77 protein-coding genes, 4 tRNA genes and 1 pseudogene (1 of these 82 only partly in view) are annotated in these 100,060 nt (G+C 68.0%); 80 read left to right on the top strand and 2 right to left on the bottom strand.

The genetic code is table 11. The annotated features are described in order from the left end of the window. The 37 genes from E6K79_02325 to E6K79_02145 form a co-directional block, all read left to right on the top strand. Window positions 1-3,447 (top strand): DNA polymerase III subunit alpha (locus E6K79_02325; GenBank protein TMQ66807.1); only part of this gene is annotated, 3,447 nt, incomplete at its 5' end. Window positions 3,448-3,460: 13 nt separating this feature from the next. Continuing rightward, window positions 3,461-4,450, top strand: a complete 990-nt coding sequence (locus E6K79_02320; GenBank protein ID TMQ66761.1) for an acetyl-CoA carboxylase carboxyltransferase subunit alpha — start codon at window positions 3,461-3,463, stop codon at window positions 4,448-4,450. 7 nt (window positions 4,451-4,457) lie between these two features. Then, window positions 4,458-4,634, top strand: a complete 177-nt coding sequence (locus E6K79_02315) for a Trm112 family protein (protein ID TMQ66760.1) — start codon at window positions 4,458-4,460, stop codon at window positions 4,632-4,634. Next, on the top strand, window positions 4,631-8,797 hold the full coding sequence (locus tag E6K79_02310; protein ID TMQ66759.1) for a hypothetical protein: 4,167 nt from the start codon (window positions 4,631-4,633) through the stop codon (window positions 8,795-8,797). The genes E6K79_02315 and E6K79_02310 overlap by 4 nt, the downstream gene beginning before the upstream one ends. 104 nt (window positions 8,798-8,901) lie before the next feature. Beyond that, window positions 8,902-9,873: a PorV/PorQ family protein gene (locus tag E6K79_02305; protein ID TMQ66758.1), complete on the top strand. Its 972-nt coding sequence runs from the start codon at window positions 8,902-8,904 to the stop codon at window positions 9,871-9,873. Window positions 9,874-9,888: 15 nt separating this feature from the next. Beyond that, on the top strand, window positions 9,889-13,302 hold the full coding sequence (locus E6K79_02300) for a hypothetical protein (protein TMQ66757.1): 3,414 nt from the start codon (window positions 9,889-9,891) through the stop codon (window positions 13,300-13,302). A gap of 184 nt (window positions 13,303-13,486) precedes the next feature. Beyond that, window positions 13,487-14,182: a hypothetical protein gene (locus E6K79_02295; protein ID TMQ66756.1), complete on the top strand. Its 696-nt coding sequence runs from the start codon at window positions 13,487-13,489 to the stop codon at window positions 14,180-14,182. Next, window positions 14,154-15,011, top strand: coding sequence for a hypothetical protein (locus E6K79_02290; protein ID TMQ66755.1), 858 nt, complete (start codon window positions 14,154-14,156; stop codon window positions 15,009-15,011). Before E6K79_02295 ends, E6K79_02290 begins: the two co-directional genes overlap by 29 nt. A gap of 40 nt (window positions 15,012-15,051) precedes the next feature. Beyond that, window positions 15,052-16,029: a hypothetical protein gene (locus E6K79_02285; GenBank protein ID TMQ66754.1), complete on the top strand. Its 978-nt coding sequence runs from the start codon at window positions 15,052-15,054 to the stop codon at window positions 16,027-16,029. Beyond that, complete coding sequence (locus E6K79_02280) at window positions 16,026-19,286, top strand: hypothetical protein (protein TMQ66753.1); 3,261 nt, start codon at window positions 16,026-16,028, stop codon at window positions 19,284-19,286. Before E6K79_02285 ends, E6K79_02280 begins: the two co-directional genes overlap by 4 nt. Further along, a complete protein-coding gene (locus E6K79_02275; protein ID TMQ66752.1) occupies window positions 19,286-21,169 on the top strand; it encodes a hypothetical protein in 1,884 nt (627 codons plus the stop codon). Before E6K79_02280 ends, E6K79_02275 begins: the two co-directional genes overlap by 1 nt. After that, window positions 21,163-23,187, top strand: a complete 2,025-nt coding sequence (ligA, locus tag E6K79_02270) for an NAD-dependent DNA ligase LigA (GenBank protein TMQ66806.1) — start codon at window positions 21,163-21,165, stop codon at window positions 23,185-23,187. Before E6K79_02275 ends, ligA begins: the two co-directional genes overlap by 7 nt. A 50-nt stretch (window positions 23,188-23,237) precedes the next feature. Continuing rightward, on the top strand, window positions 23,238-25,337 hold the full coding sequence (locus E6K79_02265) for an ATP-dependent DNA helicase (protein ID TMQ66751.1): 2,100 nt from the start codon (window positions 23,238-23,240) through the stop codon (window positions 25,335-25,337). After that, window positions 25,325-26,857, top strand: coding sequence for a histidine ammonia-lyase (hutH, locus tag E6K79_02260; protein TMQ66750.1), 1,533 nt, complete (start codon window positions 25,325-25,327; stop codon window positions 26,855-26,857). Before E6K79_02265 ends, hutH begins: the two co-directional genes overlap by 13 nt. A 51-nt stretch (window positions 26,858-26,908) precedes the next feature. Further along, a complete protein-coding gene (gene hutU, locus E6K79_02255) occupies window positions 26,909-28,582 on the top strand; it encodes a urocanate hydratase (GenBank protein TMQ66805.1) in 1,674 nt (557 codons plus the stop codon). Further along, window positions 28,485-29,231: a hypothetical protein gene (locus E6K79_02250; protein ID TMQ66749.1), complete on the top strand. Its 747-nt coding sequence runs from the start codon at window positions 28,485-28,487 to the stop codon at window positions 29,229-29,231. Before hutU ends, E6K79_02250 begins: the two co-directional genes overlap by 98 nt. After that, a complete protein-coding gene (locus E6K79_02245) occupies window positions 29,228-29,881 on the top strand; it encodes a hypothetical protein (protein ID TMQ66748.1) in 654 nt (217 codons plus the stop codon). Before E6K79_02250 ends, E6K79_02245 begins: the two co-directional genes overlap by 4 nt. 86 nt (window positions 29,882-29,967) lie before the next feature. Continuing rightward, window positions 29,968-31,512, top strand: a complete 1,545-nt coding sequence (ftcD, locus tag E6K79_02240) for a glutamate formimidoyltransferase (GenBank protein ID TMQ66747.1) — start codon at window positions 29,968-29,970, stop codon at window positions 31,510-31,512. A 28-nt stretch (window positions 31,513-31,540) separates the two neighbouring features. After that, window positions 31,541-33,349: a tetratricopeptide repeat protein gene (locus tag E6K79_02235; protein TMQ66746.1), complete on the top strand. Its 1,809-nt coding sequence runs from the start codon at window positions 31,541-31,543 to the stop codon at window positions 33,347-33,349. Beyond that, window positions 33,346-34,197, top strand: coding sequence for a PHP domain-containing protein (locus E6K79_02230; GenBank protein ID TMQ66745.1), 852 nt, complete (start codon window positions 33,346-33,348; stop codon window positions 34,195-34,197). Before E6K79_02235 ends, E6K79_02230 begins: the two co-directional genes overlap by 4 nt. A gap of 87 nt (window positions 34,198-34,284) precedes the next feature. Further along, on the top strand, window positions 34,285-34,839 hold the full coding sequence (locus E6K79_02225; protein ID TMQ66744.1) for a hypothetical protein: 555 nt from the start codon (window positions 34,285-34,287) through the stop codon (window positions 34,837-34,839). After that, window positions 34,829-36,928 (top strand): hypothetical protein, encoded by a 2,100-nt coding sequence (locus E6K79_02220; protein ID TMQ66743.1) that lies wholly within the window; start codon window positions 34,829-34,831, stop codon window positions 36,926-36,928. The genes E6K79_02225 and E6K79_02220 overlap by 11 nt, the downstream gene beginning before the upstream one ends. 24 nt (window positions 36,929-36,952) lie before the next feature. Further along, entirely contained in the window at window positions 36,953-37,435 is a 483-nt protein-coding gene (locus E6K79_02215; protein ID TMQ66804.1) for a helix-hairpin-helix domain-containing protein, read from the top strand. 219 nt (window positions 37,436-37,654) lie between these two features. Then, window positions 37,655-39,352, top strand: a complete 1,698-nt coding sequence (gene pilB, locus E6K79_02210) for a type IV-A pilus assembly ATPase PilB (GenBank protein ID TMQ66742.1) — start codon at window positions 37,655-37,657, stop codon at window positions 39,350-39,352. A 34-nt stretch (window positions 39,353-39,386) separates the two neighbouring features. Beyond that, window positions 39,387-40,469, top strand: a complete 1,083-nt coding sequence (locus E6K79_02205; protein ID TMQ66741.1) for a type IV pilus twitching motility protein PilT — start codon at window positions 39,387-39,389, stop codon at window positions 40,467-40,469. 21 nt (window positions 40,470-40,490) lie between these two features. Then, window positions 40,491-41,714 (top strand): type II secretion system F family protein, encoded by a 1,224-nt coding sequence (locus tag E6K79_02200; GenBank protein TMQ66740.1) that lies wholly within the window; start codon window positions 40,491-40,493, stop codon window positions 41,712-41,714. Further along, window positions 41,692-43,449, top strand: coding sequence for a PAS domain-containing protein (locus E6K79_02195; GenBank protein TMQ66739.1), 1,758 nt, complete (start codon window positions 41,692-41,694; stop codon window positions 43,447-43,449). The genes E6K79_02200 and E6K79_02195 overlap by 23 nt, the downstream gene beginning before the upstream one ends. Before the next feature lie 25 nt (window positions 43,450-43,474). After that, window positions 43,475-44,857 carry a sigma-54-dependent Fis family transcriptional regulator gene (locus E6K79_02190; GenBank protein ID TMQ66738.1) on the top strand — a complete coding sequence of 461 codons (1,383 nt, stop codon included), beginning with the start codon at window positions 43,475-43,477 and terminating at the stop codon, window positions 44,855-44,857. Window positions 44,858-45,118: 261 nt separating this feature from the next. Continuing rightward, the gene (locus E6K79_02185; GenBank protein ID TMQ66737.1) at window positions 45,119-45,529 is read left to right on the top strand and encodes a type II secretion system protein; all 411 of its coding nucleotides are present in this window, start codon (window positions 45,119-45,121) and stop codon (window positions 45,527-45,529) included. 28 nt (window positions 45,530-45,557) lie between these two features. Then, entirely contained in the window at window positions 45,558-45,965 is a 408-nt protein-coding gene (locus tag E6K79_02180) for a type II secretion system protein (GenBank protein ID TMQ66736.1), read from the top strand. Between the two features lie 144 nt (window positions 45,966-46,109). Next, entirely contained in the window at window positions 46,110-47,156 is a 1,047-nt protein-coding gene (locus tag E6K79_02175) for an ABC transporter ATP-binding protein (protein TMQ66735.1), read from the top strand. Continuing rightward, a complete protein-coding gene (locus E6K79_02170; GenBank protein ID TMQ66734.1) occupies window positions 47,153-47,923 on the top strand; it encodes an ABC transporter permease in 771 nt (256 codons plus the stop codon). The genes E6K79_02175 and E6K79_02170 overlap by 4 nt, the downstream gene beginning before the upstream one ends. After that, a complete protein-coding gene (locus E6K79_02165; protein ID TMQ66733.1) occupies window positions 47,920-48,594 on the top strand; it encodes a hypothetical protein in 675 nt (224 codons plus the stop codon). Before E6K79_02170 ends, E6K79_02165 begins: the two co-directional genes overlap by 4 nt. After that, window positions 48,594-49,367 (top strand): prepilin peptidase, encoded by a 774-nt coding sequence (locus tag E6K79_02160; protein ID TMQ66803.1) that lies wholly within the window; start codon window positions 48,594-48,596, stop codon window positions 49,365-49,367. Before E6K79_02165 ends, E6K79_02160 begins: the two co-directional genes overlap by 1 nt. Before the next feature lie 36 nt (window positions 49,368-49,403). Beyond that, window positions 49,404-49,925, top strand: coding sequence for a hypothetical protein (locus E6K79_02155; protein TMQ66732.1), 522 nt, complete (start codon window positions 49,404-49,406; stop codon window positions 49,923-49,925). Continuing rightward, on the top strand, window positions 49,922-50,707 hold the full coding sequence (locus E6K79_02150; GenBank protein TMQ66731.1) for a hypothetical protein: 786 nt from the start codon (window positions 49,922-49,924) through the stop codon (window positions 50,705-50,707). The genes E6K79_02155 and E6K79_02150 overlap by 4 nt, the downstream gene beginning before the upstream one ends. After that, window positions 50,704-51,972 carry a hypothetical protein gene (locus E6K79_02145; GenBank protein TMQ66730.1) on the top strand — a complete coding sequence of 423 codons (1,269 nt, stop codon included), beginning with the start codon at window positions 50,704-50,706 and terminating at the stop codon, window positions 51,970-51,972. Before E6K79_02150 ends, E6K79_02145 begins: the two co-directional genes overlap by 4 nt. Before the next feature lie 13 nt (window positions 51,973-51,985). Here E6K79_02145 and E6K79_02140 read toward each other — a convergent pair whose 3' ends face one another. Beyond that, window positions 51,986-54,094, bottom strand: coding sequence for a hypothetical protein (locus E6K79_02140; GenBank protein TMQ66729.1), 2,109 nt, complete (start codon window positions 54,092-54,094; stop codon window positions 51,986-51,988). Between the two features lie 324 nt (window positions 54,095-54,418). Here E6K79_02140 and pilM point away from each other — a divergent pair, with 324 nt between their 5' ends. From pilM to E6K79_02065, 15 genes are all read left to right on the top strand, one after another. After that, the gene (pilM, locus tag E6K79_02135; protein ID TMQ66728.1) at window positions 54,419-55,540 is read left to right on the top strand and encodes a type IV pilus assembly protein PilM; all 1,122 of its coding nucleotides are present in this window, start codon (window positions 54,419-54,421) and stop codon (window positions 55,538-55,540) included. Between the two features lie 9 nt (window positions 55,541-55,549). Continuing rightward, complete coding sequence (locus tag E6K79_02130; protein TMQ66727.1) at window positions 55,550-56,101, top strand: PilN domain-containing protein; 552 nt, start codon at window positions 55,550-55,552, stop codon at window positions 56,099-56,101. 24 nt (window positions 56,102-56,125) lie between these two features. Then, complete coding sequence (locus tag E6K79_02125) at window positions 56,126-56,749, top strand: hypothetical protein (protein TMQ66726.1); 624 nt, start codon at window positions 56,126-56,128, stop codon at window positions 56,747-56,749. Then, complete coding sequence (locus E6K79_02120; GenBank protein ID TMQ66725.1) at window positions 56,712-57,515, top strand: hypothetical protein; 804 nt, start codon at window positions 56,712-56,714, stop codon at window positions 57,513-57,515. Before E6K79_02125 ends, E6K79_02120 begins: the two co-directional genes overlap by 38 nt. Beyond that, window positions 57,499-59,157 carry a type IV pilus secretin PilQ gene (pilQ, locus tag E6K79_02115; GenBank protein ID TMQ66724.1) on the top strand — a complete coding sequence of 553 codons (1,659 nt, stop codon included), beginning with the start codon at window positions 57,499-57,501 and terminating at the stop codon, window positions 59,155-59,157. The genes E6K79_02120 and pilQ overlap by 17 nt, the downstream gene beginning before the upstream one ends. 41 nt (window positions 59,158-59,198) lie before the next feature. Further along, window positions 59,199-59,807, top strand: coding sequence for a shikimate kinase (locus E6K79_02110; protein TMQ66802.1), 609 nt, complete (start codon window positions 59,199-59,201; stop codon window positions 59,805-59,807). Continuing rightward, on the top strand, window positions 59,669-60,373 hold the full coding sequence (gene rsmD / locus E6K79_02105; protein ID TMQ66723.1) for a 16S rRNA (guanine(966)-N(2))-methyltransferase RsmD: 705 nt from the start codon (window positions 59,669-59,671) through the stop codon (window positions 60,371-60,373). Before E6K79_02110 ends, rsmD begins: the two co-directional genes overlap by 139 nt. Next, on the top strand, window positions 60,370-60,855 hold the full coding sequence (coaD, locus tag E6K79_02100; GenBank protein TMQ66722.1) for a pantetheine-phosphate adenylyltransferase: 486 nt from the start codon (window positions 60,370-60,372) through the stop codon (window positions 60,853-60,855). Before rsmD ends, coaD begins: the two co-directional genes overlap by 4 nt. After that, the gene (locus tag E6K79_02095; protein ID TMQ66721.1) at window positions 60,855-62,054 is read left to right on the top strand and encodes a pyridoxal phosphate-dependent aminotransferase; all 1,200 of its coding nucleotides are present in this window, start codon (window positions 60,855-60,857) and stop codon (window positions 62,052-62,054) included. The genes coaD and E6K79_02095 overlap by 1 nt, the downstream gene beginning before the upstream one ends. 12 nt (window positions 62,055-62,066) lie before the next feature. After that, a complete protein-coding gene (locus tag E6K79_02090; GenBank protein ID TMQ66720.1) occupies window positions 62,067-62,366 on the top strand; it encodes a zinc ribbon domain-containing protein in 300 nt (99 codons plus the stop codon). 148 nt (window positions 62,367-62,514) lie between these two features. Beyond that, entirely contained in the window at window positions 62,515-63,594 is a 1,080-nt protein-coding gene (locus E6K79_02085) for an isocitrate/isopropylmalate dehydrogenase family protein (GenBank protein ID TMQ66719.1), read from the top strand. A gap of 12 nt (window positions 63,595-63,606) precedes the next feature. Then, on the top strand, window positions 63,607-64,644 hold the full coding sequence (gene obgE, locus E6K79_02080; GenBank protein ID TMQ66718.1) for a GTPase ObgE: 1,038 nt from the start codon (window positions 63,607-63,609) through the stop codon (window positions 64,642-64,644). After that, window positions 64,608-65,267, top strand: a complete 660-nt coding sequence (locus E6K79_02075; protein TMQ66717.1) for a HEAT repeat domain-containing protein — start codon at window positions 64,608-64,610, stop codon at window positions 65,265-65,267. The genes obgE and E6K79_02075 overlap by 37 nt, the downstream gene beginning before the upstream one ends. Window positions 65,268-65,292: 25 nt before the next feature. Then, complete coding sequence (locus E6K79_02070; GenBank protein ID TMQ66716.1) at window positions 65,293-66,327, top strand: DNA-processing protein DprA; 1,035 nt, start codon at window positions 65,293-65,295, stop codon at window positions 66,325-66,327. Then, window positions 65,963-67,273, top strand: a complete 1,311-nt coding sequence (locus E6K79_02065; GenBank protein TMQ66715.1) for a hypothetical protein — start codon at window positions 65,963-65,965, stop codon at window positions 67,271-67,273. The genes E6K79_02070 and E6K79_02065 overlap by 365 nt, the downstream gene beginning before the upstream one ends. Here E6K79_02065 and E6K79_02060 read toward each other — a convergent pair. Next, window positions 67,263-67,568, bottom strand: a complete 306-nt coding sequence (locus tag E6K79_02060) for a DUF3467 domain-containing protein (GenBank protein TMQ66714.1) — start codon at window positions 67,566-67,568, stop codon at window positions 67,263-67,265. The genes E6K79_02065 and E6K79_02060 overlap by 11 nt on opposite strands. A gap of 141 nt (window positions 67,569-67,709) precedes the next feature. Between E6K79_02060 and E6K79_02055 the strand changes: the two genes are divergently transcribed. From E6K79_02055 to E6K79_01920, 28 genes and pseudogenes are all read left to right on the top strand, one after another. Next, window positions 67,710-69,920 carry a GAF domain-containing protein gene (locus E6K79_02055; protein TMQ66713.1) on the top strand — a complete coding sequence of 737 codons (2,211 nt, stop codon included), beginning with the start codon at window positions 67,710-67,712 and terminating at the stop codon, window positions 69,918-69,920. 41 nt (window positions 69,921-69,961) lie between these two features. Further along, window positions 69,962-70,037 (top strand) — tRNA-Phe (locus E6K79_02050). A 51-nt stretch (window positions 70,038-70,088) separates the two neighbouring features. Next, window positions 70,089-70,164 (top strand) — tRNA-Thr (locus tag E6K79_02045). A gap of 38 nt (window positions 70,165-70,202) precedes the next feature. Next, window positions 70,203-71,660: a phosphoglucosamine mutase gene (glmM, locus tag E6K79_02040; protein TMQ66712.1), complete on the top strand. Its 1,458-nt coding sequence runs from the start codon at window positions 70,203-70,205 to the stop codon at window positions 71,658-71,660. Between the two features lie 6 nt (window positions 71,661-71,666). Then, the gene (gene glmS, locus E6K79_02035) at window positions 71,667-73,493 is read left to right on the top strand and encodes a glutamine--fructose-6-phosphate transaminase (isomerizing) (GenBank protein TMQ66711.1); all 1,827 of its coding nucleotides are present in this window, start codon (window positions 71,667-71,669) and stop codon (window positions 73,491-73,493) included. Continuing rightward, window positions 73,490-73,894: a RidA family protein gene (locus E6K79_02030; protein ID TMQ66710.1), complete on the top strand. Its 405-nt coding sequence runs from the start codon at window positions 73,490-73,492 to the stop codon at window positions 73,892-73,894. Before glmS ends, E6K79_02030 begins: the two co-directional genes overlap by 4 nt. Beyond that, the gene (selD, locus tag E6K79_02025; GenBank protein TMQ66709.1) at window positions 73,876-74,949 is read left to right on the top strand and encodes a selenide, water dikinase SelD; all 1,074 of its coding nucleotides are present in this window, start codon (window positions 73,876-73,878) and stop codon (window positions 74,947-74,949) included. The genes E6K79_02030 and selD overlap by 19 nt, the downstream gene beginning before the upstream one ends. Window positions 74,950-75,081: 132 nt before the next feature. Beyond that, entirely contained in the window at window positions 75,082-75,357 is a 276-nt protein-coding gene (locus tag E6K79_02020; protein ID TMQ66708.1) for a hypothetical protein, read from the top strand. Window positions 75,358-75,409: 52 nt separating this feature from the next. Then, window positions 75,410-75,883 carry a hypothetical protein gene (locus tag E6K79_02015; protein TMQ66707.1) on the top strand — a complete coding sequence of 158 codons (474 nt, stop codon included), beginning with the start codon at window positions 75,410-75,412 and terminating at the stop codon, window positions 75,881-75,883. After that, window positions 75,870-77,696 carry an elongation factor 4 gene (gene lepA / locus E6K79_02010; protein ID TMQ66706.1) on the top strand — a complete coding sequence of 609 codons (1,827 nt, stop codon included), beginning with the start codon at window positions 75,870-75,872 and terminating at the stop codon, window positions 77,694-77,696. The genes E6K79_02015 and lepA overlap by 14 nt, the downstream gene beginning before the upstream one ends. A gap of 55 nt (window positions 77,697-77,751) precedes the next feature. Beyond that, window positions 77,752-78,393: a signal peptidase I gene (lepB, locus tag E6K79_02005; protein ID TMQ66801.1), complete on the top strand. Its 642-nt coding sequence runs from the start codon at window positions 77,752-77,754 to the stop codon at window positions 78,391-78,393. Then, entirely contained in the window at window positions 78,390-79,553 is a 1,164-nt protein-coding gene (gene hemW / locus E6K79_02000) for a radical SAM family heme chaperone HemW (GenBank protein TMQ66705.1), read from the top strand. Before lepB ends, hemW begins: the two co-directional genes overlap by 4 nt. A 119-nt stretch (window positions 79,554-79,672) precedes the next feature. Then, window positions 79,673-80,710 (top strand): heat-inducible transcription repressor HrcA, encoded by a 1,038-nt coding sequence (hrcA, locus tag E6K79_01995; GenBank protein TMQ66704.1) that lies wholly within the window; start codon window positions 79,673-79,675, stop codon window positions 80,708-80,710. Continuing rightward, the gene (locus E6K79_01990; protein ID TMQ66703.1) at window positions 80,707-81,273 is read left to right on the top strand and encodes a nucleotide exchange factor GrpE; all 567 of its coding nucleotides are present in this window, start codon (window positions 80,707-80,709) and stop codon (window positions 81,271-81,273) included. The genes hrcA and E6K79_01990 overlap by 4 nt, the downstream gene beginning before the upstream one ends. Continuing rightward, the gene (gene dnaJ, locus E6K79_01985; GenBank protein ID TMQ66702.1) at window positions 81,273-82,418 is read left to right on the top strand and encodes a molecular chaperone DnaJ; all 1,146 of its coding nucleotides are present in this window, start codon (window positions 81,273-81,275) and stop codon (window positions 82,416-82,418) included. Before E6K79_01990 ends, dnaJ begins: the two co-directional genes overlap by 1 nt. Window positions 82,419-82,421: 3 nt before the next feature. Then, a complete protein-coding gene (locus E6K79_01980; GenBank protein TMQ66701.1) occupies window positions 82,422-83,153 on the top strand; it encodes a 16S rRNA (uracil(1498)-N(3))-methyltransferase in 732 nt (243 codons plus the stop codon). Between the two features lie 130 nt (window positions 83,154-83,283). Beyond that, complete coding sequence (gene rpsU, locus E6K79_01975; GenBank protein ID TMQ66800.1) at window positions 83,284-83,475, top strand: 30S ribosomal protein S21; 192 nt, start codon at window positions 83,284-83,286, stop codon at window positions 83,473-83,475. 38 nt (window positions 83,476-83,513) lie between these two features. Beyond that, window positions 83,514-86,033 carry a hypothetical protein gene (locus E6K79_01970; GenBank protein ID TMQ66700.1) on the top strand — a complete coding sequence of 840 codons (2,520 nt, stop codon included), beginning with the start codon at window positions 83,514-83,516 and terminating at the stop codon, window positions 86,031-86,033. Window position 86,034: 1 nt separating this feature from the next. Continuing rightward, on the top strand, window positions 86,035-87,891 hold the full coding sequence (gene dnaG, locus E6K79_01965; GenBank protein ID TMQ66699.1) for a DNA primase: 1,857 nt from the start codon (window positions 86,035-86,037) through the stop codon (window positions 87,889-87,891). A gap of 21 nt (window positions 87,892-87,912) precedes the next feature. After that, the gene (rpoD, locus tag E6K79_01960) at window positions 87,913-89,679 is read left to right on the top strand and encodes an RNA polymerase sigma factor RpoD (protein TMQ66698.1); all 1,767 of its coding nucleotides are present in this window, start codon (window positions 87,913-87,915) and stop codon (window positions 89,677-89,679) included. An 84-nt stretch (window positions 89,680-89,763) separates the two neighbouring features. Continuing rightward, window positions 89,764-89,837, top strand: a tRNA-Met gene (locus E6K79_01955). 67 nt (window positions 89,838-89,904) lie between these two features. Continuing rightward, window positions 89,905-89,980: transfer RNA gene (locus E6K79_01950), tRNA-Val, on the top strand. A gap of 116 nt (window positions 89,981-90,096) precedes the next feature. Continuing rightward, the gene (locus E6K79_01945; GenBank protein TMQ66697.1) at window positions 90,097-90,813 is read left to right on the top strand and encodes a hypothetical protein; all 717 of its coding nucleotides are present in this window, start codon (window positions 90,097-90,099) and stop codon (window positions 90,811-90,813) included. Window positions 90,814-90,885: 72 nt separating this feature from the next. Then, entirely contained in the window at window positions 90,886-92,652 is a 1,767-nt protein-coding gene (locus E6K79_01940; GenBank protein TMQ66696.1) for an ABC transporter ATP-binding protein, read from the top strand. Window positions 92,653-92,684: 32 nt separating this feature from the next. Next, window positions 92,685-94,481 carry an ABC transporter ATP-binding protein gene (locus E6K79_01935; GenBank protein ID TMQ66799.1) on the top strand — a complete coding sequence of 599 codons (1,797 nt, stop codon included), beginning with the start codon at window positions 92,685-92,687 and terminating at the stop codon, window positions 94,479-94,481. Beyond that, window positions 94,478-95,575 carry an alpha/beta fold hydrolase gene (locus E6K79_01930; protein ID TMQ66695.1) on the top strand — a complete coding sequence of 366 codons (1,098 nt, stop codon included), beginning with the start codon at window positions 94,478-94,480 and terminating at the stop codon, window positions 95,573-95,575. The genes E6K79_01935 and E6K79_01930 overlap by 4 nt, the downstream gene beginning before the upstream one ends. Next, the gene (locus E6K79_01925; protein ID TMQ66694.1) at window positions 95,503-96,750 is read left to right on the top strand and encodes a hypothetical protein; all 1,248 of its coding nucleotides are present in this window, start codon (window positions 95,503-95,505) and stop codon (window positions 96,748-96,750) included. The genes E6K79_01930 and E6K79_01925 overlap by 73 nt, the downstream gene beginning before the upstream one ends. A gap of 947 nt (window positions 96,751-97,697) precedes the next feature. Next, window positions 97,698-100,060 (top strand): annotated as a pseudogene (locus tag E6K79_01920) (hypothetical protein); it runs 136 nt beyond the window's last position.

Below are 100,060 nucleotides of genomic sequence, written 5' to 3'. Positions count from 1 at the left end.
TTCGTCCACCTCCACAACCACAGCGAGTACTCGCTGCTCGACGGCGCCTGCCGGGTCGACCGCTTGGTCGACCGCGCGGCGGGGTACGAGATGCCGGCGCTCGCGCTCACCGACCACGGAAATCTGTTCGGCGCGGTGGAGTTCTACGACCAGGCGCTCGCCGCGGGGATCAAGCCGATCCTGGGCTGCGAGGTCTACGTCGCGCACGGCTCCCGCCAGGACCGGTCCCGCACGGCGGATGGGAAGGGCGCGTACGATCACCTGGTCCTGCTGGTGCGGAATCGGGAAGGATACAAGAACCTGTCGAAGCTCTCCTCGGCCGGATATCTCGAGGGATTCCACTACAAGCCTCGGATCGACAAAGAGCTTTTGGCACGCCACGCGGGCGGGCTCCTCTGCTTGAGCGCCTGCCTGCGGGGCGAGGTGCCGCAGCTGGTGGTCGCCGGCGATACGGAGGGGGCGCGCCGCGCGGCGGCGTGGTACCGGGACCTCTTCGGCGCCGAGCACTATTTCCTCGAGATCCAGGACCACGGCCTCCCCGACGAGAAGATCGCCGCGCGCGGAATCATCGCGCTCGGAAAGGAGATGGGGATTCCGCTGGTGGCGACCAACGACTGCCATTACCTCGCCCGCGAGGATTCGGAGGCCCACGAGGTGCTCCTCTGCATCCAGACCGGGAAGACGATGCTCGACGCCGACCGGTTCCGCTTCGCCACGGACGAGCTCTACGTGAAGTCGCCGGAGGAGATGGCGGCGCTCTTCCACGAGACGCCCGAGGCGCTCCGGAACACGCTCGTCGCGGCCGAGCGGTGCGAGCTGACCCTCGACACCGAGCGGGTGCAGCTGCCGTCGTTCCCGATTCCGCCGGAGTTCGAGAGCGAGGAAGGGTACCTGCGCCGGCTCGCGCGGGACGGGCTCGCGCGGCGATACGCGGAGACCACCCCGGAGATGGAGCAGCGCCTCGCCTACGAGCTCGACACGATCTGCACCGTCGGGTACGCGCGCTACTTCCTGATCGTCCGCGATTTCACCGACTACGCGCGGCGGAACGGGGTCGGGGTCGGCCCGGGACGAGGCTCGGCCGCGGGGAGCCTGGTCTCCTACTGCCTCGGGATCACCGACATCGACCCTCTCCGCTTCGAGCTCCTCTTCGAGCGCTTCCTGAATCCGGAGCGGGTGAGCATGCCCGACATCGACATCGACTTCGCGTACGAGAGCCGCCAGAAGGTGATCGACTACGTGATCGACAAGTACGGGCGCGAGAGCGTGAGCCAGATCATCACGTTCGGAACCATGGCGGCCCGCGCCGTCGTGCGCGACGTCGGCAGGGCGCTGGCCATGACCTACGCGGAATGCGACCAGGTGGCGAAGATGATCCCCGGGGATCTGGGGATGACGCTGCCCAAGGCCCTCGAGATCGTCCCGGAGCTTCGCACGCTCGCGCAGAAGGACGAGCGCTACGCGCGGCTCATCCGCTGCTCGCTCGCCCTGGAAGGACTCGCGCGGCACGCCTCGACCCACGCGGCCGGCGTCCTGATCGCGCCGGGCCAGCTCACCGACTACGTCCCGATGTACCGCTCGCCCAAGGGCGACATCACGACCCAGTTCGACATGAAATCGCTCGAGCGGGTCGGCCTCCTCAAGATGGACTTCCTCGGGCTTCGCACCCTCACCGTTCTCGACGACGCGACCCGCCTCATCTTGGAATCGGCCGGGAAGTCGATCGACCTGCCGTCGCTCCCGCTCGACGACGCCGAGACCTACGCGCTCTTGCAGAGGGCGCAGACGGTCGGGATCTTCCAATTGGAGTCGGGGGGGATGCGGGATCTCCTCCGGAAGGTCCTGCCGGATACGTTCGAGGACATCATCGCGATCAACGCGCTCTTCCGTCCGGGGCCCATCCAGAGCGGCATGATCGACGACTTCGCGAAGCGCAAGCACGGGAAGCAGCGGGTGACGCACATGCATCCCTCGCTGGAGCCGATCTTGAGGAAGACGTACGGCGTGATCGTCTACCAGGACCAGGTGATGCAGATCGCGAACCGCCTGGCCGGGTTCACGCTGGCGCAGGCCGACCTCCTCCGCCGGGCGATGGGGAAGAAGAAGCCCGAGGAGATGGCCAGCCAGAAGTCGGCCTTCGTGGAGGGCTGCGCGCGGAACAACGTGGCGAAGAAGAAGGCCGAGGAAATCTTCGACCTGATGGAGAAGTTCGCGGGATACGGATTCGTGCGCTCGCACAGCGCGGCGTACGCGATGCTCTCCTATCATTCGGCGTACCTCAAAGCACACCATCCGGCGGCGTTCCTCGCCGCCTCGCTCACGAGCGAGGTCGGGGACACCGATCGGATCGTCACCCTGGTCGAGGAGGCGCGCCGTCTGGGCATCGCGGTCCTTCCGCCCGACGTGAACGCGAGCACGGCCGGATTCACGCTCGAGGGGGAGGCGATCCGCTTCGGGCTCTCCGCGATCAAGAACGTCGGCCTGGGCTCGGTCGAAGCGCTGGTGCGCGCGCGCACGGCCGGCGGGCCGTTCCGAACCCTGGGCGACCTCATCCGCCGCGTCGAGACCGGGAACGTGAATCGACGCGTGCTCGAGTCGCTCATCCAAGCGGGCGCGTGCGACGCGCTCGAGGGCGACCGGGCGCAGCTCCTCGGAGCGGTCGGGGATCTCCTCGCTCAGGCGCAGGAGCGCGCCCGCGGGGTGAGCCGGCACCAGGAGTCCCTGTTCGGCGGGGATCAGGCGATCGTCGCCCAGGACGCGGCGCTCCCCTGGGTGGCTCCGTGGCCGCTCGAGGAGCGGCTCAAACGTGAGCGCGAGGTCCTCGGCTTCTACTTTTCGGACCATCCGTTGGCCGCACACGGCGACGTGATCGCGGCGAGGGCGACGGCCGACACGGGACGGCTTCGCGAGCTTCGGGACAACGCGGACGTGACGCTGATCTGCCTCGTCGCCGGGATCAAGACGCACACCGACCGGAACAAACGCTCCATGGCCTTCGTCACCCTCGAGGACATGAAGGGAACCGTGGAAGCGACGGTGTTCGCCGAGCTCTATGAGCGGTCCCGCGCCCAGCTCCAGCCGGGGACGGTGCTCGAGGTACGCGGCCGCGTGAATCTCCGCGAGGACACGGAGCCGAAGATGGTCTTGAGCTCGGTAAAGACTCTCGTCGGGGGCGGGGAGTCGGGAGGTCGCTCGGTCCACATCGACCTCGTCGGGGCCGGGGCGGCCGTGTCGCTCGAGGAGATCCGGGACGTCCTGCTTCGCCACCCGGGCGAAAGCCCCGTATACTTCACCGTGCGGGAAGGAAGCGGCCCCGGCACGACGCAGATCCGCGCCAAGCGCCTGCTCGTGCGCCCGAGCGACGAGCTCCTGCAAGCCCTTCGCGAGCGGCTGGGCAACTCCGCCGTGCGCGTCGCGAACGGCCACGCCGCGGCGGTCCCCTTCTAACTCCGGAGCGCCCGTGAACGGAACCTGGCTCGACTTCGAAAAGCCGATCCTCGACATCGAGCGTAGGATCGAGGACTTAAAGGGACTCGCGCCCGAGGAGCATCCGGAAGCCGCCGAGGAGCTGGAGCGCCTCGAGCGGAAGGTGGAGCGGTTGCGGCGCGAGGTCTACGCGAAGCTCACCCGGTGGCAGCGCGTGAAGCTCGCGCGCCATCCCCGCCGGCCGTATACGCTCGACTATCTGAAGTACATCGCGCCCAATTTCATGGAGCTCCACGGCGATCGCCGCTTCGCCGACGACCCGGCCATCGTCGGCGGGCTCGCGGTCGTGGACGATCTGCCGCTTGTGATCATCGGCCACCAGAAGGGCCGCGATACGAAGGAGAACATCTACCGCAACTTCGGAATGGCCCATCCCGAGGGATACCGGAAGGCGCTCCGCCTCATGCGCCTGGCCGCGAACTACGGGTGTCCCATTGTCACCCTGGTGGACACGCCCGGAGCCTACCCGGGCTTGGGCGCCGAGGAGCGCGGACAATCGGAAGCGCTGGCGCGAAACATCCTCGAGATGGCCCACCTGGCGGTTCCGATCGTGACGGTCGTCATCGGCGAGGGCGGCTCGGGCGGAGCGCTCGCGATCGCGGTCGGGGACGTCGTGATGATGATGGAGAACTCGATCTACTCGGTGATCACCCCGGAGGGGTGCGCCGCCATCCTCTGGAAGGACGCCAGCAAGGCCGAGCAGGCGGCCGAGGCGCTGAAGCTCACCGCTCCCGATCTGCTCGAGCTCAAGGTGATCGACGAGGTGATCCCGGAGCCGGTCGGAGGCGCCCACCGCGACCCCGAGGAGGCCGCCCGCCGGGTGAAGGACGCGGTGCTTCGCCACGTGCGGGGACTGATCGGGCTTCCCGCGCAGGAGCTTCTCGACCGGAGGCTGGAGAAGTATTTGAAGATGGGTGTGTATCTGGAGGAAACCGCCACTGCCGCCGCAGGCACGCCGTCCTAGGAGGCATATGCCGCTCAGCGAGGAGCTGCTCTCGATTCTGGTCTGCCCTCAGTGCAAGCAGGATCTTCAGTACGACCGAGCCGCGGAGAAGCTCGTCTGCGTCCGGTGCGGGCTCCGCTACCCGATCGTCGACGACATTCCGGTGATGCTCGTGGAGGAAGCCGAGCGGATCGACCCGCGTTGATCCGCCGCTCGAGCCTCGCCGCCCTCGGGGCGCTCTTCGGAGCGTGGCTCGCGGCGGCGTCCATTTCCCCGGCGCTCGCCGCCGTCGACCCTCCCCGGGCCATCGTCGAAGCCATCACGCCGACCGGATACCGCGTCCGCGTTCCGCTCGGGGAGCCCTCGGTCACCCGCGGCCAGATGCTGGGATTCGAGCTGGCGGAGATCGATCTGCTGGGAGCCGACTACGAAGCCGCGCCCGGTGGTCCGCCCCTGCCCGCCCGGACGGTGTTCCTGCGCGTTCCCTGGGGCGTCGCGGCAACCGTCTCGGCCACGGAAGGCACGTCGCGCTCGCTCGGAGTCCTCAAGCCCGTCCCGTTTCCGCACGTCCTCACCGATCCGGATATCCGCTCGTCGATCCGCCCGGCGAGGATCGCCGCCGCGCTCTCGGACCTGGCGTACGCGGGTGGCGCGCCGGCCGCGCGCCCCCGGCCGGCAGGAGCGCCTCGGGACATGGCGGCCGCGGGCGAGCGGCTCCTCGCGGTGACCATTCGCCCGGTGACGTGGGATCCGGCGAGCGGGGAAGCGAGGGCGCTGGACGAGATCACCCTCGAAGTGCGGTGGGACCGGCCGGTCGAGCCGATCGCCGCCGCGTCCCCGGGTCGGATCGGGAGCGGCAGCGCGCTCGCTCCGACCAGCGGCCTGGGCCCGACCTTCCCGCTCCGTCCCGCGCCTGGGCGGGGCGCCGCGGCGCCGGCCGCGCGCCGGTCGGCGTTCGCCACGGCGGCCGTGGTGCCGCTGCGCGTCGATCTCTCGCGCCCGTGGGTCCGGCTGGGCATTTTCCGCGGCGGGCTTTACCAGGTCAGCCCGGCCGACCTCGCCGCGGCCGGCGTGGCCGCGTCGGGGATAGACCCCGCCACGTTTCGGATCTTCCGGGCCACGCCCGGGGACATCGTCGAAACCGCCGATGTCGATTCGGGACCCGATTCGCTGCGGGAATGCGCCATCGAGGTGACGGGCGCCGTCGACGGCGTGTTCGACACGGCCGATCGCATCTACTTCTACGGGACCGGCGCGACCGGATTCGGGTACGACCTGGCGCTCGGCGGGGGGGCGGAGTACCAGGAAACACAACACAGCGATCAGGAGACCCTCTGGCTCACGTGGGGTCCCGGCCCGGTGGCGACGCCGCCGCGCCGCATCGGCGCGCGAAGCGCCGCGCCCGTGACCTTGGGCGCCCCGCTCTATACGAGCGTGACGCATCGCGTTCACTACGAGCAGAACCGCCTGCCCGATTTCGACCTCTATCAACCTCCGGTTCGGTGGGAGCGCTGGTTCGATCGGCGATTCCAGCAGGGATCGCGGGTGCGCTTCGTGTTCCAGCTTCCGGGCGCGGTCGCGGGCGGGGCGGGCGACCTGCTTGTCCGGATGTGGGGCTTCGGGGAATCCATCGGGTCGTCCGTGCCGGACCATGTCGCGCGGATCTACTGGCACCGGGGCCTCGTGGACTCCGCGGGGTGGAATCTATCCAATCCCCAAGATATGACCGCGACCGGCGTGACGGTGCTGGCTCGGGATACCCTGGATGTCGACGTGCCGGTCCTGGTCGATTCGAATGATCCGAATCGCTTCGATCAGTCGAACCTCGCGTGGTTCGAGTTCATCTACCCCCGCGCGCTCACAGCGCTGAACGATACGCTCCAGTTCGCGGCGCCGGACTCCACGACGGGCCGGGTCCAGTACGCGGTCTCGGCGGTCGCGGACTCGGGCACGGTCTGGCTCCTCGACCGCACCGACCCCGAGAGCCCGGTCCGGCTCGCCGGAGGCGCGTGGGCCGGGTCGGCGCCGAGCTTCACCCTGACCGCCGAGGACTCGATCGCGCCGAGCGGCCGGATCCGCTACTCGCTCGTCTCGCTCGCGCGCGCGCCGAGGCCGCCGGTCGTCTCGCTCTATAATCCGGCACCGAGCCTCCGCGCGATCGCGGACCTGCTCGACCCCGGGAACGGCGCCGACTACCTGATCGTCTCGCCGCCGTCCTTTCTGGCCGCGGCCGAGTCGCTGGCGACCTATCGGACGCAGCGTGTCCCGGGGATCGTCTCCCCGCGGATTCGAATCGCGACGACCGATCGCATCTTCGCCCAGTTCGGCTCCGGGCGCCCGAGCCCGATCGCGATCCGAAACCTGCTTGCCTACGCCTCTCGGCATTGGGTGCTGCCCGGGCCCGCCTTCGTCTGCCTCCTGGGTGACGCCACGTTCGATCCCAAGAGCTATCAGGGAATCGGCACCCCCGATCTGGTTCCGACCTACTCCGACTACTTCGACGTGAACCTCGGCGTCCAGTTCCCGTCCGACGATTTTTACGCCCTTCTCGACGGACCGTCCGATCTCCTCGTCGATCTCGCCGTGGGAAGACTTCCCGCCGGGACCGCCGCGGAGGCGTTGGCGCTCGCGACGGGGAAAGTTCGAGCCTACGAGGGGGCGACCGACTTCGATGCCTGGCGCGCCCGGGCGATCCTCTGCGCCGACGACGCGACGCAGCGCAACAAGCCCGACAACCTCACGAACCAGCATGTCGATCAGCTCGAGCGGAACGACCGGTTCCACATTCCGTTTCCGGTCGAGAGGGCGAAGGTCTACCTGAACGACTTCGCGTTCGCCGATACGCTGCATCAGTCCAAACCCGCCGCGCGGGATGAGCTGATCGCGCAAATGAACCGAGGGGCGTGGTGGGTCGAGTACGTCGGCCACGGCAACGAGGACGTCCTTGCCGACGAGCAGGTATTCCGCTCCAGCGACATCACACGGCTCACCAACGCGGCGCGCCCCGGGCTCTTCGGCTTCTTCAGCTGCACGGTCGGAAAGTACGACGCGCCGGACGGTGAGAGTCTGGCCGAGCTGCTGCTCACGGCCCAGAACGGCGGCGCCGCCGCGTCGCTCGCGGCGAGCGGCCTGGTGCTCGGCGATTTGAGCACCGCCCTGGGCGATGCCTTCATGGACCAGCTCTTCCCGCTCGGCGCGAGAATCGACAGCGTTCGCGCCGCGGGCCTCGCCTTCGCGCGGGCCAAGAACGGGAACGCCTCCTCCACGAACTTCACGATACGGAAGTACGCCTTTCTGGGCGATCCGGCCCTCCACCCGCCGCTGCCGCGAGGGCGGGGCGTTTGGGAGAAGGGCCCGCTCGACTCGCTTTTGCGCGGCGATCCGGTCGTGATCCGCGGGCACGCGCTGATGCCCGACTCGAGCGCGGACACGCTCTCCACGGGGGTGGCGGAGATCTGGGTCCAGGGGCCGCCGTTCGTGCGCACGCAGATCGCGCCGTTCAACGGTTCGCGCACCACGTATCGCATTCCCGGCCCCACGCTCTACCGGGGCCAGGTCGCCCTGGACCGCGGGGTCTTCGAAGCCCGGTTCGTCGTGCCCGTCGACGGAAGGGTCATCGGTCCCGGCGCCCGTATCCGCGCGCTCCTCTCCTCCGCCGGCGGCGTCGGGGTCGGATGGGCCGTGGATTCGGTTCGGATCTCGGCAACCGCCTCGAGCCGCATCGACGCGACGCCCCCGACGATACGGCTTCGCTCTCCGTCCCAGAGCGACTCCACGCTCAAGCCGGGAGCGCGGGTCACGTTCGTCATCGAGGACTCGAGCGGGGTCGACCTCACCCGCCTCGACAATTCCCACACGATCTTCGTGATCGTGGACGACCGCGGAGCGCCCATCGAGCTCACGCCTCAGTTCTCGTACGACCCCGGGAGCTTCACCAAGGGGAGCGTGGAGCTGGTGGTGCCGGCCCTGGCGGACGGCCCGCACCGGGTCGAGGTCCACGCCTCCGACACCTTTCGGAATATCGGGGTCCAGACCTTTGTTCTCGAGGTCGCGAATGGCGCCGCGGCGGGGGGCGCCCTGGTCCTGGATCAGGTGTTCAACTACCCCAATCCGTTCCCCCGGGAGACCTTTCTCCACGCCCGCGTCAATCAGGCCGCGCGCCTCAAGATCCAGATCCTGACGGTGGCGGGCCGACGGGTCTGGGAGACCCAGGTCGACGGGAAAGCCGGGGAGAACTACATTCCTTGGAACGGGCGCGATTCAGTGGGAGAAAAAGTGGCCATCGGGGTGTACCTCTTCAAAGTCACCGCCGAGACGCCGTCCGGCGCCAAGGCATCCTCAATCGGACGGGCCCTTCTGACCCAGTGAACGCAGGACTCCGCACCTTGACCCTGGCTCGATTCTTCGATATTATCAGTATCCGTTCGGGGCGCGCAGGCGTCCCTCTTTTTTCGTCCGAAGGAGGTTTAAGTATGGGTCGCATCGCTACCGCATCTCTAGCTCTCGTCCTTCTCCTGGGGGCTACCGAAACCGCATTGGCGCAGTCGGAGGCCGGCGGACAGTCCATGTTGATCGCGCCCGGCGCTCGCGCTGACGGCATGGGACGGGCTTGGGTGGCGGTGGCTGACGATGCGAACGCCATGTGGTGGAACGTCGCGGGCCTCGCCTTCGTCCGGGACCACCAGGTCGGGATGACCTACACGCCACTCGTGCCGGACCTGGCCGACGACGTGAACTTCTCCTATCTCTCCTATGTGCAGCGCGTGGAGGGTCTGGGCGGGATCGGCGCCAGCTTCGGATACCTGAGCTACGGCAAGAGCGAGGGCACCGACGTGGACGGCAACCCGACGGGCGAGTTCAAGAGCTACGAGCTCGCGCCCGCGATCGCGTACGGCACCGACCTCGTGCCCAACATGGGGTTCGGCGTGGCGCTGAAGCTCGTCCGCGTTGACCTGGCGCCTCCCGGCGTCACGCTGGACGGACGCCCCGGCCGCGGCACCTCATTCGCCGCCGACTTCGGCTGGCTCTACAAGCTGCCGGCGTTGAAGGCTTCGCTCGGCGCTACCGTCTCCAACATCGGACCCAATATCTCATATATCGACGTGGATCAGTCGGACCCGCTCGGCCGGAACGTCCGGATCGGCGCGGCCTACCGGCCGATCGAGACCGAGGTGCATCACCTCCTGATCGCCGCGGACGCGACGCGCTATCTGCTGCCGGGACGCACGCTCGCCGTCGACGTGTGGGACGCGGGCGTCGAGTACGAATTCAACCGCCTGCTCGCGCTCCGCTTCGGCTACATCAGCGACCCGATCGGCACGATCACCGACATCACGTACGGATTCGGATTGGGATATCGCAACTTCCACTTCGATTTCGCGAACATTCCGCAGTCGGAGTTCCTGGATCGCGTGAACCGGTTCTCGGCCGGCTACCACTTCTAGCCGACCGATAAATCCGTGACGACGAGTCGGAGGGTCGCCCTCCGGACCCTGATCGTCTCCTTCGTAGGAAGCCAGGCCCTTTCCTTGGGTCTGGCTTCTTCCGTTTTCGCGGCGCAGGCCCCCGGGCGCGCGCCGTGGCGCGTGACGCGCGGCCAGGTGGAGGCGGCAAGGACGGCGCCGCAGCGGGGCCAGGACGCGGCCGCCCGGCGGCTGGAGCTGCGACGCGCGGTGCCCGATCACCTGGGTCCGGTCCGGCACGCCCCGTGGATCACGCGCGGGCGGATGCCGCTCGCCCGGTCGGTCATGGGACGGCTCCAGCGGTCGACGGCGTTCGCGGGCGTCCCGGACACCGTGCGGGTGCTGGGCATCCGGGTCGATTTCAACACAGACCGCCTCGGATCCCAGACGACGACGCCAGACGGCCGGTTCGACATGCGGGACGGAAAGGCGGTCGGGATCGCCATCGACCCGCCGCCGCACGATCGGAGGTTCTTCCTCTCCCATCTCGAGGCGATGTCCCGCTACTGGCACAAGCAGTCGTACGGCAACCTGGTCGTCCTCTACGACGTCTATCCGAAGGGTGACAGCGCCGCGTACCGGCTGGGCGACACCGGGGATTACGGCCCATGGACTCTCGGCTCCGCCTCGTATGATCAAGCGCAGCGATTCTTCAAGGACGCCATCCGGCTGGCTGATGCGACCGATTCGATCCCGTTCGGAGCCTTCGACGTCGTCTGTCTCTTCCACGCGGGGTCCGACTTTCAGTCCGACGTCGCGGGCAACAGCCCCCGCGATTTTCCGACGTTCCAGATCGGCCTCACCGATTCCGTGGCGGTGAACGGCGGCGCGGTCGGAATTCACGGGGGCATGGTCATGCCGGAGACCGAGGATCAGGACGGCCTCTACGGCGCCCTGAACGGCACCATGGCCCACGAGTTCGGCCACACCCAGGGGCTGCCCGACCTCTACGACATCAACACCTTCTTCCCCGCGGTCGGCGTGTGGAGCAACATGGATTCCGGATATCTGCTCTCGACCGCGCTCCAGGACGAGCAGAGCGGGGCGATTGTCGAGGCCAGCGGTGTCCTGCCGGTGAGCCTGGATCCCTGGTGCAAGTCGGTGCTCTGGCCCGACGGGGTCGTGAAGGTCGATCCTGGCCGCTCGCTCACGACCTCGCTTCGCTCCTCCCAGCTCCAGAACCGCCTGCTGCGCGTCCCTCTGGGCGCGGACGAATACCTGCTCGTCGAGAATCGCCAGGCGGACCTGAACGGCGACAACACGGTCTACTTAGACCGGGACTCGACGAAGCAGGTGATCCTCGGCCCCGGGTTCTCGAGCGCCGATCCCAGCGATTCCCTGGGGGACCGGGAGTACGACTTCCTCCTTCCCGGGCAGGGCGTTCTCGTCTGGCATGTCGATGAGACCGTGATCTGCACGCCGGTCAACGATTCGACGTTTCTCTGCGGCCCGAACGCCAATCCCGATTTCGGCATCAACTCGAATCCCGAGCGGCGCGGCCTCCGCCTGCTGGAAGCGGACGGGATCGAGGACATCGGGAACCCCAAATCGAGCTACTTCTTCGGCAGCCCCTTCGATCCCTACTTCATCGGGAATCACACGCGGCTCTCCGACGACACCAATCCCAGCTCGCGGACGAACGACGGCGCTCGCGGCCACATCGATCTGCGGGTCCAATCGGTCCCGGGCGTCGAGATGACCGTGTCGATCGACTCCGATTGGCGGCTTTCGGGGTGGCCGGTCTCGGCGGAGCGCGCGCTCAACGGAAACGCCCCGACGACCGGGGTCTTTCTCCGCGACGGTAGGAGATCGGTCGTGGCCTCGGCCGACAGCCTCATCTACGGATGGATGGCGGACGGGTCGTCGTTCTACTCGTCCCGAACCGACGGTGAGTGGGCGGCGCTCCCCTCGAGAATCCGCGGCGCGGTCCTGTTCGCCGACAGCATCTTCAAGGGGAGCGCGCCGACGCACGGCGCCGGGGTGGTGGCGACAGGCATGGACGGAAACGTCTACGCCTTCCGTCCGGAGGCGCGGACCGACGCGACCTCGAGCCCGCTCATCGGCTGGCCGCCAGTGCTCGACACGAACGCGCCCTCGGTGACCGCGACCACGGCTCCCGTTCTCGCGTCGTCCGGCGCCGTGATCGTGGGCGGAAGCGACGGCCGCATCTTCGCGATCACGCCGCAGGACAGCGCCGTGGTACCCCTCGTCGCCGCGATCTGCGACACGCTGATCGTCGGAGGATTCCCGGTCGTTTCGGACGTTTCGAGCAACCTCGCCGTCGGGCGGTTCACCGGGGCCGGCGGCTATCAGGTGGCATACGCGCTCCGGAACGGGACCGTGAGGGTCGTCGACCAGGCGAGCAAGGACCCCGGGCGATTCCAGGCGCACTGGAACGTCGGCGCGCCCGGCTTCGAGCCGTACCTGCTCGGGGTCGACATGGACCGCGCAGCGGATCGAAATCTCGAGCTGGTCGTGGTCGATCCCTTGAGGCGGCGCGTCCACTGCTACAACCTCGCTGGGGCCGAGCTGCCGGGATGGCCGGTCTACGTGCCCGCGGGTCTGCCCGGACCGGTCGCGGCGGGAGACCTCGACGGCGATGGGTACCCCGAGATCTTCGCCGTCGACGCCCAGGGATACGCGCATCGCTGGAACCGGAACGGGGTGGAGGGACTGGGGTGGCCCGTCTCGCTGACCAGGCGCTACGGGCCCGGCGCCGTCGGAGGCTCGGGATCCCCGATCGTCGGGGATGTCGACGGTGATGGCCTCCCCGAGGCGCTCCTCCCTCTCGAGAACGGCATCCTCGTCGCGCTCGAGGCGGACGGCCGCGCCAGCGCGGGCTGGCCCATCTCGGTGCCCGGGGGCGGCGACGACACGCCGCTCCTGCTCACCTTGAACGGCGCGGATATGTCCCCGAACCCGGCCGGCCCCGCGTGGCTCCACCTGGTGGCCGGCGGGGGATTCAACGGCAGCCTGGGCGGTTATCAGCTCGCTGCGCGCGCCGATAGCGCGCTCGCGTCGGGGGTGGGGGTTTCGATCCGCACCCCCTGGCCGGGCTTCGCGGGGGACCGCCGCCGCTCCTCGGTCCTCGACGATCTCAACCAGGGGCCGCTGGCCGCCTCGCCGCCCGTGCTCCAGCCCGGGTCGGTCTATTGCTACCCGAATCCGGCCAGAGGGGATGAGATCGGCGTGGCCTACACGCTCGGGGCAGGCGTGACCGAGGTGATCATCCGCGTGCTGGACCCGCTGGGGAACGAGGTCAGCCGGGTCACCCCGACGCCCGGCCCTGCGGAAAATGTGGCGAAAATCGGGCTCCGAAACCTTGCCAGCGGGGTATACCTGGTGCGAGTCGAGGCTCGCCGGGGGGGCGTCAAGGACGTCGTTTTCCAGAAGTTCGCGGTTGTCAAGTAGGCCCATCCCGGTTAGAATTAAATCGTTGTTCGAGAGCCACTTCAGCCCGGCGCAAGGACCAAATCTGACTCGATTCCGTATCGTTCCCGCGCTCCTCGCGACCTTGTTCGTCGCGGCCTCCATCGCGCCCCCGGCCCAAGCCTCCCCGTTGGACTTCAGGGGATTTTCTCCCGGCGAAATCTTATTGGCTCAGCGCTCGATCGCCGACACGGTGGAGACGAAGGCCACCAATCCGCCTCAGGTCCCCTACGATTCCATCCAACCGCCGCCGAGCCCCGAGCACACCAAGTCGGCGGGGAAGGCATTCCTGTACAACTTGGCGGTGCCTGGTGCGGGGCACCTCTACGCCGGATACAAGCGCGGATGGGTGAACATCGGGGTCGAAGGACTCTCCTGGATCACCTACTTCTACTACCGCGATCGCGGGCACACGAAGGAAGATGAATTCCAGGCCTACGCGGACGACCACTGGGACTACGCGCGGTGGATCAGCCAGTGCGGTTGCGGGGGATCGCCGGAAGACAGCCTCATCCGCGGATTCCGGGACAACAACCGGCAGCAGTACTACGAAGACATCGGCAAGATCTCGACCTACTTCGGAGGTTGGCAAGACTACAACGCCTCCACTAAAGAATCCGCGGACCGCCGCTTCTACCGGGGCATTCGAAACGACAGCAACAATTTCTTGAAGAACGCGAACTACGCGCTGGCCGCGGCGTTCGTGAACCGCATCGTCAGCGCTGTCGACGTGCTCCGCCTCGTCAAGAAGAAGGGTCGAGGGGTCGAGCTGGGCGGCGACACGAGCCTCTTCATTCGACTCCACTCGAAGCCCTTCAACCGAGACAACGGCATTGGCGTCCAGCTCTCGAAGCGCATTTAAGGCCGCCGTCTTCGCGCTGGGTCTGACGGCGGCGGTTTCGGCCGCGGCGCCGGCCAGAGCCGCGCTCGTCGTCGAGGCCGACGCGTGGTCGCCGCTCTCCGCGCTATACGACGGCGGGTTGAGGTTGGCTCAGGATCCCGAGCCCGGCCAGACGACCACGCCGCGACCGAATGCGGCGCCCGCGGGCGAACCGCCGAGACAGGCGAGAAAGAGAGCGTTGCTCTACTCCCTCCTCGTTCCTGGAATGGGTGAGCTCTCCATGGGCGCGAAAGGCCGGGCGGTCGGCTTCTTCACCGGCGAGGGCCTCATCTGGTCGAACTTCATTTACTGGAAGGTGGCCGGACATCTCAGGAAGGACAACTACATCGAGCAGGCGATGCTGAACGCCGGCGTCGGCGTGACGAGCGAATCGGACGACTACTGGCGCCTTGTCGGCCAGTTCGAGCGATCGAGCGGCTCCGGCCCGGGGAGCTACGAAGAGGACCTTCGCCGCGAGGCCCGGGACCTGTACCCCCGCGATCCGGCGGCGCAGGACGCGTTCGTGGCGCAGAAGCTTCCCACCGGGGATCGCGCGTGGGACTGGTCGTCGCCGGATCTCCAGAGCTCGTACACGACCACGCGAGAGAACTCGAAGCGCGCGTTCAACCGGGCCCAGTATTCCTTCGCGGCGGCGGTCCTCAATCGCGTCCTAAGCGTCATCGACGTTCAGCTGCTCCGCCGCAAGGCCGCGAAGGAGCTGCGATCGGGTTGGACTCGACCCGACACCCGCGTCTACGCGGATACCGACGCCGACGGGTACGGGAGAGTGGTCCTAGAGCGCCGGTTCTAGCGCCTCCCACCGCTCTTCGCGCGCCGCGCCTGGGGTGACCATGAGCGGCTCCAAATTCCTCCGCGGTACGCTCGCCGCTTCCATGGCGGGAGCGATCCTTGCCCTTCCGTCCGCGTGGGGCGCGCCCTCGATCGCGCCCGAGGAACCGGCCGGACCTCCCGTGGCGCTCCGGACAGAGCGGATTCTCGATCGTGGGACCCTCGAAGCGCTCGGCGTGCCGCGGCCGTCGCGGCTCAAGTACGACACCTCCGGAAATCTGTACGTGCTCGACGCCCTGAGCCGCCGCGTCGTGAAGCTGGACCCGCGCGGCGCGCCGCTCCTGGACCTGGGAGGGTACGGCGAGGACGAGGCGTCCTTCTCCATCCCGTGCGATCTCGTCGTGGACGCGCGGCAGTCGCTCCTGGTCCTCGATCGCGGGAAGAGCGCGGTGATCGCGTTCGACGGAAGCGGGCGCTTTCTCGGCTCGCGCTCCATGGCGCCGGACGTCGCGACGGAGGCCTTCGCGCCCTCGGCGCGGCTCGTGGTGGACCTCTTCGGGTCGCTCTGGCTCGTGGCCCCGCGCTCCCGGGACCTCGTGCCGCTCGACGAGCGGCTCTCGCGCGCGCGCGGATCCAGATTCCTCGCTCCCGAGGAATCACTCCGCGCGATCGCCTCCGCCGCCTTCCTCCCGGGCGGCGGCGTCTGGGTCCACGATCCCGTCGCGGGCGCGCTCCGCCGGTTCGGCGCGAGCGGCGGCCTCCTCGGCACGGTCTCGCTCCGCGACTCGACCGGGTACGCGGTCCCGAGCGAGCTCGCGACGGACGCCGGCGGGAGCCTCTACGTTCCCGACGTCGAGGGCCAGCGGATTCTCGTATACGACCCCGACGGGGCGCTCCGAATCACGCGCGCGCTCGGCGGCCCGAGCGCGTCGTGGCACCCCGCGGCGCTCGCCGTGAGCCGCCTCGACCGGATCGCAATTGCCGATCCCGCGCGTGGCGAGATCCAGATCCTCGCGATCGAGCGCGGAAGGGCGCCGTGACCGTCTCCGCGCCGCGCCGGCTCCAACTGCTGCGCGCGGCCGCGCTCTCGGGGACGATCCTCGTTCTCTCAGCCGGAGGCGCTCTCGGGAGGCCCACGCCCACGCTTCATCCCGGCGGGCTGCCCGAGTCGCCGGACAGCGTGGTCATCGACTTCGCGGTGAATCGCTCCCCATCGCTCCTCTCGCTCCGCGCGGTCGGGCCCTTGATCCAGGAGCAGCCGGGCGCGGCCACGGACAGCCTGGTACCGCGTCGCGTTGCCGCTGCGGGCGCCGGCCCGGCCGCGCGCGCCGCGTCCGCGCTCACCGATCCGCCCGGCGAGGGGATTACGTTCAGCGGTCTCAAGTCGCTCAGCATCGAGGTGGGGAAGAACCGGGCCGCGTCGCTCGAGCAAACCCTAGACCTCACGATCCGCGGACGGGTCGCGGAGGACGTCGAGGTGGCCGCCATGGTGAGCGATCGCCGGTTGCCTTTCGAGCCCGACGGCTCGAGCCGGGAGCTCAACGATCTGGACCAGCTCTCGCTCTCGATCCGGTCTTCGCGGGCCGAAGCAACGATGGGCGATTTCTTTCTCGACGGCATCCCCGGCCAGTTCGCGAAGGTCACCCGCCACCTCCAGGGCGTGCGCGGCAACGCGCGCGCGGGGGGAGCAGCATGGAACGTGGCCGCGGCGAACGCGAAGGGCGAGAAGCGGACGGTCGAGTTCCGCGGCGAGGAGGGCCGCCAGGGCCCGTACGCGCTCTCGAGCCGGAGCGTCTCGTCCGACGGGGCGGGCGTGGTGGCCGGCTCGGAGGTGATCTGGCTGGACGGCGCGCGGCTGAAGCGCGGATCGGACGACGACTACGTGATCGACTACGGAGCCGGGACGGTGACGTTCACGGTCCGCCACCCGATCACGGCGCAGAGCCGGATCGCGGTCGATTTCGAGGCCTCCGCGAGCCGATACCGCCGGAGCCTCTATGCCGCGACGACGCAGGGAGGGCTGGGCGGAAGCTCGTGGTTCGCGAGCTACATGAACGAGGGGGACGATTCGAAGCATCCGCTCGGCGCCGAGCTCACCCCCGGCGACCGGGCCGCGCTGAGCCGGCTGGGCGACTCCACGTCGGTGCCGCTTCCAAGCGGGGTGCGCTACGCCGGCCCGGGGCTGGGCTCGTACGCATGGGACGTCTCCGATCCCGCGAACCCGCACTGGGTCTACCTCGGTGCCGCGCACGGCGACTACGAGGTCGAGTTCGCGGGCGTCGGGCCGGGACGGGGAGAGTACGCCGACACCCTGGCGACCGACGGGTCCAGGTTCTATCGCTACCGCGGCCAGAACCTCGGCTCCTACGTCCCGGGCCGCACCGTCGCGATCCCCAGCACGAAGAAGCTCCTCGACTTGGGCGGCGCGACGCGGCTCTTCGGCGCGCTGGGGGTCGACGGGGAAGTGGCGCGCTCGGGGTTCGACCAGAACGCGCTCTCCGCGCGCGATGACGGGAACAACAACGGCGCGGCGGCGCGCTTCGCCGCGCGGCTCGATCCGCGCCGGATCTCGATCAAGGGCCGGGGCTTGGGCTCGATCCGGGCGGAGACCTCGATCCGCTCGATCGGCGAGCGCTTCGAGCCGTTCGACCGGATTGACGCCGCGTTCGAGGGGGAGCGCTGGAACCAGGCGGCGAATACCACCGGAGAGCAGAGGCAGGAGCTCTCGCTCCAGTACGACCCCGTGACGCCGCTCGCGCTGCGCGGGGAGGTCGGACACCGGACGCTGAGCGGCGGATCCCGCTCGATGCGCCGCGCGGCCCGGGCCGATCTCAAGACGGCGGTTGTGGGCACCCTCCACTGGGAAGAGGCGCGGAACGGCGGAGTCGGTGACAGCGGTCTTCGCTCCCTGTGGGGCTTCGACCTCGGGCGGGAAACTGGTCCGGTGATGCCCCGCGTCACCGCGAAGGAAGAGCGGATCCGAGGGCAGGAGGGGGACAGCGTCGACAGCCGGTCGAGCCGCGAGGTGGAGCTCGGGCTCAAGCTCGTGCCGGTCGCCTCGGTCCGCTTCCGCGGAGGCTACGGAATCCGGGACGGTCGGACGGTCCAGGTCACGGGCGGCCCCAGGCTGGACGAGCGCGCGACCACCTGGGACGGCGGGATCTCCGCGCGCTCCGGGACCTCGTTCTCCATCGACGGCGGCTTCACGCGGCGGCGGGTCGCGTCGGCAACGGGCCCGCAGGGAACCGATCTGGCGCAGCTCGCCCTGCTCGCCGGCCGTCCGGGCGCGCCGGTCACCTCGGAGCTTCGCTACGACGTGACGCAGCTCCGGGAATCGGCCCAGATCCGCGAGCTTCGGCCGGTGAGCGCGGGCGGCTCCTACGATCGATTCGGAAATCCGAGCTTGGGGGGCGGCTACGAGCTGGTCACGACCACGGGCGATCCTTCGACCCGCTCGCGCGCGGTCGTGCAGCTCCGCCTCGACACGTATCCCTCCCGCGGAGCGGTCTCGCCTGGGAAGAAGCGGCCCGCGTGGCGGGGACTCGGCGGGTCTTCGTTCCTCCGGCTCGAGACGCTCTCGACGCTCCCGCTCGGCCGTCTGGAGCACGCGCTCGATCCCCGCGATTACCTCGCGGCGGCGACCACGCTGCGCGGAACGCTGAACGCGCGCCAGACGCTCGAGTACGCGCCGCCGGGCGGCCGGTCCGACGCGCGCGCCGAAGCCGGCTTTCGCCGGGAGCGTGTCGGAGAGATCGAGGCGCTCCGCTCCGGCCGCGATGCCTGGGACGCGAAGCTGACCGTGCGCCATCCCCTTCCGCTCAAGCTCCGCGCATCGGCCACGAGCGCCTACGACCGCTCGGTGCAATCGGTGCGGCGTGAGGACACGGGGGAAGATCTCCGCGCGATCCTCCGCGGCCGCGCCTTCGAGCTGGAGATTTCGCGCGAGCTCCGCCGGGACTTGTCGGTCTCGGTCCTGTCGCGTCAGCGACGCGACATCGACATGACGCACGGCGGGTATTTCGACCTCTGGTCGGTGGGGCCGACGGCCCGGTACGCGGCCGGATCGCGGCTCCGCATCGACGGCCGCACCCTCTGGGGATGGAGCGAACAACGAGGCGCCTACGCGCCGCCCGGCCTCTACCTCGCCACGCCCGCGGGCAGCCGACTCGACTACGACTTCCTCAGCGAATGCCGCGTCAAAGACAACGTGTCGCTCTCGTTCTCGTGGACCGGATTCAAGGCTCCGAAGCGGGCCGGCTACTATACGGGCCGGTTCGAGCTGCGGGGTACGTTCTGATGCGCCGCGCCCGACTTCTCGGCCTCGACTGGGTCCTCGCGGCGATCGCCGCGACAGCGACCTTCGCGGCTGCGGCGGCCCTCACGGCGACGGCGGCCCTCGCGGCTCCATCCTCGGGGGACGGACCGCTCCGCGATCCGGCGCCGAAGTTCGCGCTCTCGGTAGCAGGGATTCCGGATTCGCTCCTACGCGAGGAGGGGCCGGATCCCTTCGCGCGTCTCTGGGATCGCGTGGAGCTCGAGTCGCTGGCGGGGCGGATCCGCGACCGGCTGCTCCTCGTCGGCCGCTACGACGCGACCGTCACGCTCGCGATCGTGAGCGGGAGCGGGACCGCGCCCGGGGCCGCGCGAATCTCGCTCGATCCGGTGGACCGCACCGGCGGCGTCGGCGGCGCCGTACCCCACACGCCTTCCGCGCCCTCCACGCCGCCCATGGGCGCGTCGGCGCACGTCGTCGCGGTGGTCGCGGGCGGCGTTCCGGCCGGGCTCTCCGATCCGGCACGCTCCTTCGAGCGCGGCGCCCGCGGCGATGCGGGGCCGAGCGGAATCGCGGCCGGGATCGCCGCCGTGCGGGACGACGCGGTCGCGCTGGGCCGCTACGCCGCCGCGGTCTCGGTCGACTCGGTCGTGGCTGTCGGGGGCGAAGTGCGGGTGCACCTGAGCATCGACCCCGGTCCGCCCGTGCTCCTGGAAGGGCTCGAGATTCCGGGCGCGATCGCGACGCGCCCCGGCGCCGCGGCCGCGATCGCCGGACTCAAGCCGGGTCGCCGGATCACGCCCTCCCTCCTCGCCGACGCGCGGGAGCGGTTGATTGGCAGCGATCTTTTCGCGAGCGTCGGGGAGGTCCGCGTCGTCCCGGGCCGCGAGCCCGGCCGCGCGCGCGTGCTGATCCCGGTCGAGGAGCAGAGCGTGAGCCATTTCGAAGGGGCGCTGGGGGTGACGCAGGACGGCGGTCTCACCGGGCTGGTCGACCTCGGCCTGGGGAACATCGCCGGGAGCGGGAGGACGGCGGGCGCGCGGTGGGCGGGTCTCGGCAAGGGGCGCGCGGCCTACGCGCTTCGCTATCGCGAGCCCGCGCTCCTCGGGAAGCCGATCGACGGATCGTTCTCGCTCGACGCGGACGTGGCGGACTCGCTCTTCACGCAGACGCGGTGGGCGCTCGCGCTCGGAGGACGCCCCGCGTCCCATGCGCGAGGAAGCCTGGCGTTCGCGAGGAGCGGAACCGTCTACGCGGGCATCGGCAGAGGCTCCAGCGATACGTGGTCTGTCATCGGCAGGATCGAATGGCAGGGGCTCTCCCCGATGGCGAACCCAACCTCCGGCCTCGCGGCGGCGCTCGAGACGGAGTCGGGAAACAGGACCGAGCGCTATCCCGGCATCCCCGAAGCGCGGCGCGGCCTCCTTCGCGGCAAGGCCTCCTTGGCCTCGGCGGCATCGCTGGGAGGGCCACGGGTCCTCTACGGCTCCGTGCGCGCCGAGCGTGTGACCCTCGGAGCGGGCGATTTTCCCGCGGACGAGCTCCGCTACGTGGGCGGGAGCGAGGGGCTGCGCGGCCACCGCGACCGCGCGTTCGCCGGGAACAGCCTCCTCGTTTTCAACCTGGAGCAGCGATGGATCACCGATCAGCACGGGGGAAGAGCCTACTTCTTCTTCGACGCCGCGCGGCACGCGCTCGACGCGCCGGTAACGGCCGGTGTCGCGGGCGGCGTCGGTGCCGCCGCGTCGCTCGCCCGAACGGAGTTGAGCACGGGGTGGGACCTAGGCTACGGTGCGGGGCTCAGGACCCGGATGGCCTCCGGCGTCGCCGGGCTCGAGCTGGGCCTGGCGCCCGGGGCCGCCCTTCGCGAGGCCACGATTCACGTGAGGTATGCGAGCAGCTGGTGAGCCCAAGCGTCGCCGAGCGAATCCGATCGCTTAGGAAGCAGATCGAGCGGCACGACCACCTGTATTACGTTCTGGGCGAGCCGGAGATCACCGATCAGGAGTACGACGCGCTGATGCGCGAGCTCAAGGAGCTCGAGCAGAAGCATCCGGAATACGCCGACCCCGACTCACCGACCTCCCGCGTCCCCAAGGGCCTTCTCCCCGGCTTTCCCACCGTCCGCCATTCCACCCCGATGCTGAGCCTCGACAACACCTACTCCCTCGAGGAGCTGGCCCAATTCGACGCGCGCGTTCGGAAGGGGCTGGGCCAGGAGACCGTCGACTACGCGGTGGAGCCGAAGATCGACGGGGTCGCGGTCGCGCTCCGCTACGAGGGGGGTCGGTTCGTGCTCGGCCTGACGCGCGGCGACGGCGAGCAGGGCGACGACATCACCGCGAACCTTCGCACGATCCGCTCGATCCCGCTCCGCCTTCGGGGGGCCTCCCCTCCGGACGAGATCGAGGTGCGCGGCGAGGTCTACATGGAGAAACGCGGGTTCGAGCGCATGAACGAGCGGCGCGTGAAGGAAGGCGAGAAGCCGTTCATGAACCCGCGGAACGCGACGACCGGGAGTCTGAAGACGCTCGACACCGCGGAGGTCGCGCGGCGTCCTCTCCAGATCTTCATCTACCAGCTCGCGAACGCCGAGCGGCACGGCATGAAGACTCACCTGGAAACCCTCGCGTACGCGGCGAAGCTCGGCATTCGCGTCAATCCCGACAACGCGCTCGCGCACGGATTCGAGGAGGTCAAGCGCCTCTGCGCCCGGTGGGAGAAGAAGTGGGACTCGCTCCCGTACGGAGCCGACGGGCTCGTGATCAAGGTGAACGACCTGCGCGAGGAGGAGCGTCTCGGCGCGACCTCCAGGGGCCCGCGGTGGGCCATCGCGTACAAGTTCGCGACGCACCAGGTGGAAACCACGCTCAAGAAGATCGACATTCAGATTGGACGCACCGGCGTCGTCACCCCGGTCGCGATCTTGGAGCCCGTGGTGCTGCTCGGAACCGTGGTCAGCCGCGCGACGCTCCACAATTTCGACGAGATCGAGCGGAAGGACATCCGCGAGGGCGACCGGGTCGTGATCGAGAAGGGCGGGGAGGTGATCCCCAAGATCGTGCGCGTCGTCCCGGGCACCGGCAAGCGGGGTCCCAAGTTCGTCCTTCCGACGAAGTGCCCCGTCTGCGGCACCCCGCTCGAGAGGGATCCGGAGCAGGCGGCGGTGCGCTGCGAGAACCTCTACTGTCCCGCCCAGGTCCGGCGCCGCATTCAGTACTACGCGAGCCGCGGCGCGCTCGACATCGAAGGGTTGGGCGAGAAGACGGTGGATCTCCTGGTGGACGCCGGCGTCGTGAAGGATCCGGCCGATCTCTACGACCTGGCCGTCGACGAGCTCGTGAAGCTCGAAGGGATGGGAGAGAAGTCCGCGGAAAATCTCGTGAACGCGATCCGGGCGAGCAAGAACGCGCCGCTCGACCGGCTCCTGACGGCGCTCGGAATCAGGCACGTGGGGAACACCGTCGCGCGGATTCTGGCGGAGCGGTTCCGATCGCTTCCGGCGATCGCGGAGGCGGACGAGGAACCGCTCCTCGATATTCCGGGGATCGGCCCAGAGATCGCCGCGAGCGTTGTCTCGTTCTTCCGGTCGAAGGAGGGCCGAGCGCTCGTCCGCCGGCTCACGGACCGCGGCATGAAGGGCCGAGCCCCGGAGCGCCGCGCGTCCGCGACGGGGCCGTTCGTGGGGAAGACGTTCGTCGTCACCGGCACGCTGGAGATCCCGCGCGAGGAGGTCGAGCGCCTGATCTTGGAAGCGGGCGGGCGCATGACTTCCTCGGTAAGCAAGAAGACCGACGCGGTCATCGTCGGAAGCGATCCCGGCTCGAAGCTCGAGAAGGCGAGATCGCTCGGGGTAGCGACCTGGAACGAGGCGAAGCTCCGGGCGGCGTTACAGGAGGCGGGGCTCCGTCCTACCGCTCGTTGACTTCCCGGACCGCCTCCCGTAGGGTCGAGGCGAAAGCGCCGTCCGACCCCATGACCCATTCCGAAGAAAAAATCCAGGAACCCCTGCGGGCGGCACTCGGCCGCCTGGGACGCCTCGTTCCCACGTTCGAGCGCCGTCCCGGCCAATTGGAGATGGCCCGGCTCTGGGACCGCACGCTCCAGCGGGGTGGGGTCCTGGCGGTCGAGGCTCCCACCGGGGTCGGGAAGTCGCTCGCCTACCTGCTTCCGGCCCTACTCCTCCGCTCGCGCGGATCGGGCCCGGTCGTGGTGAGCACCCACACGAAGGCGCTCCAAGACCAGCTGCTCTCCCGCGACGTCCCGCTCGCGATCGGCGCCGTCGGAAGGCCGCTCCGCGTGACCACCCTGAAAGGTCGGGCGAGCTACCTCTGCCGCCGCCGGGCGCGCTCGCGGCTCGCGCAGCGGCGCCTCTTCGCCGCCTTCGGATTCCGGGAGGAGTCGGTCGATCGGCTCGAGCGCTGGATCGAGCTGACGCAGACGGGTGAGCTGGACGAGCTCAAGGCGCTGGGCATCGACGTGCCGCCCGCGCTGGCCGCGGAGATCGCGTCGGACCCCATCTTCTGCTCCGGAAGCGGGTGCGACGCGACATCGGGCTGCTTCGCGAAGCTGGCCAGGCGCGAGGCCCGAAAGGCCGACGTCGTCGTCGTGAATCACGCGCTCCTGCTCTCCGATCCCGGACTCCGAAGCACGCTGATTGCCGAGGCCGGCTCGCTGGTTCTCGACGAGGCGCATCACCTGGAGCGGGTCGCGCGCGAGCAGCTCGGCGTGTCGCTGGGGGTCTCGGATCTGACGCGCCTCGCGGCGCGCACCGACGCGCGGGGAGGGGCCCTGCGCCTCGTCTCCCGCGCCCTTCGCAGGGGACGCCGGGGGAGCGCGCTGGAGCGGATCGCAGCGGCCGACGCGGCGATCCGGCCGGTGCTCGAGCACGCGGCGGCGCTCACGCGCGAATTGGAGCGGCTCCTGCCGGACGGATCGTCCTCGGTCCGATTGACGCGCGAGACCGATTGGGCCGCGGTGAGCCCGGCCGCGCTCGACCAGCTCCTGGCGGCGATCGGGGGCCTCGCCCGCTTGCTCGAGGCCGCGGCCGACGCGGCCGAGGGCGATCCGCAGTCGACGCCGCCTCGGCAGAACGCCACCGACGCGGTCGAGGAGCTCAGGGCGCGCCACGCCACATGGATCGAGGTGGAACAGGCGCTCCGCGCAGTGACGCGGCTGGAGGAGCGGGGCACGGCGTTCTATCTCGACCGGGACGGCCGGGGCGCTCCGCGATTGAACCGGCGGCCGCTCCGCGTCGGCGACGCGCTCCGCTCGCAGCTCTTCGCGCTCTGCGAGCGGATATTGCTCACCTCGGCCACGCTCGTCACGGAGGACGATTTCACCCCGCTCTTGGAATCGCTCGGTCTCGACGGCGACGTCGTCGAGACCGCGCGGGTCGCGTCCCCGTTTCCGCTCGAGAGGCAGGTCCTGAGCGTGGTTCTCGACGGTCCCGACCCCAAGGATCCGGAGTTCGTGGAGCGGCTGGCGGCGGCCGTGGTCGGCCTCGCGACCTCGGTCCGCCGAAACGTGCTCGTGCTCTTGACCTCGTATCAGATGCTCGATCAGCTCGCGGCGCGGATTCGCGCCCCGCTCCTGGGGGCGAGCGTCCGTCTCCTCACGCAGGCTCCGGGAGAGGCCGCGGCGCCTTTGGCGCGCGAGTTCCGGGCGGGCGAGGGCATGGTTCTCCTTGGGGCCGCCTCGTTCTGGGAGGGTGTCGATTTTCCGGGGGCCGCGCTGGAGATCCTGGTCATCGCCCGGCTCCCGTTCCCGGTGCCGACCGATCCGGTGGTCGCGGCGAGGTCGGAGCAGATCGTGGCCGACGGGGGCGACGCGTTCCGCGACCTCATGCTTCCCGAGGCGATCCTCCGCTTCCGCCAGGGCGTCGGCCGCCTCATCCGCACCGCGGACGATCGGGGCGTCGTGGTCGTGGCCGACCCGCGGATCGCGCGCTCGACGTACGGCGAGCGCTTCATCGCGACCCTCCCCGCGCGGCCGGCGCTCGAGCGATCGCCGGAGGCTCTCGCCGAGATCGCGCGGGCGTGGCTCGTCCGCGAGACCGCGGAATGCCCCGCGTGAAAGCGGCGCTGGTGGAGCTGGGCGGGCCGCGGCTCACCTTGGAGGGGCTCCGGTCCCTCGCGGGGGGCGCGCCGGCGGCGCTCGGCCCCGAGACGCGAAAGCGCGTGAAGCCCGCGCGGGAGCTGATCGACCGGGCCGTCAGCTCCGGCGCGCCGGTCTACGGCGTGAACACGGGATTCGGCGCGCTCAAGTCGGTGCGGATCGCGGACGCGGACGTGGGACGGCTTCAGGTCAATTTGCTGCGGAGCCACGCCGCGGGCGCGGGGCCAGAGCTCGAGCGCCCGGCGGTGCGGCTCATGCTCGCGCTCCGCGCGCATTCCTTGGCGCTCGGCGCGAGCGGCGTGCGGCCGGAGCTGCTCGAGCATCTGGTCTCGATGCTCGAGCGGGACCTGCTCCCCATCGTGCCCAGCCGAGGCTCTCTCGGCGCGAGCGGCGATCTGATTCCGCTCGCGCATCTCGGGCTCGGCGTGATCGGTGAAGGGGAACTGCGGCGGAACGGGCGCGTGGGGCCGGCGGCGGATCAGTACCGGGACGCGGGCCTGGACCCGCTCCCCCTCGCGGCGAAGGAAGGCCTGGCGCTCATCAACGGCACGCAGGCCTCGAGCGCGGTCGGGGTCCAAGCGCTCCTCGAGGGCGCCGATGTCCTGCGAACGGCGCACGCCGCGTGCGCGCTCTCGGTCGACGCGCTCCGCGGCTCGTCCAAGCCGTTCGATCCCCGCGTCCACGAGCTTCGGCCGCATCGGGGTCAGATCGACTCCGCGGCCGCGATCCGAGGGCTTCTCGAGGGGAGCGCGATCGTCGCTTCCCACGCGGGGTGCGGGCGGGTCCAAGACCCCTACTCGTTCCGATGCGCGCCTCAAGTATTGGGAGCGTCCATCGACGCCTTCCGCCACGCGCGCGAGACCGTTTTGACCGAAGTGAACAGCGTCACCGACAACCCACTCTGCTTTCCTGAAACCGAGGAGGTCCTCTCGGCGGGAAACTTTCACGGCCAGCCGCTGTCGCAGGCGCTCGACTTCCTGGCGATCGGAATGGCGGAGGTCGGCTCGATCGCCGAGCGCCGGACGTTCCTGCTCCTCGATCCTGAGAAGAGCGGGCTTCCGGCCTTCCTGAGCCCGGAGGCCGGCGTGAGCTCGGGTCTCATGATCGTCCAGTATCTCCAGGCCGCGCTCGTGGCCGAGAATCGAATGCTGGCGCAGCCCGCCTGCATCGACTCGATTCCGACCTCGGCGGGCCAGGAGGACCACGTGAGCATGTCGATGCACGCCGCGATGAAGGCGCTCGCCCTGGTGCGGAACGTGCGCCGCATCGTGGCGGCCGAGATCCTCTGCGCCGCGCAGGGGATCGAGTTTCTCCGCCCGCTACGGTCGAGCGAGCGCCTCGAGGAGCTGCTTCGCGGCGTGCGCCAGCGCGTGCCCAAGCTTGCGGAGGATCGCCGGCAGGACCGGGACCTCGCGGCTCTGGACGAGTGGATCGTGGGCGGGGCCGCGGCGGACGCCGCGCGCGTCCCGCAATTTTGAGTGGCGCGCGTGAGGAGTGAGCCCGCCGTGATTCGCGCCGTCCCGGCTTCCGTGGGCCCGCTCCTCGGAGAGCCGCCTTCCGAGCCGGTCCGCGCCCCGAGAGGTCCGAACCGATCGTGCAAGGGTTGGCATCAGGAAGCGGCCCTCCGCATGCTCATGAACAACCTCGACCCCGACGTCGCGGAGCGGCCGCAAGAGCTCGTCGTCTACGGCGGCACGGGGCGGGCCGCCCGATCGTGGCCGGCCTTTCACGCGATCGTGCGCGCGCTTCGAGCGCTCGAGCCCGACGAGACGCTGCTCGTCCAGTCGGGAAAGCCGGTGGCGGTCGCGCGCACGCATCCGGACGCTCCGCGGGTCTTGATCGCGAATTCGCTCCTCGTCCCCGCGTGGGCCACGTGGGACGAATTCCGAGCGCTCGAAGCGAAGGGGCTGACGATGTACGGCCAGATGACGGCCGGCTCCTGGATCTACATCGGCACACAGGGAATCCTCCAGGGAACGTACGAGACCTTCGCCGCGGCGGCCCGGCGACATTGGGGCGGGTCGCTCCGCGGCCGCTGGCTCCTCACGGCCGGACTCGGGGGCATGGGCGGAGCGCAGCCCTTGGCGGTCACGATGAACGAGGGCGTGTCCCTGGTGGTCGAGGTCGATCCTTCGCGGGTGAAGCGCCGGGTCGACACGAAGTACCTGGACCGAAGCACCTCGTCGCTCGACGAGGCGCTCCGGTGGGTCGAGGAAGCAGTGCGGGACCAGAAGGCTCTCTCGGTGGGTCTGGTCGGAAACGCCGCGGACGTGCTTCCGGAGCTGGTACGGCGCGGCATTCGCCCCGATCTCGTCACCGACCAGACGTCCGCCCACGACGAGCTGAACGGCTACGTGCCGGCGGGACTCCCGCTGCCGGAGGCGATCCTGCTTCGCGGGACCGATCCGGCGGCCTACGTCGAGCGCGCGCTTGCCTCGATGGCGGCGCACGTGCGCGCCATGCGGGCATTTCAGGACTCGGGCTCGATCACGTTCGACTATGGAAACAACATCCGGGGTCAGGCGAAGCGCGCCGGCGTCGAGGATGCGTTCCGGATTCCCGGGTTCGTCCCGGAGTTCATCCGGCCTCTCTTCTGTGAGGGAAAGGGACCGTTCCGGTGGGTGGCCCTCTCGGGCAACCCCAAGGACATCGCGGCGACCGACCGGGCCGTGCTCGAGCTCTTTCCAAAAGATGAGGCGCTGCACCGCTGGATCCGCCTCGCGGGCGAGCGCGTCCAGTTCCAGGGCCTTCCGGCGCGCATCTGCTGGCTGGGCATGGGAGAGCGCGAGCGCTTCGGGGAGGCGATCCACCGTCTGGTCGAGCGCGGCGAGGTGGAGGCCCCGATCGTCATCGGGCGCGACCACCTGGACTGCGGCTCGGTGGCGTCGCCCTACCGCGAGACCGAGGCGATGCTCGACGGGAGCGACGCGATCGCGGACTGGCCGATTCTCAACGCGCTCTTGAACGCCGTCTCGGGGGCGTCGTGGGTTTCCGTGCACCACGGCGGCGGCGTGGGGATCGGCAACTCGATCCACGCGGGGGTCGTGGTCGTGGCGGACGGCACCCCCGCCGGTCTCGCGCGACTGAAGCGCGTTCTCTCGAACGATCCGGCGACGGGCGTCTGGCGCCACGCCGACGCGGGATACCCCGAAGCGCGGGCGGCGGCGAAGCGTCACCGGCTGCCGATTCCGACCGAGGAGTGAGCCCCGCGCCACGGTGGAGCGGGGGAGCCGGCTTGGAACCGGTGAGGCCGCGCGGGTGAAGTCCGATCTCCTCGTCCTCTCCGCGGCACAGCTGATCACCGCGCCCGGCGGCGCCGCCACGCTCCTCGGCCCTTCCCTCAATCGCCCGCTCCTGATCCCCGATGCCGCGATCGCGGTGGTCGGTGAGACGATCGCCGCGATCGGCCCCACCCGCGACGTCGCGGCGCGCTACCCCGAGCGGGAAGCGAGGTCGGTGCTCGATGCGAAGGGCCGGCTGATCGCTCCTGGATTCGTCGACGCCCACACGCATCTCCCGTTCGCGGGGACCCGCGAGATGGAGTTCGAGGCGCGCGCCGCCGGCGAAAGCTACGAAGCGATCGCCGCGCGGGGAGGCGGCATCCGCGCGAGCGTGCGGCAGCTCCGCGCGTTGGACGAGGAAGATCTCTCGGATCGGATCGCGAAGCGGCTGGAGCTCCTTCTCCGGCAGGGGATCACGACCGTGGAGGCGAAGAGCGGGTACGGTCTCTCCGTCGAGGCGGAGATGAAGCAGCTTCGCGCGCTCTCGCGCGCGGCGGGCGGTGCTGCGACCGAGGTCGTTCCCACCTTTCTCGGGGCGCATGAAGTTCCCGACGCGTCATCAACGAGATGATCCCCGCGGTCGCGGCGGCGGGGCTCGCGCGGTTCTGCGACGTCTTCTGCGACCGCGGCGTCTTCACGGTCGAGGAGGCGAGACGGATTCTCGAGGCGGGGAAGGCGCGCGGGCTCAAGTCCAAGCTCCACGCCGACGAGCTCGCGGACGTGGGCGCCGCGAAGCTCGCGGCGGAGGTGGGCGCGATCTCGGCGGACCATCTGCTTCACGCCTCCGACGCCGGGCTCGACGCGATGGCGGCGGCGGGAGTCATCGCCGTGCTCCTCCCCGGCACGGCCTTCACGCTCGGTCTTCCGTTCGCGCGCGCCCGGCGGATGATCGAAAGGGGGCTCGCGATCGCCCTCGCGACCGATTTCAATCCGGGGACCTCGATGTCCTCGTCGATGGCGCTGACCCTCACGCTGGCCGTCACGCAAATGCGCCTTTCCCCGGCGGAAGCCTGGATGGCCGCGACCGCCAACGCCGCTTTCGCCGTCGGCGAGGGCGACCGGATCGGGAGAATTCAACCCGGGTACCAGGCCGACCTCTGCCTCTTCGACACGGACGACCACCGCCATATCCCGTACCATTACTCCCACGATCACGTGCACGCGGTCGTGAAACGCGGTCGTGTGGTGCTCGATGACGGCGATCGTTGGAGTTGTTTCTGAGGCATCCTTCCAAGAGCGTTGTAAGTTAGTAGGTTACAACTCGGAGTCTTGGTCGCCATACCCCCGTCAAATCACGGAGAGAAGGCATGAATGAGCTCGTGGAGTGCGTTCCCAACTTCAGCGAAGGCCGAAATAAATCTGTAGTTCAGGCCATTGCTGCCGAAATTTCGCATGATCGGTCGATCCGTTTGCTGGATCAGGAAATGAACGCCGATCACAACCGCTCCGTGATCACTTTTGTGGGGGAGCCGGAGGCCGTCTTGGAGGCGGTCTTGAGGGGTGTCCGAAAGGCGACCGAGTTGATCGACATGCGCCAGCATCGCGGGGAGCATCCACGGATGGGGGCCACCGATGTCGTGCCCTTCGTGCCGGTTCAGTCGACGACCTTGGAGCGCTGCGTGGACTTGGCGCGCCGGGCCGGCGAGCGGATCGGCAGCGAGCTCCAGATACCCGTCTATCTCTACGAGGCGGCGGCGAGCCGCCCGTCCCGACAAAATTTGGCCGACGTCCGGCGAGGCGAGCTCGAGGGGATCGCGGCGGCGATCGCCACCGATCCCGAGCGGGCTCCGGACTTCGGTCCGAGGGCGATCCATCCGACCGCGGGCGCGGTCGCGGTAGGCGCGCGGCTGCCTCTTTTGGCGTTCAACGTCAATCTGGGAACGAGGGACGTCGAGGTCGCAAAGAAGATCGCGAAGGCGGTTCGATTCCAGTCCGGGGGGCTCCGGTATGTGAAGGCGCTCGGTTTCGAGCTTTCTGAACGCGGCATCGTGCAGGTGTCCATGAATCTCGTGAACACGTGGGGGACCCCCGTCCATCGCGTGTTCGCTCTGATTCGGGAGGAGGCCGAGCGGTACGGCGTTCCGATCGTGGGCAGCGAGGTCGTGGGGCTCGTGAGCCAAGACGCGCTCATCGACGTGGCGGAGCACGCGCTCCGCCTCGAGAATTTTTCGCGCGACCAGATTCTGGAGAACCGCCTGGCGCGGCATCAGGGCGCCGCGGAGCAGGCGCTGCCGGAATTTCTGGGCGAGGTGGCTTCCTCCGCGCCGACGCCGGGCGGCGGCTCGGTCTCCGCGCTGGCCGGCGCGCTCGCGGGGGCGCTCGGCTCGATGGTCGCGCGTCTGACGATCGGGAAGAAGCGGTACGCCGAGCACGAGGAGGCGATGCGCGCGGCGGAATCGGCGCTGGAATCGTTCCGCCGGGAGCTCTTTGACCTGGTCGCGGAGGACGCCCGCGCCTACGAGGCCTTTCGAGCGGCGGCGAAGATGTCCCAGCGCACGCCGGAGGAGATCGCCACGCGCGAAGCGGCGATGCGGGACGCGGCGCGGAACGCGGCGAGCACGCCGCTCCGCACGGCGGAGACGTGTGTCCGGGTGCTGGAGCAGCTCCTCCCGATCGCGACTCACGGCAACGAGAACGCGGTTAGCGACGCGGGCGTGGCGGCCTGGCTCGGTCGCGCCGGCGCGGAGGGGGCTGTGTGGAACGTGCGGATCAATCTGCCCGAGCTGGCCGAGTCCGAGCGCGCGGAGTTCGAAGAGCGCGCGCGGCGCGCGGCCGCCCGGGCAGAACAGCTTCACGCGGCTTGTGTGGACCAAGCCCGCCGCAGGCTCGACGCGGCGGTGGCGTCCGCATGATGGCCGGCGGGAGCGGCTGAGGAGAGGCGTGGACCGAAACGTCGCCATCAAGAGACGGGCGCAGCAGCTCGTCGCGAAAGGGCAAATCGACGCCGCGCTCGCGGAGTTCGATAAGCTCTTTGAGAGCGGGGACAAGGATCCGTACGATTTCATCCTTGTCGCCGACCTCTTGGCGAAGCGCGGCGCCATGCAGGAGGCGGTCCGCCGTTACCGGCAGGCGATCGCCGAGTACACCAAGGCCGAGCTGTTCAAGAACGCGATCGCGGTCTGCAAGAAGATCCTTCGAATCTCGAAGGAAGACCTCGAAATCCACCGCTCGCTGGGCGACCTCTACGCCAAGGAGGGCCTGCACGGCGACGCGCAGATCCACTACCTCGAGTTCGCCGAAGGCTCGATCCGCCGTCAGGACCACAGCGCCGCGCTCGACGTGATCGACCTCGTGATCCAGCTTTCCCCCGAGAACACGGATCTCTCTGAGAAGTACGTCGAGATCTCGATGCGCGCCGACGAGCCGGAGCGCGGCGGTCGCGAGCTTTTGCGCCGCGCCGAGATGCTGGAGCACCGCGGGGAGATGGATGAGGCGAAGCACCTCCGCGAGCGCGCCTCCACGCTCGCCCCCGGGCTCACGAGCGAAGCCTCATCGGCCTCGAACGCCGCGACGGAGACGGTGACGGAGGAGGAGGAGGCCGCGGCTCCGGAGGAAACCCTCGAGGAGCAGGAGCCGGCGGCGGAGCAGGAATCGACGGCGGACCGCGAGAGCGCGTACGAGCCATCCGCCCGCAGCGTCATGGACGAGCTCAAGCCCGACACGCTCGTGACCGAGAGCGCGGCCGAGGCCGCCCCGCGTAAAGCCGCGCCGCCGGAGCCGGAAGTCGAAGAGCCCGAGCCCGCCGCGGCCGTACCCGAAGCGGAGACCGCGCCCCCGCGCCACGAGGATCTCGCCGCGAGCTATCTGAGCGCGGGGAATCGGGAGATGGCGGCCGAGGAATTCTGGAAGGCGGCGGAGCTCGCGTTCTTCCGCGGGGATCTCCCTCGCGCGCGCCTGCTTCTCGCCTCGCTTCTGCAAGTGACGCCGACGCACGAAGCCGCGCTTCGCAGGCTCGTCGACGTCACCGCGCAGGCGGAGGACCCGCTCGCCGAAGCCAAGGCGCGGTTCAATCTCGCCGAGCTCTACCTTGGCCAGGAGGAGTGGGCACTCTCCCGGTCGGAATACATGCGCTCGCTGGAGCTCGATCCGTCGAACGGCCGCGCCCGGATGCGCGTGGCTCGGATCGACGCCATGAACGGAACGACCCCGGAGCAGCTGATCGATCTCGATTCGCTCCCCAACAAGCGCCCCTCGGCTTCGGTCCTCGTGCGCGACGAGGCTCCGGCCAGCATGGACAATCTTGTCGACCTGGAAGAGATCATCGACGAGTTCAAGGCCGGCGTGAGCAGCAGCATCTCCGGCGAGGACCACGAGAGTCACTACGATCTCGGGATGGCCTACATGGAGATGGGGCTCTACGAGGAAGCGATCGGGGAGTTCCAGGTGGCCTCGAAGGGCGGACCGATGGAGCTCAAGTGCCTGGAGATGATCGCGCTTTGTTATCTGGAAAAAAACGAGCCCGCGGCGGCGGCCCGCGAGCTGACGCGCGCGCTCGAGCTCCCGGCCCACGGCCCCGAGGAGACGATCAGTTTGCGGTATCATCTGGGGATGGCAATGGAACGGTTGGGGAACCTCGAAAAGGCCCTGCAGCATTTTGAGGAGGTCTCCCTGCTCAACGCCGGCTTCCTCAAGGTGACCACCAAGGTCCGCGAGCTGACGCAGCGGATCTCGGCCGGCCGCGATTCATGACCGCCGTCTCCACGATCGATCTCCACCTCCACTCCACGGCGTCGGACGGATCGTACCCGGCGGAGGCCGTCGTCGCGATGGCCGAGCGAAACGGGGTCCGCGTCCTCGCGCTCACCGACCACGACTCGCTCGATGGGATCCCCGCAGCCGAGGAGCGGGCGAAAAGCTCCGGCATCCGCGTGATCCCCGGCGTGGAGCTCTCGGTGAGCGAGGCCGGAATCGACGTCCATCTCCTCGCGTACGGATTCGACCCCCTGGAGAAGGGCCTCGTAGCCGCGATCGCGCGGTATCGGGATTCGCGCCGGGAGCGCGCGCGAAAGATGCTTGCCCGCCTGAAGGGCCTCGGGATCAAGATCGCGCTCGAGGAAGTGGAGGAGATCGCGCACGGAGGCGCGCTCGGCCGCCCGCACGTGGCCGAGGCGCTGATGCAGGGAGGGCACATCGAGACCTTTCAAGAGGCCTTCCAGCGCTACCTGGGCCACCACGCGCCGGCCTACGTCCCGAAGCAGACCGTCACGCTCGAGGAAGCGGTGTCGGTCGTTCGCGAGGCGTGCGGCGTCACGGTGCTCGCGCATCCGGGCACGCTGAACCGCGACCACCTGATCGCCGCATGGGCCGCGCGCGGCCTCGACGGCATCGAGGTCTGGCATTCGAAGCACGCCGCGGCGGACGTGGCGCGCTTCAAAGGGATCGCGAAGCAGCACGGCCTGCTCATGACGGGAGGCTCCGACTACCACGGAGAGCGGACGCCCGACGTTTCGATCGGGGGCGTCCTGGTTCCGGAAACCGCACTGAAAGAGTTGGACGAAACCCTGCGGGCCCGGCGCCCGCTTCGCGCGCCCCGCTGAAGCCCCGTTGACCCTCCGCCCGCGCGCGGAGGTTCCGATTGCGCGGACCCAAACCATCTGGTAGCGTCCGCGTTCTCTCCCGCTCCCATGCGAACCGTCGTTCGAAGCGCCGCCCTCATCGCCTTCTCGGTCGCGTGCGGCTACGCGAAGTTGATCCTCTTCCCGTACCTGTTCTTTGTGGAGCTTTTCATCGTGGCCGTGTTTCTTTCCGGGGCGTTGAGCGGCGTGGCGTGGGGCGTCTGGATCGGCGCCGTCGCTCGGCTTCTCTTCAGTGTGGCCAATCCCTACGGCCCGCCCCACCCGTGGGTGCTCGCCGCCCAGGTCGTCGGCGGCGGGGCGGTGGGGGCGCTCGGCGGACTTTGCGGGCGCTGGCTTCTACCCCGAGGCGGCCGCCAAGGACCGGGCCCGAGGGTCCGCACCGCGATCCTCCTCGGCGCCGGTTTCGTAGCGACGCTCGCCTACGATCTCGTCACGAACGTGGCGCAAGGAATCGTGTTCGGTTCGATCCCCGTGACGCTCGGCGTGGCCGCGCTCCCGATGCTGCAGCACGTCGCCTCCAATGTCGCGATCTTCGCGGTTCTCGGGAACGTGGCGTTCCCTTGGTTGAGCCGACATCCGGCTGTGACGCGCCGTGCCTTCTAACGTCTGCGCGCGAGGGGCGCGCGCCGCCGCGAGCCTCGCGGCCCTCTTCGCGACGGCGGTGGCGCTCTCGGCGGGAACGGCGTCGGCGCAGCCTCCCGCCGGCGGCTCGCCCGGCGCGGGCGCCGCCGCCGCCGGCGACTCCACGCTGCACGTGGGCGTCCGGGCGCCCGATTCGACCCGCGTCGCGCGCGTGCCGGTTCGCGAGACGGGGCCCGCCCAAGCTCCGGCGGTCGACTTCGAGGAGCAGCGAAAGGCCGGCGACGCATCGCTCGAGAGCGCGCTCCGAGGCAGGCGCGCGTCCATCTTTCTGCCGCTACCGCTCTTCGGCGCGGCCACCGGGGCCCTCTCCGTTCCGGACGCGGGCTCGAGGCTCCGGACCTACCCCCTCGGCGCCGTCGCCGACCTGCCGACCGACCGCACGATCGTCGCGGCCAGGCCGTACGGCATCGGCGTGTTCGATCTGGCGACCGTGCTCGACAATCCCCGGGCCGACGGGGAGGAAACGCTGGATCTGGTCGCCTTGAGCCGCGGCCTCACGCCCGAGCCGTTCGACCGTGCGGGCGCGCTCCTGGCGGAGCCGGTCGCGGAGCGCGCAGTCACGCGCGTCGTTCCCGGCGAGGGCCGGAGAGAGCGGCGCGCGAAGAGCGCCCTCTACTATGGGAACGGCGACGCCGGCATCCTGGACACGGGCGCCCGCTTCGTCTCGCCGGTCCTCGGCAAGGGGATCGGAGGCTCGTACGCGCGCCATGAGTCCGACGGGATCTCGCCGCTCCACCACGCCGTCTCGACGCGCTACGCCTTGGCGGGAGGACTCCCGCGCCTGCTCCGCCACGATCTATGGGTCGAGGGGGAGATCTTCAAGTGGACGGTCGAGGACGAGGCCGACAGCGTGAATCCCTTCACGAGCGAGATCCAGACCCTTTTGGGTCGGGCGGAGATCGCCTCGAGGAGCTTGACGCTTCACGCCCGCGCCGTGGGGGACCGGAGGCTGAGCCGATGGACGCTCCGCGTGGGGGAAGCGAAACGGACCAGGGTCCGGCCGGACGGCAGCCGAGAGCGCTGGGAGTTTCCCGAATGGTCGCTCCGGTGGAACGGCGAGCTGGGGTCGGCGAGCGGATGGATCCCGGTCGCGTCGCTCCGGGCCGATTCGCGGCGAGTGGAGCTCGTGACCGAGGGCGATCCGCTCTTCGCGTCCCGCCGCGAGGAGGCTCGCGCCGCGGCCGGGCTGCGCCGCTCCCTGGGAGGAGCCGGGGGCGCGGAAGCGAGCGTCGCGGCGGATTGGCGCGAGGCCTCGCCGACGCTTCTGGACGGACGGCTTTCCGTTTGGGGCGAAGGACGCGCGGCGTCGGGCAGGATCGATCTCGAGTGGGCGCACGAGCGTCCTTCGTGGGTCGACCTCCTCTCGCCCGCGAGCGCGGCGAGCGTGCCTCCGCCCTCGGCCCTCTACCCCAAATTCCTAAGCATCTCGCGCTCGGGCGACCCTTCCCTCGAGCCGCGCCGGCTCGCGGGCGCGCTGGCCCGAGGCTCGTACGCCCTCTCCCGCGCGGTCAAGGTCGAGGCCGAGGGCTCGATGCGGAGGCTCCACGATGATTTCGGCTGGGACGTCTCGCGGCTCGAAACGATCGACACGATCTTCGTTGACGTGCGCGCCGCTCCGCGCGGGGACGGGTGGGTCTCGCACGGATCGGTCAGCTTCGTGCTCCAGCCCGGGGCGCTACGGCTCCGCGGCCTCGGGTGGGCGAGGGGTGGGCCCGATCGTCTCTCGCCGCGGGCCGGATCGCCCCCGCGCTACGGCGCGGACGGCGCGGCCGCCGTCCGGCTCTCCCTCTTTCACGGGGATCTCCCGGCCTACTTCGGCTTCGAAGTCCACGCGCAGGGACCCCGGCGCGGAATCGTGCGCGAGCCCGCGGTCGCCGTGGTCGACGGCTTCATCCACGCCGACTTCGGTCCCGCGGGCGCCTTCTTCAACTTCGACAACGTTCTCGATCACCACGCGCCGAGCGCGATCTACGATGTCGCCGGCGACCGCGCGGTGCCGATGCCGGGGCGGTCGTTCCGATTCGGCGTCGTCTGGTACCTGTTCGACTAGGGGGCGGGGATGTGGGGACGGGAGATGCGGGCCGGGCTCGTGTTCGTCCTCGTATCGCTCCTGGCGGGCAGCGCGTTTCGGGAGTGGAGACGGTCGCACGAATCCCGATTCGAGGACATCGTGGCCGATTTGGAGTCCCGGGATGCGGCCGCGCGGAACGCGGCTCCCGGCGTCTCCGCTGATACGCCGACGGACTCCGTCAGCGGTGGAGGCCCGCTCCGGCGCGGGCGCGAAGCCGGCGGCCGGGCTTTCGACCGCGGGCCGTCGCTCGTCCCGTCCCGGATCGACCTCGATCGGGCGACGGCGCGGGAGCTGGAGCGGCTTCCCGGGATCGGCCCTGGCCTCGCCGCCAGGATTCTGGCGGACCGCGCCGAGCGCGGCCCGTACGGGACCCCGGAGGCGCTCCTTCGCGTAAAGGGTATCGGCCCTCGGACGCTGGAGCGGATCCGACCCTACCTTTCGACGCCGGCCGGGGCGGCCGATTCCGGATCGCCGATCGCGAACTGAGCAGGGCATTCTGCAAAGAATCCGGCGGTCTGCATCGCGCCGGGCGATAATCGACTCCCCCGCGACCCCTCTAAGACCCTCGTAACGCGCGCGATCGATCCGATCGGGCGCTTCCAAGCTCCCTATGGCACCCCTCTTGCGAAACGTCTCACGGCCATTCCCATGCCTCCATCACGGGAACTCGCCTCCACGCAAGCATCGACATCGAGGGCCGGAAACGTGCAGCAGGAAAACATAGGCCTCAAGCTGCTGGAAGCACACGTCATCACGCCTGAGGCGCTGCAGAAAGCCCAGCTTCAGGTCAAGACCGGCGGCGGCAACCTCATGTCCGCCCTCATCAAGCTCGGCGCCGTCAAGGAAGACGACCTCTCCAAGTTCCTCTCCGAGCTATACGGCGTGCCCGCCGTCGACCTGACCAATTTCGCGCCGGACCCCGCCGTGGTGAAGCTCATCCCCGGCGACGTCGCGAACAAGTTCCAGGTCGTCCCCGTTTCCCGGACCGGCCGCCGCCTCACGGTCGCGATGGCGAATCCATCGAACATCTTCGCGCTCGACGACATCAAGTTCATCACCGGATGCGAGGTGCAGCCGTGCGTCGCGTCGGAGTCGGCGATCAAGAAGGCCATCGACAAGGCGTACGACTCGGCTGCCAGCTTCGAGACCGTGATGCGGGGGATGGAAGACGAGATCGAGGTCATCGAGGAGACGGTCGACGACACGCCGGATGTCGCCCTCCTCGGAGAAGCGGAGCAGGCCCCCGTCGTCAAACTGGTCAACTCGCTCATCTCGGACGCGGTCCGCAAGGGAGCGAGCGACATCCACATCGAGCCCTACGAGCGGACCCTGCGCGTCCGCTTCCGGATCGACGGCACCCTCTACGAGATGATGTCGCCGCCGTTCCGGATGAAGGCCGCGATCACCTCGCGTCTCAAGATCATGGCCGATCTGGACATCGCCGAGCGCCGGGTCCCTCAGGACGGCCGCATCAAGCTGCGCCTCCTCGGCCGCTCCATCGATCTCCGCGTCTCGAGCCTTCCGACGATCTACGGAGAGAAGGTCGTGATGCGAATTCTCGACAAGGGGAACCTGAACATCGATCTCAACAAGCTCGGGTTCCAGGAGTCGGCGCTCAAGGAGTTCACGCACGCGATCGCGCAGCCGTACGGGATGGTGCTCGTCACGGGCCCGACCGGAAGCGGAAAGACGACGACGCTCTACTCGGCGCTCTCCAAGATCAACCAGCCCGAGGTCAACATCATGACCTCCGAGGACCCGGTCGAGTACAACCTGGAAGGGATCAACCAGGTCCTCGTGAACGAGGCGGTCGGCTTGACCTTCTCGGCGGCCCTGCGCGCGTTCCTGCGACAGGACCCCAACATCATCATGGTGGGAGAAATCCGGGACATCGATACGGGATCGATCGCGGTCAAGGCGGCTCTCACGGGCCACCTGGTCCTCTCCACCCTCCACACCAACGACGCCCCCTCGACGATCAACCGAATGATCGACATGGGGATCGAGCCGTTCCTCGTCGCGTCCTCGACGAACCTCATCATGGCGCAGCGACTCCTGCGCAAGGTCTGCGTCTCGTGCAAGTCGGACGTGAAGCTCCACGCCGAGGTCCTGCGGGAGCTGGGCATCCCCGAAGAGGAGGCCCGCAAGGTGGCGTTCAAAGAGGGTAAAGGCTGCGTCGACTGCAACAACACCGGATACAAGGGACGCCTCGGCGTCTACGAGGTGATGCCGGTCTCTCCCAAGATCCGCGACATGATTCTCGACCGCTCGTCGACCAGCACGATCAAGAAGCAGGCGGTGACCGAGGGAATGCTGACGCTCCGAATGGATGGCCTAATCAAGTTAAAGAATGGCATTACGACCGCCGAAGAAGTGCTGAAGGAGACCGCGGCCGACCGCTAGCCGCGCCGGAGCGCTCCGCGTCAGGGAGGAAAACATGGTTTCATTGCGTCAACTGCTGGACGAGATGATCAAGATGAGGGCCTCGGATCTTCATATTTCCGCCGGAGTTCCGCCCCAGGTCCGCATCGACGGCTCGATCCTGCCGATGGCGCACCCGCCTCTCACGCCGCAGCTCACGCAGCAGCTGGCGTACAGCGTGCTCACGGAAGAGCAGCGGAAGCGGTTCGAAACGACCAAGGAGCTGGATCTCTCGTTCGGAGTGCCCGGCCTGAGCCGGTTTCGCGCGAACGTCTACCTCCAGCGCGGGGTCACCTCGGTGGCCATTCGCCAGATTCCGTACGAGATCCTCTCCTGCGAGACGCTGGGTCTGTCGAAGGTGATCCGGGATCTCACGCTGAAGCAGAAGGGGCTCATCCTCGTCACGGGCCCGACCGGAAGCGGCAAATCGACCACGCTCGCGGCGATGATCGACCTGATCAACACCACGAGGGCGGGGCACATCATCACGATCGAGGATCCGATCGAGTACGTCCATCACCACAAGAAGTGCATCGTCCACCAGCGCGAGATCAACTCCGACACGACCACCTTCGCCACGGCTCTCAAGTACGTCCTCCGTCAGGATCCCGACGTGATTCTGATCGGAGAAATGCGCGATCTGGAGACGATCGCCGCGGCCCTGACGATCGCCGAGACGGGTCATCTGGTCCTCGCGACCCTGCATACGAACTCCGCGTACGAATCGATCAACCGAATGGTCGACGCGTTTCCATCGGGCCAGCAGCAGCAGGTGCTCTCGCAGCTCGCCTTCGTTCTCGAGGCGGTGATCACACAGCAGCTCATTCCGAGAGCGAAGGGTCCCGGCCGCGTGATGGTGGCCGAGATGCTTCTCTGCACGCCGGCCGTTCGGGCGGTCATCCGGGAGCGGAAGACGCACCAGATCTACAGCCTCATGCAGGCCGGAACGAAGCACGGAATGCAGACGATGAACCAGGGTCTCTTCCAGGCGTACACGAACAAGCACATCTCGCTGGACGAGGCGCTGGGACGCAGCTCCGACGTGAAGGAGCTCGAAGGCATGCTCGAGAAGGTCGGCGTCAACATCAACGCCTACTAGCGGAGCCAAGGGGGAATCGTCGTGCCCGTTTACGTTTGGAAAGGCCGGACCCTAGCGGGAGAGATCCAGACCGGGGAGGTCACGACCGACTCCCAGGACGAGGCGCTCTCCGCGCTCCGGAAGAAGCGGATCATCGTCACGTCGGTTCGCGAGAAGCGGGGGGAGATCAAGCTCAACATCCCCCAATTCGGCCCGGTCGTGAGCACGCGGGATCTGGCGATCTTCACGCGCCAGTTCGCGACGATGATCAACGCGGGGCTTCCCCTGGTCCAGTGCCTCGACATCCTCTCCAAGCAGACCGAGCAGGCAACGTTCCGGACCATCATCGGTCAGACGATGCGCGACGTCGAGGCGGGCACTACGCTGGCCGAGGCGCTCGCGAAGAAGGAGAACAAGGACGCGTTCGACGAGCTGTTCGTGAACATGGTCGAAGCGGGCGAAGCGGGAGGTATTTTGGACGACATCCTCCAGCGGCTCGCGACCTTCATCGAGAAGGCGGAGGCGCTGCGCCGGAAGGTCCAGGGCGCGATGGTCTATCCGGCCGTGGTCATGACCGTCGCGTGTCTGGCCACGACCTTCATGCTCATCTTCATCATCCCCACCTTCGCCAAGATCTTCGTCGCCTTCGGCGGCGATCTGCCCCTCCCGACGAAGATCGTGATGATGCTCTCGGACTTTCTCCGCGGGTACTGGTGGATGCTTCTCGGCGGAATCATCGGCGTGACCGTCGGGCTCCGGCGCTACTACGCCACCGAGGGGGGGCATTTCCAGATCGACAAGTTTCTCCTCGGGCTGCCCGTGCTCGGCGACGTTCTCCGGAAGGGGGCCGTGGCGCGGTTCACGCGGACGCTGGGCACGCTGATCTCCTCGGGCGTCCCGATCTTGACCGGCCTCGAGATCACCGCGAGGACCGCGGGCAACCGGGTGATTCAGGAAGCGATCATGGCCGCGCGCGCGAGCATCCGCGAAGGGGAGACGATCTCCGCCCCGCTCCGTCAATCGAACGTCTTCCCGCCGATGGTGGTGCAGATGATCTCCGTTGGCGAGGAGACCGGAGCGCTGGACGACATGCTGACTCGCATCGCCGACTTCTACGACGACGAGGTGGATACCGCGGTCGACTCGCTCACCTCGCTGATCGAGCCGATGATGATCATCTTCATGGGCTCGGTGATCGGCGGCATGGTCGTCGCCATGTATCTGCCGATGTTCAAGCTGATCAATGTGGTCGCTGGGGGGAAATAGTCGCCCGCAGGCCGGATCCGGCCCGACAACGAAGGCGGATGGGGAACCGCGGCTTCGCGAGGCGGTGAAGGCGGTCATTCTCGGCCGCATGGCGCTCATCACGCTGGTGGCCGCGATGGCCGTCGCGTTCTCGGACACCGGCCTGAGCCTGACTCGGCATTACCCGTTCGTGTTCTTGGTGGCGCTCTCGGCGGGGCTGGCCGTGGCGTACCACCACGCGGCGAAGAGCGGGGCGGAGGTGAACGCCCTTCTCACGACGCAGTTCCTGGTCGACGTCGCGGTGATCTCGTATCTCCTCCTCTTCACCGGGGGGACGTCCAGCCAGTTCGCGCCGCTCTTCCTGCTGGCGCCTCTGATGGGCGGGATCTTTCTCACCGTGAGGGGCGGGCTCCTCTTCGCGGCCGCGGCCGGGTTGGCGTACGGAGCGTTCTACGTGGCCGAGGTCGGCGGGATGGTGCCGCCGATGGCGTACGGGCTGACCGAGCGGTTGAGCGAGCCGGCGCTCCGGCTCCGTCTGATCCTGTATCTGCCGCTCCTCTTCATCGTGGGGGCGATCGGCGGCGCGATCGGGCGGTCGCTCCGCGAGGGCAGGCTGGCGCTGGACGAGGCGCGGGCCCAGCTGAACCGGGCACTGTTCGATACGGAGACGATTCTCGAGAACCTCTCGAGCGGGCTCGCGACGATCGACGCAGGCGGCTCGGTGCGGCACTGGAACCGGGCGGCATCCGAGATCCTGGCGGTGCCGACCAAGGCGGTGCAAGGACGCCACTATCTGGAGACGTTCGGGCCGGGGCTCGAAGCGTTCTCGACACGGCTCCGTGAAGCGTTGGAGCGGGGCACGGAAGGGACTCGATACGAGGTGACGGTGCTGACCGCGAACGGCCGAACGGTGCCGCTGGGAATCTCGACGAGCCTTCTCCTGGGCGCATCCGGGGAGCGGCGCGGAGTGATCGCGCTCTTCCAGGATCTCTCGGAGGTGAAGGCCCTCGAGGATCGCATCCGCCGCGGGGAGACCCTGGCGGCGATCGGGGAGCTCTCGGCCGGCATCGCGCACGAGATCCGGAACTGTCTCAACCCGATCACCGGCTCGGTCGAGGTGCTTCAGAAGGAGCTCCACGTCGAGGGAGAGAACGCGCGGCTCCTGGACCTGGTCGTGCGGGAGTCGGAGCGGCTCGAGCGGTTCGTCTCGGAGCTGCTCGAGTACGCGCGGGAGCGCCCGCTCAAGACCGAGAAGGTCGAGCTGGCGGCCCTGGCGTCCGAATCGATCGAGATCGCGCGCCGGCACGAAAGCGCCGGGAAGGGAAAGAAGGTTTTGCTCGAGGGTCCGAACGTGCCGGTCTGGGTCCGCGCGGACTTCGACCAGATGAAGCAGGTGATGACGAATCTCCTGATCAACGCCTTCGAGGCCATCGAGGGAACGGGCAACGTGACGGTGCGGATCCGCGAAGAGCGGCGGACGCCCGGCGCCTGGGGACGAGCGGGGGGGCCGCGCGTCGTGATGGAAGTCGCGGACACGGGGACGGGGATCGGCGACAAGGACGTCGCGCAGGTATTCGAGCCGTTTTTCTCAACGAAGCAGGGCGGGACCGGTCTGGGTCTGGCGATCGCCAACCGGATCGTAGAGCGCCATGGCGGAAACTTTGAGGTCGAGAGCCGGATCGGTGAGGGGACCACGATGCGTCTGTGGTTGCCGCAGGCCGACAATCCGGCGCGAAGCGTCGCGCACGCGGCGTAACTCTATCTAGAGCGAGGGTGGTCCTGTGGCCGGCGAGAAGATCCTGATCGTAGACGACGAAGAGAGCATGGTTCAGTTTCTCTCGATCCTCCTCTCCAAGGAGGGCTACGAGGTACACGTGGCCCGCTCCGGCCGGGATGCCCTGCAGAAGGCGGAGGAGGAGAATTTCGACGTCGTGGTCACCGACATCAAGATGCCCGGCGAGATTGACGGACTCGGGGTCCTTTCCGGCGTCAAGAAGATCGACTCGAGCATCCCGGTTGTCATCCGAACGGCATTCGCTTCCCAGAAATCGGCGATCGACGCCCTGAACCGGGGCGCCTTCCAGTACCTCGAGAAGAGCGCCAAGAACGACGAGATCCGGCTGGTCATCAAGAACGCGCTCGCGATGCGGCGCGTTCAGTCGGAGAACGTCCTCCTGAAGCGCCAGCTGAAGAAAACCGACGACACGAAGGAGATCATCGGCCACAGCGAGCAGATCCAGAAGGTCCTGAAGCTCGTGGAGAAGGTGGCTGATTCCGACTCGACGATCCTGATCGTCGGGGAGAGCGGCACCGGGAAAGAGCTGATCGCGAAGCGGATCCACTACCTGAGCCTGCGGGCCGACGGCCCGTTCGTCTCGATCAACTGCGGGGCGCTCCCTAAAGATTTGCTCGAGTCGAACCTGTTCGGTCACGTGAAGGGCTCCTTCACGGGGGCGGTGCGAGACCAGGAGGGACTCCTCGCGGTGGCCGGCGGCGGCTCCTTCTTCCTGGACGAAGTGGGAGAGACGCTGCCCGCGACGCAGGTCAAGCTGCTCCGGGCGCTTCAGGAGCGGGAGATCATCCCCGTCGGGGGAACCAAGCCGCGCAAGATCGACGTGAGGCTCATCGCCGCGACGAACGCCGATCTCGAGCGGGCGGTCTCGGAGAACCGCTTCCGGGCGGACCTCTTCTACCGGCTCAACGTGATCCAGATCCGCTTGCCGGCCCTTCGGGAGCGGAAGGAAGACATCGAGGAGATGGTCGAGCACTTCCTGAAAAAGCTGACCGTCGGCAAGGAGCCCAAGACGCTCAACAAGGAGACCCGCGACGCGCTGCTCGCGTACGACTGGCCGGGCAACGTGCGGGAGCTGGAAAACGTGATCGAGCGGGCGGTGATCCTGACGGAAAACGGCGTGATCACTCCCGAGGATCTACCGGAGCGGGTGCTCCAGGGCAACAAGGGGCGCGGGAGCCTCGTGATCGACAATCCGACCATGACGCTCGACGAGCTCGAGCGGGAGTACATCATGAAGGTGCTCCACCATACGAGCGGACAGAAAAAGCGGGCCTCGGAGATCCTGGGGATCAACCCCTCCACGCTCTACCGAAAGCTTCTCTCCTACGGCCTGGTTCAAGAGAAGGACGGCATCGAAGCGGAGCTGTAGCGGCCGCATTTTGACCGGCACCCCCTTCCACATTGCAATATGTGGATTGCGGGGTCCCCAGTGTGCAACTTGCGCGGAAGAGCGCGGGAGGCCGAACTCGGCTCTCTCGTGCCTCGGCGGCAACGCGAGGCTTCACTTGCGGATGCCTCCGCGACACGCCCCGAATCGCACCATGGCACAGACGTTGCTTTTACCTCCCGGTGAAGAGTCAAGCCATCAGCCCAGTCATGGAGGACAGGGGCGAAGGGAGGTGCGGTAACGATGCTCAAGAATACAAAGGGGTTCACGCTGATCGAGCTGATGATCGTGGTCGTCATCATCGGAATTCTCGCGGCGATTGCGATCCCGAACTTCATCGCGATGCAGGACCGCGCACGCGAATCTAGCGTGAAAGCGAACATGCACAGCTTCCAGCTCGCGATCGAAGACTTCGCCACCAAGACCGCAGGCGTCTATCCGGTGGCGGCGGACGCGGCAGCCGTGAAGTTGAACATGCCGAGCGGCACGTTTCCTACCAACCCGTTCACCGGCGTTGTGGACGAGGCCGCGCTCTGGGGTGCCGATCCGGCGGCGCCAGGGCGCTACGGCGCGAATCCGGTTACCACCAGCAGCTACACCATCAAGGGCTACGGTAAGGCGGCCCTGTTGGGGCTCCAACTCACCAATGGCTAAGGATGGCGCACACGAAAGGAGAACTACCATGTTTCGCAACGAGAAGGGCTTCACCCTCATCGAGCTCATGATCGTGGTTGTCATCATCGGGATCCTTGCGGCAATCGCGATTCCGAACTTCATCGCGATGCAGAACCGGGCCCGTGAGGCGAGCGTGAAGGCGAACATGCACAGCTTCCAGCTCGCGATCGAAGACTTCGCCGTGAAGAACACGGGTACGTACCCGGTGGCGGCGGACGCTGCGGCCGTGAAGGCGAACATGCCGAGCGGCACGTATCCGACCAACCCGTTCACCGGCGTGGTGGACGAGGCTGCGCTGTGGGTGGCCCCGGCCGCTCAGGGTCGCTATGGCACGACCGTGGTGTCGACGACCGGCTACACGATTCAGGGCTTTGGCAAGACGGCGCTTCTGTCGCTGTCCTTGACCAACGGCTAACCAAGGACGGTCTCGTGGGCGGCGGATTCCGGACCATCGGATCCGCCGCCTTTCTTTTTTAGGGGGTTTCGGGCGCCGGCGGGCCCCCAAGAGCCCTGGCATGGCTCTTGCCCACGGTGAAACCGTGGGGAACGGGAATCGTCGGTGATCAGGCGGAATCGGGGGAACGGAATCGGGATGACGCAGCGGGAGAACGTCAATCAAGCGGGCCGCGTCGCGCCGGCACCGACGGGGTCGATCCGGGAAGTGGAGCCGCTCGCCCTCTTGGAAGTGGAAGGACTCGCAAAGGTCTATCGGGATCCGATGACCTTGAAGCCGTTCACTGCCGTGAACGGCCTCTCGTTCACGCTGGGGCGCGGCGAGATCTTCGGGCTCCTCGGCCCCAACGGCGCCGGGAAGACGACCACGATCAAGTTGATCCTGGGGCTGGCCAAGCCGACGCGGGGCATGATCCGCCTCGACGGCCGCGACCCGCGCGACCCTGAGGCGCGCCGGCGGCTCGGCTATCTCCCGGAGAACCCGTGTTTCTACGACCACCTGACCGCCACCGAGTATCTCGAGCTCACGTGCGCCCTCTTCGGCCTGGACGCGCGAGCCGGGCGGCGGACGGGCGCGACGCTGCTCGAGCGTCTCGGGCTCGCGGCGCACGCCCGGAAGCCGCTCCGGAAATATTCGAAGGGAATGACCCAGCGGCTCGGGCTCGCGCAGGCGCTCCTGAACGAGCCCACGTTTCTGGTCCTGGACGAGCCGATGTCGGGCCTCGACCCGATCGGGCGCGCGGAGGTGAAGCAGATCCTGCGCGAGGAGCGCACGCGGGGCACGACGATTCTCATGTCGAGCCACGTGCTCGCCGAGACGGAGTCGATCTGCGACCGGGTCGGCATCATGAGCGGCGGCAAGCTGCTCGAGGTCGGCACGGTGCCGGGCCTTCTCGCGACCGGCGTCCGCGAATGGGAGATCGCCGTGGAGTCGCTGCCGGAGCGCGCGGCCGCCGAGCTCAGCGCGGCCGGGCATCGCGTGGAGCCGCTCGGGACGCGCTGGCTGATCCACGTCGTGGAAGGCCCCGCTCTGCAGCGGGCCTTGGGACTCCTGACGCAGAGCGAGGTATTCATCCATTCGGTCGAGCCGCGGAGGGAGACGCTCGAGGAGCACTTCGTCCGCGCGCTGAGCCGCGGGAAAGGGAACGAATGATGAGCCGGGTTCTCGCCGTCGCGCGGAACACCATTCGCGAGGTGCTCCGGGAGCGGATCGTGCTCGTGCTCGCGATCTTCGGCGCGGCGCTGGTCTTCGCCTCCCAGGTCCTCTCGCCACTCGCGCTGGGCGAGGGGAAGAAGGTCGTGACCGACTTCGGTCTCGCGGGCTCCTCGTTGCTTGCGACCCTCCTAGCGGTCTTTCTCGGCTCGAGCCTGCTCCACAAGGAGCTCGACCGCCGCACGATCTACGCCGTGATGGCCAAGCCGATCTGCCGCGCCGAATTTCTGATGGGCAAGTTCCTCGGCCTCTGGACGACAACCGGGTTCCTCCTCTCGGGGATGACCCTGATGGTCCTCGCCCTGTTGACGGTGGTCCACCACGAGACGCCGTGGATTCTCCTCGGCTCCCTCCTGCTGACCCTGATGGAGCTCGGCATCGTGACCGCGTTCGTCATCCTCTTCTCGTCGTTCACGACGCCGGGATTGACGGCGTTCTTCACGCTCGGCGTCATCGTGACCGGCAGCTTCGCCGAGCAGATTCTCTACTTCGGCGGTCAGGGTGAGTCGTCGTTCGTGGCCGGCCTGACCGGGGCGTTCTACTGGGCGCTCCCGCACCTCTCCACCTTCAATGTCCGCGGCATGGTGACGCACGGCGTCGCCGTGCCCCCGGAGCGGATCGCGTTCGGCGTGAGCTACGCGCTCCTCTACATGGGGGCCGTCCTCACGATCGCCGGCGCCATCTTCGAGCGAAGGGACTTCCGGTGAGGCGGCTCTGGAGATGGGCCGCGCCGCTCATGCCGTTTCTCGCCGCGGGAGCGCTGGTCGCGGGCGCGGATCTTCTCGATGAGGCGGGAAGGGGGCGCTTTCAGTGGGGCGGCACCGACGAGCTCCTCTACTACCCGTCGGGGCTCATGGTCCGGCAGGCAGCGCTCGGCTATGAGACGGCGGCCGCCGACATCGCCTGGCTCCGGGGAATCCAGTACTACGGGGAGCATCGCCAGACGGACATGAAGTTCGACATGATCGGGCACGTGATGGACATCGTCGCGGATTTGGATCCGGCGTTCATCCAGCCGTACATCTTCGGCGGGTTCGTGCTGGCCCAGGAGATGAAGAAGCCGGATCGCGGGCTCCAGCTCTTGGAGCGGGGCAGGATGGCGAACCCGGACAACTGGAACCTGGCGTTCGAGGCCGGCTTCCTCCAGTACGTCTGTCGACACGACTTCGCCGCCGCGAGCCGCTATTTCACGTGGGCGAGCCGGATGCCGGGCCACCCCGAGTACGTCGAGCGCTTCGCGGCCTTCGCGAGCGAGAAGGCGGGGAACCGAGGGATGGCGACGCTGCTCTGGAAGCGCGTGCTCGCGACAGGGAACAAGTACATGCAGGAGATCGCGCGGCGCGAGCTCCGCGGCCTCGGCGAGGGGGTGCAGCCGTGATCGGATCCGGAGCGTTCATTCAGGGAGTCGCCTTCATCGTGGGCCTCGTCCTCGGGAGCTTTCTCAACGTCGTCATCGCGCGCCTCCCGCGCGGGGAGTCGATCGTTCTGCCGCCCTCGCGCTGTCCGCGCTGCAAGAAGCGGATCCGGCCGTGGGACAACGTGCCGTTGCTCTCGTTCGCGATCCTCCGCGGCCGCTGCAGGGACTGCAAGAAATCGATCCCATGGCGTTACCCGATCGTGGAGCTGACGGCGGGAGTTCTCCTCTGGCTTCTCGTGCGCCACGTCGCGCACCCCGTGCTCTGGGTGCCGCACGCGGCGTTTCTGCTGGCGCTCCTCGCGGTGGCGTGGATCGACCTCGATACCCGAACGATCCCGGACGTCGTGACGATTCCGGGAGTCGGTTTGGGCCTCGCCGCAAGCCTCTTCGCGCCTCCCGGAATCGGTGCGGCGCTCCTCGGCGCGGCGGCCGGCGGCGTCAGCCTCTGGCTCGTGGGGTACGCGTACGAGCGCACGACCGGCGTTCCCGGAATGGGGGGCGGCGACGTGAAGCTCGCGGCGATGATGGGAGCGTTCCTCGGCGCCGCCGGCGTGTTCGGCGCCATCTTTCTGGCTTCGCTCGCCGGGTCGGTGTTCGGCGCGCTTCTGATCGCGATGGGAAAGGGCTCGCGGCGAACGGCCATCCCGTTCGGAACCTTCCTCGCGCCCGCGGCGATCGTCCTCTTCCTCTACGGCGACAGACTCTTTGGCTGGTATCGATCACTCATTCCCTGAGGCGCGCGGTCCGCGCGGCCACGGCCTCCGGAATCCATGGGAGAAAGTATGACCAAGAAACGGACGGCCCGGGGTCGAAGGCAAAGACGCAGGCGGGAGGGCCGGTTCGGCCTCTCGGACCTCGTCGTCGTGCTCCTGATATTCGGGATCGTCACCGCCAGCGCGGTTCCCGGATTCAACCGGTTCATGAGAAGCATTGAGCTGAACAAGCAGGTGCAGCGGGTCGCCGCGATGTTCCGCGTCGTGCGCCAGAAGGCCATCACCGACAATCGCGTAACCGTCGTCTGGTGGAGCGCCGCCGAGAACCGCTGGGGCTCCTGGGAGGATCAGAGCGGCAACGGGAAGCTCGACGAGGGCGAACCGACCGATGGCGCGGTCACCCTCCCGGCGTCGCTCCGTGTCGATCGGGCGGGCACGAACCCATTTCCGACCGATACCCTCCGGTTTCTCCCCGACGGAAGCGCGAGCGCGTCCGGGAGCTTGATCTTCTCGAACTCGGACGGGTACACGCGATCCCTGTCGGTGGTTCGCCTGACAGGAATGGTAACGGTGCAATGACGGAGACCCCGCGGGAAGGCACGGGTTCCACCCTGGTCGTGGCCACGATCGCGGTGCTGCTTTCCGGTCTCTTCGTGGGCTCTCTCTATGAGATCTACGTCCGCGGCGAGAGGTCGGTGGAGCTGGGAATGGAGCTGGCCGAGGCCAGTCAGAACGCCCGGACCGGCGTCGACCTGATCGTCCAGGAGCTGCGCTCCGCCGGCTACGGGGTCGATCCGGCCGTTCAGCCGTCGATCCTGGTCGGGTCTCAGTACCGGGTCACGTTCACGCTGGACCGGAACGGCAACCACCGGATCGACCCCGGAGAGGTCGTGACGTACTTCCTCGATCCGAGCACCTCCGACCCCATCACGACGACGAGCGCGAACCCCTTCGACTTCGTCCTGCGACGCGAGGTCGGCGCCGATGGAGACCCCACGGCGACCCCGGTCTCGGGGCACGGCGAGATCGTCGCGTTCGGCCTCACCCAGCGGTCCCGCGACTCGGCGGGCACGAGGGACGTTCCCCTCTTCTCCTATCGGGACTCGGCGGGAGCCGCGCTCGAGCTCCGGCCGGGAGCGGAGAGCGACCCGGTCGGCGTCTTCTTCGGCAAGACGGTGTCGAGCGGCGACCTCGGGGTTCCACCCGGCATAGGCGTCACCCCACGCGTGAAGACCGTCATCGTGAGCATGGTGACGGAGACGAAGCAGAAAAATCTAGAGAGCGGCCATTACGATCGCGCGACGGTCGCCGCCTCGGTCGTGCCGCGCAGCGCCCCGTGGACCGGGATGGACGTCCAGTGAGCGCACGAACGGGGAACATCGTGGTGATGGTCATCCTGGTGCTCTTTCTCCTCACCTCCCTCGGGATTTCGTACGTGGCCCTCACCCGGAGCGACAAGCAGCGCGTCGACGATCCGGCGTCCGGCACCCAGGCGTTCGAGAACGCCCAGGCCGGCCTCAGCGAGGTCCTGGCCCGGATGTCGGTCCCGGGCCGCGAGCAGTACATCGGCCAGCCCCCTGGCAGCTACTCGCCGGGATGGGGCCGCTACGTCGTGAATCAGCCCGGGACCTCGAGCCTCGACCCGCAGCACGACGTTCCGGCGACCGATGGGCTCGACAACGACGGGGACGGCGCCGTCGACGAAGCCGGCGAGCACTACCCGGAGACCGGATCCCGGCAGATCAGCCTGGCCGGATTGAATCGCCTCGACTATCCGTGGGTGAAGGTTCGATACAAGCTGAACGCCGCGAACGAGGTCGTCCTGTTCGGCGATGACGACGACGATCCGTCGACGCCGCCTCGCGAGAACCTGGTCCGCGGCGTGCCCAAGATCATCGTGACCGCCGCCGGCTCGAGCGGCCACGACACACGAATCGTCACGGTGGAGGCCGTCAAGTGGCCGCTCCCGCCAGTCCCGGCCGCGGTCTATTCGGAGGGGACCATGGCGTTCCGCGGCGCCGGGTTCCAGATCGACGGGCGCGATCATGGGATCGAATCGCCCTGGGAGCCGGTCGCGGACGCGGCATCGCTCCCCGGGATCGCTTCGCCCAACGACCCGAACGCGATCTCCGCTCAACTGATCGGTCCGAGAGCCCAGCGCGTGAAGGGCAGCGGCGCCGTCCCGAGCGTCGCCTCCTCCAGTACGAATCTGGATCTTCAGGCGATGGACGAAGGGTGGAGCCGGATCGCCGACGTGACGCTGGCGGGAGACCAGCGCGACCCCCCACCGGGATCGTGGGGCTCGATCGAGAACCTCAAGATCGTGAACGTGGAAGGGGACCTCTCCGTCTCGGACAGCCTCTCCGGAGCCGGGGTTCTCCTCGTGCGGGGGAATCTCGATTGGGGCGGGCAGGCACGGTGGAGCGGCATGATCATCTGTCTCGGCGACGCCACGATCCACGGCGGCGGCGCGGCGCCGACGATCCTCGGCTCCCTGCTGATCCAGGGGACGCTGACCGGTCGTTCGGAGGTGACCGAGGGGACCAGGATTCTCTACTCGAGCGCGATGATCCGCCGGCTCGCGGCGCTGACCGGCTACGAGGTCTCCTCCTGGATCGACCAGTAGTCGGGACCGCGACCTACTGATAGAGCCAGATGCGGAAGGGGCTGAAGTTCCGGCCCGCGGCGCCGTCCGGATCGGTCCCCGCCTCGTCCCGAACCATCGTGAGCTCCGGCCGCGACCGGGTCAAAAGCCCTCCGGGAACTCTGAATCGCGGCTCGACCCAGGCCGTTTCGGAAAACGCGTAGGTCCAGAGCCCGGCATCCTTCCCGTCGACGAGGACCCGTAGGCGATTCGGATACCACGCGTCGGTCCGCATCACGATCACGAGATCCCTCCCGGGCGTCACCGTTGCGCGGAATCTCCCGCTTCGCCGGACGATCCGACCGGCGTCGGTGATCGCCGGACCGGGGCGACCGGCGTAGCCGTAGCGCCGCAGCACGTCCTTCGCCTCCGGCTCGGTCCTCCACTCGTGCCGGCGCTCGTCCTCGAGCCAAGCCGGATCGAACGAGTCGGTCAGGCGCATCGACTCGAACTCCGGGTGAAGCAAGGCCGGCGTCCCCGACGGCGCCACGGCCTGCCAGGACGAGGGGTAGATCACCATGTCGCTTCCGCCACAGATCAAGTTGGCCTCCAGATGCGCCCGGAACCGCTCGGGGCCGAGGATCCCGCTCTCCCGCCAGTAAGGAAACCACTCGGGGTAGATCGCGCAGTACGTCGGCTGGCGATCCGGCGGCACCCGGCGCATCTGCTCGAAGAGGCATCCGAGCCCGGACCGATAGACGCGAGCGAGGCCGGCCGAGGTGAGCCCCACGAAGTCCAGGGTGGTCCGGTTTCCGTAGTAGGCGATCGCGCCCGCGTCATTCAGACCCACGAGCGCGTCCTGCGGCAGGTTCGCATCGATCCACCGGCCGACGCGGACTTGCTGGTGGAAGATGTTCTCGCAGCAGCGCGCGTACACGCGGACCATCTCGGCGTTCGCCGGGACGAGGATCGTCATCCAGAGCGCGAGCGGGGCGACGGTTGCCGCGGCCGCCAACGCCGCGCCCGCCCATCGAGGAGTCCGTTCCCAGGCCCACCCGGCGAGCCGGCCCCATCCGGATCCGATCAGCAGGAGCACGACCGGAAACAGCCCCTGCTGGTAGCGATAGAAGTGCATCTGCCAGTAGACCGGGATCGAGCTCACGACGATCCCGACCGCGATCAGGGTGAGCAGCGCCAAGCCTCGATCCCATCGTCCACGCCGCGTCAGGTATCCGAAGAGGACGAAGAGCAGCGCTCCGAGCACGCTCGGGTACCAGAGCCTCGGGAGGAAATGGTTCCGCGCGTCGAGCGTGAAATGGGACAGGTAGCACTCGGCGATGTTGAGCCAGATCGTCGGCGTGTTGGCCAGGTACTCGGCCCGGGTTTCCGCATACGGCTCCGCGAGCACCGACTTGGCCTGGGAGCCCGTCGATTCGATCGAGCCCGTCAGCGCTAGATTGACCACGAACGGCAGGGCCGCGGCCGCCAGCGGGAGAAGGAGCGAGGCGGAGACCAAGCGCGGGCCATCCGGCGTGTCCCGGGACGACGCCCGCCAACGATCCCACGCCATGAGCGCCCCGAACACGAGGCAGAGGATCGCCCCCTCGGGCCGGCACCCGGCGAGCCCGAAGAGCCACCAGCGGAGCGTCGGGAAGCGCCCGCCCGGCCGCTCCCTCAGGTAGACCGTCAACGTTCCGAGCAGGGCCGTGGCGTAGAGGCCGATCTCCATCCCGCTCATGTAGCCCCAGAGGAGATACGGGCTGGCTAGGAAGAGGATGAGCGCCATGCCCCCCCCGACCGGGCCCCCGAGGCGCCGCCCAAGGTGCGCGAGGAGGAGCGCGCTCAGCACGTACGCGGCGACGCCCAGCGCGATCGACCAGGCGATGCAGAGCGCGGGGGAGAGGCGAAGGAGGTGGGGCGGCAGGAGGAGCAGGGGGTACCAAAGGCTGGTCGCGCCCGTCGTCGGCGCGTTTCCCGGAGTGTAGACGAACGGGTGACCTTGGGCGATCGCCCTCGAGTACTGCAGGTAAATGAAGCTGTCGTCCAGCGGAAGGGAGAGCTCGCCGCCCGTCAGCACCCGCTCCGCGCCAAGAATCCGGGCTAACTGAACCAGGGCGAAGGCGATGACGGCGAGGATCAAGAAGAGCCGCCCGCGCCCCCTCACTGCCGCTCCGAACGAAACAACGAAAGATAGGAAGGGGTAGCGCCGATGGATCGTGAGTCGAGCCATATCGAGGCGACAACGCCAGGAGCGGAAGCCGCCGCGAGCATGGGCGGCACCGTAGCAAAGGGACCGGAGGCGGTCAATGCGGCCCGCCCGGCGGTCTTGTCTCGTACAAACGTGGAGATTTGAGCGGCTAGACGATGGCCAGATCTTGCGGTTTGCACGCAGAGCCGGTACCGGCAGCGCCATTTGCGACGCCGGGTAGTCTGCAGCGTATGTCGTTACGCGAAATAGACTTACGTTGCGGTGTGGAAGGGGCGTGGCATGGAACTTGCTCGATCCAGCCGCGGCGAGTCCCCCAGTCGGGTGCAAGGGCAGAGGCATCCCACCAACACGCGGAGCGCGACCATGTTCGGCTTGGGCAAGAATAAGAAGAGCACGATTGGTCTCGACATCGGCTCTAGCTCCATCAAGGTCGTCGAGATCGCGCACGACCGCTATGGGGATCGCCTGGTCAACTACGGGATATCCGAGCCGCTCTCCGAAGCCATCGTGGACGGGGAGATCATGGACCGGCAGATGGTGCACGAGGCGATCACGAACCTCCTCGAATCCCGCCAGATCCGGAACAAGAACGTCGTGACCGCCGTCTCGGGGCGCGCCGTGATCGTGAAGAAGATCCTCATGGCCCGCCTGAACGAAGAGGACGCCAAGGAGGCGATCCAGTGGGAGGCGGAGCAGCACGTCCCCTACGACATCAACGACGTCTCCCTCGACTTCCAGATCATCAATCCGGACGTGGACCAGAAAAAGATGCAGGTCCTCCTGGTCGCCGCGAAGAAGGAGATGATCACGAATCACGCGGAGATCATCCGCGAGGCGGGTCTCTCTCCGGTCATCATCGACGTCGACTCGTTCGCGATCCAGAACGCAGTCGAGGCCGCGTACGACCTGGCCCCCGGCGAGACGGTCGCGCTGCTCAACATCGGGGCCGAGATCACGAACTTGAACATCATCCGGGATCAGATCCCGCACTTCACCAAGGACCTCTCCCTCGGCGCCAACTCCTTCGTGGAAGCGATCCAACGGCGCCACAACGTGAGCCAGGCGGAGGCGCAGAACGCCCTTCGGGGGCGGGCGCAGAACGGCATCGACGTCGCCGCGATCGTCCAGGCCACCTGCGAGGACGTCTCGGTGCAGATCGATCGCGCCGTCGCCTTCCTCAAGTCCGCCGGAGATGCCGATCGCATTGACCGGATCTTCGTCTCCGGGGGAAGCGCCCGGGTGCCCGGCCTCGTCGAGTTCCTGCGCACGCGGCATCAGGTCCCCGTGGAAGTCGTGAACCCGATTCAGAAATTGAATTACGACCCGGGTCTCTTCGGCGGCGAGTCGCCGGAGAGCGTGGCCCCGGTCTTGACGGTCGCGATCGGCCTGGCGCTGCGATAAGGGGGACCCATGATCCGCATCAACCTGCTGCCACGCGAAGAACGACAGGCGAAGCGCAACATCGCGCTGCCGAAGCTGGGCGCGCTCATGCCCGTCTTCGCGCTCCTTTTCGTGGCACTGCTCTTCGCGGCGTTCGCCCTGATCCAGACGATGCAGGTCGGACGCCTGAAGACCGACATCGCCCGGGCGCAGCAGGAGGCGGAGAAGCTTCGCCCCCAGATCGAGATGATCAACGAGCTGACGAAGAAGCGCGAGGAGCTGACGCACCGGCTCGACGTCATCGCCACCCTCGACAAGAACCGTCTCTGGCGGGTCAAGCTGGTGGACGAGCTGTCGCGGTGCGTTCCGGAGCACCTCTGGCTGAACAACTATGAAGAGACCGGGCCCGACCAGGTGAAGATCGAGGGGGTTACCTTCTCGAACCTGCTCGTGGCCGACCTCATGTCCCGCCTCGAAGCGTCGCCGCTCTACGGCAACGTGGACCTGGTGGTGGCGGAGCGGGGACAGATCGATCAGCGGAACGTCGTGAAGTTCACGATCACCGCGAAGATGACGCTCTAGTCAGGACGACGCGCGGGGAGAGCGATGGACCTCAAGGATCCGAAAACTCAAAAGCTGATCATGATCGTGGCGGGCACGGCGGCCCTCGTCTACTTCTACATATTCGCCGATTTCGTTCCGTTCAATTACAAGGTCAGGGCGGAGGAGATCAGCCGCCTCAAGGCGGAGCATACGCGGTGCATGAACGAGCTCACGAAGGCGCAGCAGCTCGTCAACCGACTCCCGGAGCTCAAGCGCGAGTTCGCGCTCTTGACCCAGCGCTGGCAGGTCGCGCAGGAGCTCCTGCCGACCCAAAAGGAAGTCGCGAGCCTGCTCCGCAAGGTCACGATGGCCGGGCAGGAGGCGGGCGTGAAGTTCCTGCTCTTCAAGCCGGCGGAGCCCACGAAGAGGACGGACTTCACGGAGAACCCCGTGCAGGTCTCGGTGACCGGCGGCTTCCACCGCGCCGGCGCGTTCTTCGGCGAGATCGCAGATCTTTCCCGGTTGGTGAACGTCTCCCAGCTTCGGTTGAAGGGATTTGACAAGGGGGACCTGGACGAGACGGTTCAGGCCGATTTCATCGCGACCGCCTACACGCTGGCCGAGGGAACGACGGCCGAGGGAAAACCAAATGAACCTGCCAAGCAGCCTAGCGCTGCCGCAAAGTAAGCTCTTCCAGAGCAGGATCTTCCTTCTCGTCCTGCTTCTGGTGGTCGCCCTCATCGGCGTGGGCGTGTTCTTCTTCGTCCTGCATCCGATGACGCCGCCGAAGACGCCCACGGTCGCGACATCGCCGGCCGCCGTGGCGATTCCGCGCCCGGTCATGAAAGCCCCGGTGGTCTACGGGCCGCCCGCTCCGGACTGGGTGAAGCGCACGCCGATGCCGCCGCCTGCCGGCGCCGTTCCGGCCCCGACTGCGGCGATTCCAGGTCCGGCCACGCCCTTGGTTGCTCCTTCGGCCGCGGTGCCAGGCGCCGCGACCGTGGCCGGCACGGGCGCCGCCACGGTGGTGACGGCCGGCCTCATCTCGACGCCCGGCGCCGCCGGCGTGGTCACGGAGACACCCAAATCACTCGACGCCAGCGTCCTCTTCGCTCGCGAGCAGTACGTCTATACGAGCGGCAACCGCCGCGATCCGTTCCTCTCGCTTCTCGACGGGAGGTTCCAGTCCCAGTCGGGCGACGGCTCTCTCGTCGACGTCGGGGACATACACCTGGTGGGCATCATGTGGGGCGCGTCGGACAAGTTCGCGCTGGTGGAGGACACCCGCGGACATGGGTTTGTACTGCGCGTCGGGGACCCGGTCGTGAACGGCTACATCTCAGGGATCTCGAAGTCCGAGATCCAGGTGGTGCAGAACGCCTTCGGGGAGACCCAGACGTTGGCGATTCAACTGAAACCAAAAGAGGGTGACAGAAATGCGACTCGAAAATAGCGGGAATCGCACGAGTCGCCGCGCGGGTCTGATTTCGGCGCTGGCGGCGGGAATACTCCTCACGTCCGTCCCGGCGTTCGGAGCAACGGTGAAGAGCATTTCACTCAAAGATCAGGGCACCGGAACCCAGGTCATCGTCGAAGCGGACGCGCCCGTCAACTATCACGATTTCACCCTGGAGTCGCCGGACCGGATCGTCCTCGATTGCCCGGGCACGACGTTGGCATTCACCGAGCGCACCTGGGCCGGGCGGGAGAATTCGCCGGTCAAGTCGGTGCGGGCGACCGAAATGGGCTGGGGCAAGGACACGGGGTCCAGGATCGTCGTGGATCTCGCGCAGCCTGCCTCCTACGGCGTGAGCGCCGTGGGGAACAGCGTCATCCTGGCCGTGGAAAGCCCGGCGGCGACGCCGGCGGAGACCGCGCCCACAAGCAGCGCGCCGTCACCCGAGGTGACCGACAACCGCCGGATGTCCCTGGACGTCCAGGGCGCCGAGATCCAGACGGTCCTGCGAAGCCTCTCCGAGTTCAGCGGCAAGAACATCGTCGCGAGCAAGGAAGTGACCGGGGCCGTGACCCTTCGGTTGCGGAACGTGCCGTGGCGCCACGCGCTCGACATCGTCCTCCGGGCCCAGGGGCTCGGGATGGTCGAGAACGGCCAGACGATCATCATTTCGAATCTCGACACCCTCCGCAAGGAGGAGATGGACAAGAGGGCGGCCGAGCGCGCGCAGGAGGAGCTCCTGCCGCTCTCGACGCGGATCATCCCGATCAGCTACGCGAACGCGCAGGAGATGTCCAAGGCGGTCGAGAAGACGCTGACGAAGCGAGGCCACATCGAAGTCGACGCCCGCACGAACGCCCTCCTCGTCACCGACATCGACGACCGGCTGGACCGGGCGGAGGGGATGATCCGGAGCCTCGACACGCGCACGCCGCAGGTCGAGATCGTGGCGCGCCTCGTCGACGTGGACCACACGGCGACACGCTCGCTGGGCATCAACTGGAACCTGGAGAACCTCGACGTCTTCGACGCCGGCGCGAACGAGGCGGTCCACATCACCCCGGATCCGGTCACGGGGCCGGCCGGGACGGTCAAGTTCGGCACGGTGAAGAGCTTCGGCAGCCTGGACGCGACGCTGAATGCTCTGGAGGCCGCGAACAAGGCCAACATCATCTCGAATCCAAGAATCACGACCGTGAACAACCGCGAGGCCACCGTGATCGTGGGGCAGCAGATCCCGCTCATCGTGCAGGACTTCGCGGGGAACGCGGTCACCCAGCTCACGACCATCGGGATCAAGCTCAGCGTCACGCCGCACATCAACGTCGGCAACAAGATCACGATGGACGTCCACCCGGAGGTCTCGGACCTCTCGTCCCAGGCGACCGTGGCGGGCGGCATCATCATCAACACGACGATGGCCGACACGCGCGTGATGGTGAACGACGGCGAGACGGCGGTGATCGGCGGACTGATCCGCAGCAACGAGAGCGACAACAATCGCGGGGTCCCGGTCCTGATGGACATCCCGATCATCGGGCATCTGTTCCGGACGTCGACCAAGGTGCGGCAGAAGCGCGAGCTCCTGATCTTCCTGACGCCCAAGATCATCGGAGAAACCACCGCCTCAAACGGCTAGCGGGCGGGGCCGGACGCTTTCGCCTCCGGCCCGGCGCGGGTATACTGCGGGGCCTTCCCGAACGGGAGGGCCCCGTTCTCATTGGGGATCCACCCCGGGAGGTTTCGGTGACCGCGCGGATCGCGCTGATCGGCCTGTCGGGCGCAGGGAAGAGCACCGTCGCCCCGCTGCTCGCGGCGCGGCTCGGGTTCGGGTGCACCGACCTGGACGAGGCGGTCGCCGCGGCGGAGGGGGTCCCGATCCCCGAGATCCTCACGTCGCGCGGCGAGGATGTCTTCCGGGAGCTCGAGGCGCACGCGCTCCGAGCGGCGCTCGAGGCGGACTCCGTGGTCGTGGCCTGCGGGGCAGGGGTCGTCGCGCGGGCGGAGAATCGCGAGCTCCTGAGCAGGCTTGCCTACGTGGTCTGGCTGGACGTCAGCCCCGATACCGCCGCGCTTAGGCTCGAGGACGCGGCGGCGTCGACAAGGCCGCTTCTTCGCGGCGGGACCGTCGCCTCGCGACTCCGCGACCTCTGGGAGGTGCGGCGGGCGCTCTACGAGGAGGCGGCCGACGTCATGGTTCGGACCGACGGCCTGACGCCGGCGGGCGTGGCGGAAGCGATCGAAACGCTGTGGAAAGGGCGTCTGGGGTGGGGCTCGTCCGGATCGTAGGCGGCTCGCTTCGAGGGCGGCGACTCCGAGTGCCGGATCGGGGCGTGCGCCCGACCTCGGAGAAGACGCGCGAAGCGATCTTCGACATCCTGGGGCCCCGGCTCGTGCAGGGCGCGCGGGTCCTCGATCTCTTCGCCGGCACCGGCGCGATGGGGATCGAGGCGCTGAGCCGAGGCGCTGAGCGGGCGGACTTCGTGGACGGGAGGAAGAGCGTGGCGCGGACGCTGTCGGCGAATCTCCGCGTCGTCGGGCTCGAATCTCGAGCCCGCGTCCACGTGGCCGATCTGAACCATCCGGCCTTACCGCCGGAGCTCGAGGGGACCTGGGGGCTGATCTTCCTCGATCCGCCCTATGACGGGGACGCGGGCTCCCTCTGGGTCGAAGCGCTCGCGAGGGCGTCCTCGATCGAGCCGTCCGGGTGCCTGGTGTACGAGCGACGCAAGGGAACGGCGGCGCCGGAGCCGGCGGCGCTCGCGCTCGCGACCGAGCGGACGTACGGCGACACCACGGTTGCGTTTTACAGAGCAGGCGTTCCGCCGGGGGAAGCCCCGAGAGGAGGAACATGAAAAGCGCAGTCTTCGCCGGCACGTTCGACCCCGTCACGGACGGTCACCTCGATCTCGCGCGACGGGCGCTCCGCCTCGTCGACCAGCTGACGGTCGCGGTCGCGGCGCGCCCCGAGAAGGGCGTCCTCTTCTCCCAGGAGGATCGGGTTGCGATGATTCGGGAGGCGTTCACTTCCGAGTCCCGTCTGACCGTGGAGCCGTTCTCGGGCCTTCTCGTCGATTACGCGAAAGCCAACGGCATCGGCATCATCATCCGGGGGCTCCGCTTCATCTCCGACTTCGAGTACGAATTCCAGATGGCCCTGATGAATCGCCGGCTGAATCCCGACATCGAGACCATGTTCCTCATGCCGAGCGAGACCTACACCTACGTGAACTCGACGCTCGTCAAGGAGATCGCGCGACACGGCGGGAACGTCGACAGCTTCGTCCCCAAGTCCGTCGCCTCCCGGCTCAAGGCCGCCTTCGCGGCGAAGCGTTGATGACGCGGACCGATTTGCGCGAGCGGGTGAGCGCGCGCGTCCGGGCGCTCCGCCCTTCGGAGACGCTCTCCTTGAGCGCCCGCGCGCGCGAGCTCAGGGCCCGCGGCGAGAGCGTGGTGTCATTCGCCGCGGGGGAGCCCGACTTCGACACGCCGGAGCACATCCGGCTCGCCGCGATCGAGGCGATCCACGGAGGGCACACTCGCTATACGGACGTCGCCGGAACCGCGGCTCTGCGGGAGGCGATCGCCGCGAAGCTCGCCCGGGCCAACGGACTTTCCTACGCGCCGCGCGAGATCGTCGTGTCGAACGGGGCGAAGCACTCGATCTGGAACGCGCTCTTCACGCTGCTCGAGCCGGGCGACGAGGTGCTGATCCCGGTCCCGTACTGGGTCACCTTCCCGGAGATCGTTCGCCTGGTCGGCGCGGTGCCGGTCTCAGTCGCCCCGGGGCCGGGATCCTACAAGGTGACCCCGGCCGATCTCGTCCGCGCCGTGACGCCGCGGACGCGGCTCCTCATCCTGAACAGCCCCAACAACCCGTCGGGAGCCGTCTACAACCGGGAGGAGATCGAGGCGATCGCGAAGGTCGTGCTCGGGCACGACCTCTTCGTGCTCTCCGACGAGATCTATGAGAACCTCATCTATACGGGTGATCGCCACGTGAGCATCGCGGAGTGCGCCGAGCTCCGCGAGCGGACCGTGCTCGTGAACGGCGTTTCGAAAACGTGGGCCATGACCGGATGGCGCGTCGGCTTCGCGGCGGCGCCCCCCGACATCGCCGAGGGAATGGAGCGCCTGCAGAGCCAGTCGACCTCCAATCCCTCCTCGGTCTCGCAGCAGGCGGCGCTCCGCGCGCTCACCGGCGATATGGGAACCGCGAACGCGATGCGCGACACGTTCGCGGCGAGGCGGGATCTCGTGGTCGAGAGGCTGGCCAGGATTCCGGGCGTTCACCTGCGGCCGCCCGACGGCGCCTTCTACGCGTTCCCCGATCTGAGCGAGCGAATCCGTGGCGCGAAGAAGGGCGTCAAAGACTCCGTCGGTCTCTGCGACTATCTGATCGACGAAGCCCGAATCGTCTGCGTCCCGGGTTCGGCCTTCGGCATGGAAGGGCACCTGCGGCTCTCCTACGCCGTCGGCGAGCGGGAGATCCACGACGGTCTGGATCGAATGGACGCGGCGCTCCAACGAATGTGAGGTCTGAGGCACATGCCGACTTACGAATATGAATGCCTGAAGTGCGGGCATCGGTTCGAGATCTTCCAGAAGATGTCCGATCAGCCCCGGAAGCGATGCCCGAAATGCCGCGGGAAGCTGCGACGCCTTGTCGGCTCGGGCGCCGGCATGATCTTCAAGGGGAGCGGGTTCTACGTGACGGATTACCGGTCCCAATCCTATAAGGATCAGAAAAAGAAGGAGTCCGGGGCTCCGCCTAAAGTGAAGGATGAATCAAAGCCGAAAGCCGGGCCGAAGCCCGGAAGTGGCAGTGGCGACGGCAAATCCGTTTGACTCGCTCGGACTCCCTCTGATACGTTGCCCCCGAGCTAGGCAGGCGCGCTCGGTCCCCTCGACAATCGATCGAAGCCACAGGACCTCGTAAGCCTCTATCCGACAATAGACGGCTAGACGCGCTTCATCCTCCTTGGGAAGGGAATCCATGGCGTATCGCGTGACCTTGATCCCCGGCGACGGGACCGGTCCCGAGCTCGCCGCGGCGACGCGCCGCGTGCTCGAATCGACGGGTGTCCGCTTCGATTGGGATATCCAGGAAGCCGGAATGGTCGCGCATGAGCGGGAGGGGACGCCGCTTCCCGAGCGGGTTCTGGAATCGCTGCGCCGGAATCAGGTCGGGCTCAAGGGGCCGATCACGACCCCGGTGGGCTCGGGTTTCCGGAGCGTGAACGTGGCGCTCCGCAAGGAGCTCGACCTCTACGCATGCGAGCGCCCCTGCAAGTGGTACCCGGGAGTCCGCTCCCGCTTCGAGAACATCGATCTCGTGATCGTCCGGGAGAACACGGAAGATCTCTACGCCGGCATCGAGTTCCACGTCGGCTCCGCCGGCGCGGCCCATCTTCGGGAATTGGTGCTCCGGGAGGCCGGCCGCGAGATCAAGGAAGACTCGGGCATCTCGATCAAGCCGATCAGCGTCTCCGGGACCGAGCGAATCGTCCGCCACGCCTTCCGCTACGCGCGCGCGCATCAGCGGAAGAAGATCACGGCCGTTCACAAGGCCAACATCATGAAGGACACCGACGGTCTCTTCCTCGAGTTCGCGCGGCGTGTGGCCGGCGAGTTTCCGGAGCTCGGCTTCAACGACAGGATCGTCGACAACATGTGCATGCAGCTGGTCCAGAACCCGGAAGACTACGACGTCCTCGTTCTGCCCAACCTCTACGGCGACATCCTCTCCGACCTCGCCGCGGGGTTGGTCGGAGGTCTGGGCGTCGCGCCCGGCGCGAACATCGGGGCGAACGCCGCGCTCTTCGAGCCGACGCACGGAAGCGCCCCGAAGTACGCGGGCAAGGATCGCGTCAACCCGTTCGCCATGATCCTGAGCGGGATGCTCATGCTCCGCTACCTGGGGGAGAACGAAGCGGGCGAGCGGCTGGAGGCCGCGATCGCGAAAGTGATCCGCGAAGGAAAGCACGTCACGTACGACATGAAACCCCGCCGAGACGATCCGACGGCCGTCGGCACGCAAGCCGCGGCGAGCGCCGTGATCGAGGCGATGGGGTAGGGGGCAGGGACGGTGTTCGCCGACCGCGCATCGATCCACGTCGTGGCCGGCCGCGGCGGGAACGGCTGCGTGAGCTTCCGGCGCGAGAAGTACGTGCCGAAGGGAGGCCCCGACGGCGGCGACGGCGGGGACGGCGGGAGCGTGATCTTCACCGTGAACCCTCACCTCCGCACCCTCCTCGACTTTCAGTCCCGGACGCGATTCCGCGCCGACTCGGGAGCGCACGGATCGGGGAATCAGCGGAGCGGGAAGAGCGGGGAAGATCTTCTCGTCCCCGTGCCCCCGGGGACGCTCGTCGTCGACGAATCGACCGGGGCCACGGTGGCGGATCTCGTCGAACCGGGCGCGACTTACGTGGCGGCCCGCGGGGGCCGCGGGGGGCGAGGCAACGCGCGCTTCGCGACGCCGACGCGCCAGGCGCCCCGGAACGCGGAGCCCGGCACCGACGGCGAGGAGCGGCGGATCCGCCTCGAGCTTCGCCTGATCGCCGACGTCGGACTGGTCGGTCTCCCCAATGTCGGCAAGTCCACCCTTCTCTCGCGGCTGAGCGCGGCGAGGCCGAAGATCGCCGACTACCCGTTCACGACGCTGGAGCCGCATCTGGGCATCGTGCGCGTCGACGCGGAGCGGAGCTTCGTGATGGCCGATCTTCCGGGCTTGATCGAGGGAGCGCACGCGGGCAAGGGGCTCGGGCTTGAGTTTCTGCGCCATGTCTGGCGGACCCGGATCCTGCTCGTCCTGATCGACAGCCTCTCGCCCGACCCCGGGCGCGATCTCGGGGTTCTGCTGGGCGAGCTCGAGGCGTATCACGAGGACCTGACGCGGAAACCGCGGATCGTGGCCTTGAGCCGGAGCGACCTTGCCGTGGACGACCGCTCGGCGGAGCCCCCCTTCCCCCTCGAGGCGGCGCGCTGGGGAGGCTCGATCTCAGGGGTGACCGGCGAAGGAACTAGGGAGCTCTTGGACCAGATTTGGATTATGCTCCTCGCGTCGGGAGGATCCGACGCGGATCGATGGAACGGCGACCCAGTCGCCGGCATACAGGAGTAACGATGATACCGAAGGATGCGGCAAGGCTCTGGGAAGAGCTCCGGCACCGCGAGCCGGAAGAGAAGCTGGAATGGATCCGCGAGCTGGCGCGCAATCCGACCCCCGATTCGATCGAAGTGCTGCTCGACGTTCTGAAGCAAGAGAGCTGGTTCCTGCGAGACCAAGCGGCGAGGGCGCTCGCGACCCTCGGCGAGGGGGTCGTGGAGCCGCTGATCGAATACTTGAACTCGGGTCTCTGGTATACGCGCACGGCCGCGGCATCCGCCCTTGGACGCATGGGCCTCCCGGTCTCCGCCGCGCCGCTCGTCGCGCTCCTCAAGGACCCGAACCGCACCGTGCGCGATGCCGCCCGGGACGCGCTGGTCCTCGTCTGCGGAAACGAGCTGGGACGCTTCGAGGTCGCCGTCGCGATCCATGCGCTTCCCGAGCGCGCGCGCCGGTTCGCCCTCGACGGTCTCGCGACGCGAAATTCCGGGATCGCGGAGCAGATCGCGGATCTCATGCACGATCCGGCGCTCCTCGGCCAGGCGGATCGACGACATCTGGCGCGGGCCGTCGGCGAGGACGGCCTTCGCTGGGAAGACGTGATCGGGGACGAGGGCGCCGAGCGGGAATCAGGCTGAACGCGCCCCGGCGCGCGGGGGAAGGGTGGAGGAGGGGGTTCGAGAGCTCTTGCGTCTCGCCGCGCGCCCGCGCGGCGCCGCCGGGATCCCGTTCCCGGAGACGGAGCGCGCCGTCGAGCGCGCGGCCCGGCATCTGGAGCGGTCGGGCGGCCGCGCCGTCCCGGTTCATGACCGTGACTGTCCGGCCGGTATCTCATCCCTCGCAGGCGGCCCTCGCGTCGTGTTTCTCGCCGGGCCCTGGAATCATCCCGGCCCCATGGTGGCGATCGTCGGCGCCCGCGACGCGAGCGACGACGGCCGCGACGTGGCGTTTGGGCTCGCGCGGTCCCTTGCCGAGCAAGGAGTCGCCGTGGTGAGCGGCCTCGCGCGCGGGATCGACGCCGCGGCGCACTTAGGCGCGCTCGAAGCCGGCGGGAAAAGCGGCGCCGTGCTCGGGACGGGCCTCGAGCGCGTCTACCCCAAGGAGCATCGAGCCCTCCAGCGCGCGCTCGCCGAATCGCTCGGCATCTTGAGCGCGCTCCTTCCCGGATCGGCCCCGACACGGAATACGTTCGCGTCCCGAAACCGCATTCTCGCGGCGATCTCCGGCGCGGTCGTCGTCGTTCAGGGGAGGGAGCGGAGCGGGGCGCTCCTCACCGCGACCGCGGCGCGGGGACTCGGCCGGCCCCTGGGAGCCGTGCCGTGGGACTCGAGAGATCCTCTCGGCATGGCACCGCACGCGCTCATCCGCTCCGGCGCCGCGACGCTCGTCCGCGACGCGGCGGACGTGCTCGAGCTTCTCGGCGTCGGCCAAGGAGTCCGGCCGCAGGGCGTCCCGGGAGCGGCGACGGCCGGCGTGGCCGCGGTGCAGCCCGCGACGCCGCCGGAGCGCACGGCGCTGGGAGACCGGGAAGAGCTGCTCTGGAGGGCGCTTCGCGGGCACCCGGAGCCACTGGATCACGCCGCGCGCCGCGCGAACCTCACGATCGCGGAGGCGAGCGCCGCCTTCGTGCTCCTCGAGATCCTCGGCCGCGCCCGCCGCGAGCCGGGCGGCGCCGTGCGTCGCCTGGTCCGGCGCTGACGTGGCCAAGCACCGGCCGTTTCGCAGATTTCGCCAACGCCTCGAAGCCGGGGCGCTTCGTGCCCTCGGCGCCGTCGCGCGCGCTCTTCCGTTCGAGCGCGCGAGCGACCTCGGAGCAGGAATCGGTGCCGCGGCCTTCCGCGTGCTCGGCCGCCGCCGCCGGATCGCGATCGAGAACCTGACCATGGCGCTCGGTCCCACGCCGGGCGGCCTCGACGCCGAGACCGCGGCCCGACGCGCCTTCGAGCAGCTAGGCCGGAGCTTCCTCGAGTTTCTCGCAATCCCTGCGCATCGCCGCGAGGATCTCCTCGCGCGGATCGAGTTCGTCGGGTTCGAGCCGTTTCAGGAGTGGGGGCGCGACGGCCGCGGGGCGGTGACCGTCACCGGTCACTTCGGGAATTGGGAGCTACTGGGGATGTTCGGCGGAATGGGGTTGGCGCCCGTGAAGTATCTCCTCCCTCGCCAGACCAACCCGGGAAGCGACGACTACCTGAACGAGGTCCGCCGGCGCGCGGGGGTCGAGCCGATCGTGATCGGCTACGGCATGCGGGCCGCCCTACGCGCGCTCCGAGGAGGCGCCTTCATCGGCATGCTCCCTGATCAGGACGCGCGCCGGGCCGGGATCCACGTGCCGTTCTTCGGCCGGCCCGCCTCCACGCACACCGGACCGGCCAGGCTTGCGATCGCGGCGAACGCGCCGATCGGCGTCGCCGTGATGGAGCGATCCGGGCGGGGGCGGTTTCGCGCGCGCGTTCTTCGGGTCCTCCACCCGAACCCGGAAGCCGACGAGGCGGCGGAGGTGCGCCGGCTCACGGAGGAGATGACGAAGGCCCTGGAGGAGGCGATCCGCGGTCGCCCCGACCACTGGTACTGGCTCCACCGGCGGTGGAAGACGCCGCCGCGCGAGGCGATTCCCGCTCCGATTCCCGCGGCCGTCAGGACGTGAAGCCGATCTCCTTCGACTGACCCTCGTTCAGCGTGCGGATCTTGCCGAACTGCCCCTCGTATTTCCCGATATTGGTCTCGAGCGCGTGAAGCAGCGCTCGCACGTTCGGCGGGGTCATGACGATCCTCGCGAACACCTTGCTCTTCGGCGTGCCCGGAAGAACCCGCGCGAAATCGAGCACGAACTCCGATAGCGAGTGACTGATGACGACGAAGTTCGAGTAGATCCCCTCCGCCTCCCGCTCGCCGATCTCCATGTTGATTTGCGGGGGTTGTTCCTGCCGCTTGGCTTCCATCCGTAAGCCTCCTCGTCCCAAATAGTTATCCGCAGACTCCCTGCTCAAGATAAAGCCCACGGGTGCCGTAAATCAACTTGAGTATACCGGGGAGAGGGGAATCCCCGTCTCTGCGACGCGCCGAGGGAGGGGATTGAGGGCATGAAACGATCGTCCGCCACCGCACGACTTGAAGAGCAGCTTGTCCTCGCATGGAAACGGTACGCCGGGCGAAGGATCGGGGCCCCCGAAGGGGCCGCCGCGGGCGCCTGTTACCTCGAGCCGCGCCCCTGTCCGTTCGAGCCGCGTCCCGATTTCGAGAGCCGGTTCACCAAGGATTGCGTTCACTGCGCGCGCCTCCAAGGGGCGGTGGAGCTGGCCGGCAGCGTCCCGGCGGGCTCGTCCGGCGTGCTGCCGACGCAGGAGCTTCTCTTCCGCCTCCTCGAGGAGGAAGGCCGAAGGAGCCCCGAAGCCGAGGTCGAAGAGGACGGGCGATACCAGTCGGTCGCGCTCCTCCTCCGCGCGCTCCCGCTCCTCCACACGTCGACGAGCCCTCGACGCACGGCGCAGCTCCTGCTTGGCGCCCTCGCGGGAGCGTTTGCCGAGGTCATCGACACGCTCCTGTTCTTCGAGGTGAAGTCCGATCCCGCAGGGCTCGCGCTCGCGGCCTCCTTCCGCAGGGCCGACCTGGACACGGGGATCGCGGGGCCCGAGGGCTACCTGGACGTGGAGCCGTTGGCCGCTGCCGGCATCTTCGACGGCGCGGTGTTCGAGCGTCTCCGCGACACCCTCATTCCGCTCGATCAAGATCAGGATCTCCTCTCGGACGCCGTGTTCGACGGGCGCACCGCGGTGGTCACGCGTCCGAACCGCGAGCTCAGGCTGCCGACCCTTCTGGTCGAGCATCTGCCCGACAGCCCGGCCGCCATTCTCCCCGTCTTCGGTCGGGAGCGGGTCCGGGGGCTGCTCGTGCTGTCGGCGGCGCCGGGGATCGCGGGTTGGACGTCGGATCAAATGGAGCTCCTGAGCGTCGTCGCGTCGCAGGCGGGAATCGCGCTCGATTCCTCGGGTCTCCTCGCTCTTTCCCGCCGCCGGGGGGCGGGAACCCGGGCGCTGCTCGATCTCGCCGTCGTGACGCTCAAGACGTCCCGCGCCGAGGCCTGGCCCGAAGCCGCGCTGCGCGCGTTCCTCCCCGCCACGGGCGGCCAGATCGGGGTGGTGTGGACCCTCGCCGAGCCGGAAGGGTTCACGGTGGCGGCGGCCCTGGGCGATCCGGCCGCGGCCGACCGGGATCTCTCGGAAATCGGAGAGGAGCTGCGCACCTGGTTCGACGCGGACGCGCGCCCGATCGCGGTGGAGGACGTGCGGTCGGACACGAGGCTCCCGGGAACGCTCCCGGAGGAGTGGGGATCGGCGCTGGCCGTCCCGCTTCGGTCGGACGACGCGCTGCGGGGCGCGGTGCTCGTGGTCCGAAAGGGCGGGGCCGGAGGCGAGCCCGCCGAGCCGTTCGACGCGGAGGACATCCAGGTCGCCGAGATGGCGGCGTCCCTCGCTACGTTGGCGGCGATCCGGGACGGCTCGGAGGCGTCGGCCACGCGGGTCGATCGGAAAATCCGCGAGCTCGAGGCACAGCTCCGCCACTCGGAGAAGCTCGCCGTCGTCGGAGAGCGGGGGATTCAGGTCGCGCAGGAGATCCGGAACCCGATCGCGGCCATCACGGGCTTCGCGCGGCGCGTTCTTCGGAGCGTCGGGCCGGACGACCCGAACCGCGAGTATCTCGAGATCATCCTCCGGGAGACGGAGCGGCTCGAGCGGATTCTCACGGAGCAGCTCTCGCTCGCGCAGATGACGCGGCCGCGGCTCAAGCTCCAGAGCTTGAACGCGCTCGTGCAGGAAGTGCTGGAAACGCAGTCCGAGGAGCTCGTCAAGCGGCGGGTGCGATTACTGAAGAGACTCTCTCCCGACGTCCCGAGCCTCCTCATCGACAACGACAAGATGCGCCAGGTGCTCGTCAACGTCCTTCAGTACGCGCTGCATCAGGTGCCGAGCGGCGGGCGCCTGCGCGTCGAGACGCGAAACGGCGCCGGACACGTCCAGGCCGAGATCGCGCATGACGGACCCAAGACGCCGGGCGAGAGCCTCGATCGACTCTTCGTGCCGTTTTCGTCCTCGCGCCGGTACGGCGCCGGGGTGGGATTGGCCGTCGCCTACCAGATCGTCCGCGAGCACGGCGGGGAGATCCGGGCCCGGAGCGAAGGCGACTGGAGCAGCATCGTGAGCATCTACCTCCCCGTCCGCGAGAACCACGACCGCCGCGGGAAGCCGGACCGCCGGGGCGGCGGCAAGAACGATCGACGCAGCCGCCTCGCCTAGTTGACCCGGAACACGCTGTAGTGCTAGCCTTTCCGTCCGGCGCGACCCTAGCTCAGTTGGTAGAGCACCACACTGAAAATGTGGGTGTCCGCAGTTCGATTCTGCGGGGTCGCACCATCTTTTTATTTCGGCTCACTATCCGCGAGACTCGCGGGCATCGCTTCACGAGCTGGTGTAGCTCAGCTGGTAGAGCAACGCACTCGTAATGCGTAGGTCAGCGGTTCGATTCCGCTCACCAGCTCCACTCGAGGGACGGCCGTTCCCGCCAGACGGTCCAGCATTATGACGAACAAAGAGCGTGCCGCGCCCCCACGTTCGGGGGCCGCGGCCGCGGCGTTACCGATCGAATCTCCCGATCCATGGCGCGGTCTCATGGTGAGCGCGTCGGGCATTCGCGGCATCGTGGGACAATCGCTCACGCCCGACGTGATCGTCCGTTTCGCGGGGGCGCACGGCTCTCTGCTCGGTCCCGGCCCGGTCGTCCTGGGCCGCGATTCCCGCCCGAGCGGGGCGTGGGTCTCGCGCGCGGCCGAGGCGGCGCTCCTCGCCGTGGGCCACGACGTCGTGGATGTCGGGATCGCGCCCACACCCACCATCCTCTTCGCGATCCGCCACCACGAAGCCGCGGGCGGGCTCGCCGTCACCGCGAGCCACAACCCGGCGCCGTGGAACGCGCTCAAGCTCTTCGGACCCGGCGGGACCTTCCTCGCGCCCGCTCAATCGGAGGCCGTCGCGCGGAGGGCGCTCGAGAGCGCCGCCGCGTGGGTGACGCACGAGCGCGTCGGCGCGCATCGGGTGGACGACGAGGCGATCGCGAGGCATCGCGACGCGATCCTCGCGCTCCCTGGGCTCCACCGAGAGCGCATCGTGTCGCGCCGGTTCCGGGTCGGAGTCGACTGCGTCGACGGCGCGGGCTCGGTGGCGACGCCGGCGCTCCTCCGCGCTCTTAACTGCGAAGTCGAGGCCATCTACTGCACGCCAGACGGCCTCTTCCCGCGCGTCCCCGAGCCGCTCCCCGAAAATCTCGGAGCGCTCGGGGAGCTGGTGCGCCGGTCGGGCGCGGCGATCGGCTTCGCCAACGACCCCGACGCCGACAGGCTCGCGATCGTCGACGAGCGCGGAGAGCCGATCGGTGAAGAGCGGACGCTCCAGATCGCGGTCGACTGGGCCTTGGCCGCGCGCCCGGGTCCCGTCGTCGTGAACGCATCCACCTCCATGGCGATCGACGCCATCGCGCGCCGCCACGGCGTGCCCGTCATCCGCACGCGCGTCGGGGAGGCGCACGTGGCCCAAGCGCTTCTCGAGCGGGGCGGCGTGATCGGGGGAGAGGGGAACGGCGGGGTGATCTATCCGGCGCTTCACGCGACGCGGGACGGCCTCCTGGCGGCCGCGATCGCGCTCGATTGGCTCTCGGCAGACGCCCGTCCTCTGAGCGAGCGCGTCAAAGAGCTTCCGTCCTCCGTGATGTTGAAGCGGAAGCTGGATCTCCGGCTGTCGGATTTGGCGGCGCTCGCCGCGGCGCTCACGCGGGAGTTCCCGGACGCGGAACGCAATGTTCTGGACGGAGAAAAGTACGTCTGGGAAGATAGTTGGGTGCAAGTCCGTCCCTCGGGGACGGAGCCGGCCGTTCGGATCATCGCGGAGGCCGGCAGCCAGGAGCGCGCCGAGTCGCTGATCGCTCGAGCCGCGGCCGCGCTGGAGCGGGTTCGCGCCGCGCGGCCGGCATCACAAGGGGGCTGACAAGCCATGTGCGGCATCGTCGGATACGTAGGACCTCAGGACTCCGTGCCGATCCTCATGGAGGGGCTCCGGCGTCTGGAGTATCGAGGCTACGACTCCGCCGGCCTCGCCATCCTGAACGGTGACGGGATCAAGATAGAGAAGACCGCCGGGAAGATCGCGATGCTCGAGGCGCGGATCAACGTGACCCATCCGTCGGGGACCCTCGGCATCGCGCACACGCGCTGGGCCACGCACGGCGAGCCCAACCAGATCAACGCGCACCCGCACGTCGACTGCAAGGGCCGCATCGCGGTCGTCCACAACGGCATCATCGAGAACTACTCCACGCTCAAGACGAAGCTCCAGGAGGAAGGGCACCGGTTCACGACCGACACCGACACCGAGGTGATCGCCCATCTGGTCGAGAAGTTCTACACCGGAAATCTGGAGAAGGCCGTCGCGGCGGCGCTCCGGCTCCTGACCGGCACGTACGGGATCGCGGTGATCTCTACCGACGACCCTTCCAAGATCGTCGGCGCGCGGCACGGCAGCCCGCTCGTCGTCGGCATCTGCGATTCGGAGTACATCCTCGCGTCCGACGTCTCGGCGATCATCCGCCACACGAATCAAGTGGTCTACCTGGACGACGAGGAGATGGTCGTGCTCACCCCGGCCGGGATCCACACCACCACGATCCGCGAGGAGACCGTCGCGAAGAAGGTCGAGACGGTGGACTGGGATCTCGAGATGATCGAGAAGGCGGGCTTCCCGCACTTCATGCTGAAGGAGATCTTCGAGCAGCCCCAATCGCTCCGCAACACGCTCCGGGGACGCCTGCTCGCGGATGAAGGGACCGCGCGCTTGGGTGGGCTCAACATGAGCGCGGCGGAGCTCCGCGCGATCAACCGCGTGGTCATCACGGCGTGCGGCACGTCGTGGCACGCCGGCATGATCGGCGAGTACCTGATCGAGGAGCTCGCGCGGATCCCCGTCGAGGTCGAGTACGCGTCCGAGTTCCGGTATCGGAACCCGATTTTGGAGCCGGGGACCGTGGTCATCGCGATCAGCCAGTCGGGCGAGACGGCCGACACGCTCTCCGCGATGCGCGAGGCGAAGCGAAAGGGAGCCCGCGTGCTCGGCGTCTGCAACGCGGTCGGCTCCACGATCGCGCGGGAGTCGGACGGCGGGGTCTACATTCACGCCGGCCCCGAGATCGGCGTGGCGTCGACGAAGGCCTTCACCTCGCAGGTCGCGGCGCTCGCCCTGTTCACCCTCTACCTGGGCCGCCTCGGCGAGCTCTCGCCCGAGCTGGGCGCGGAGCTGGTGCGGGAGCTGGAATTGATCCCCGGGAAGATCGAGACGATCCTCGCGGGGGCGGAGTCGATCAAGACGATCGCCCGCGCCTACGCCCACCACAACAACTTCCTCTATCTGGGCCGCGGCGTGAATTTCCCCGTGGCCCTGGAGGGAGCCCTGAAGCTCAAGGAGATCTCCTACATCCACGCCGAGGGATATCCGGCGGCCGAGATGAAGCACGGCCCGATCGCCCTCATCGACGACAACATGCCGGTCGTGTTCATCTGCACGCAGGATTCCGCCTATGAGAAGGTCCTGAGCAACATGGAGGAGGTGCGCGCCCGCCGCGGGAAGATCATCGCGGTCGCCTCCGAAGGCGACACGCACGTCGGGACGAAGGCCGACCACGTCCTCTACATTCCGCGGACGATGGGCTCGCTGACGCCGCTTCTCGCGGCGATCCCGCTCCAGCTCCTGGCCTACCACATCGCGGTCGAGCGCGGCTGTGACGTGGACCAGCCTCGAAATCTCGCCAAGAGCGTCACGGTCGAGTGAGCCCTTCGCCGTCCGGTACTGTCCTCCGCACCGACGGCGCCCCCGCCGCGATCGGTCCCTACGTTCAGGGACGGACGGGTCCGCTCACGGGCCGCTGGATCACGACCTCGGGCCAGATCGGCCTCGATCCGAAGACCGGCGCGCTGGTCGCGGGAGGGATCGTGGCCGAGACGGAGCGGGTGATCGACAACCTGGAGGCGATTCTCGGGTCGGCCGGCGCGTCGCTCGCCCACGTCGTCAAGACGACCGTCTTCCTGGCCGAAATGGCGGACTTCGGCGCGATGAACGAGATCTACGCGCGCCGCTTCCCGGAACCCAAGCCCGCCCGCACGACCGTCGCGGTGCGGGAGCTGCCTCGAGCCTGCCGCGTGGAGATCGAAGCATGGGCGCTTATCGCGTAAGCCGCCCCCCCGTCGAGGCGCCTCGACTCACGCAACAAGTAGCCTGCGCCGGATGCGCGGCCAAGATCCCGATCCAAGTGCTCCAGGAAATTCTGGGCGCGCTCCCGCCGCCGTCCCGGTCGCCGCGGCTCCTCGTCGGCCCGGAGACGTGGGACGACGCCGGCGTCTACAAGATGAGCCCGACGCTGGCCCTCGTCCAGACGGTGGACTTCTTCACGCCGATGGTCGACGACCCCTACGATTTCGGCGCGATCGCGGCGGCGAACGCGGTGAGCGACGTCTACGCCATGGGCGGCGTCCCGAAGCTCGCGCTCTCGATCCTCTGCTTCCCCGCGGAGACCGGCGATCCGGCCGTGCTGCGCGAGATCGTGCGCGGCGGCGCCGACGCGCTCAAGCAGGCCGGCGTCCTCATCATGGGAGGGCATTCCGTCCGGGACCCCGAGATCAAGTTCGGCTACGCCGTGACCGGGGAAGTGCACCCGAAGCGCGTGGTCACGAACGCCGGCGCGAAGAACGGCGACCTGCTCGTCCTCACGAAGCCGATCGGGGTCGGAATTCTGGCGACCGCGCTGAAGCGCGGCCTCCTGCCCCGGCCGCTCCTCCAGACGATGACGCGCCAGATGAAAACGCTGAATCGGGCCGCGTCGGAGGCGATGCGCGCCTCCGGCGTCCACGCCGCCACCGATGTCACGGGCTTCGGCCTTCTGGGCCACGCCCGAAATATCGCCCGCGCCAGCAAGAAGACGATCCGCATCTGGAGCAGCGCGGTTCCGCTTCTTCCGGGCGTGCGCGAGTTCGCAGCCCAGGGCGTCGCCTCGAGCGGCCTTCATTCGAACCGGGAAGCCATCGAGCCCGACATCACGTGGGATGGCGCCACGCCGGAGCCCCTGCGCCTCGCGCTGGTCGACCCCCAGACGTCGGGCGGGCTTCTGATCGCGGTGCCGTCATCGAAGACGGAGGCGCTGATCCGCAGGCTCAAACGGTCCAAGGTGAGCGCGGCGGTCGTCGGCGAAGTGCTCGCGCCCGGTGCGCGCCCGCTCGAGGTGACCGCCTGAGCCGATGCCGCTGCGGGGACGGATGGGATCTGGTGGTCTCCGAGGACTTCAAATCCTTCTGTCGGGCGTTTCCAACGTCCGAGGTGGGTTCGATTCCCACACGTTCCCGCCAACGCCGAAAGGAGTGAGACCGTGAACGATCTGCTCCAATCGTGGTTCGGACTGAACTGGAACGATCCGCGGGTCATGGGCGTCGTGATCGTCATCGCGATTCTCGCGGTCGTGCGGAAGTGGTGGCTGGTTCTCCTCCTGGTCCTTCTCGTGGCGCTCGCGCAAGGTCTGGAGTATCTGCTCCAGCACTCCACGCTCGGGGCGGACTTCACGAAGGGCGCGGTGATCGGGGTCTACGTCTTTGGCGGCATTCTTCTGCTCTTCATGGCGATCGCCCATTACTTCACGAAGGAATAGCGCCCAGCGATCGGGGTTCCGGACCGGCGCTGGCGTCGTCGCGGCCCTCCTGATGGCGCTCTCGGCTCCTGGCGCGTCCGCCGCGGCGGGCGCGAACGCCAAGGGAGGGGCCCCACCGGATTCGGCGCGGCATTTTCCCTCGCCGCTCGGCGTCATGCTTCGCTCGGCGATCGTGCCCGGCTGGGGTCAGATCGCCAATCACAAATGGCTCAAGGCGGTCGTGGTCGTGGGGGGCGAGGGACTGCTGCTCTCGAAGGCGCTCGACGAGTATCACAAGGAGCAGCACGCGGCAAACATCGGGGATGCCTTGGGCAAAGACAGCCACTACAACCTGAAAGTGAACTACGTCTGGTGGGGCATCGCGGTCCACCTGCTCCAAATGGCCGACGCTTACGTCGACGCCCACCTGGCGAGCTTCGACACCGACTTCGGACCCGAGGAGGCCCCACGCGACACGGCGGTGGGACCGGGGCTCGACACCAAGGGCGAAGCGCGTCTGGCCGTCGCCGTGCATGTCCGCTTCTGATCTCGCCACGATGAAACGTCGCGAGACCGTCCGGAATTTCTGCATCATCGCGCACATCGACCACGGGAAGTCCACGCTGGCCGACCGGCTTCTGGAAAAGACCAAGACCGTCCCGAAGTCGAAGATGAAAGACCAGGTGCTGGACAACATGGACCTGGAGCGGGAGAAGGGAATCACGATCAAGTCGCACGCGATCGCGATGTCGTATCTGGCGAAGGACGGGAAGACCTACCAGCTCAACCTCATCGACACCCCGGGACACGTCGACTTCACCTACGAGGTGTCGCGGAGCCTCGCCGCCTGCGAGGGGGCGATCCTGGTCGTCGACGCCTCCCAGGGCGTGCAGGCGCAGACGATCTCGAACCTCTATCTGGCCCAGGACCAGCGCCTGACGATCGTCCCCGTCCTCAACAAGGTGGACATGCCCGCCGCCATGCCCGACGAGGTGGCGCTCGAGATGGCGCAGCTCCTCCACGTGGAACCGGAGGAGGTGATCCGGGTTTCCGCCAAGGAGGGGACGAACATCGAGGGCGTGCTCGAGGCGATCGTCGCGCGGGTCCCCCCGCCGGCCGACCTGCGGGACGGCACGCTGCAGGCCCTGATCTTCGACTCCGTCTTCGACCAGTTCCGGGGCGTGATCGTCTACGTCCGCGTCACGCGCGGGACCATCCGGCCGGGTCACGCGATCCGATTCCTTTCGACGGACAAGAACTACGAGGTGCTCGAGGTCGGCGTGCTGCGGCTGGGGCTCGAGCCGCGGGAGGAGCTCACGGCGGGCGACGTCGGCTACGTCATCGCGAACGTGAAGGTCGTGGCGGACGCCAAGGTGGGCGATACGATCGTCTCGGCGGACGATCCCGCTCCGACGGCGCTCCCGGGCTACCGGCCGGTCAAGCCGATGGTCTTCTCGGGTCTCTACCCGATGGAGGCGGAGAGCTATGAGTCGCTCAAGGAGTCGCTCTCCCGGCTTCAGCTGAACGACGCGTCGCTCACGTACGAGCCCGAGACCTCCCTCGCGCTCGGCTTCGGGTTCCGCTGCGGATTTCTGGGGCTCCTCCACATGGAGATCGTCCAGGAGCGGCTCACGCGCGAATACGACGTCAACCTGATCGCGACGGTGCCGAGCGTCGAGTACCACGTGCTCCGCACGAACGGGGAGCTATCCGTCGTCGAGAACCCGGCTCTGATGCCGCCCGCGAACCAGATCGAGTCGATCGAGGAGCCGTACGTGCGCGCGCAGGTCATCGTCCCGACCGAGTACGTGGGCAACATCATGAAGCTGGCGCAGGACCGGCGCGGTATCTTCGGGGGCATGCAATACCCGAGCGAGGACCGGGCGCACCTGACCTACGACCTTCCGCTCGGCGAGATCGTCCTCGACTTCTACGACAAGCTCAAGTCGTTGAGCCGCGGATACGCCTCCCTCGACTACGAGCTGGCCGGCTACAAGCCTGCCGATCTCGTGAAGATGGACGTGGTCCTGAACGGCGATCCCGTCGACGCGCTCTCGGTGATCGTGAACCGGGCGGGCGCGTACGAATGGGGTCGCGACATCTGCCTCAAGCTGAAAGAATTGATCCCGCGCCAGATGTTTCCGATCGCGATCCAAGCGGCGATCGGCGGAAATGTGATCGCGCGGGAGACGATCTCCGCGTTGCGCAAGAACGTGATCGCCAAGTGCTACGGCGGGGACATCACCCGCAAACGAAAGCTCCTCGAGAAGCAACGCGAGGGGAAACAGCGAATGAAGCAGATCGGCACCGTCCGGATTCCCCAGGAGGCGTTCCTCGCGGTCCTCCGGGTCGAGCGGTGAGCCGACGATGAAAAGGGGGACACCCAGCATGGCGACTGCAACGACCGGCACGACGATGCGGGCCAAGGCGCGCATCAAATCGACCGTCCGCGAGTACGTGGAGGCGATCCTCCTCGCGGTCGTCCTGACGGTCGTGATCCGGGGCCTCGTGATCCAGGCGTTCCGGATTCCCAGCGGTTCCATGGAGGACACGCTCCTCGTGGGCGACTTCCTCTTCGTCAACAAGATGGTGTACGGCTCGGAGATCGACATCGGATTTGGGGGAAACCGGATCGTCTATCACCGCTTCCCGGCGATCCAGGAGCCGAAGCCGGGGGACATCATCGTGTTCCGGTATCCGGACGACCCCGCGCGCGATTTCATCAAGCGCTGCGTCGCGGTCGGCGGCCAGGTCGTGGAAATTCGGGAAAAGGTGCTCTACGTGGACGGACGCCCGCGCGAGGAGCCGTACGCGGTGCACAAGGATCCGCGAGTGCTGCCTCGCGAGACAAGCCGCCGCGACAATTTTGGTCCGTTCCAGGTGCCGCAGGGGCACCTGTTCATGATGGGCGACAACCGCGACAACAGCCACGACAGCCGGTTCTGGGGCGCGCTGCCGCGGAGTCTCGTGAAGGGGAAGGCGATGTTCCTTTACTGGTCGTGGGACGCGGACCGTAGGCTGCCGCGCCTCAACCGCCTCTTCCACCCGGTGGGATGATCGTGGAACACGGGCTCTACCTCCATCTGCCGTACTGCCGCAGCCTCTGCCCCTACTGCGCTTTCGCGAAGGCGCCGCTCCACCGGGCGGAGCCCGAGCGCCTTCTGCGCGCGCTCCGGGCCGAGTGGGAAATGGCCCGCGAGGATGACGGCCGCTGGGGAAGGCCGCGCACGATTTTCTTCGGCGGGGGCACGCCGACCGCCCTGGCTCCCGAGTCGCTCGGCGAGCTCTTGGCGTGGATCGGCGACGCGTTCGATCTGAGCCGCGTGCGCGAGTGGACCGCCGAGGCGAACCCGGAGGGACTGACCGACGAGAAGCTCGCGGTCCTTCGCCGCGGCGGCGTCGATCGCCTGAGCCTCGGAATCCAGTCGCTCGAGCCGGGAGTGCTCCGCGCGCTCGGCCGCATCCATTCCGCCGCCGCCGCGCTCGACGCGATCGCGCGGGCGCGGAGAGCCGCGTTCACGAACATCTCGATCGATCTCATGGTCGCGGTTCCCGGTGAGACGCCCGAGGGGGTCCGCCGCGCCGTCGAGACGGTCGTGGAGCTCGGCGTCCCGCACGTCTCGGTATACAGCCTCCAGGTCGAAGAGGGGACGCCCCTTTCGGCGAAGGTCGCGCGCGGGGCCGTCGAGGCGCCGGGCGATGAGGTCGCGGCGGCGCGGTACGAGGAGATCGCCGCGGTCCTGGGCTGCGCCGGGTACGTCCACTACGAAGTGTCGAACTGGGCGCTTCCCGGCTACGAGTCCCGGCACAACACCGGCTACTGGGCGCGCCGTCCTTACCTGGGGCTCGGGCCCGGCGCGCATTCGTTCGACGGCGTGGAGCGCTGGAGAAACGAGGAGGGCGTGACCCGCTATTACGAGCGCGTCGAGGAGGGGGCGCTCCCGCGGGACGACCGCGCGGCGCTCTCGCCGCGGGATGAGGTCGAGGAGAGGATCATGCTCGGGCTCAGGCGCGCGCAGGGGCTTCGCCGGATCGAGCTCACGCGGCTCGCGGGACCGGTCGCCACGAGGTGGAGCGAGTGGGCGGCAAGCGCCGGCGCGGTTCGCCTCGATCCGCCGGGCCGCGTCCGGCCCACCGATCGAGGCCTCCTCCTCGCTCAGGAGATTTCCGCCGAGCTCCTCGCCCGCATGAGCGAGGCACCGCCCGCGCCGGCTTGACACCCGCCCCGGCTTGACGCCCTCACCGCCCGCGCCGGCTTGACACCCGCAGCCTCCGCTGGTAGCTTCCTCTAGTCATTGGCACTTGCAAGCTGTGAGTGCCAATCGATCCCAACGCCATGACCCGACCCGATCTCGACGAGCGGCATCGCCGCATCCTGACGTTCGTGGTGGAGAGCCACGTGACCCGAGCCGAACCGGTCGGGTCGCAGTATGTCCGCGCGGCCTATCATCTCAGCATCTCGCCGGCCACGATCCGGAACGCGATGCAGCAGCTGGAAGAGCGCGGGTTCCTCGGCCATCCCCACACCTCCGCCGGGCGCGTCCCGACGGAAGCGGGCTATCGCTATTACGTCGACGAGCTGATGCGGCCCGAGCCGATCCCGAAGGCAACCCGCCGCACCGTCTCCGAGGCGATCGGCCCTGTCCCGGAGACCGGCAACCCGATTCCTGCGGAGATCCTGCATGTCCTCGCGCGGGCGTCCCGGCAGCTGGCGCTCGTCCTGATCCAGGACAGCGCCGAGCGGGTCGTGGAGCGGGTCGACGTGGTCGGGCTCGAGGGTGGTCTCTTGGTCTTGGCGCTTCGGGAGACCACCGGCCGGGTCGCCACGTCCAGCTGGAAGCCCGAGCGGCCGCCGGATGGCGCGACCCTGCGACAGGCCCAAAGACGCATCCAGGAGGCGCTCCCGATCCGCGGCGCGGAAGAGGCGACGGCGCTCGCGGCGCGTGCACGCCGGGAATCGCCCACCGCCGGCGCAGCCGCCGGCGCCGCGCTCGCCGCGGATCTCCTCGAGCGGATCGCGCATCTCATGGAAGCCGCCGGGCCGCCCGCGGTCCGGATCGACGGCGCCGACAACATCGCCTCCCAGCCCGAATTCCAGTCGCCGGCCAGCCTCCGGCCGTTGGTCTCGCTCCTGGCCGAGCGGGAGCCGATGGCGCGCGCCCTCGAGGCGACCGCCGAATTCGGCCGAGCGCGGGTCTCGATCGGGCGCGAGAACGGCGCGGGCGCGCTCCGAAATTGCTCGATCGTCGGGATGCGCGTCGAGGCGCGCGGCGTGCAGGGGCTTCTTGGCGTCATGGGCCCGGTGCGGATGCCGTACCGCCGGCTCGTGTCGCTCGTCTCGTACGTGGGGGAACGCCTCGCGGAGGCACGATGAACGCAAGAAAACGTGAAGAAGCTGCGGAGCAGGAGCGCGCCGATCCCGGCCTCGAGGCCGAGGCGCCGGATCCGGCGATCGCCGAGCTGGCTCGGCTCCGCGCCCGTGAGGACGAGCTGCTCCGCGCGCTCGCCGAGCAGCAGAACGTGAATCGCCGGCGGCGCCAGGAAATGGACGCCGCCGTCATTTACGCGCAGGAAGATCTGATGCGCGAAATCCTGCCCGTGCTCGACGACTTCGAGCGCGCCTTGAAGGCGATGGAAGGAAAGGCAGGCGAGTCGATCCTCTCTGGAATCGGGATGATCTACGACCGCCTCGTTCGAATCCTCGAGAAGCAGGGCGTCACCCCGATCCGGCCCCAGGGCGTGCCATTCGACCCCGCGCTCCACGAGGCGGTGGCCGAACAGGCCGGGACCGGCGCCACGCCGGGCACGATCGTCGAGGTCGTGCAGCCGGGCTACCGCTTCCGTGACCGCGTGCTCCGGCACGCGAAGGTGATCGTCGCGGGTCCCTCGGGCACCGCCGCTCCGGAGACGACGACACCATCGGGAGCGCCCCGGTAGTGGCCAAACGGGACTACTACGAAGTGCTGGGCGTGCCCCGCGGCGCGTCGGAGGATGAGATCAAGAAGGCGTATCGCCAGCACGCGCTCAAGTGGCATCCCGACCGAAATCCCGGGAACAAGGAGGCGGAAGCCCGGTTCCGCGAGGCCGCCGAAGCATACGAAATTCTGCGCGATCCGGAGAAGCGGGCGCACTACGACCGCTTCGGACACGCGCCGGCGGCCCCTCCGGGCGGCGGCTTCGGCGACTTCGCCGGGTTTGATCTGGCCGACGCGCTTCGCGCCTTCATGCGCGACTTCGGCGGCGGTGGATTCGGCGGATTCGGCGACGCCTTCGAGCAGCAGTCGGCCCGCGGCGGCCCGCGCGAACGGCGTGGCAACACGCTGGAGCTTCGCCTGCCTCTGACGCTCGAGGAGATCGCGACCGGAGTCGAGAAGGTCGTCAAGATCCGTCATATGCGCGCCTGCTCGACCTGCCACGGAACCGGCGCCAAGGAGGGGACGACCCGGAAGACCTGCCCGGTCTGTCACGGCTCGGGCCAGGTGCGGTTGGTGCAGCGCTCGATCCTCGGCCAGCTGATCAACATCACGACGTGCGACCGGTGCCGCGGCGAGGGGACCGTGATCGAAACGCCGTGCGCCGACTGCGCCGGCGAGGGACGCCGCCGCGAGCAGAGCGAGCTCACGATCCAGGTCCCGGCCGGGGTCTCGAACGGGAACTACATCCCGCTCGCCGGCATGGGAGACGTCGGTCCCCGGGGCGGCGCGCCCGGCGACCTGATCGCCCACATCGAGGAGATCGAGCACGACCTCTTCCTGAGGGACGGAGACGACCTCCTGGTCGAGATTCCGATCAGCGTCGCAAAGGCGGCGCTCGGGGGGCGGATCGAAGTCCCGACCCTGGGCGGAGGACGGGCGGCCATCGACGTGCCCGCGGGTACGACCCCGGGGAAGCTCCTTCGCCTCCGCGGGAAGGGGATACGGAGCCTCAAGCGGTCGAAGCCTGGGGATCTGCTGGTTCGGATCGACCTCGCGACGCCGGCAAAGCTCTCGGACCGGGGGAAGAAGCTGCTCCAGGAATTCGACGAGCTGCCCGAGGCCAAGCCCGCGGCCCCGCGGCGACCCCGCGACGACGCCGGCCGCTAGGCCGTGCCCAAGCCGCGACGACCCGACACGATCTTCTGGGTCGCCCCCGACGCGATCCGAGGCGATCGCCTCACGCTCGATCGCGAGGAATCACACCACCTTCTGCACGTACACCGAGCGGCTCCCGGGACCCCCTTCGTGGCGGTCGACGGGGTGGGGGGAACCTACGAGTGCCTTCTCGAATCGTCGGATCGGCGCGTCGCGGTCGGCGCAATCGAGCGGCGATCTTCGGGTCAGGGCGAGCTTTCCGTTCCGATCACGCTCTTGGTCGGCCTCCCCGGCGCCGGACCCGCGGAAACGGTCGTGGCCCACGCCGTGCCGCTTGGAGCGCTGGCGATCGACTTCGTCGCCTGCGACCGGGCCGGACGCCAAGCACTTGAATCTTCGCGCCTCGAGCGGTTATCCAGGGTCGCCGTCTCCGCGCTGAAGCAGTCGCGGCGCAGCCGCCTACCGGCGATCCGTTCCTCGGCCTCATTGGAGGCGGCCATTGCGCTTCTGGGCGACGGGCCGAGATATGTGGCGGATCCGGGGAGCCAGTCCCGCATCAAATCCGCATCGGGTGAGCTTCAAGGCTCTATTTCCCTGGCTGTTGGACCGCCCGGCGGCTTTACGGACGAAGAGGGCGGGAGGCTCCTCGAGGCTGGATTCCGGCCTATCTCACTAGGTGGTAGCAGATTAACCACGGAGACGGCCGCGATAGCGCTTTTGGCGGTCGTGCGTAATCAATTAGAATAAAACAGGATATGGCCCATTTGACAAAGAGGGCCTTTTGGGGTATCATTTGTAGTGTTAGCCGGATGCTGCCCAGGCCAATTTGGAGGGCTGTCTCGACACCTCAAACCACGGTGAGGAGGCGATTTATAAGATGCCCGGCATCAGGGTCAAAGAAGGCGAGTCCTTCGAGAGCGCCCTTCGCCGGTTCAAGAAGAAGTGCGAGAAGGCTGGAGTTCTCGCGGATCTACGACGTCATCAGCACTTCGAGAAACCGAGCGAGCGGCGCAAGCGGAAGCTTAACGCCGCGAAAAGAAAGATGATGGCTCGGATGAAGGCGGAGTAGCGCGTCATTCGAGGTCGCAATACGGGCGGGAGGCCGGCATGAGCCGGTTTCCCGTTCGCCTCCTGGGTCGGCACTTCGCTACCACCCGCACCTCCGGACGTACAGCCATTACCGACGCGAATTCGCGCCCCGCTGCGGCGCCATTGGAAACGCCAAGAAAGGAACGCGTCCTCGACCACGCGCACGCCGTCCTCGAGCTTCCGCTCGTGCTCGAGGCGATCGCGGCCCGCTCGCGCTCGGTCCCGGGACGCGAACGGGTCGTCGCGCTCGGGCCGCACGAACGCCTGGAGTCGGCACGGGGCGCCCAGGAGCTTTACGGCGATCTGCTGGCGTGTCACGCGGAGGGGGATTCCCCGCCGCCCGCCGCGCCCCCCGACCTGAGGCCCGAGCTGGCGCGCCTGGCGCCGGAAGGGGCGACGCTCCGGGGAGAGGAGCTGTGGAGTTTCGCGCTTCTCCTCGATCAGGTGCGCTCGCTCGTGACCTGGTATCGGAAGACGCGGCGCGAAACTCCCGCGCTCGATCGCGCGCTCTCGGCCTTGGATCCGCTCGATCCGCTTCATCGCGAGATCACGCGCGCGCTCGATCCGTCGGGCGAGGTCAAAGACGACGCGAGCCCGGAGCTCTCCAAGATCCGGCGCGCGATCCGCACGCTTCGGGCCCGGCTCGCGGCGAAGCTCGAGGCGATCGAGCGCGGGCTTTCGGCGCCGGAGAGCTTTGTGACCCTGCGGGACGGCCGCTACGTGCTCGCGATCCCGTCGGGGAGCCGGCGCTTGGTGCCCGGGACGGTGGTCGGGCACTCCGGCTCCGGCGCGAGCCTCTTCGTCGAGCCCCGCGAGGCGGCCGAGGGGAACAGTGAGCTGGCGGAGCACGCGCTCGCCGAGGCTCGCGAGGTCGAGCGGATCCTTCGCGAGCTGACCGCGCGCGCGCACCGCGAGCTGCCCGCCCTCGAGCGGAATTTCGCCGAGCTGGCGCGGATCGACGCGGCGCAGGCGGTCACGGCGTGGGCGGTGGACGCGCGGGCGTCTCTTCCCGAGCTGGTGGAGGAACGGAGCCTCCGGATTCGCGAGGGAAGGCACCCGATCCTCGTCGAGCGGCACCGCAAAGGGGAGAGCGCGGCGCCCGTTCCGCTCGACTTGGAGCTCGATCACGAGCACCCGATGCTCCTCGTGACCGGGCCCAACATGGGCGGAAAGACCGTCGCGATGAAGACCGTGGGGCTCCTGGCGCTGCTCGCCGCGGCGGGGCTTCCGATCCCTGTCGCCGCAGGAACCGTGATCCCCTGGTTCGATCGGGTGATCTGCGACATCGGCGACGAGCAGTCGATCTCATCGGACGTGAGCACGTTCCTCTCGCATCTTCGCCGCGTGTCCGAAGCGCTGGGGCAGGCGACGCCGCGGAGCCTGGTGCTCCTGGACGAGCTCGGCTCCGGGACCGACCCGGTCGAGGGGGCCGCGCTGGGGCAGGCGGTGCTGGAGGCCTTGCTCGCGCGGCGCGCGCTCTGCGTGGCCACCACGCATCACGGGATGCTGAAGACGTTCGCGCACGAGACGGCCGGGGTGAGGAACGCCTCGATGGCGTTCGACGAGACGTCGCTCCGCCCGCTCTTCCGCCTGGTCGTCGGCGTGCCGGGTGGGAGCCGCGCGATCCAGGTCGCGGAGCGCTTCGGGGTGGACGCGCGCGTTCTCGATCGTGCACGCGCGCTCTTGCCGCAGGGCGAGCGCGACCTGAATCGCCTTCTCGAGGAGCTGGGGCGGCTGCGCGAGGAGGCCCGCGACGAGCGCGCGGCGCTTGAGCGCACCCGCGGCCAGCTTGCCGCGAGGGAATCGGAGCTCACGGCGGCGCTGGACCGGCTGGAGTCCGAGCGGAGGGAGCGGAAGCAGGCGGAGCTCTCGGCGCGGAGGGAGCTCCTGAACCAGCTCGAGAGCCAGATCGACGACTACCGGAAGAAGATGCGGGCCGAGAAACGGACCACGCCGGCGACGCTCCAGGAAGCGCGCGGGCTGGCGAAGGGACTCTCCGACGCGATCGAGCGGGAGGACGCGCCGGAGCCGTCGGATGCTCGCAATGGCGAGCCGGTCACCTCCGTGGCGCCGGGGGATCGGCTGTTCGTTCCGACGTTGCGCGCCGAGGCGACCGCGCTGACCGCGCCCGACGCGGACGGCAAGGTCCGGGTGCGGATCGGCGGCGCGACCGCCGTGCTTCCGATGACGCAACTTCGCCGCGCCCCAAGCGGTGGCGCCGCGACCGCCACGAAGAGGACGACCGGCGGAATCGCCGGCAGGGCGGCGGCGGCCGCGGCGGCCGATTGGCCCGACGCCAAGACCGAGATCGACGTCCGCGGCTTCGAGGCCGACGACGCGATCATCGCGGTGGAGCGGTTTCTCGAGGACGCCCACATGGGCGGCCTCGAGAGGGCCCGCATCATCCACGGGAAGGGAAAGGGAATCCTTCGCGAGCGGATGAAGAGCTGGCTTCAGACCAACACGCTGGTCAAGGAATACCGTCTGGGAGAGCTTGGAGAAGGAGGAACCGGCGTCACGATCGTGACGCTCACCTGACATGACGGCCCGATCCGCGGAAGAAGCCAAGGAAGAGGTCCGCGCCGCATCCGACATCGTGCAGATCGTCGGGGAGCGGGTGCCGCTCCGGCGCATGGGCCGGGCGTGGAAAGGGCTTTGCCCGTTTCACTCGGAGAAGACCCCATCGTTTACGGTCAACTCGGAGCGCCAGATGTGGCACTGCTTCGGCTGCAACAAGGGAGGGGACGTCTTCTCGTTCTTGATGGAGATCGACAAGGTGACCTTTCCCGAAGCGCTCGCGGTCTTGGCGGAGCGGGCCGGAATCGAGCTGCCCACGTCCGGCCGCGGAGCGGGCGACGGGAAGCGCGACCGCCTGTATCAGGCGAACGCGCTCGCCAACGATTTCTTTCGCGCGTCCCTCCGCGAACCGGGCGGGGCGAAGGCGCGCGCCTATCTCGCGGGGAGGGGTTTCGATGACGCGATCCTCGATCGCTTCCAGGTGGGCTGGGCCCCCGAGGGATGGGACAGCCTGAGCGCGGCGCTGGGAAAGCTCCTGCCGCCGACCGTGCTCGAGGAGGCGGGCCTTCTCCTCCGCAGGGAGAACGGCACGCACTACGACCGGTTCCGAGGCCGGGTCACGTTCCCGATCGAGGCCGCGGCGGGCCGGGTGGCCGGGTTCGGTGCCCGAAGCATCGCGCAGGAAGAATCGCCGAAGTACATCAACTCTCCCGAGTCTCCGGTCTATCGAAAGGGTGGGCTGCTCTTCGGCCTTCCGCTCGCGAGGGCGGAGATCCGGGATCGAAAGCGAATCATCGTGGCCGAGGGCTATCTCGACGTCATGCGGCTCCGGGCCGCCGGTTACCCGAATGCGGTGTCGACCTGCGGGACCGCGCTCACCACGGAGCAGGCGCGTGCGCTGTCGCGGTTCGAGGCGGAGGTTCTGCTCGTCTACGACGGCGATGACGCCGGCGTTCGCGCCGCCGATCGGGCGCTTGATTCGCTCTTGATCGCGGGGCTCCAGGTTCGGGTGCTCATCCTCCCGGACGGCGAGGACCCGGATTCGTTCATCGCCAAGCGGGGCGCCGCCGCGTTCGAGGATCTTCAGAAGACCGCGGGAGATGTGGCGGCCTTCCTGGCAAGCGCCGCGTTGGCTGGAGAGGGCCAGAACCCGTCCCCGGAGGCCCGTGTAAAGCGATATGTAGAGCTATTGGCAAAGGTCGATGACCCGATCCGCCGCCGTCTCATGCTTCGGCGCGGCTCGGCCGCGTTCGGCATTGAGGAGGAGGTTCTGCTCGAGGCCCTGTCGAAACGGCGCGGCTCGCGTCGATTCTCTGGAGGAGGTCGGGGCTCGGACTCTGTCGGGGCGTCCCAACCGCGGCCCGTGGCATCGGGGCCGGGATCTGCGCCATCGGCTACGGCCAGGGGCGGGTCTCAAACGGTCGACGAACGCCCCGAGGTCCTCGATCCGATCGAGAAGGAGCTCGCCGCCCGCTGCCTTACCGAGGAAGGCGCGGTCGCGGAGGTCGTCGCGAACGGGGGCGTCAACTGTTTTCACAGCACGGCATTGCAGGCGCTGTTGCGATCCTGGCTCCAGATGGCCAGAGCGCCGCTCCCGGAGGAGATCCGGGCCCTCACGGACCTGGAGCCGCTCGCGCGGGCCCTCCTGGCCGAGCACAGTGTCGAGGAGGGACGCACGGATGAAATGTCCCGACGTGGAGCCCAGGAACTCCTGGCGAGGCTTGGAGAAAGGCGCCTTCGGGCCTCCATCCACGAGCTGGATCAGGCCATTCGCCAGGCCGAGAGGGCCCACGACTCGGGCTCCCTCGACCGGCTTGTGGCCGAACGCAGGGATTTAGCATCTAAGTTACACGGCAGCAGCCATCCGGCGGTTTCCTAGGACCCGGGTGGTACCCGTCACATGGAGAGGAGACGTCAACGGATGAAGCGTGTGAAGACGGACCGCTTTCACGACCTTAAGGTGCTGGCCGGGAAGCAGCAGTACCTCCTTCATGACCAGATCGAGACGTTCTTGGACGAGAGCGCGTCGGTCGAGGACATGGACGAGGTCTATATCGCGCTCAACGACCTGAAGGTCGACGTCTTCGACTCCCACGAGGAAGCCCAGCAGAAACTGAAGCTGAAGCGGCGGGAGGAGAAGCGCCCGGCCGACAAGCAGGTGCTCCCGCACCCGATGCGCTACGACGACCCCGTGCGCATGTATTTGCGTGAGATGGGCCGCGTGCCGCTCCTCGACCGCGAGGGCGAGGTCGAGATCGCCAAGCGCATCAAGGCCGGCGAGCGCCAGGTCTGCACGGCGCTCTTCCGCTCGACGCCCATCATGAAAGAGTTGATCGCGCTCGGCACGAAATTGAAGCAGGGCAAGGTGCGGGTCGAGGAATTCACGCAGATCGATTTCGGCAACTGGAATCCCGAGTTCTCGCCCAAGAAGGAGCGGGCCAGGGCCCTCAAGTCGATGGACCGGGTCCGCGCGCTCCACGGCAAGCTCCTCAAGATCCAGGAGCGGTCGGTCGGGCGTCTCTCGGAGGAGAAGCGGAAGGCGCATCAGGAAAAGGTTCGCGCTGCGGACGAGGAGCTCTTGAAGGAGCTCTACGCGCTCAACATGAACAACAAGCTGATCGAGCGGCTCGCCGAGCGGATGAAGGGTCTCGCGAAGCGCTTCGAGGAAGCCGAGTCCGACGTCACCACGATGGAATGGAATTGGGGGAAGACCGGCGAGGAGGTCCACGCCCTCCTCAAGCGGATCAAGAAGAGCCGCAAGGAGGCGAAGCAGATCGAGAAGGAGACCGGCCTCAAGCCGGCCGACCTCGACGCCTACGTGCTCGAGGTGAAGAACGCGCGGCGCAAGGTGCGCCGGATCGAGATCGAGGGAAGGATGTTGCGCGAGCAGATTCGCGAGGTCGCGACCGAGATCCGCTCCGGAGAGATCGCGCGCGACAAGGCGAAGCGCGAGATGATCGAGGCCAACGTGCGCCTCGTGATCTCGATCGCCAAGCGGTACACGAACCGCGGGCTCGAGTTCCTCGACCTGATCCAGGAGGGAAACTCCGGGCTCATGCGGGCGGTCGACAAGTTCGACTACCGCAAGGGGTACAAGTTCTCGACGTACGCGACGTGGTGGATTCGCCAGGCGATCACGCGGGCGATCGCGGACCAGGCGCGAACCATCCGCGTGCCGGTCCACATGATCGAGGCGATCAACAAGGTGGTGCGCACGTCGCGGCGGTTGGTGCAGGAGCTGGGGCGCGAGCCGACGCCGGAAGAGGTGGCCGAGAAGCTCACCCTTCCAGTCGAGAAGATCAAGAGCGTGCTCAAGGCGGCGCAGGAGCCGATCTCGCTCGACCGTCCGATCGGCGAGGACGACGATTCCAATCTGGGAGATTTCATCGAGGACACGAGCGTCATCTCGCCCGCACAGGCGGCCGCGTTCTCGATGCTGAAGGACGAGGTGAACGAAGTGCTCGAGACCCTGAGCAAGCGCGAGGCGAAGGTGATTCGCCTGCGGTTCGGGCTGACCGACGACGGTTGCCCGCGCACGCTCGAGGAGGTCGGCGCCACGTTCAACGTGACGCGGGAGCGCATTCGCCAGATCGAGGCCAAGGCCCTCCGCAAGCTGCGCCATCCGACGCGCAGCCGGCGGCTCAAGGGCTACGTGGAGATGATGTGAGCGTGAGGCGTGCCTTGACCCCCCCGATTCCAGGGTGGTACCTTGCGCGGCTCAGGTCCGCGACGAGAACCAAGAGTGGCATTCGGGCCCATAGCTCAGCTGGTGAGAGCAGCCGGCTCATAACCGGTTGGTCCTTGGTTCGAGTCCAAGTGGGCCCAGTTGCCGTTCACCCACGCCGCGTTTCTTTCGCGGGGAGGACCGTCCCCGCGCACCAAGCGATTCCCGGGGCGGTTAGCTCAGTTGGGAGAGCGCTGGTATCACAAGCCAGAGGTCGCAGGTTCAATCCCTGCACCGCCCACCATAAGGCCGGGGCCGACGCCCAACCCCTTCAGGCGGGGCTCGGCCGACGCCGGGACCCGCTACCCCACACGGGGGGCGCGCTGATGCGCGCTCCCCGTTTTTCTTTGGAGGTGACCGTTGCTTCCTGAGCTGGACGCGCTGCTCGAATTGCAGCGCCAGGACTCGCGCCTGCTGGAAGCGAGGCGCGCGAAGGATGGGATTCCCAAGCGCCGCGAGGCGCTGAGCGACGCGGTGGCTTTTGCGAAAACCGCGCACGACCAAGCGAAAAAGGAGCTGGAGCAGATCCGCCTCGCGCGGCGCGGCATCGAAAAGGAAGTGGAAACGATCGCGGCGGAGGGAGCGAAGCTGGAGCGGCAGCTCCACAACATCAAGACCAACAAGGAATACACGGCCCTCCTCCACGAGATCGAGCTCCTCAAGACCAAGCGCTCCGACCAGGAGACGAGGATTCTCGAGTCGTTCGAGCGCGAGGAACGGCTCTCGGCCGCCGTGGCCGCGGCGGAGAAGCGCGTTCAGGCGGAGGATGCCAAGCGGAAGGAAGGCGAGGACACGCTGACCCGCGAAGCCGCGGAGCTCGACCAGCGCATCCACTCGCTCTCGCAGGATCGCGACGCTGTGAAGCCTCGGGTCCCCGCGCCGCTCCTGACCCGCTACGAGCGTCTCGCCTCCGCGCGGGACGGCGTCGCCGTGGCCGAGGTGAAGAAGGGAGCCTGCGGCGCCTGCTTCAAGGGGCTCACGCCGCACGCCCTTCAAGAGGCCCGCAAAGGCGACCAGATCCAGATCTGCGAATCGTGCGGCCGCATCATGATCCTCGCGGAGGCCGGCGCGACGTAGAGTGCCCGCTTTCGCACTCGCCTCCGCTCCCGGAGAACCCCCATCGGAGCCCTTCGCCATCTCCTTCCGTACTTGAAGCGGCACAAGATCGCCCTCCTCTTCGGCGCGGTCTCGGTGCTGCTCACGAACCTCTTTCAGGTCTGGTCGCCCTGGCTCGTTCGCCAAGCGGTCGATCACCTGCAGGCCGGTGTGGCGCGCTCCCTCATCGCGAGGGACGCGGGGCTCATCCTCCTGGCCGTGGTGCTCCAGGGGATCTTCCTCTTCACGATGCGCATGACGCTCATCCGCATGTCGCGCCGGGTCGAGTACGAGCTCAGGAACGACATGTTCGACCACTTCGCGCGACTTCCGGCGAGCGCCTACCGGACGCGGAAGGTGGGCGACCTGATGTCGCGCGCCACGAACGACCTCGACGCGGTCCGGAATTTCCTCGGACCCGGCATCATGTACTCGGCGAACACGATCATCACGTTCATCATGGCGGTGACCCTGATGTGCCGGATCGACGTGAGGCTCACGCTCGTCTCGCTGATCCCCTTGCCGATCCTCTCGCTCGCGGTCGCGCGCCTCGGCGCGAAGCTCCACTACTACTACGAGGCGATCCAGGCATCGTTCGCGGCGCTGACCGCGAAGGCTCAGGAGACGCTCTCGGGCATCCGTGTCGTGAAGGCGCACGTCGAGGAGGACGGGGAATATCGCGCGTTCCGGCGGCTCCACGAGGACTATACGGAGAAGAATCGCGGCATGATCCGGATCTGGTCCGCGATGGGGGGCATCCTCTCGCTCCTCGGCGGGATCGCCGCGGCGGTCGTGCTCTGGGTGGGCGGGAGCTCGGTGGTCCACGGGCGGATCACCCTGGGCGAGATGGTGGCGTTCCAGATCTACCTGGCGATGCTCGTCTGGCCGATGATCGCGCTGGGTTGGGTGTCGAACTTGTTCCAGCGCGGTGCGGCGTCGATGGAGCGCATCCGCGCCATCATGGATCTGCCGGCGGAAGAGGATGTCGTCCGCAACGGGGCTGACGGCGCCGGCGCGGGTGGCGTGGGCGCAGATGGCGTGGGCGCGGATGGCGCCCCGCTCACGACGGACGCGACCGTGGAGCTTCGTGGAGTCGGCTTCCAGTATCCCGAAACCGATCGGTTCGTGCTGCGCGGCGTCGACTTCACCCTGCGCCCCGGCGAGACGGTCGCGATCGTCGGTCGCACCGGCGCGGGCAAGACGACGTTGCTCAACCTGATCGCGCGCCTCTACGAGCCGACGGAAGGAGCCGTCCTCGTCGGCGGGATCCCCGCCGATCAATGGCCCCGCGGTGCGCTCCGGCGGCGATTCGGCATCGTGCCCCAGGAGACGTTCCTCTTCTCGGACACGATCGGTGCCAACATCCACTTCGGCTTCGACGACGGTGAGCGCAAGCCCGACGCGGACCGCGTCGCCAGGCGCGCCGGCCTCGAAGCCGATCTGGGCCAATTCCCGGCGGGGCTCGATACCGTGATCGGCGAGCGCGGGATCACGCTCTCGGGTGGGCAGAAGCAGCGCGTCGCCTTGGCGCGCGCGCTGGCGCTCGAGCGCCCCGTGCTTCTCCTCGACGACGCCTTCGCTAGCGTCGACCCCGGCACCGAGGAGCAGATCTTGGAGTCGCTCTTCGGCCTCGAGCACCGGCCCTCGATCCTGCTCGCGACGCACCGTAGGTCCGCGCTGCTTCGCGTGAACAGGATCGTCGTGCTGGACGAGGGAAGGATCGTCGCCTCCGGAACCCACGAGAGTCTCCTCACGGAGGGCGGTCTCTACGCCGACCTCTACCGCCGCGAAGAGGTGGTGGAAGAGCTGGAGGCGCTCTAGTGGCCGGTCCCTGGGGCTCGGCAGCCGACGACATCGACGCGCGGGGCGCGATCTATGACCGGCGTCTTGCCGGCCGCCTCCTGCGATACCTGAAGCCGTACAAGAAGCAGGTCATTCTCTCGGTCGTGCTCCTGGGCGCGATCTCGCTCCTCGAGGTCGCGGGCCCCTACCTGACGAAGGTGGCGATCGACACCTACGTGAAGCCCACGGCGGGCGCGGGCGCCATCCCGGCGGAAGCGGGGCGGGGGCTCCTCCTGCTCGCGGCGGCCTACGTCGGGATCCTGATCGTTGGCTTCGTCCTGCGCTACGTGCAGACCTTCACCATGTCGATGGTGGGTCAGCGCGCGATGCAGGACTTGAGGCTCGACATCTTCCGCCACCTCCAGACGCTGACGCCGTCCTACTTCGACACGCGCCCCGTCGGCCGCATTCTCACGCGGGTCACCCAGGACGTCGCCGTGCTGAACGAGCTCTTCGCGCAGGGCGTGGTGGCCGTGATCGGCGACCTCTTCATGCTCTTTGGGATCGTGGGGGCGATGCTCTGGCTCAACTGGAAGCTGGCGCTCGTGACGCTCACCACGGTGCCGCTCTTGGTGGTCGCGACGGCCATCTTCCGCGCGAAAGTGCGCGTCTCCTATCGCCGCGTCCGCACCCGGCTCGCGCGGATCAACGCGTTCCTGCAGGAGCACCTCCAGGGACTCGACGTCCTCAAGTTCTTCAACGCCGAGACCAAGCAGTGGCGCAAGTTCGACCAGGCGAACCACGATCACTACTCGGCCCACGTGCAGAACCTCTTCTACTACGCCGTGTTCTTCCCGGCCGTCGAGATCATCGGGGCGGTAGCGGTGGCCCTCATTCTCTGGTACGGCGGTGGCGGCATCTTGGCGGGCGCGGTCACCTTCGGCGTGGTCGTCGCCTTCATTCAGTACGCCGACCGCTTCTACCAGCCGGTCCGGGACCTGAGCGAGAAGTACAACGTCTTCCAGGCGGCCATGGTGTCTTCGGAGCGAATCTTCGAGCTCCTGGACACGAGGCCGGCCGTCATCGAGCCCACCCGGCCCACTGCGTTGGGACGGCTGAAGGGCGAGGTCGAGTTCGACCGGGTCTCGTTCGCGTACAAGGACGAGGAATGGGTGTTGAAGGACGTCTCGTTCCGGATCGCGCCTGGAGAGAAGGTGGCGATCGTCGGCGCGACCGGCGCCGGGAAGACGACCATCGCGAATCTCCTGACCCGGTTCTACGACTTCCAGAAGGGGGCGATTCGCGTGGACGGCGTGGACATCCGCGACGTGGACGGAAAGGCCCTCCGCCGTCAGATCGGGCTCGTGCTCCAGGACGTCTTTCTCTTCTCGGGGACCGTACGCGAGAACATCGCGTTCGGAGACCGCGAGCGGACCGGAGAAGAGGTCGATCGTGCGCTTCAGGAAGTGGGTGGCGCGAGGCTCGCCTCACGCCTCCCGCGCGGCCTGGAGGAGGAAGTCGGGGAGCGCGGCGCCTATTTCTCCATGGGCGAGCGGCAGATCCTCGCTTTCGCCCGCGCGCTCCACTACGACCCGAGCATCCTGATCCTGGACGAGGCGACCTCGAGCGTCGACGTCGAGACGGAGCGCACGATCCAGGCCGCGCTGAAGCGGCTTTTGGAAGGACGCACGTCGCTTGTGATCGCCCACCGCTTGAGCACGATCCTCGACGCCGATCGAATCCTCGTGATGCACAAAGGCGAGCTGCGCGAGCAGGGGACGCACGCTGAGCTCCTAGCCAAGGGAGGGATCTACGCGCGCCTCCACGAGCTTCAGTACGGGAGGCAGCGCGAGGCGGCGCCGACGTGAGGCTTGCCGCCGCCCGCACCTTCACCGTCGCACGCACCTTTGCCGTCGCGCTCGCGATTTCCGCCCCGCTCCTTCCCGGCTCGCCGTCGAGCGGCCTCGCCGCTTCCTTCGGCGCCGAGACCTACGAGCCGCACAAGGAATCGGCCATCGCCGGCACGCCGTTCACGCGCTACTTCACCACCGACCGATTCCGCCGCGAGATCACCTTCTACCTGAGCGACGCGCCGGACTCGGTCGGCGCCCTTCCGCTGATCGTCTACATCCAGGGGAGCGGCGGGAATTCCAACTTCGCCGAGCGGGGCGGAAGGATCGTGACCCAGAATGGGCAGGGCACCCTCTACGGCGTCTGCCGCGGTCGGGCCCGGACGCTGATGGTCGAGAAGCCGGGCGTGCAGTACCTCGACCCGGCGGCAAAGCCCGGCGAGCAGCCCGGCACGGACGAGTTCTGCCGCGAGCACACGCTCGAGCGGTGGACGGAGGCGGTGAAGGCGGCGATCCGGGCCGCGCGTCGGATCCACGGCGTGCGCCAGGACCGGCTGCTCGTGATGGGACACTCCGAGGGCGGGATCGTCGCGTGCCGCGTCGCCCGGGAGCTGGGCCCGGTCGTGACGCACGTCGCCAGTCTCTCGGGCGGCGGGCCCACGCAGCTCTATGACCTGATCGAGCTCGTGCGGCGGGGCCAGCTGATGGGCAATGCCTCGGGCGATCCCGAGACACGGGTCAAGTCGTTCCTGACTCTGTGGGACGACGTCCTGGCCGACTCGATGAGCGCGGAGAAGCTCTTCCTTGGACATCCGTACCGGCGCTGGTTCACGTTCCTGCGCTCGTCACCGGCGCAGGAGCTCACGCCCGTGAACGCCCGGATCTACGTGGCGCAGGGGCTGGAGGACGCCTCCGTGGATCCCAAATCGGCCGACGTGCTGTTCGCCGAGCTGAAGGCACAGGGCAAGGACGTGACGTACGATCGCGTCCCCGGCGCGAGCCACGCCTATGCCATGAAGGACCGTCCGAACGAGAACGGATGGCAAAAACTTCTGGGACGGGTCGTCGATTGGTATCTCAACGACGATCGGACCAGCGGAGGATCGCGGTGAAGCGCGGGGAGCGGGAGCTGTCGGTCACGATCGAGATCGCCCGCGGGGCAGGGGCGCTCTTGAAGCAGAATTTCGGTAAGGTCCAGGAAATCGACTTCAAGGGCCGGATCAACCTCGTGACCGAGATGGATCGAATGTCGGAGCGGCTGATCGTGGAGCGGCTCCGGAAGGCATTTCCCGGCGACGACGTCTGGGCCGAGGAAGGTGGAGGGAACCGGAGTGGCGCCGAGCGGGTGTGGGTCGTCGATCCCATCGACGGCACGACCAACTACGCGCACGAGTATCCGGTCTTCTCGGTCTCGATCGGGCTCCAGGTTGCGGGAAGGATGGACGTCGGCGTCGTCTACAACCCGCTCCTGGACGACGTGTACGCCGCGCGCCGCGGGGGCGGCGCAACGCTGAACGGGCGGCGGCGGCGCGTGACGCAGGTCGACACGCTGGAGCGCGCGTTTCTCGCGACAGGCTTCGCCTACGATGTCACAGCGGCCGATCCGGAGCGGAACAACCTCGGGCCGTTCGGCCGGTTTCTGGTCCGCGCCCAGGCGGTTCGGCGCGCGGGCTCGGCCTCGCTCGCGATCGCCAAGGTCGGCGTCGGCCGCACCGATGGATTCTGGGAGCGCGGCCTCCACGCCTGGGACATGGCCGCCGCGCTGGTCGTAGTCGAGGAAGGTGGCGGGCGGGTCAGTGATTACGCGGGCGGCATCCCGACGCTCGATGGGGGAGAGCTGGTGGCGAGCAACGGCCCGCTCCATGGGCTCATGCTCGAGGTGCTCGCGATGAAGGGTGCGGCCGCGACCGCGGTGCCGCGTGCTGGAGTTCCCTCCGACGAGGGCGATCCGCCGCCCGAGTGGGCGATGAGGAAGTATGTGATCGGATTTCTATTCCGCGGGCCCAACCGCGTCGAGGACGAGAAGGAGTCGGACAGGCTCCAGCGCGCCCACCTGGCCAACATCGCGCGCCTCCACGCTGAGGGAAAAATCATCCTTGCTGGACCGTTCCTGGATAAGACGGACCTCTGCGGTGTGTTCCTCTTCGATGTCGAGACTGTCGAGGAAGCGAAAGCCCTCTGCGATACCGACCCCGCGCTCCAGGCCGGCTCCCTTCGCGTCGAGCTCCACCCCTGGTACTCCGCGAAGGGGATCGGGATCGCGCACGAGCCGGTAGCAATGAAGTAGGATCGAGTGATCGTCGTCTCCTTGCCTAGCGATGCACCAGTTGTGGGGGCGGGCACCTGCCTTTTAAGCGAAAACAGGGATTTCAGCGACCGAGACCGTAAGTACAGTCCGCGGAGCACAATACAAGGCGCCCCAGGAGATTAGACCTCTTGGGGCGCAGTGCTTTTCGGGGACACGGAGGGACAAATTAGGACAATAAGGGAAGCTGAGACCGGATCACCGGATCAGTAGGAGGCAACTCCCCAGTGCTTTGACCAGCCCCCCAGCGGGAACATAGAATGCACAGCCATGCGTATGCCGCCTCCCTTTCGGCGCGAACCCGGGTTTGGAGATCCCCGCGACAAGGAACTCTACGGTCGCATTCTCAGGCTGGTCGGCCCTGGCGGTGCCGCGTTCTTTGCAGACGCCTGCCGCGTCTTGTCGTCCGACCCACCGTTCCAGGCGCCCACCCATCTGATTGGGCACTGCCTGCGGGAGCTGGATGGTTCAATCCGTCAGGCTCTGGGACCGCTGAAGTCGGAATCGCCAACCCCTGCCGAAGAGACCGATGACTGCGCGAGGCAGGAAGGTCATCGTCAGGATATTGAATCAATTCTGGTCGGCCTCGGGTTGGAGCTAGATGGAAGAGTGGCGACTGCCTGGTTTACGGTTGTGGGCCTCAGCGGGGGACGCGGTCTCGCTGGACTCGCGCACCGTCGTGGGCTCTCGGTTCCCCGCCCTATCGATACGCAGACTCGAACTCTCTGGGACGACTATCGGCTGGTCTTGGACGCCGTCTTGGAGCGGTTCGAAGCGAAATTCCTCCCCGTTATGGAGACACTCGACCGGTTTCTTGCGGAGAAGAGCCCAACGAGAAAGGACGGTGACGCGATCGCACAGCAGTTGCCTCGTCACAGACCGCCGCTCTGTACTTCTTCTCACGACTGGAAAACCCCAAGTGGATCCCGATGCTTCGGAAGCGGGGCTTCTTCGATTCTCCACCGGACCCCGTTCTGAGCGAGGATGAAAAGACAGTCGCCTTCCCACCTTGGCCTCAGTCGAAATACTTAGCTCGGATGGCTACCCAGGCACAAGAAGACGTGCTCGCCATCATTCAGGCAATTCCGGATACGCAGAACCCGAGGATCCTCGAGGATCTCGCCGACGCTCTCATGACTATGCCCGCGAACCTCGTGGCTCAGTTTGCCGACCGGATAGCTGGCTGGACCACGTACCGGTTCCAGCTGCTCCTGCCACGCAAGCTTGGCGCCTTGGCCGAGCACCTTATCAAAGGGTCGGAAGTCGACGCAGGGTTCTTGCTGCTCCGCACCCTCCTCATGCCGCAACGTAAGCCCGATGCGGGAGTACATACCCTTCCGATCTATGCGGTCGAAGCTCGATTTGAGTCATTCGAATACGCTCATATTCTTGAGACCCATTTTGCGTCAGTCGCTGAGGTAGCTGGGGCACGGAGTGTTGAGCTCATTGCTGATTTGCTTGCGGTTGCAGTACAGAGGCCAGACGGTGAGCGCGAGGACGGATCTTCAGTCTGGCGTCGCGCCATCGACCGCTCATACTCGGTCCACCGCGATGACATACCCGATCAGCTAACAACATCGATTCTGAGAACGGCACTCCAGATTCTGGAGCGCGACCCAGGGGCTATCGGTGCTGTGGTCAGGGCAGTTGAGAAGCATCCCCAGCGAATCTTCCGGAGGATCTCTCTATATCTCCTGTCACGATATCCTGACCGAATGCTTATTCGCGAGCGACTTGCCGATCGATCATCACTTATGGATCTCGACCTGTTGTACGAATATTCTATGCTGGTTCGCGACCACTTTGCAGACCTTACCGCCGATGACCAGAAGAACGTACTGTCATGGATTCAGGAAGGCCCGGATCCAGCACCATACCGGATTGGGTGGGGCGAGCACATACCAACCGAGGAAGAAGTCCAGCGCTACCTTCGGCACTGGCGCTTTGACCGCCTGGCGGTCATTCGGGACCATCTCGCAGGAGCCTCGCTGAAACTCTACGAGGAGCTGAAGCAGGAATTCGGTGAGCCGAAACCCCTCGAGCGCCCCGAGCCGGCGGTAGTTTCTTGGCACGGTCCCACGAGCCCTCTTACCGCCGAAGAACTCCAGAGCATGACCATTGATCAAATCATTGCGAAGCTGCGTTCATGGAATGGTCCTGGCGGATTCGGGTCTCCCACTCCCGAAGGATTGGCCCGACTCCTCGGCGAGCTAGTTACCGCTTCACCGCGCCGCTTTGCGCTCAAGGCGAACGCATTTCGCAGTCTGGATCCTACCTACGTGCGCCACCTACTCTTTGGACTCGCCGCAGCCTTGAAGGTCAAAACTCCATTTCCTTGGCGCCAGGTCTTGGAACTCTGCCGATGGGTCATTGACCAGCCAGACCCAGAGGGCGAGCGGGCTCCCTGGGGGGCAGATCGCGATCGAGACTGGAGCTTGACACGCATCCAGATCGCGATGCTGATCGGAGACGGACTTGCCCTGAGGCCGTCACCAGTCCCGGCCGCGCATCACAAGCTGGTATGGTCAATCCTTGAGCGTCTGGCTGAAGATTCGGACCCCGGCGAGGGGGACAACGAATCGGACGCTCCACGGCAGGATCCGGCGACGGAGGCGATCAATACAGTCCGCGGAACTGCTCTGCGCGCGATTGTACTCTACGCGCACTGGCGTGCGGGTGAGACCGAGCGGAAGAACGGCCGCAAATTTGGCGGCAAAGGGCTTGATGCGCTGCCACAAGCGCGGGGCGTAATTGAGCGCCACCTCGATCCTGTCCACGAGCAATCGCGCGGTGTCCGCGCGGTTTATGGTCAGTATCTTCCTCAGCTCGCCTACGTTGATCGAAAGTGGGTGGCGGAGGCAACGACGCGGATCTTCCCATACGACGGTGAGGGTGCGGAGGAGCTGCGTAGTGCGGCGTGGGATACATATCTCCTCTTCCAGAACCCATACGATGAAGTCTTCGATGTCCTTCGGGATGAATATGCCAAAGCCGTCGAACGACTGCCTGGCTCAGAGCCCGAGGAGAATGGCCATGGAGAGCGGCCCCAGGAACGCCTAGCGGAGCATCTCATGGCTCTCTACTACCGCGGCAAGCTCGCTCTTCACGACCCTCTGGTGCAGCGGTTCTTTGAAATTTCTCCGGCATCAATCCGGGAGCGTGCAATAACATGGCTCGGGTTGGTTCTTACGAACAAGGAGTCCGATCAGCCTTCGGTCAAGGTCATTGAACGCCTGCGCGAGCTTTGGAATTGGCGCCTCGAACGCGCCGAAAAGGCAGAGGAGGCCCCGGC

It is taken from the genome of Candidatus Eisenbacteria bacterium, from assembly GCA_005893305.1.
Classification (GTDB): domain Bacteria; phylum Eisenbacteria; class RBG-16-71-46; order SZUA-252; family SZUA-252; genus WS-9.
This window is presented reverse-complemented; position numbering and strand designations above follow the sequence as displayed.

Excerpts from the sequence above, each read along its gene's own strand:
- E6K79_02095 (TMQ66721.1), top strand. The coding sequence starts at position 60,855 with ATGACGCGGACCGATTTGCGCGAGCGGGTGAGCGCGCGCGTCCGGGCG.
- E6K79_02205 (TMQ66741.1), top strand. The coding sequence starts at position 39,387 with ATGGTTTCATTGCGTCAACTGCTGGACGAGATGATCAAGATGAGGGCC.
- lepB (TMQ66801.1), top strand. The coding sequence starts at position 77,752 with ATGCGGGCCAAGGCGCGCATCAAATCGACCGTCCGCGAGTACGTGGAG.
- E6K79_02305 (TMQ66758.1), top strand. The coding sequence starts at position 8,902 with ATGGGTCGCATCGCTACCGCATCTCTAGCTCTCGTCCTTCTCCTGGGG.
- dnaG (TMQ66699.1), top strand. The coding sequence starts at position 86,035 with ATGACGGCCCGATCCGCGGAAGAAGCCAAGGAAGAGGTCCGCGCCGCA.
- E6K79_02130 (TMQ66727.1), top strand. The coding sequence starts at position 55,550 with ATGATCCGCATCAACCTGCTGCCACGCGAAGAACGACAGGCGAAGCGC.
- E6K79_02230 (TMQ66745.1), top strand. The coding sequence starts at position 33,346 with ATGACCGCCGTCTCCACGATCGATCTCCACCTCCACTCCACGGCGTCG.
- rpoD (TMQ66698.1), top strand. The coding sequence starts at position 87,913 with ATGGAGAGGAGACGTCAACGGATGAAGCGTGTGAAGACGGACCGCTTT.
- E6K79_02125 (TMQ66726.1), top strand. The coding sequence starts at position 56,126 with ATGGACCTCAAGGATCCGAAAACTCAAAAGCTGATCATGATCGTGGCG.
- E6K79_02275 (TMQ66752.1), top strand. The coding sequence starts at position 19,286 with ATGCGCCGCGCCCGACTTCTCGGCCTCGACTGGGTCCTCGCGGCGATC.
- E6K79_02150 (TMQ66731.1), top strand. The coding sequence starts at position 49,922 with ATGACGGAGACCCCGCGGGAAGGCACGGGTTCCACCCTGGTCGTGGCC.
- E6K79_02180 (TMQ66736.1), top strand. The coding sequence starts at position 45,558 with ATGTTTCGCAACGAGAAGGGCTTCACCCTCATCGAGCTCATGATCGTG.
- E6K79_02090 (TMQ66720.1), top strand. The coding sequence starts at position 62,067 with ATGCCGACTTACGAATATGAATGCCTGAAGTGCGGGCATCGGTTCGAG.
- E6K79_02060 (TMQ66714.1), bottom strand. The coding sequence starts at position 67,568 with ATGGAAGCCAAGCGGCAGGAACAACCCCCGCAAATCAACATGGAGATC.
- glmM (TMQ66712.1), top strand. The coding sequence starts at position 70,203 with ATGACGAACAAAGAGCGTGCCGCGCCCCCACGTTCGGGGGCCGCGGCC.
- E6K79_02265 (TMQ66751.1), top strand. The coding sequence starts at position 23,238 with ATGACCCATTCCGAAGAAAAAATCCAGGAACCCCTGCGGGCGGCACTC.
- E6K79_02075 (TMQ66717.1), top strand. The coding sequence starts at position 64,608 with ATGGAACGGCGACCCAGTCGCCGGCATACAGGAGTAACGATGATACCG.
- glmS (TMQ66711.1), top strand. The coding sequence starts at position 71,667 with ATGTGCGGCATCGTCGGATACGTAGGACCTCAGGACTCCGTGCCGATC.
- coaD (TMQ66722.1), top strand. The coding sequence starts at position 60,370 with ATGAAAAGCGCAGTCTTCGCCGGCACGTTCGACCCCGTCACGGACGGT.
- rpsU (TMQ66800.1), top strand. The coding sequence starts at position 83,284 with ATGCCCGGCATCAGGGTCAAAGAAGGCGAGTCCTTCGAGAGCGCCCTT.
- E6K79_02225 (TMQ66744.1), top strand. The coding sequence starts at position 34,285 with ATGCGAACCGTCGTTCGAAGCGCCGCCCTCATCGCCTTCTCGGTCGCG.
- E6K79_02015 (TMQ66707.1), top strand. The coding sequence starts at position 75,410 with ATGGCGCTCTCGGCTCCTGGCGCGTCCGCCGCGGCGGGCGCGAACGCC.
- E6K79_02185 (TMQ66737.1), top strand. The coding sequence starts at position 45,119 with ATGCTCAAGAATACAAAGGGGTTCACGCTGATCGAGCTGATGATCGTG.
- hemW (TMQ66705.1), top strand. The coding sequence starts at position 78,390 with ATGATCGTGGAACACGGGCTCTACCTCCATCTGCCGTACTGCCGCAGC.
- E6K79_02155 (TMQ66732.1), top strand. The coding sequence starts at position 49,404 with ATGGGAGAAAGTATGACCAAGAAACGGACGGCCCGGGGTCGAAGGCAA.
- hutH (TMQ66750.1), top strand. The coding sequence starts at position 25,325 with ATGCCCCGCGTGAAAGCGGCGCTGGTGGAGCTGGGCGGGCCGCGGCTC.
- E6K79_01970 (TMQ66700.1), top strand. The coding sequence starts at position 83,514 with ATGAGCCGGTTTCCCGTTCGCCTCCTGGGTCGGCACTTCGCTACCACC.
- pilQ (TMQ66724.1), top strand. The coding sequence starts at position 57,499 with ATGCGACTCGAAAATAGCGGGAATCGCACGAGTCGCCGCGCGGGTCTG.
- E6K79_02245 (TMQ66748.1), top strand. The coding sequence starts at position 29,228 with ATGATCCCCGCGGTCGCGGCGGCGGGGCTCGCGCGGTTCTGCGACGTC.
- E6K79_02285 (TMQ66754.1), top strand. The coding sequence starts at position 15,052 with ATGAGCGGCTCCAAATTCCTCCGCGGTACGCTCGCCGCTTCCATGGCG.
- selD (TMQ66709.1), top strand. The coding sequence starts at position 73,876 with ATGGGCGCTTATCGCGTAAGCCGCCCCCCCGTCGAGGCGCCTCGACTC.
- E6K79_02215 (TMQ66804.1), top strand. The coding sequence starts at position 36,953 with ATGCGGGCCGGGCTCGTGTTCGTCCTCGTATCGCTCCTGGCGGGCAGC.
- E6K79_02195 (TMQ66739.1), top strand. The coding sequence starts at position 41,692 with ATGTGGTCGCTGGGGGGAAATAGTCGCCCGCAGGCCGGATCCGGCCCG.
- E6K79_02120 (TMQ66725.1), top strand. The coding sequence starts at position 56,712 with ATGAACCTGCCAAGCAGCCTAGCGCTGCCGCAAAGTAAGCTCTTCCAG.
- E6K79_01925 (TMQ66694.1), top strand. The coding sequence starts at position 95,503 with ATGGCAAAAACTTCTGGGACGGGTCGTCGATTGGTATCTCAACGACGA.
- E6K79_02170 (TMQ66734.1), top strand. The coding sequence starts at position 47,153 with ATGATGAGCCGGGTTCTCGCCGTCGCGCGGAACACCATTCGCGAGGTG.
- ftcD (TMQ66747.1), top strand. The coding sequence starts at position 29,968 with ATGAATGAGCTCGTGGAGTGCGTTCCCAACTTCAGCGAAGGCCGAAAT.
- E6K79_02085 (TMQ66719.1), top strand. The coding sequence starts at position 62,515 with ATGGCGTATCGCGTGACCTTGATCCCCGGCGACGGGACCGGTCCCGAG.
- pilM (TMQ66728.1), top strand. The coding sequence starts at position 54,419 with ATGGAACTTGCTCGATCCAGCCGCGGCGAGTCCCCCAGTCGGGTGCAA.
- E6K79_02055 (TMQ66713.1), top strand. The coding sequence starts at position 67,710 with ATGAAACGATCGTCCGCCACCGCACGACTTGAAGAGCAGCTTGTCCTC.
- hrcA (TMQ66704.1), top strand. The coding sequence starts at position 79,673 with ATGACCCGACCCGATCTCGACGAGCGGCATCGCCGCATCCTGACGTTC.
- lepA (TMQ66706.1), top strand. The coding sequence starts at position 75,870 with ATGTCCGCTTCTGATCTCGCCACGATGAAACGTCGCGAGACCGTCCGG.
- E6K79_01990 (TMQ66703.1), top strand. The coding sequence starts at position 80,707 with ATGAACGCAAGAAAACGTGAAGAAGCTGCGGAGCAGGAGCGCGCCGAT.
- E6K79_02315 (TMQ66760.1), top strand. The coding sequence starts at position 4,458 with ATGCCGCTCAGCGAGGAGCTGCTCTCGATTCTGGTCTGCCCTCAGTGC.